Consider the following 114,788-nt stretch of genomic DNA (forward strand, 5'->3'; position numbering starts at 1 on the left):
CCCCCTCCTGCGTATACCATCCGCTTTCCGCCGGGAAAATATGTGTCTTACTGTGGGAATAATGTTCACCATCCGGCCCCCATATATGCGCAATATTTTCATACCGTTCAGCCCCAGTCTGCTCCAGATGAGAACCGGCGACAATAAACTGTCCTCTTTTTTTTGCTTCCTGTTGAAAAAAATTCTTATAGGCCTCCGTAAACTGATCAATTAAGATAAGGTGTGAAATTGGCCTTTCTTGCCAGTTTTTCAATAAGGTAAATAACTCAATGGTAAAGAGTTCCGGAAAGATAACCAAATCAACTTCCTTACTTTTATTAAGGAGCGCGCTTACCTTTGTTATAAAATCTTCAAAAGTGTTTATTTCAGTAACAATATACTGACAGGCTGAGAGCGTAAAATTGCGTGTCATCGAAACATCCCCGTCATGGAACCAGAATTCAAAGTAACGTATAGTCTATTGGGGATGTTGTGGAATAGGTATCATTACCTCATACCGTTTTTTTGTGAGACAACTCAACATTTGCAGAATAAAAGATAATGGGCATTGATTCTTTATTTAGTTAACGGGAATGTTATAAACACTGGCAGTGCGATAGATATTTCAAAAAAAATTTTGCTGCAACTGATAATGCTTATCACAATATTATTGTTATCACTTGAAAATAATCAGGCGAACTAAAGGAAAAAGCGTCCATCTAAAACAAACGCGTATTTTTGTCTACCGCTAGCATATAAAGTTACATTTTAATAGCCCAGTTAACATATTTCTTAGCGTCGTAGCAAAGCTGGCATGTCGGGCATTTACATTGCTATCCGATAAAACACCCTATGTGATTGCCAGTAGTCGCCTTACCGCCATTTCTTTCTCTATCTTCGCGCTGACTTCCTCCTCGCCTGTGCATCGTTAAAACGCGCCATCAACAAACTGACAATGGTGTGGTATTTATTGTTGAGCATTTTAGCAACCTGAGGATTACGCATCCTTCAGCCATGATCTGGACCACCAGCGTCCGTTGCCACCCGCGGTTATGAATCCAGTGAACGCGATGTCCACATTAAAGGGCCGGGAGTGCGGAGACCATCAATTACCGTATTAAAGAAGGGCAGTTAAAGGGAATGCACATTTTTCTTGCCGCAGATAAAGGGGCGTAAAGCGCGATAGCACCATGTGGGGCGATCGCCTCAATTACGGGGATGTGAAAATGAGTATCCGGTATAATCTTATGTTCCGATAAGAGGAAAAAGGCCACCCAAAGGTGGCCATGACCAATTGATAAACGTTCAGGAATGCCTGATGGCGCTTCGCTTATCAGGCCTGCAACCCTACAAATTTAGCGATGAGATGCCAGCGGCTGTTCCAGCGTATGCGGATTATGCTTCGCCGGATCTTTAATCAACACCCACAGGATGATAGCGCCGATAATATCGAAAAGACTTAACGCAATAAAGAATGGACCGTAACCGATAATGGCGACCAATGCCCCCATAAACAGGTTAAAACTTAACTGCCCCAGCCATGCCGCAGAACCAGCCAGACCCGCCACCGTCGCCACTTCATTTTTCTTGAACAGATCGGCGCTCATGGTGATAACAACAGTAGAAAGCGTCTGATGCGCAAAACCACCAATACTCATCAATGCAATGGCAACGTACGGGTTAGTCGTAATACTGACAAAACCGATCGAAATCATCAAAATAGCGCCGATAGTAAAGCTGCAGCGGCGTGCATTGATCGTGGTCATGTGCATCTTTTCCATGAAGAACTTCGCCAGGAAGCCACCTGCAACACAGCCAAAATCCGCCGCCAGGAACGGTAGCCAGGCAAACATCGCGATCTCTTTCAGCGGCAGATGCATAACGTTAATCAGATACAGCGGCATCCAGAAGCTCAGCGTTCCCCAGGCAGGGTCCGCCAGAAAACGGGTGATCGCCAGCGCCCAGAAATTACGCTTTTTAATAATCTCTTTAACGGCAGGCTTTTTGTTATCGTCCTGGAGATAACTTTCCTGGCCGTCTTCGATATAACGCAGCTCTTTGTGGGTGATCCACGGATGTTTATTTGGCGAGTTATAAATCAGGAACCAGGTAATAGCGAATAGCACGCCGATCCCACCGGTAATCACAAACGCCATTTCCGTACCGATGCCGCTATCGGCAAAAGTCAACATCGCCCAGACCACCAGCGGCGGCGCCAGCATCGCGCCAATTGAAGTACCGATATTAAACAGGCCTCCCGCAATACCGCGTTCTTTCGTCGGGAACCATTCGGCGCTGGCTTTAATCCCGGCCGGAATCGCCGACGCTTCGGTTAGCCCCATCAAACCACGCAGAAATGCCAGACTTATCCAACCGCCGGCCAACGCATGCGCCATGTTGATTAACGACCACAACAAGGCAAAGATAAAGAAGCCGATTTTCAGTCCGATGACATCCATTAAATAGCCGGTGATCGGCTGCGCAATGGTATAGCAAAGCTGGAAGGCGCTTACCACCCAGGAATATTGCTGCTCATCAAAATGGAGCTCTTTCATCATCGCAGGCGCCGCAACGCTAAGCGAGCTTCGGGACAGGTAGTTTACGATGGTCCCTACGCAGACCAGACCGATAATCCACCATCTTAATTTTGTCATCTTCATGATAAAGCCTCGTTAAAAAACATTATCTCCACGCTGTCTGACCTGTAGCGGGAAAGCTGAAATCACACAATTGGTTGACCAATCAATATTTCCTCATCCGGATCGGTCAAAATCTGGCGGTAACCTTCGCCCTTAATATTCCCGACATAAATAAATCAACTCATTTCCAGTTGAATGGTGAATGCTTTTCGCGCATCAAAAATTGACACAGATCAAACAAATAAAATTGGCAGACCATAATTAATAATATTTGTGATTTGGTTAGCCAATTTAAAGAACAAGGTTGACATGAGAAAAATTTTGGTTGAATTTAGGGGCCATAACTGGTTTTACAAAGCACATTTCGCTGTTGGCTAACGATGGGTCAACCACGAAGATGTCATCGCAAGAAGAGGAAACTGAACATGAAACAAACCTGGCGCTGGTACGGACCTAACGACCCGGTAACGCTGTCAGATGTACGCCAGGCTGGCGCGACCGGCGTGGTGACGGCGTTACACCATATCCCAAACGGAGAAATTTGGTCGATAGACGAGATCCAGAAACGTAAAGCTATTGTTGAAGAGGCGGGTCTGGAGTGGTCAGTAGTAGAGAGCGTACCTATCCACGAAGACATCAAAACCCACACCGGCCAGTACGATCTGTGGATCAAAAATTATCAGCAAACGCTGCGTAATCTGGCGCAATGCGGTATTTATACGGTCTGCTATAACTTTATGCCGGTGCTGGACTGGACACGTACCGATCTGGAATACGTGTTGCCGGATGGTTCAAAAGCGCTGCGTTTTGATCAGATTGAATTTGCCGCATTTGAATTGCATATCCTGAAACGTCCGGGAGCAGAAGCTGATTATACGCCAGAAGAGATCGCCCAGGCAGGTCAGCGTTTTGCCGCCATGAGTGAGGAAGACAAAGCACGTTTGACCCGCAACATTATTGCCGGTTTACCCGGTGCGGAAGAAGGTTATACGCTGGATCAGTTCCGTCAGCATTTGGCGACGTATAAAGATATCGATAAAGCAAAACTGCGTGAACATTTCGCCTATTTTCTGAAAGCCATTATTCCGGTTGCCGACGAAGTCGGTGTGCGTATGGCCGTTCACCCTGACGATCCGCCGCGCCCTATTCTCGGACTGCCGCGCATTGTTTCTACCATTGAAGATATGCAGTGGATGGTGGAAACCGTCAATAGCATGGCGAATGGTTTCACCATGTGTACGGGATCTTATGGCGTGCGCGCTGACAACGATTTAGTTGATATGATCAAACAATTTGGTCCGCGCATCTACTTTACGCATCTGCGCTCTACGCTGCGCGAAGAGAATCCGAAAACCTTCCATGAGGCCGCCCATTTACACGGCGATGTGGATATGTATGAAGTCGTTAAAGCGATTGTGGAAGAAGAGCACCGCCGTAAAGCCGAAGGTAGCGATGATCTGATCCCGATGCGCCCGGACCACGGTCATCAGATGCTGGACGATCTGAAGAAAAAAACGAACCCGGGTTATTCTGCCATTGGCCGTCTGAAAGGGCTTGCGGAAGTCCGCGGCGTCGAACTGGCTATCCAGCGCGCTTTCTTTAGCAAATAACCTTCTTTCGCATGGCGCGACGCGTCATGCGATTTCCCCTACTCAATGCAATAGCAACATGCCTCGCCCCGGAGATCGCGGGCGAAGACGTCGAATGACAGGAGTTTGCAATGGAACAGAATATCGCCACCGCCCAGGTTTCCGTCGCCCGCCCAAACTGGGATAAATCACGTCTGGTATCCCGTATTGTGCATCTGGGTTGCGGCGCGTTTCACCGCGCGCACCAGGCGCTTTTTACCCATCACTTACTGGAAAAAAGCGACAGCGACTGGGGCATTTGTGAAGTGAACCTGATGCCGGGTAACGATGCCCGGCTGATCGCGAACCTGAAAGCGCAAAATCTACTGTACACCGTTGCAGAACGCGGAGCAGAAAGCACTGAACTGAAAATTATCGGTTCAATGAAAGAAGCACTGCACCCTGAATTTGACGGTCATGCCGGGATTCTGGCGGCAATGGCACGCCCGGAAACCGCGATCGTCTCATTAACCGTGACCGAAAAAGGCTACTGCACCGATCCCGCCAGCGGTGAGCTTGATATCAATAATCCGCTGATCCAAAACGATCTTGCTCATCCGCAGCAACCTAAATCCGCCATCGGCTATATTGTCGAAGCGCTAAACTTACGCCGGGAGCAAGGTTTGAAAGCCTTTACCGTGCTGTCGTGCGATAACGTACGCGAAAACGGACACGTTGCGAAGGCTGCCGTCCTCGGTCTGGCGAAAGCTCGCGATACCGCCCTCGCCGCGTGGATTGCTGATAATGTGACCTTCCCCTGTACAATGGTTGACCGCATTGTTCCGGCAGCCACCGACGAGACACTACAGCTGGTTGCCGACCAGTTGGGCGTTTACGATCCCTGCGCTATCGCCTGTGAACCCTTCCGCCAGTGGGTTATCGAAGATAATTTTGTGAATGGTCGCCCGGACTGGGACGCCGTCGGCGCTCAGTTTGTGGCAGACGTAGTGCCGTTTGAGATGATGAAGCTACGTATGCTTAATGGCAGCCACTCATTCCTCGCCTATTTGGGTTATCTCGGCGGATATGACACCATCGCCGACACCATGACTAACCCGGATTACCGTCGCGCGGCGCTCGCGTTGATGCTTGATGAACAAGCGCCGACGCTGTCAATGCCGGAAGGCACCGATCTGGAAGGGTATGCGAATTTGTTGATTACGCGTTTCACTAACCCCTCGTTGAAACACCGCACCTGGCAGATCGCGATGGATGGCAGCCAGAAACTGCCGCAGCGTCTGCTGGATCCGGTACGCCTGCATTTGCAACAGGGCGATGACTATCGCCATCTGACGCTGGGCGTCGCCGGATGGATGCGCTACGTTGGCGGTATGGATGAGCAAGGCAAGGCCATTGATGTCGTCGATCCACTGCTCGCGCAGTATCAGGCGATTCATCAGCAATATCAGACGCCGGAAGAGCGCGTGCGTGGGTTATTCGCCATTGAGTCTATTTTTGGTAACGACCTGCCGAGGAACCGCGAATTTGTGCAAGCCGTTACCGATGCTTATCAACAGCTCTTGCAGAATGGCGCAAAAGCCACGGTAGCAGCGCTGGGCAAGTAAGGAGATTAATCATGGCTACGTTTATGACAGAAGATTTTCTGCTTAAAAATGACATTGCCCGCACGTTGTACCATAAGTACGCCGCGTCGATGCCGATTTATGACTTTCACTGCCATTTAAGCCCTCAGGAAATTGCCAATGATCGCCGTTTCGATAACCTCGGTCAGATCTGGCTGGAAGGCGACCACTATAAATGGCGGGCGCTGAGAAGCGCAGGCGTGGATGAGTCGCTGATCACCGGCAAAGAGACCAGTGATTATGAAAAGTATATGGCCTGGGCCAATACCGTACCAAAAACATTGGGTAATCCGCTGTATCACTGGACGCATCTTGAACTACGTCGTCCATTTGGCATTACGGGAACACTGTTCGGGCCGGATACCGCAGAAAGTATCTGGACGCACTGCAATGAGAAACTGGCGACGCCGGCGTTTTCCGCACGCGGTATTATGCAGCAGATGAATGTGCGGATGGTAGGGACAACCGACGACCCGATTGATTCGCTGACGTACCATCGCCAGATAACTGCCGATAACAGCTTTGATATTGAAGTCGCGCCAAGCTGGCGCCCCGATAAAGTCTTCAAAATTGAGCTGGACGGCTTTGTCGATTATCTGGGTAAACTGGAAGCGGCGGCGGATGTCAGCATCACTCGTTTCGATGATTTACGGCAGGCGCTCACTCGCCGTCTCGATCATTTCGCCGCCTGCGGTTGCCGCGCGTCCGATCATGGCATTGAAACGCTGCGATTTGCGCCGGTGCCCGACGACGCGCAGCTTGACGCCATTCTGGGTAAACGTCTGGCTGGCGAAACGCTGAGCGAACTTGAGATCGCCCAGTTCACCACGGCGGTACTGGTCTGGCTGGGCCGTCAGTATGCCGCACGCGGCTGGGTGATGCAGCTACATATTGGCGCGATCCGTAACAATAATACCCGTATGTTCCGCCTGCTGGGGCCGGATAGCGGTTTTGACTCTATTGGCGATAATAACATTAGCTGGGCGCTCTCCCGTTTGCTCGACAGTATGGATGTGACCAATGAACTGCCCAAGACTATCCTCTATTGCCTGAACCCACGTGATAACGAAGTTCTGGCAACCATGATCGGCAACTTCCAGGGAGCGGGCATTGCCGGAAAAGTGCAGTTTGGTTCCGGCTGGTGGTTTAACGATCAGAAAGACGGGATGCTGCGCCAGCTGGAACAGCTTTCGCAAATGGGGCTGTTAAGCCAGTTCGTTGGCATGTTGACCGACTCGCGCAGTTTCCTTTCTTATACGCGCCATGAATACTTCCGCCGTATTCTCTGCAACCTGTTGGGACAATGGGCGCAGGATGGAGAAATTCCTGATGACGAAGCGATGCTAAGCCGCATGGTTCAGGATATCTGTTTCAATAATGCCCAGCGTTATTTCACGATTAAATAATCGCGATTAACATGTGAGCATAAAAATATCGCCGCCGTGGATATCCAGCCCGGCGGCTTTTTTATATGACACCAGGCAATATATTTTAGTAATAACAGCCTAATGGACTAATTTATATCAAACTTCACGCCTAAACGGATTTGATAGTCGTTTTCGGTACTATTGCCTCTTTTATATTTATCCATATAGCCCAGCTCGGCAAAAGGATAAACACGCGGCGTCGCATGCCAGGTAAAAACAAAATTGTGCTGTAATGTATGGTTCTTCCCATTGGTATAAGTAAACTTATCCGAATGAACTTTACTGTAGTACGTTGGGTTATACTGGATCTGGAAATCTGGCGTAAAGGCTTTTGTTAAGTATAAATCCACACGATGTTCTGAAGAATCGTCATACGAGCCGTCCAGTGTAATATCATCATGATTCTGATGATTATATCGATAGCGTAATACTGCGTTCAGTGTGGGATCAAAATGGTAGCCAATCCCAATGTAGGGATCGATCCGCGATCCCGCCTGTTCCCAGTGGAATACCGTCCCCGGCTCGAGATAAAAATCGGACTGCCCGAGAGGTACAGGCTTGTTTACCTCAATTTCCTGATAGCTATTTTTCCATTGGTCAAAATGTTCCCCAAGATCGGCATCGGTTTCCACGCTCCAGTACATATTTTTCATCCAGCCATCCTGCAACACCACACCGGAAAACATCAGCCTCTCAAGAAACGAACGTTTCGCGGTACGGTATTGTGTACGTTCACTAAAGTAAATTTTTGAGAAAGGTTTCGTATTTACCACGTTAGCACATTGATAAATTGTCATATTGGTTGCAGGTTCTGTGGCGGTAGTTCTCGCCTGCGCTGACAGCCCAGGAATAAGAATAAAAGTACTGATTATCAGTAAATAATTTAATCTTCTGCTTTTCAATTTAATACTCCATTTAAAAATGCCATAGACAAAATAAGTAATATGATAAATTTGATACGTGTCGATCCCGGCAGCCAATATAGGCAGCCCCAAAATTATTACTATCAGACGTAGAATGAAATTATGATATATATACGAAATCATTTAAGTTGCATCGCAAAACGCTTTCGTGTTTTGAACAGCACTTGCGCTGGCCCTCTGTACGCGGCAAGAGAACGAGCCCTAGCGCGGACAGAAATACGTGACTGGAGTGAATAAACGCAGCCAGCAAAGATGCAACTTGAAGAACAAAGTGTATAAACCTATTTATTTACCAGAACGTATTCAAATAAAGCCCTCCCCCTCTGCGAGTGTTCTTTCGCGGACAAAGCATAAATACCGAACTTAGCCCCAGTCCATTTTCCTGCTGCGGCGGCAAAAGTGTCGTCGATACACCTCCATTCCTCTGTTACGGCACGCCAATAGAAGCGGCATATTCCATCCTCGTTGACGGTCGTTTTAAGTTCGGTTGGCGCATTGGACAATTTTTGAATAGTACGTGTCTGATACGCGACCACGTTATCATCGCTATTCCAGCCAAAAATTGTTTTCAGATAATGTTCATTCTTTTCACGAACGATATGTAATGCGAAAAATCGCTCACCATAAATAACAAACCCGGCCTCATCGCCATCATGGCCAAACTGCGTTTGTAGCTTCGTTTCAACGCTAAAATCTGGACCGGGAAATTTTTGCAGCAGTAGCTGCGGCGTATCATATAACGATTGTTTCCCACCGGGCGCGCATTGCAAGGTCAGACCTTGAGTTGTCGGCACCAACCACTCCTCTTGTGGATTAGCCAGCCATTGCCATTGCAATCCAGGCTTACCCTGCGGAAAACGGTCCGACATTTGCGGAACGCTGATCGCGACATCACTACGCCCCTGCATTTTAGGGTGGCGTAAAACAGGCTCGCCAATGCCGCTATCCGTTGCCTGGCCTAAACGGGGCCAACCATCGTCGCCCCATTGCATCGGCTGCAAATGCACGATACGGCCAAAAAGGCCTTTATCCTGAAAATGCATAAACCAGCATTCGCCAGCGGATGTTTCGACCCAACCGCCCTGATGCGGACCGTTGACCGGCGTATTCCCCTGATGTAAAACATTTTTTGCTATCCAGGGGCCGGTCATCGATTCGCTTCTGAGTACCGTTTGCCATCCTCGCTCAACGCCTCCGGCAGGCGCGAAAATATAATACAGTCCATGGCGTTTATAACATTTTGGCCCCTCAATGGTAGGGTGCGAGCAGGTCCCGTCAAAAATAATACGACCTTCATCAAGCAACTGTTTGCCATCAAACGACATCCGAAATAGTTGCAACTTATGTTTAATTTTCGAACGGCTATATGCAAAAGCATGAACCAACCACGCGCTGCCATCGTCATCCCAAAATGGACAGGGATCGATCCAGCCCTTTTGCGTGGTTAAACAATGCGGCGTCGACCACGTCTCATGCGGGTTTTTCGTTTTTGACATAAAGATGCCGTGGTCGGGCATACTGTAAAAAACCCAATAATAGCCATCATGATAGCGAATAGACGGTGCCCAGATCCCCTTCCCCGGTTGTACGGCATCAAAAAAAGGCGCGGGCAACCGCGGTACGACATGATTAATTAATTTCCAGTTCACCAAATCGACAGATTCCAGTACCGGAATACCAGGGATAGCGTTAAAACTGGATGCCACCATATAATACGTTCCGGCGACATGTACAATATCAGGGTCAGAGTAATCGGCGTAAATAACCGGATTACGGTAAGTGCCATCACCATTATCTGCCAACCAGACTGGATTTTCTGCATTCTTCATCATCAGGACACCACTTTTTCAGGTATAAAAGTAACGATTTCTTTTTCATCTTTAGCGACAGCGCCCTTGCGTTGCGCTAAATCTGCCTGAATTTTTGCCATAAATTTATCATCCAGTTTATAAAAGAGAGATAAAAGCCAGAGCACTAAATAAGAGGCAGAAGGCGCAAGCGTTAGCATTAAGATGATCCCGGTGGTCGCCAGTGGAGTTTGTACGGCAGAACCGGCTTGATAACCGAACCAACCCAGTGAGAAACCAACCAACGCTCCGGCAAATGCCATTCCCAATTTCAACATAAAAAGGTTTCCTGAAAACGAAAGCCCCGTAATACGGCGCCCCGTTTTCCATTCACCATAGTCTGCGGCATTGGCCATCATGTTCCATTTAAATGGCTGGTACATCTGGTGCAGGAAACCGATAATAAAATAAAGAGGAAATACCACGTCAAGCCAGGTTGGAGGAACAAAAAACATAATCACACCAACCAGAACCAGCAGTAGATTAATATTTTTAAATAAGGAAACGGCCCGGAAGCGCTTCGCAAAATATCCGGCGATCATTGCGCCGAGTATAGACCCGACAACGCTGGTCGTAATGAATGCGCTTTTCATTCCGGTACTGGCCGCGGTCGTTACTGTCGAGCCGGTCATCAAATACGTGGCGTAATACATCGTAGCCGCCCCCCGCAACACACCTGCCATGCTGGAGAAAAAGGTGATGATAGCCACAATGCGCCACTGATCGTTCGCCCACAGATTTTTCAGATCCGAAATTATGGACTCGTTAGATTCAGCTATTGGCGTAATGCGCTCTTTCGTATTAAAGAAACATAAAACCAGCATCACGACAGCAATAATGCCCATCACCCCCATCGTCATTTGATAGCCGAGTTGCTGATTATTTTTACCGAACCAATCAACTAAATATAGCGTCCCGACGGATACCGCCAGACCCGCTATGGAAGAGATGGAAAAACGCCATGATTGCGCAGAAAGCCGATCCTGTTCATTACCTGTAATGACACCGCCCAGAGCGCAATAGGGAATGTTGATTAAGGTGTACGTGAGCATCAGGCCGGTATACGTCAGGTAAGCGTAAATTAACTTCCCTGTATGCCCAAAATCCGGCGTGGTAAATGTCAGTACCGCCATTACCGCATATGGTATTGCGAACCATATCAACCAGGGTCTGAAATGACCCCAGCGGGTCTTTATGCGATCCGCTAAAATACCCGTCAACGGATCGCTTACCGCATCCAGTATACGGGTTAATAAAAACATCGTACCGACTGCCGCAGCAGAAAGGCCGTAAATATCGGTATAAAAATAAGTCAGAAACATAGTTACGGATGAATATACGATACCGCAGGCAGCATCTCCCATCCCAAACCCCAACTTCTCTACCGTTGAAAGCCTTGATGTGTCAGACATATTTCCCTCTGGTTAACATTCATTTTTGATTTTTTGTATGTTAAGTGATCAATCATATCATACCAATTACAAGATTTCGTTTTGACGTTATGTTTTTTGGCTAGTGCGACGTCAGTCACAAAGCGGTATATTTTGGAAATATTTCCTTTAAAAACAAAAAGAAAAAAGAAGTTCTGATTATTAACTACCTGATATGGTTAAAAGCGATGCACCGCCGCGACCAGACACAGACAAGAGACATAATGCATAACGATCCTGCCCCTATGGACGGTAAAAAGAAGGGTTCGTGGCTTAAGATGTTATACCAAATGACAGGATAACCCGGCCTGAAGGCCGGGTCTGGTGGAGGTACGCTTAATGCGTCGCAGGAGCGGTTTCTTTTAATAAATCGACGGCCAGCATTTCCAGTTGGTTAACCACCTCATTACTGGAACGTTCCATTCTGTCAAGTTCTTGCGCCATCGCATTCATATCACCTGCGGCAAAATGATTCAATGCAATATGGCCAGCGGTATGCACCTCTTTATGCGGCGCTTCCAGACTACGAAAACTGTAGTAATTGCTAAATTGCTGACCTTCAAAGCCGTAATACCATTTCCCCAGTCGACACTGATCGTGCATCGTTATTTTACTGTTGATGTCTTTATTTAAGAGTAATTTGTAGACTTCCATTTTCCAGATAACATGGTCAACTTTAACAATATTCAAAAACTGTACCGTAGAGATGTACTGCATGACTGATTTCATGCTCAGCGATTTGTCAATGACGATACCAATCGACTCTACAATTTGATTTATGTTAGTCGTAATATTATCAATAACCGGCTGCTGGTTATCCAGCACCTCACTCACTCTTGCCGTATTATCTTTGATTACAGACGTCAGCGTACTGACGCTTTTTGAACTGTGTTTAACATCCTCGGACAAGTTTTTTACTTCTTTCGAAATGACGCTAAAACCACGCCCTGCATCTCCTACACGCGCGGCCTCGATCGCGGAGTTAATCGCTATCAGGTTGGTCTGGTTAGCGATCTTCTGTATCTCTTTAATACACGCATTAATTTGCGTTAAAGAGGTATTTAAGTCGCCCATACGACAGCCAATATCCGATGAAGTCGTGCCAATTTCAGTGATGAATTCTACAAGCGATTTTAATGAACTTCTGGCTTTATCATTCTGTTCGTTAAGTTCATTAATGCGTTCTTTTTCAATGTTTAATTGCTCACAGGACTTGATGATGGCATTACGGATGATATCAATCGTTGAGATACCCATCAAAATTTTTTGACACAGTATCCGTTCATAAGGCTCAGGAGTATCTATCACCACGTCAGACGCATTAGCGCCAGATTCAGCTGGCGGCGGTATTTTTACAACATTATTATTCCAGTGACGCAAGCCTAATACTTTTTTAAACATATACCATTCTCCTTATTATATGTGGACATCCTGATCTATGCCTGGACAAAGTATTATTGCCCCATGCTAACATAATGAAAAATCGGATGTCATCTGCCATAATCATCCACTCAAGAGAATAAGACAAAACCTCCACAAAACCTAAACAATTACAGAGTCAACTATTCAATAACAGCATGACCAACAATAATGTACACGCCTGCACGTAACACCAAAATAGCATTAGCAGGACTAACATTACCGTCTGAATAATAATTAACTGCATTTACTTAAACTTATCTAACTATCTTCCCGGTAAGAGTATATATGGCGTAAACACAAAACTTCAGAATAAATAAATTACTTAACATAAACTTTCTATTTTACTCATAATATAATTTGGTTTAGGCAAAATATTATTTTTGCCCGTTCATCAGGAGAAATGACATGACGCAAACGTCAAGAAATGATAACCCTATCACCGATCGCCAAACGTACTGATTTAGAAGAACATAAGACAACGGCAACACCATCGCAGGTAGCTTCGCCACGGGTCCGAAAAAGTTAAGAATAATTTGTGATATTGTTTCTCAAATATTGCCAATTAAGGGCCTGCTGGCAACTAACTTTTTTAAGTACAACAGATCGGGATATCGGCATTTGTGCCAATATCCCGACGATCATGATCCCGCTACGCTTTGAGAACGATTAGCGGTTCAATATCACTTTCTTTTTTAATGACTAATGATTCATCACCGCGCAGGCAGGTCCCACCATAGTTACCGCCCACGGTAAAGGTACATACCTGAATATACTTCCCGGCGACCTTAGGCAGACACCATAACTGCTGATAGATATTTTTCTGCGTGGCGAATTTACCGCTGGTTTTGTCCAGTAGCTCTTCCTGATGACTCACTAAATCAATATTACTGCCGCATCGTCCGGCAATCGGTTTTACCGCATAGCCGGTCTGCACCAGCTCATCGTTGACGGTAAAATCCGTGTCAAGCAGATAACGATGATGCGGGAAGAGCGACCACAGGATCGGCAGTATCGCTTTGTTACCGGGGATCACCGTCCACAGCGGTTCAAACACCAATACTTCCGGACGCAGTAACACATCAATCAGCCGGACGGCGTGTTCCGGGTGTCCGGTACGAATAGGCACCGCAGCGTACTCCATCTCGCTGACTTCCCGAATCTGCTCTATCGCCGTTTCCCAGGCCCAGGTCTTCCAGACGCAATTGACCAGCCGTCCGTCACCATCGATGAGCTGACCAGCCTTATCCCAACGCAACTCATCCAGCCCGCGGAGGATTTTACTCTCGAAACCGGCCTGATGCAGCGCCTGCTGCATAAACTGCGCGTGATAATCCTCTTCGATATCGTCATCCTGCATGATATGGACGAAAGGGCGCGCCTTACTGTGTTTCCAGGCGCCCGCCAGCTCGTTAATTAACCCCTCGGCGGGGTTATGCCCTTTACCGGTATACCCCTGCCCGGCCCACTTTTCGAGAATTAATCCTGCTTCGGTATGACAGGATGCGGAATCGGCATTGTATTCATACACTTTCAGCCCACGCTCATCCATGCAGAAGTCCATACGCCCCGTGATCATATGGTGACGACGGCGCTGCCATGAGAGACGCAGGCGAGGCCAAAGGATTTTGGGGATATCAAATAGCGCCAACAAGTTATCGTCTTTTAAGACTTTGTCTGTGGCGTGCAGATACATCAAATGCAGCTCATTCGTCGCTTTGATAAGTTCTTGTTCGGCGCTCTCGGTGATGGTGAAATACTGGTACGGGTCCTGATTAATAACGTGCCCGTTCGCCTGTACATAGGCTTTTTGTAATGGATCGCGCTCATCCAGCCATTGACCGTCAAACTGACCTTTCTCTGGTAACCTTGCACCACGAATCGTCAGCGACTGATTAGCAATATCAGGTTGCGACAAACTGTATTGCGTGTCGTCAGTCTGGATCATCCAGCCTAAAATCGTCGTGTCGTCAAAGGTGTCACGCAGGGTGTAACAGCCGTTTTCTACCACCATTTCCAGTTCACGAGTCCACTGCTGCCCTGGCGGCAATGGCGTATGGATAACATTTTGCTCGGCGATACGAATTTTGTTATCCAGTAGTTGGGTAATAATCGCGACGTGCCCGGTATCCTTGAACTCGCCGCCTTTTTGCCAGATGAGCAGCGCCCCGGCCTCCGGCGCGCGAGGCGAACCATTCGGGAAGGCCTGTAAAGGCAGAATGTTGTCATTGACGACCTCACGCAGAAAACGCAGCGAGAAGATCTCCCAGGCCATGCCGACGTCGGTAAAAACCACGCCATAATTCAGAAAGAGGAAACGACGGGCAAACTCTACACATTGCCATTTATGCCCCATGTATTCATCGTCAATGTAGCTACGAAAAGCTGCATCATCGTCGTCGTCCCGCGGATCGAGGGAGCTATAATCTGAAGAGTAGATCGCTACGCCGCCGGGGGCGTAGCCTAATAATGTCCCGAAGGGGGCATCCTGACTGGTGGTTCCTTTGCTCATGCACCTTACCTCAAAACAATACCGCCTGAGCAGCCTGGCGTAATTTTCGCTCTGATTATCTGCTCTGTGACACTAACCGGACAGAGGGTGAGATAATCATACACCTCAATAAGGCGTGCTGACGCCCGAAGGTTAAAATTTCACTCGGCGGAATGCCCTGATCGGTTAAATGTCCGGTTTGCGAACTGCTACACTGCTTCAACACCACCACTCAGAAGGCAGGTCAACATGGCAGACAATACTTACCACCCCGCAAAAGTCTGGACGTGGGATAAGTCCGGCGGCGGCGCGTTCGCTAACATCAACCGCCCGTTTTCCGGCCCGACGCACGATAAAATGCTACCCGTCGGCAATCACCCGCTACAGCTCTATTCGCTGGGAACGCCAAACGGTCAGAAAGTGACCATTATGCTGGAGGAACTTCTGGCGCAGGGCGTCACCGGCGCCGAATATGATGCCTGGTTGATTCGCATCGGTGAGGGCGATCAGTTTTCCAGCGGCTTTGTTGAGGCCAATCCGAATTCAAAAATCCCGGCGCTGCGCGATCACTCACAAAATCCGCCGATTCGGGTTTTTGAATCAGGCGCGATTCTTGTCTATCTGGCGGAGAAATTTGGCTATTTCCTGCCGCAGGATATGGCTAAGCGTACTGAAACCCTTAACTGGCTGTTCTGGCTACAGGGCGCGGCGCCGTTCCTCGGCGGCGGTTTCGGTCACTTCTATCATTATGCCCCGGTGAAAATTGAGTACGCTATTAATCGCTTCACCATGGAAGCCAAGCGTCTGCTGGATGTTCTGGACAAGCAGTTAGCCCATAACCCATATGTCGCTGGGGAAGAGTACACCATTGCCGATATGGCTGTCTGGCCGTGGTTTGGCAACGTGGTGTTGGGGAATGTCTATGACGCAGCGGAATTCCTGGATGCCGGAAGTTATCAAAACGTGCAACGCTGGGCGAAACAAATCGCTGAGCGTCCAGCGGTAAAACGGGGGCGAATCGTCAACCGCACTAACGGGCCGCTGAACGAACAACTTCATGAGCGCCATAACGCCAGCGACTTCGAAAACAATACCGAAGATAAACGTCAACGTTAAACCATGATGCCGGATGAGGTATTCATGTCATCATCCGGCATGGTATTCCCTGATGACGCTTCGATGCGCTCACGTAACAGTCCCGCCGGGCCGAATTCACATACGGCATCCGCCTGAAACTCTGCCATTAGCCGTGGCCAGACGGCACGTAAACTTCCAGCAGCCAGGATTCGCATCATTGCATGCCCTGATAATGGGTACGGTAAAAACGCTGATACCAGTCGTTAGCGAATTTTTGCATGTCGATATCGCGGAATTTTTCCGGATAAAGTTTTTTCGCCATCCACAGTTCACCAATTCCTACCGCCTCCGGCATCGGGTATCCCCAGGCTTTGGCGTAATCCGGCATCAGGTAAACCCGATGATGCTTCACTGCGTCAATGACCTGCCACTAGGGACTTAGCAGGATCTCATTGGCGACCTTTGAATTGTTGTTTCCAGTTCGCCATAACCCCAACGATTTTGTCAGTGGCATTCATCTGTACAAGGAGATTGCGCGTTTGATGCTGGAGCACCACCACTCTGTCGACGGTATCCGGAACCGTGACCTGGCGGCCAATTTGATCGGTAAAAGTGCGCGCCGCCTGTGTTATTAACGGACAGCAAAAAAGCAACGCCAGCAGGGGGAGCTGGCGCAAGGACTTATGCATAGGTTTCGCCTCATAATCGATATGTAATAAATTACACAACGATTACAGTGCGACATAATAGCGGCGATGGCTGAATCAGGCGCTGGTGATGTCATACTCCATGCGACGTAGAGCATCCAGCGTGGCTTTCGCTTCATCTTCGTCAATGATGCTCATCGCAAAACCAACATGTACCAATACCCATTGCCCCACCAGCTCGGCGGGTTTACCTTCACAAATCAGAGCAATATTGACATCACGTTTGATGCCACACACTTCCACCTGCGCAAGCTGGTGAATATCATCTCCGACGGCCAGCACCTGACCGGGGACGCCAATACACATAATTAACCACCTGAAATAAAATGCGGGTTATTCGACCTCAATACTTTTTACTTTCAACGAATCGCCGGTATCCACCCGCAAACGATCGCCATGACAATGCGGGCACTGCGCGTCATGCCTGAGAATTTCCACTACCTGACTGCAATCCCAGCACCAGGCCTGAGCCGGCCTGTAGTCAATGTGCAGCTCGCACCCTTGCGCTAATGTCCCCTGGCAGGCGATGTCAAAGCTAAAACGAACCGCACGCTCTTCAACGCATGAAAGCGCGCCAATCTCCAGCCATACGCCGGTGACGCGCGCCACACCGTGCTGTTCTGCCTGCTGCTGGATAATTTCAACGGCGCTTTGGCAAAGAGACAGTTCATGCATTCTCACCGCTCCGACGGCCAAACAGCAACGCACGCCGGCTTGTCTGCGGCGCATCAGGATTACTTACCGGCAGGGATAACAGCATTCGCGCGCAGTCATCCGCCAGCCGAACGCCCTCTTCCGGCGACAGGCTACGGGAAAGCGGCGACATCAACGAGCAGGCAAGATATTGCGAAACGCCTTCCAGTTCGCCAACGGTAAAGGTCATTGTGCCGTAAGGCAGTTGCAGACCGAGTTTTTCACCGACGGTACGCCCGGGCCAGATCTGGTCCGGGCCAGGGAAGATTAACGCGCTTAGCATCCACGGCGTAATTACCGTGCCCGTCCATTGTCCTTCAAACAACGTAAAATCAGAGACATGCACTGGCATAGTCGGATGCAGAAACGAAAGATCGTGCATCGAACGATGGGCTATCTCTTCAAACGCCGCCTGAACCCGGGCGACGGGCGCCGTGTCGAATCCGGAAAACGTTTCAGACATGCGCCGTCTCCTTAGGAATCGCTTCCACGCCGGATTCACGCAACGCAGCAAGGACCTGCTCAAGCGCAGGTTCAATCATCGCTTCTATGGTTGGTGTCAGGCCGATGTGCGGCTCCAACGACTGTGGAATAACACCGACCAGGGTCAGTTTCTTCGGGAACTCGCCGGTAAAACGGAGGGCCGACAACACGTCGGCCAGCCCAAGCTGATGCGGGGAGATTTTGTTGGTAAACAGCGCCGGAACTTCATCGTCGCGCAGTACCATAATGGTTCCCGGCGCGTTCTTTTTCGACACGATAGCGTCAGCAATGATCAAATGATCCCGATTCGCCATATCGCCAAGAAGTTCCATCCCTGCCGTGCCGCCATCCAGAATCTCAACGAAATCCGGCAGGGTGTATCGCTGTTCTAACGCTTCAACAATACGCACCCCGATGGCTTCATCGGTCAGCAAAATATTGCCGACCCCTAAGACTAATATCCGCATTACAAAACCTTCACCGAGACGACTTCGTTTCCATCGGCGTCCACAACGTGTACCGCACACGCCATGCAAGGGTCGAAGGAGTGGATCGTACGTACCACTTCCAGCGGCTTCGCCGGATCGGCGATCGGCGTACCGACCAATGACTGTTCGTACGGCCCCACGTCATCGTTAAAGTTGCGCGGCCCCGAGTTCCAGGTCGAAGGCACCACTGCCTGGTAGTTACTGATAATGCCATCTTTGATCACCATCCAGTGAGATAGCATACCGCGCGGCGCCTCAAGGAAACCCACCCCCTTAAACTCGCCCGTTGCCGGAATATTCGGCTTCACAAACGTGGTGTAGTCGCCTTTGCCGATATTCACAATCAGCGCATTGTATTGATCCTGCAATACGTTTTGCAGTTCACAACAGTGAACGGTACGTCCAATAATACGGCCCAGTGTCGAATGAAGTTGTGCCATTTCCAGCGTTTTGCCGGTCAATTTCTGATAAAGCGCAATAATTTCATTCAGCTTGGTTTGCGTGGACTCACGACCAGCGGCCAGTTTACACAGCATGTTCGCCAGCGGACCCACTTCCACCGTTTTGCCGTAAAAAGTCGGGGATTTGACCCAGGAGTATTTACCGTCATCCGACCAACCATCGTAAGCCGGAATCGTGGTGCCTTCCCACGGCGCCTGCGGCGCTTCATCTTTATACCAGGCGTGTTTTGCGCTCTCCTGAATACCTTTAATCAGGAACTCATCGGAGTGAGAGGTGATCGGACGATAGGTCGACAGATCCGCGTTGGTGATATAGCCACCAGGGAACAGGAAACTGCCGTTTTTACCGTCGGTCGGGAATTCCGGCGCGCTCAGATAGTTCACCGCGCCTTTACCGCGCTCCAGCCACTCCGGATAATACGCCGCGATCACTGCGGTATCCACTTTATACACCTGCTCGACAAAATCGCTCAGCTTATCGATAAACGATTTGATGTACATCAGGCGTTCAAGGTTCAGCGTACCGATGCTGTCAAGATTGATCGGGTTCGCGACCCCGCCAACCGCCAGGTTCTGGATATGCGGCGATTTACCGCCCAACAATGCCACGACGCGGTTAGCATCACGCTGGCATTCCAGCGCCTGCAAATAGTGGGCGACCGCAATCAGATTGACCTCCGGCGGTAACTGCATTGCCGGGTGCCCCCAGTAACCATTGGCAAAAATACCCAACTGGCCGCTGGCGACAAGATCTTTGATCTTGTTCTGAACTTTGGTGAACTCTTGCGCGCTGTTCAGGTGCCAGTTCGACACGCCATCCAGCATCGCGGAGGCTTTTGCCGGATCGGCTTTCAACGCAGAGGTAATATCCACCCAGTCCAGCGCGGAAAGCTGATAGAAATGGACAATGTGGTCATGAGTGGTATGCGCCGCCAGAATAATGTTACGGATATACTGCGCGTTGACGGGAACATCGATATTTAGCGCACTTTCCGCCGCACGAACGGAAGAGATGGCGTGAGTCGTCGTACAAACGCCACAAATACGCTGCACAATCATCCACGCATCGCGCGGATCGCGGTTCTTTACGATCTCTTCCATACCGCGCCACATGGTGCCGGATGCCCATGCTTTGGATACGACGCCGTTCTCAATTTCGCAGTCAATGCGTAAATGTCCCTCAATACGGGTTACCGGATCAATAGTAATTCTCTGGCTCATGCTTTGCTCGCCTCATGACGATTATGATCGTTTTGTTTTAAAGGAGGAAGTATCGGCAGTAGACGAATGAGTACGATGTATGCACAAATCTCAATAGCCACAAAACCAATAGAAATCAACAATTCTTCCCAGGTCGGGAAGTAGTGGTAGCCACCACCAGGATTGAATGCCACCAGCGAATAAGACAGACGCCAGGTTGCGCAGCCCAGTAGCGCGCTTAATGCAGACAGATACAGCATCCGCGAATCATTACGCAGCGTCGTCACACGCAGCACAATCAGCGGGAAGAGCATCAGCACAACTTCAATCCAGAACATGACGGAGTACAGATCGCCGGCAAACGCGTAAGACAGTTTGTCGCGGTAGATAAGCTCGCCAAAGCGCAGGACAACAAAAATGGCCAGCAATACGCTAATGGTGTTCGTTAACTTCACGAACAGGCTTTTCTCATCCGGACCGTTACCCCGCAGGCCAGCCTGAACCAATGACCCTTCAAAAATAACGATCGAGAAGCCCATAATGAAGGCGGTGAGCACCGAGAACAGCGGCAGCATTTCATAGGCCTGCCAGAGCGGATGAACTTTATAGCCCGCAGAAATCATCAATGACCCCATTGAAGACTGGTGCATCGTCGGCAGCAGCGCGCCGATGGCGATAATAAAGAACATCACGTTGTTCAGACGCTTGAGGGAAACCTTCCAGCCCAGACGTTCCAGCACGGCAGGCGCAAATTCCAGCACCATAATACCGATATAGATAGTCATACAGACCGCCGTCTCAAACAGAACCGAGTTCACGTTGAAGTGACCCGGAATGTAGAAGTACGGCAGGTTCCAGTAACGGCCGACGTCAATGGTGATGGAAAGACCACCGAGTGAGTAACCGAACAGACTCGCCAGCAGCGCCGGGCGCACCAGTGGATGATACTGACCGCGGTTAAAGACATACACTGCCCATGCCAATGCCCAACCACCACAGGCAAAGCCGGTGCCGATAAGCAGGTCAAAGGCAATCCACACCCCCCACGGGAAACCACCGTTCAGGTCGGACACGGAGCCCAATCCGAAGACCAGACGTTTCACGATAAGAATCATACACAGGACGATTAACGGCCCGAAGATGATGACCGGTTTACTGATGATTTTGCCGCCCAGCGGTTTAGGATCATGACTCATGATCGTCTCCTCCATCGTGATGGTCGTTTTTAGTGTTACGACGAACCAACACGGTTAAGCCCGCCAGCGCAGCCAGGGGTAGTATCATGCCCTTGTACAGGGAGTGTTGAACATGTTCGGAACGCGCACCGGTTGACAGATCGTCCAGTTTCGGCAAATCCAAATCTTCGTAAGGCACACCTGTCAGTACCAGCACCTGGGTACCCCCGCCCTCTTTTTCACCATAAAGATGCGGATAGTACTTCGGCACCGTATGCAAATAGGTGTCATTGGTTTTCAGCGTCTGACGCGGATAGTGGTATTCGCTGCCAGGCTTCAGCGCAAGACGTTTTTTCGCCTCAGCCATCAGCTCTTCACGAGTACCAAAAATAACCGCTCCGGCAGGACAGACTTCCACACAGCCCGGCAACCCGCCTTTGTCCAGACGTTCAACACCCTTCTGGTTACACAGTTCACATTTGTGCAGTGCGCCAAACGGATTGTTGTAGTCGTACTTCGGTACGTTGTACGGACAGGCGACCATGCAGTAACGGCAACCGGTACACACGTCTTTGTCGTAATGAACAATGCCGGTTTTCGGGTCTTTCTTTAGCGCGGAGACCGGACAAACGGAGACACAGTTAGGATCGACGCAATGCATGCACTGCTTCTTGATGTATGCGTAGCCGTTCTCTTCCTGATCTTTGTTCACGCCCGTGCCGCTGTGCCATACCTGAATGATGTTATTGGTATACGGAGACAGCTTGTCGTTGTTTGACCAGGTCTGCTCCCCTTGCGGATTACGCGCCGGGAAGTTGATATCCTGACATTTTGTGACGCAGGCCTGGCAACCTACACACAGCGTGGAGTCATACAGCATCCCCAGCGCACCAGGAATCGGTGGACGGTTTTCTGCAGCCGCATGGCTGACGGACGGCGCAGCGCCCAACAGCAATGCTCCACCAGAGGCTGCTTTAATAAAGTCACGTCTGTTCACGGTTATTCTCCCCGTGAGTCAGCGTTATCTTTCTTTTGCTGACGCCCCAGTTCACGTACCGCCATCACGCTGACACCGGCAACCAGACCAACCACACCACCAAGCAGACCAATGGCCCCCGCAGAAACATGACCGCCTTCTTTCATATTGACGTCAGGCTTCTCGGAACGCGGAGTTTGGTTTTCGACATGCGCCAGTTGATGAATGCCTTTATGGAACCCGATGCCTTCTTCGTTACAGCCATAGCAAGGATGACCGATCGCCACAGGCCAGACACCACCGACGTCGCAGAATTGCAACGTAGAGCAATTGCCCCAGGTTTCCGGTCCTTTACAGCCAAGGTGATAGAGACACCAGCCCTGACGGTGGCCTTCGTCGCCAAACTCTTTGGCAAAACGGCCTGCGTCGAAGTGCGGACGACGTTCACAATGCTCATGGATTAGACGACCATAGGCAAATGTTGGACGATTTTTCGCATCCAGCTTCGGCGGCGTACCGTAAGTGATGATATGTGCCACGGTCGCCAGGAAGTTATGTGGGTTTGGCGGGCAGCCTGGAATATTGATAACCGTTTTGCCCGGCAGCACTTCCTGCAGACTTACAGCACCGGTTGGGTTGTCGCCAGCCGCGGCAACGCCGCCCCATGCAGAGCAGGAACCGATAGCGATAATCGCGGCGGCGCCGTCAGCAGCTTTGCGGATGTGATCCACGATCGGCTCGCCGGCAACCATACAATAAATACCGTTATCTTTTAATGGGATAGAACCATCCACCACCAGAACATATTGCCCTTTGTACTTCTCCAGAGCGTTATGTTTGTTTTCTTCGACCTGATGGCCAAAAGCAGCGGAAAGCACCTCATGGTATTCCAGAGAGATAGTCTCCAGAACGAGGTTTTCAACGGTGGGGTGTGTAGCACGAAGCAGTGATTCGGTACAACCGGTACATTCCTGCGCGCCAATCCAGATAACGGGAGGACGCTGTGGATTGGATACCGACTCTGCCATTTCTGCGGCGGCTTTGCTACTGAGCCCCATAGTAGCAGCCAGTGCTGCACAAAGCTTCATGAAATCACGGCGATTAATGCCGTGAGAAGTGATGAGAGTATTATCTCCAGTCATTTTATAGTTATTCCGTTACGAAGACCTGGCGTTTATTTTGCACTGTTCGCGAAAACGTTATTGCGATCGGTGCGCCATTTACCACACTTTTTTTATGGTTATGCACACCATGATACTTCGGCAAAACAGTAAAGCGAAGGGAAGAGGAGATAGTGTAATTAATTAAAGCAAGATAATACCCCTGTTGGATCAACCTTCGAGTCGATAACCAGCCATAAAAAAGCGAACCGCCATTCCGGAATGATTCTCTTTAAAGAAATCCATCACCATTTCTTTATCCAGACCATAGCGACGCGTAAGAATACCGGCCTCCCACGCACTAAGTTGACGGTCGCCAGTTCTTTCAAACATGCGGTGCGTAAAACCTAATACAAAGCCTCGTTTATAATCGGAACAGAAATTCACCACATTATGTGCGCTATAGGCGTATGGCGCGTTTAATCCGGCCATTAGCCCTTTCCCAAAATGATTATTCATCTGACCTCCTCAGTCGCTATATATAAAATTATATAGCGACTAATTAAACGAAGGCCAGCGCGTTACGCACTTTTTACATTACATCAGAAAGCCACCCAGTCGTCGTTAGCTTGTGTAGGCACTAACGCAGCGCGCTGAGCACCAGGCGCCGCTGTCGCTGTTGTACTCTGTTGCGGTTCATCAGCGGAAAGCCGGAACTGCTGCACGGAACGTTGCAACGCTTCCGTTTGTCGTTCCAGCGCCGCCGCCGCCGCGGAAACCTGCTCGACCAGCGCGGCGTTTTGTTGTGTAACGCTATCCATTTGCGTGATCGCCACGCCCACCTGTGAGATACCTTTACTCTGCTCTTCGGAGGCGGACGCTATCTGTTTCATTATCGTCGTCACTTCCGTGACACCACGCAGAATGGCGTCCATCGTCGCTCCGGTCTCTTTGACCAGCTGCGCGCCCTGCTCTACACGGCGTACCGATTCGCCAATTAACGCTTCAATTTCTTTTGCCGCGCCCGCGCTGCGGCTGGCCAGGTTACGTACCTCACCAGCGACGACCGCGAAGCCGCGTCCCTGTTCGCCTGCCCTGGCCGCCTCTACCGCCGCGTTCAGCGCCAGAATATTGGTCTGGAAAGCAATACTATTAATGACGTTAGTAATTTCAGCGATCTGCTGTGAGCTGGCGGATATCCCCTCCATTGTTTCAACAACGTCGGAAACCAGTTCACCACCTTTTCCTGCCGTTACCGAGGCGGCATCCGCAAGCTGACTGGCCTGGCGTGCGTGGTCGGCGTTCAGTTTCACCGTCGCGGTAAGCTGTTCCATGCTGGCGGCGGTCTCCTCCAGCGCGGCGGCCTGTTCTTCCGTTCGTGAAGAGAGATCGTTATTACCGGTAGAAATTTCCGTTGCGCCGCGCCAGATATTATCGCTTCCGGCGCGAATCGTACTTACCGCCTCCCGCAAACTGTCCTGCATTGCGCGCAGTAGCGGTACCAGCCGGCCTACGCAGTTACGCCCCAAAGCTTCAATCGGCTGGCTAAGATCGCCCTGCGCGATCTGGTGAAACTGTTGGCGGATCCGATCCAGCGGTCTCACCATCATTGCAACCAGATATCGGTCGGTGAAAATCAGGATAGCAATGCCCAGAATCACCGCCGTGATTAGCAGGACGCGGATGGTATAGGTTTTACCATCGACCATCACCCGGGTGTTATCCAGCATTCCGCCTGCTTCATGATTAAACCGTTCCGCGCTGGCGCCGAACGCGCGGCTGAGTGCGGGCGTGACTGTACTGGCATGTTCGCTCCAGGCAGTCAGCGATCCTTGCTGCGCCAGTTGCATTTGAGGCATAACGCCTTTATCCAGCAGCGCTTGCCAATTGGACAACACCGCCATGGAAATATCAGAATTCATCGGGCCTGGCGAAAGCGCTTTCATCTCCTCCAGCTTCTTACGCATATTCTCGAGTGACTGGCGGGCAGGTGTAAAATCGGGCGTACCACCGCTGATTTTGACATCCATTGCGCGGCTAAGGCGGGTGACAAAGCGGAAATATTGATCGTTACCCTGGCTTAGTACGGTCATTTGCCGCACAAGATGTCGGTCAATATCATTTCCTTCCGAGACTTCGGATAAAGCATGGACGCTATATAAACCAACTCCGGACCAGAGCAGGCAAAAAAGCCCCAGTATCGTCAGCATGACCATACGGATAGTAAAGTTTTGCAGCAAACGCATATGAATTTCCTTGCTGAATAGAAGAGATGAGTCATCAGACGATGACGTACTTTCGTTATCGGCAAGGCGCGGAGAATATATAATGCATTCTCTATTTTTTTACTAACCCCGCATTAGTATGTTCACGAATGTTATATATCTGTGAACGCTAATAAAAACATCCAGTATTATTACCCGACGAACAAATAGCGTATCAGGAATATTGCATAAGGCAGAAGGGGCAAATGTCAGCCATTAAACTCACAACGTTTGGCAGCCGGGCTCAGCACGTTTGCCCGACTGCGCCACAGTTAACGATGGCTCAATGGTTATGTCGCGTCAATCTGTCAAGATACCCCATCACGAACGCCGACAGTACAAAGGTCAGGTGGATAATGACGTACCACATCAATTTGTTATCCGGGACATTTTTCGCATCCATGAACACGCGTAACAGATGAATGGAAGAGATCGCCACTATCGAGGCCGCTACCTTATTTTTTAGCGATGTCGCATCCATTTTTCCCAGCCAGTTCAATTTTTCCTTACCCGCGGAAATATCTAACTGAGAGACAAAATTCTCATAGCCAGAAAACATGACCATCACCAGTAACCCACCGACCAGCGTCATATCGACCAACGACAGCAGCACAAGGATCAGATCGGCTTCCGCCATGGCAAAAACATTCGGCAAAACGTGTAAAATTTCCTGGAAAAACTTTAACGCCAAAGCGATCAGCGCTAAAGAGAGGCCAAAATACACCGGGGCAAGCAGCCAGCGAGAGGCATACATTACGTTTTCAAGAAAGCGTTCCATAGGGACCTGTCAGATAACTAAAACCAACAACAGTATATCCCAACCATGCAACATCAGATCAACATGTCATTTAAATCTCATCGGGTTTAACCAGGGGACGCTGGTATTCTGGCCACACCAACCCCACCAGCGCCGGGTAGGCTTCAAGACTAAACTCCCGGAAACACTGACGCAAATTAAGCACATCTAAGTCTGAATATGGCACTTTCTCACCGTTCAGACAACGCTTCTTAATATTGTCGTAATACTTATAGACCGCAGAGTTAAGATCGCTGCAACGCCGCTGAGCGTCAAATAATCCAGGCGTTTCGTTCAATTCCGTCATCGTCATTCGCTTTATCGTTGCATGAAGAAAATCGATATATTCATGGTTAACACGCCAGTACCATATCGGTGTTATTGAATTCATTAACACCGCAAAATGATCTTCCCCCTCTTCTCTGGTCATCGGCTCAGTTTGCTTTAAATTAACCATTTCTCTGGCTGGACGTTTTTTATTAACTTCCCACATCAAAAAGAGTACCGCACCGGTAAGCAATAGCAATGTAATAACAGAATAAAAAACACTGTTCATAGCAGGCTCCATTTTTTTTGATTTTAAAATTACACCATGATATTGTCAACGAAACCCACACTATCAAAAATAGTATGCCACTGATCGTAAAGGATATTTACCCATGCTTCCTGAGCATCTGGTTTCCTCTCATTTTCATCTGTCAACACCGTATCCTGAAGCCGAAGGAAATAGTGAAAATTTGACTCAGGGAAAGATAACTCTCAGCGATTACGAGCCAGATATTTTAATTAGCACTAACGCTGCCGGGCAACCCAGAAATGTGTTATTTGAAGAACGCGACCGCCACATTAAAGAACGCCTGTTTTGTGTGGCTAAAATTGAAACGTTTGCCCGTCTTATTAATGCGCTTCAGGCCGAAGGCGACATTGATGCCCAAATGCTAAGTAAAATAGTGGCAGAAAAGACCACGATGGTAAATGAAAAGGGTAATGCTATTTGGCTTAATTTAATTACGCGAGAGACTACTACCCCGTTATTTTATTCACTGGAAGATGCAGACGATGAAAGAGGTTGAAGATAATAACGTTTATTTGGCTTTAGATGACTATAAAAGCGATGAATTTATCTTAAAGGAAAATCTTGCGGCATTAATCGCCAGTAAAAATGCCACACTGGAAAAAGTAACACAAGAGGTTGTCTCCATACCGGCGGCGTTAGTTCGTCTGAAGTGGCAAAATCGACGAGAGATTTATACGTTACAGGTCAAAGAGGAAATTTATGGCGCAACCATCAATGCGATTATCGAACAACGGCCTGAGTTACGAGATAAAATAATGTCGCGTCTTGAAAGCGACTGGCAGCATCTGCTGGCGCGCGAGGCAGCAACCTTACGCCTGACCCGTAAGCTTTCCGATGGCGGCTACCAGACCCGCAATGTCGCCACCGTCGCACTGAAAGAAAAATGACCGATACGACCAGTTAACTCTGCTATTGGTATGGCTTAAACCTCAGGATCGTTCTGATTCTCCTTCTTACGGTAGTAAAAGCGTCTACGCTTATAGGGTGTTCAACCTGAAGGGAGAAGCTCAATGTCTCAACTACAAGACCCTACCACGCAGTATTACACCGGTGAGTATCCTAAGCAGAAACAGCCGGCGCCCGGCGTCCAGGCGAAAATGACGCCTGTGCCTGACTGTGGCGAAAAAAGTTATGTTGGAAGTGGTCGCCTTAAAGATCGTAAGGCGCTGGTGACAGGGGGCGACTCAGGTATTGGGCGCGCTGCCGCCATCGCTTACGCGCGTGAAGGCGCGGACGTCGCGATCAACTACCTGCCAGCGGAAGAAGAAGATGCACAGCAGGTTAAAGCGCTGATTGAGGCATGTGGCCGTAAAGCAATATTACTGCCAGGCGATCTCAGCGACGAGTCTTTCGCCCGCTCTCTGGTACACAAAGCACGTGAGGCGTTGGGTGGACTGGACATTCTGGCGTTGGTGGCCGGTAAACAAACGGCCATTCCGGAGATAAAAGATCTCACCAGCGAGCAGTTCCAGCAAACGTTCGCCGTGAACGTTTTTGCCCTGTTCTGGTTAACCCAGGAAGCGATTCCGTTGCTGCCGAAAGGCGCCAGCATTATCACGACCTCGTCTATCCAGGCATATCAGCCAAGCCCACATCTTCTGGACTATGCGGCAACCAAAGCGGCAATCCTCAATTACAGTCGTGGTCTGGCGAAACAGGTGGCGGAAAAAGGAATTCGCGTGAATATTGTCGCCCCTGGCCCTATCTGGACAGCGTTGCAAATTTCCGGCGGTCAGACCCAGGATAAAATTCCCCAGTTTGGTCAACAGACGCCAATGAAGCGGGCCGGCCAGCCGGCGGAGCTGGCACCAGTATATGTCTATCTGGCAAGTCAGGAATCAAGCTATGTTACTGCAGAAGTCCACGGCGTCTGCGGCGGAGAACACTTAGGCTAACGGATTCGGTAGTCTAAGATGGCGCAAACCCGATAACGAAGCGCCATCAGGCAAGAAAAAAGCCGGGTGGCGGCTATGCCTTACCCGGCTTATAACATCATCAGACCATCAGCCACAACCTCATTTCGCTTTCGCGGTCTCTTCACCGACCAGGCCAATTTTGAGATAGCCGGCCTGATGCAGCATATCCATGACTTTCATCAGGGTTGCATAATCTACCGTTTTATCCGCGCGGAAGAAAATCGTAGTATCTTTTTTTCCTTCCGTCAGCGCCGTTAGCTCGGCAATCATCGTGTCATCGGTTACCGGTTCGTTGCCAATAAACAGGGTGTTATCCGCCTTAACTGACAGATAAACCGGTTTTTCCGGACGCGGTTGCGGCGTACTGGTAGACGCGGGCAGATTCACCTTGACGTCCACCGTCGCCAACGGTGCGGCCACCATAAAGATGATCAGCAAAACCAACATGACATCGATAAACGGCGTCACGTTGATTTCATGCATTTCACCGTTGTCATCCAGATTCTCGTTAAGACGCATTGCCATGACGCATTACCCTACCCGTAATTTCTGCGCGGCGCGCACCGACTGCGCACTGGCGCTTGCATTCAGATCGAGATCACGGCTTTGCAGCAGCAATACCTGCGCCGCCACGTCGCCCAGCGTCGCTTTGTAGCTGCCGATCTGACGTGCGAAAATGTTGTAAATGACCACCGCCGGGATCGCAGCAACCAGGCCAATTGCCGTCGCCAGCAGCGCTTCCGCTATCCCCGGAGCGACTACCGCCAGGTTAGTGGTCTGCGTTTGCGCAATACCGATAAAGCTATTCATAATGCCCCATACAGTACCAAACAGGCCAACGAACGGGGAGATAGCGCCGATCGTCGCCAGATAACCGTTACCTCGTCCCATATATCGGCCAACCGCCGCAACACGACGTTCCAGCCGGAAGCCGGTGCGTTCTTTAATTCCTTCGTTGTCTTCGCAGCCCTGAGAGAGTTCCAGTTCATTCTGCGCTTCATTAATGAGCTGCGCGCTCAGGCTTTTAGCGCTGAAACCTGCCGCAATGTCGGAAGCCTGATCTAAGGAACGCGCGTCGGCCAATTGCTGTTGCTCACGCTTTAATCGACGCTTTTGGGAGAAGAACTCCACGCTTTTACTGAAGAAGATAGCCCAGGTGACGACCGACGCCAGAATCAGACCAATCATCACGCACTTCACGACAATGTCGGCGTGCTGATACATACCCCAGACGGAAAGATCCGTCTGCATCAAATTATTACCCACTCTGTATCTCCAGGACGCAAATCACAAAATCTGAACATAATAATATCAAAACAACGTCGAATTGATAGTCGTTCTCATTACTATTTACATACTGCCGCAACGTTGATGCTTTTTCTTTGCGTTTACGCATTAAAAAAGTTACCCGTTTTTATTTTGACAAAATTTTCGTCTCTATCACGCATCTCCAGGGTGCAGATTGGCATATTCATGTTAGTTTAGACATCCAGATGGATAAAATCAGGTAACTCAACATGACGGATAAACAGCTGGATACAAAACTGGTAAACGCAGGACGCAGCAAAAAATACACGCTTGGCTCAGTGAATAGTGTGATTCAGCGCGCTTCTTCGCTGGTATTTGACACCGTCGAAGCCAAAAAGCACGCCACCCGCAATCGCGCCAACGGCGAATTATTTTATGGACGCCGGGGAACGCTAACGCATTTTTCGCTCCAGGAAGCCATGTGCGAACTGGAAGGCGGCGCCGGATGCGCGCTTTTCCCCTGCGGTGCAGCGGCGGTTGCCAACACCATCCTGGCGTTTGTTGAGCAGGGCGACCATGTCCTGATGACTAACACGGCCTATGAACCCAGCCAGGATTTCTGTAGTAAAATTCTCGGCAAGCTTGGCGTCACCACCAGTTGGTTTGACCCACTCATCGGCGCCGATATCATTGATCATATTCAGCCGAACACGAAAGTCGTATTTCTGGAATCTCCCGGCTCTATTACCATGGAAGTACATGATATTCCGACCATTGTCAGTGCGGTCAGACACGTCGCGCCAGACGCCGTCATCATGATTGATAATACCTGGGCGGCCGGCGTTCTGTTTAACGCGCTGGAATTCGGTATTGATATCTCTATCCAGGCAGGTACGAAGTATCTGGTTGGCCATTCTGACGCTATGGTCGGTACCGCTGTTTCGAATGCGCGTTGCTGGGAACAACTGCGGGAAAACGCCTATCTGATGGGGCAAATGCTTGATGCCGACACGGCCTATATGACCAGTCGCGGTCTGCGCACGCTCGGCGTCCGGCTACGCCAGCACCATGAAAGCAGCCTGAAAATCGCCGCATGGCTGGCAGACCATCCGCAGGTGACGCGTGTGAATCATCCTGCGCTACCGGGCAGTAAAGGCCATGCGTACTGGAAACGGGACTTTACAGGCAGCAGCGGCCTGTTCTCTTTTGTGCTCAATAAAAAGCTGACCGACGCGGAATTATCGGCTTATCTGGATAACTTTTCGCTGTTCAGTATGGCCTATTCCTGGGGAGGCTACGAATCGCTGATCCTCGCCAGTCAACCGGAACAGATCGCCGCGATTCGCCCTGCAGGCGGCGTAGATTTTAGCGGTACGCTGATCCGGGTGCATATTGGTTTAGAGAATGTTGATGATTTAATGGCTGATTTAGCCGCCGGATTCGCCAGAATTGTGTAAAGTTACCACGGATGGACATATATGCAGACAATTTCCATGGAAAAGTCTGCGTTTGTTGCGTCCGGGATCAAGGCATCCCGGACGATTCAGGAGTACAATAGGCAGATAAAAGCGTAAATGCTGTTCCACAGGAAAGTTCATGGCTGTCATTCAAGATATTATCGCCGCGCTCTGGCAACATGATTTTGCCGCGCTGGCGAATCCACATGTTGTTAGCGTCGTTTACTTTGTTATGTTCGCCACGCTATTTTTAGAAAATGGCCTGCTACCGGCGTCCTTCTTACCCGGCGACAGCCTGCTACTGCTGGCGGGTGCGCTAATCGCTCAGGACGTGATGCATTTTTTGCCGACGATTGCCATTCTTACCGCCGCAGCAAGCCTTGGTTGTTGGCTAAGTTATATTCAGGGGCGCTGGCTCGGTAACACGCGTACAGTAAAAAGCTGGCTGGCGCAGCTTCCCGTTAAATATCATCAGCGCGCGACCTGCATGTTTGACCGTCACGGTTTATTGGCGCTGCTTGCCGGGCGCTTTCTGGCGTTTGTACGTACCCTACTGCCGACAATGGCGGGTATTTCTGGTCTTTCCAACCGTCGGTTTCAGTTTTTTAACTGGTTAAGCGGCCTGCTGTGGGTGACCGTCGTGACCAGCTTCGGCTACGCGCTTAGTATGATTCCATTTGTGAAGCGTCATGAAGATCAAGTGATGACCTTTTTGATGATCCTTCCCGTCGCGCTGCTGGTTGCCGGGCTATTAGGTACGCTGGTTGTCGTGATTAAAAAGAAATATTGCAACGCCTGATTTGCCGGTGACCGGCCTGAATGGTCCGGCGTTGCCTGTGTGCTTAGCTGAGTTGTACCAGACTGATGCCTCTAATTTCCTTGCATTGTCCGCATTCGGGCCGCATCTTCGCCCGGCGTAAGGCCAAAATAGCGTTTAAACTCCCGACTAAATTGCGATGCGCTCTCATAGCCAACCCGCATCGCTGCGGCGCTGGCTTTCATACCGTCATGAATCATCATCATCCGCGCCTTATGTAGTCGGTAGCTTTTTAAATACTGCAATGGCGAAGTGCTGGTAACCGCCTTAAAATTATGATGAAACGCCGATACGCTCATGTTTGCTTCCGCCGCCAGTTGCTCAACATTCAGGCTCTCGGTGTATTTCATTTCGATTTGTTTAAGTACGCGGCTAATCAGGCTAAAGTGCGTCTGGCGGCTAACCAGAGCAAGCAGCGCCCCGCCGCGTGGCCCCATCAGGACATGATAAAGAATTTCGCGAATAATTTGTTTTCCCAGAATTCGCGCATCCAGCGGACGTTCCATCACATCAAGCAATCTTTCCACCGCGCATAAAATCTCGTCCGACAGCGTGGCGGAGTTAATCCCGCTGGCGGCCACCGGACGCTGGAAACGCTCATCTTCGCCAATGTCCATAAGCAGCTCTTGCAATTGCAGCATATCAATATCAAGCCGAATCCCCGCCAGCGGCACCTCTGGCGTCGCGTAGGTTTCGCATTCAAAAGGGAGCGGTACGGTCAGTAAGAGATATTCGTTAGCATCGTAGCGAAACTCGCGTTCGTTGATATAGCCAATTTTATGCCCGGAAAAGAGAAATATGATGCCAGGCTGATACATGACCGGCGTACGCGGCCCCGGTTCAACACCATATAACAGACGAATACCCGACAGCCGCTCACTAATTTTTTTATCATTATTTTTCAAATAATTAATTTTATCCGCCAGCTGTAAGCAAATTGCTTCACGATTCATAACACGCCATCTTTTTATCAAATCTACTCCGCCGGATTGTGCGCATTTTTAGCAATTTTCTCCAGCATTCTGGAGAAATAGGCAAAACATTGGCAGAAATGAGCATTGAGAGGTCCTCCCCATAAGACCACAATGATGGCCATCAGGCAGACAACCGCCTGCCCTCTTTTTACCCACATAAGGGAATGAGCCATGAACAATTTTAAATTACATACCCCCACTCGCATCCTGTTTGGTAAAGGCGCTATCGTCGATCTCCGCGATCAGATCCCGCAGGACGCCCGCGTGCTGATTACCTATGGCGGCGGTAGCGTGAAAAAGACCGGCGTACTGGCGCAGGTACAGGAAGCGTTAAAGGGGCTGGACGTTCGCGAGTTTGGCGGTATTGAACCGAACCCGTCATACGAAACGCTGATGAAGGCCGTTCAACTTGTGCGCGACGAGAATATTACGTTCCTGCTGGCTGTGGGCGGCGGTTCTGTACTGGATGGCACCAAATTTATTGCCGCAGCGGCGCAGTATGCGGACGGCGTCGATCCATGGCACATTCTGGAAACTGGCGGTGCTGAGATTCGTGACGCAATCCCGATGGGGTCTGTGCTGACCCTACCGGCAACCGGCTCAGAATCGAACGCCGGCGCCGTCATTTCCCGTAAAACCACTGGCGACAAACAGGCCTTCCACTCCTCGTTCGTGCAACCGGTGTTTGCCGTACTGGACCCGGTCTACACTTATACATTACCGCCGCGCCAGGTTGCGAATGGCGTCGTGGATGCTTTCGTCCACACCGTTGAACAGTACGTTACTTATCCGGTTAACGGCAAAATTCAGGATCGTTTCGCCGAAGGCATCTTACTCACGCTCATCGAAGAAGGTCCAAAAGCGCTGCAAGAGCCTGAAAATTATGACGTCCGCGCTAACGTGATGTGGGCCGCTACCCAGGCGCTGAATGGCCTGATTGGTGCTGGCGTCCCGCAGGACTGGGCAACACATATGCTGGGTCATGAGCTTACAGCGATGCACGGTCTCGATCATGCCCAGACTCTGGCTATCATTCTACCTGCGCTGTGGAACGAAAAACGCGATGTTAAACGCACAAAACTCCTGCAATACGCGGAACGTGTATGGAATATCACTACCGGTTCCGACGACGAGCGCATTGATGCTGCTATTGCCGCCACCCGCCGTTTCTTTGAACAAATGGGCGTACCGACCCGTCTGTCCGATTACAGTCTGGATGGCAGTTCTATTCCAGCATTACTGGCCAAACTGGAGGCGCATGGTTGCACAAATTTAGGCGAAAATCAGGATATTACGCTGGAAGTCAGCCGTCGGATTTATGAAGCGGCACGCTAAGGTTTTTTCGCCTCTGGCTTTCGTTTTTGGCCATTTCGTCCAGACTTAAGTCACTTAGTCTCGCCGGGCAGGTTCCGGCGAGTCAATTAAAAGAGGAACACATCATGGCTAATCCAACCATTATCAGGCTACAGGATGGCAACGTAATGCCGCAACTTGGGCTGGGCGTCTGGAAAGCAAGCAATGAAGAGGTGATCACCGCGATTCATAAAGCGCTGGAGGTGGGTTATCGCTCGATTGATACCGCCACAGCGTATCAGAATGAAGAAGGCGTCGGCAAAGCGATAAAAGAAGCGAGCGTCGCGCGGGATGAGCTGTTTATCACCACCAAGTTGTGGAATGACGATCAGAAACGTCCCCGTGAAGCGTTGCAGGAAAGTCTGAGAAAACTCCAGCTTGATTATCTCGATCTCTATCTGATGCACTGGCCCGTTCCGGCTATCGACCACTATGTGGAAGCCTGGCAGGGTATGATCGATCTGCAAAAAGAGGGACTGGTAAAGAGTATAGGAGTCTGTAACTTTCAGATCCCTCACCTCCAGCGCCTGATTGATGAAACTGGCGTTACCCCGGTGATTAACCAGATAGAGTTACACCCTCTGATGCAGCAGCGACAGCTACATGCGTGGAATGCGACACATAAAATCCAGACCGAGTCCTGGAGTCCGCTGGCGCAGGGCGGCGAAGGCGTATTCGATCAGAAAGTGATTCGCGAGCTGGCGGATAAATATGGCAAAACGCCTGCCCAGATCGTGATTCGCTGGCATCTGGACTGCGGACTGGTCGTGATCCCAAAATCCGTTACTCCATCTCGTATTGCGGAAAACTTTGCTGTCTGGGATTTCCGTCTCGATAAAGATGAATTAAGCGAAATCGCAAAACTGGATCAAGGAAAACGTCTTGGCCCCGATCCGGATCAGTTCGGCGGCTAACTTATTATTTATTCCTCTTCAGGCCCGGCGATCCCGTCGGGCTTTTTTGCATTCAGACATATTAAGAAACAATTAACGCGCATTTATCAGTGTATTTTCCCCACACACAAGCGCAGCATTATTCTGATTTTGTGAATATTTATTCATATTAATTATGAATTTACTGGATATATATAAAATATTTATGGATGTGTGATTGTGGCGGAAAAAAAATCTCAGGGCGTCAAATGGCTCCCATTAATTGTTATTATACTGATCGCCGCCGGATTGTGGCAGCTTACGCCCCCTTCTGGCTTAAGCGCGCCGGCCTGGCATTCCGCAATTATTTTCGTGGCGACGATCGCCTCAATCGTGGCGAAAGTACTGCCCATTGGCGCGGTCGGTATTATCGGCATCACCGTCTTTGCGCTCGCCTATGCCGCCGGTGACAAAACGGCCAGTGGCGCGATTACCACAGCGTTGAGCGAGCTGAACAGTTCGCTGATCTGGCTTATCGTCGTCGCCTTTATGATTGCCCGCGGGTTTATCAAAACCGGGCTCGGACGACGCATCGCCCTACAAATGATTCGTCTGTTAGGTAAGCGCACCCTGGGTTTGGCCTACGGCCTGGCGTTTGCCGACCTGATTCTCTCCCCCGCGATGCCCAGCAACACCGCGCGCTGTGGCGGCGTGATATACCCCATTGCCGACTCGCTGGCGCGTAGCTTTAATTCGCATCCGGAAGATGAATCTCGCAGCAAGATCGGAACCTTTTTAATCACCTGTATTGGCAACGTGAATGACGTCACTGCCGCGCTGTTTATGACGGGTTATACGGGCAATCTGCTGGCGGTAAAACTGGCGGCGAACGCTGGCGTGACGCTGAACTGGGGAAGCTGGTTTATGGCGGCGCTTCTGCCTTGCCTGGTCTCTCTCCTTATCGTCCCACTGCTGGTCTACTGGTTGACGCGTCCGGAGATTAAACACACACCGGATGCGCCGGAGCTGGCGCGCAAAGAGCTGGCGCAAATGGGCAGTATGGCGCGCGGCGAATGGCTAATGCTCGCCACCGTCGGCGTTTTACTGGTACTGTGGATTTTTGGCGACACGCTCGGCGTGGATGCCACTACCGCCTCTTTCGTCGGACTCTCAATTTTATTGCTAAGCGGCGTGCTCACCTGGGAAGACGTGAAAAGTGAGAAAGGCGCCTGGGATACGTTAATTTGGTTCGCCGCTCTGCTAATGATGGCTAACCAGTTGAAAAAACTAGGTTTCACCAGCTGGTTTGGCAATCTGATTGGCGACAGCATCGGCAGTACAATGCACGGAACCAGTTGGATAATCATCCTGCTGCTGCTTAACGCCGCCTATTTTTATACCCACTACTTTTTCGCCAGCGGCAACGCGCAAATCGCCGCGCTGTATGCGGTATTCCTGGGCGTTGGTCTGCATCTGAATATCCCGCCAGCGCCGATGGCGCTCATGCTGGCGTTTACCAGTAGCCTGTACTGTTCTCTTACTCAGTATACGCACGCACGCGGCCCCATTCTGTTTGGCGCCGGCTACGTGCCGACGGGCGTCTGGTGGCGAACCGGTTTTATTATCAGCCTCTTTAACCAGGCGGTCTTTTTGACAGTCGGCCTCGCATGGTGGAAAGTGTTAGGGCTGTATTAAACGCAAAACGCATCGATAGCCTCTCGGTTAACGGAGAAATGGAATGACCTGCATTTTCTGTCAAATAGTTGAAAATAAAGCGCCTTGTCATAAAGTTTGGGAAGATGAGCATCACCTGGCTTTTTTATCCATTTTTCCGAATACCGATGGGTTTACCGTGGTGATCCCGAAAAAACATTACCCCAGCTACGCGTTCGATCTGCCACCGCAGGCGCTGGCGGATCTGATGCTGGCGACGCAAAAAGTGGCGAAGCTACTGGATAAGGCATTTGTGGACGTGGGCCGTACCGGGATGTTTTTTGAGGGATTTGGCGTCGATCATGTACACAGTAAGCTAAGTCCGATGCACGGCACAGCTAATCTGAGCGAATGGAAGCCTATCGAATCGCGACAGAATAAATTTTTCGAGCGCTACGAGGGATATCTCTCATCGCATGATCATGAACGGGCGGATGATGAAAAACTGGCCGCGCTGGCGGCCAGAATTCGACAAGTCCAGGTGTAATCGTTGCCGGATGGCGTTCGGCCTGGGTTGAACTGTAGACCTGATAAGCGCAGCGCCATCAGGCAAAATAATCGCCGGATGGCGGCTTCCCTATAGACAGTAGGCCCGGTAAACACCAGCGCCACCGGGCGATTTCCTTAACGATCGGTAACCTTACCGCGCTTCTTGTTGGCGGCAAGTCCCTGCCGCTGATGCGCCACCGGCGTATGTTTAGTCAACGCCGGGCGAGTATGGCGGTTCTGGCGGCGCGCTTCACGCATCTCTTCAAGGGTTGGCGCGGGCACCAGGCATTCACGGCGACCGCCGATCAGATGCTTTTTCCCCATCGCTTCCAGGGCCTGGCGAATGATTGGCCAGTTCGCCGGATCGTGATAGCGCAGCAGCGCCTTATGCAGACGGCGCTGTTTGTCACCCTTAGGCACCACAACCTCTTCACTCTTATAGCCAATCTTACCCAGCGGGTTTTTGCCGGTGTAATACATGGTGGTCGAGTTCGCCAGCGGCGACGGATAGAAGTTCTGCACCTGATCCAAACGGAAGCGGTGGCGTTTCAGCCACAGCGCCAGATTGACCATATCTTCATCCCGTGTTCCCGGATGGGCGGAGATGAAATACGGGATCAGATACTGCTCTTTCCCTGCCTGTTTAGAGTAAAGGTCAAATAGCTCCTTAAAACGATCATAGCTGCCCATACCCGGCTTCATCATTTTCGACAGCGGGCCTGTTTCGGTATGCTCCGGCGCAATCTTCAGATAGCCGCCCACATGATGGCTCGCCAGCTCTTTAATATAGCGAGGATCTTCCACGGCAATGTCATAGCGTACGCCGGAGGCAATTAAAATTTTCTTAATACCTTTCAGCTCGCGAGCGCGGCGATAGAGATTAATTGTCGGCGTATGGTCAGTATCCATATGCGGACAGATATCCGGATAGACGCATGACAGGCGACGGCAGGTCTGTTCTGCGCGCGGCGACTTACAGCGCAGCATGTACATGTTGGCCGTAGGTCCGCCCAGATCGGAGATCACGCCGGTAAACCCCGGCACCGTATCGCGGATAGCTTCGATCTCATTGATGATGGAGTCTTCCGAGCGGCTCTGAATGATGCGCCCTTCATGTTCAGTGATCGAGCAGAAAGAGCACCCGCCAAAACAGCCACGCATGATATTGATCGAAAAGCGGATCATCTCATAAGCCGGAATGCGGGCATTACCGTAAGCCGGGTGCGGTACACGCTTGTATGGCAGTGCAAACACGCTATCCATCTCTTCAGTGGACAGCGGGATCGCAGGCGGGTTAATCCAGACATAGCGGTCGCCATGTTTTTGCATCAGTGCCCGGGCGCAGCCGGGGTTAGTTTCGTGATGCAGAATACGCGAAGCGTGTGCGTACAGTACCTTATCGCCCTTCACTTTTTCAAAGGACGGCAACAGGATGTATGTTTTTTCCCACGGCTTCGGACGCGGCGGCTGCACGGTAATCGCCTTCGCCTCCTGCTTTTTCGGCGCGACCGGCTTATTATCCGCACACGGCAAGTCCTCACCATACGGATGTGGGATCGGATCAATTTTCCCCGGCGTGTCCAGGCGAGTGGAATCCACGCCGCTCCAGCCAGGCAAGGCTTCTTTGACCATAATCGCGGTATTACGCACATCGCGAATCTGATCGATGGTTTCGCCCATCGCCAGACGGTGCGCGACCTCCACCAGCGGACGTTCGCCGTTGCCGAACATCAACATGTCGGCTTTGGAGTCGACTAATACTGAGCGGCGTACGGTGTCAGACCAGTAATCGTAATGTGCGGTACGGCGCAGGCTGGCTTCGATCCCGCCGAGGATCACCGGCACATCTTTCCACGCCTCTTTACAGCGCTGGGTGTAAACCAGGGTAGCGCGATCCGGGCGCTTTCCCGCCACGTTATCCGGTGTATAGGCGTCATCATGGCGCAGACGGCGATCAGCGGTATAGCGGTTAATCATCGAATCCATGTTACCCGCGGTGACGCCGAAAAACAGATTCGGCTTACCCAGACGCATAAAGTCATCTTTGCTGTTCCAGTCCGGCTGGGCAATGATCCCTACACGGAAACCCTGTGCTTCCAGCATACGACCACAAATGGCCATGCCAAAGCTTGGATGATCGACATACGCGTCGCCCGTCACCAAAATAATGTCGCAGCTATCCCAGCCAAGTTGATCCATTTCATCACGTGACATCGGCAAAAACGGCGCGGGCCCAAAACAGGCGGCCCAGTACTGCGGCCAGGAGAAAAGGTCGCGATCCGGTTGGATCAGGGATATTGCGCTCATAATGCTTCCCAAAGTGGTAAAAAAATAATCAAAGGCCGGGGATTATAAGCCGGAACGAAGGATAAATCGAAAGGTATTCACCTCTCGCCCTGACGGGCGAGAAAAGGATTACGGCGCCGGGTTGACCAGCATCTGCCCAATCGATCCGCGATCGGCCATTTCCAGCGTCTGACTGTTGAAATAGAACGGGAAATGCGGCCAGGATGGCTGACCGTAGTAGACCAGCAATTCAACCTGGCCGTCCACCCAAACAGTATCTTTCCAGCCTCGATCTTCCGGAAACGGCATGGCGCCGTTAACGTTGCGAATCAGGAAAGAAACGCCTTCAATATGGAACGACTGCGGCATATCGGCGCGTACCGTCCAGCGCTCCCAGGTGCCTTGCTGGGCGGTAATGTCAATGCGGTTGACATCCCATAACTGACCGTTAATCCCCGGATCGTCGCCAAGACTGATGTCCCGGCTGCGGATCGGCGCACCGCTCATGATCTCCGTCGGCAGCAGGCGCATGGGTAGATTATCAGTCACCAACGGCAGCAATCCGGTTGGCCGCAGCGTTAGTACCAGGGTAGATACCAGAATACTGGAGGGTTCAAAGAAACCGCGAATCCGGTCGACAATGCTGGCCGCCTCCCCACAGGTGATGGACACTTCATCACCATTGGTCATATCGACCAGGATTTCACGTCGCTCACCGGGCGCCAGTGACAACTGTTTGACTGACACCGGCGCAGGTAAAAAGCCCTGATCGCCTGAAATAACGTGCAGCGCCCGGCCATCGCTCATTTGCAACTGATAGCGACGCGAGTTTGAAGCGTTCAACAACCGCAGCCGTACCCAGCCGCGGGAAACTTCTACATAAGGGCTTTGCGCGCCGTTTACCAGCAGCGTATCGCCAACAAAACCGCCGCTGCCCGGTTCGCTGTACTCTGGCGTACCGAAGTTATCCAGCCGCTTATCCTGAATAATGACGGGAAAGTCATCCACGCCATAGTGGTTGGGGATCGGCAGCGATTTGCTGACCTCATCCTCCACCAGCCACATTCCGGCCAGGCCGTTATAGACCTGCTGTGCGGTCCGGTTAGGTGTATTGGCATGATACCACAGTGTCGCGGCGCTCTGGCGAATCGGCAATACGGGCGCCCAGTCCGCGTTTGGCGACATCATACGTGCCGGGCCGCCCATCAGCGGCCCCGGCGCCAGCAAACCAGCAATGGTCATAGAGACATTTTCCGCCAGACGGTTGCTATAGATGAGTTTAACGTCATCGCCTTTCCAGACGCGGATAGTCGGCCCCAGATAACGACCGTTCACTCCCCAGACTGGCGCGCGCGTGCCTTGCGTGAAGGACCAGTGCGCTCGTTGTAGCGTCATAAATAGCGGCTGTCCGCGACGGGACTCCAGCAACGGCGGAACAGGCAACGGCTGTTGCTGACCGGCAGCATTCGCCCTGAGGGGAATCGTGCCTGCACACAGTGCGATTCCCGATGCCTGAAGAAACTGACGCCGACTGAATGACATATAAGCTCCATGTAAAACTGGCTAAAGAGTAGTGCCTGAAAAATGATGTCTACAATAACAGAGTGAGACCGCTTAAACCTTACCGGCCGCTTCACGTTCCGCAACCTCTTTATCAAGTTCAGCGATTTTTTGCTCCATTAACGCGCGGCAGTGGGCCGCCAGCTCGCGAACCTGATCTCTACCGTATTCGCTGACGTCGACCGGCGGCAGCATTTCCACAATCACCAGCCCGTTATTAAGGCGGTTCAGGTTGACTTTCCCGGAGGTGTTGGAGACGCAGATCGGAATGATAGGCACACCAGCGGCGATTGCTGCATGGAATGCGCCAGTTTTAAACGGCAGCAAACCGCGTCCCCGGCTCCGCGTACCTTCTGGAAACATCCAGATGGAAATACGGCGTTTTTTAAAATGGTTAACCACTGCCGCAATCGTGCTGTGGGCTTTGGCGCGGTTGTTGCGGTCAATCAGCAGGTTACCCGTTAGCCAATAGAGCTGGCCAAAAAAGGGGATCCACACCAGGCTTTTTTTCCCCACCGTGACGGTTGGCGGCTGAACAATGTTCGATGCCGTTACCATGTCATAGTTATTCTGATGGTTGGCAATATAGATAGCATTACCATAGCTTTCCGCATCTGCAGGCTTACGGCACTCCACTTTCAGGCCAAACAGCGGAGCCAGACGACCGAACATATGCCCAAACGTCGCCACATGTTTCGGGTTACGTGGACTGAAAAGGCAGTAAATAGACCCGAAAATACAGACCAGAATGGAATAAATAACGGTAATAATAAGACGAAAAATATATAGCATAACACCCTCTGAAGGCCTAAGAGCCCGGCATTCTACGTCACCTGACATTCAGGTTAGGATTTTAGTAAGTGTGGCTCTCTGGAAAACGTATTGTTAATCGCAATGCACGAATAAACAACGGTTTTACGGGAAATTTTAATGTTAATCCGATTTGAAACCGTAGGCCGGATAAGACGCGACTGCGTCACCATCCGGCAACGGAAGAGTGCCGGATGGCGACATAAATGCCTTATCCGGCCTACGGCCTACGGGTTACAACATCTTACTCTTCGCTGTCGCCGTGACGCGCGCGATGCGGCGAGTCAATCTCAATACGATCGATACGTTGCAGGCCGCGCATTAATGTGCCGCGGCGTCCGCGTTCGCCGACCACCTTCTGTAGCTCTTCAGGACGCAATTTGATTTTGCGCTTCCCGACGTGAATGGTCAGCGTACTTTGCGGCGGGAGTACGTACAGGTGCGCCAGTCCATCATCGCCTTTCGCCGCTTCCGCAGACGGAATATTAATAATCTTATTCCCTTTGCCCTTCGACAGTTGCGGCAGAGAGTCTACCGGGAACATCAACATACGCCCGGCCTGGGTAATCGCCAGTAGCATATCGCTTTCGTCTTCAATCACGACAGGTGGCATGACGTGAGCATTTTCCGGCAATGAAATCAGCGTTTTACCCGCGCGATTACGCGCGACCAGATCGTTAAATGTACACACGAAGCCGTAGCCCGCATCCGACGCCATCAGCAGTTTCTGGTCATCACCTTCCATCAACATATGCTCTACGGTCGCCCCCGGCGGCAGCGTCAGTTTGCCGGTCAGAGGTTCGCCCTGCCCGCGTGCCGACGGTAAAGTAATAGGATCAACCGCATAGCTGCGCCCGGTGGTATCAATAAACACCACCGGCTGATTACTCTTACCTTTCACCGCGGCTTTAAAGCTATCACCCGCTTTATAGTTCAGCCCCTGTGCATCGATGTCATGACCTTTGGCGCTACGCACCCAGCCCATCTGCGACAACACAATAGTTACCGGTTCTGACGGCAGCATATCGTGCTCGCTCATTGCTTTAGCTTCTTCGCGCTCGTGCAGCGGAGAACGGCGATCATCGCCGTAGGCATCGGCATCCGCCTGCAGCTCTTTTTTCAGCAAGGTATTCATTTTGCGTTCGGAAGCGAGAATGCCCTGCAATTGGTCACGCTCTTTTTCCAGCTCATCCTGCTCGCCGCGGATTTTCATCTCTTCCAGTTTGGCGAGATGGCGCAGTTTCAGTTCGAGGATCGCTTCCGCCTGCGTTTCAGTGATACCGAACCGCGACATTAGCGCGGGTTTCGGCTCGTCTTCAGTACGGATAATCTCAATCACTTCGTCGATATTAAGAAACGCCACCAGCAAACCTTCGAGGATGTGCAGGCGCTTAAGGACTTTTTCCAGACGATAGTTCAGACGACGACGCACCGTATCACGACGGAATATCAGCCATTCGGTAAGGATCTCCAGCAGGTTTTTTACCGCCGGACGCCCGTCAAGGCCAATCATGTTCAGGTTGATACGGTAGCTTTTTTCCAGATCGGTAGTGGCAAACAGATGGTTCATCACCTGTTCCATATCCACGCGGTTGGAGCGCGGCACAATCACCAAACGCGTCGGGTTTTCATGATCCGACTCATCGCGCAGATCGTCCACCATCGGCAGTTTTTTATTACGCATCTGCGCGGCGATTTGCTCCAGCACTTTCGCGCCAGACACCTGATGCGGCAGCGCGGTGATGACCACGGCGCCGTCTTCTTTAGTCCATACGGCGCGCATCCGCACAGAACCGCGCCCGTTTTCATAAATCTTACGAATTTCAGCACGAGAGGTGATGATTTCCGCTTCCGTCGGGTAATCCGGCCCCTGGACAATATCCAGTAACTGCTCCAGCGTCGTTTTCGGCTGTTCAATCAGCGTGATAGCAGCCTTCGCGACTTCGCGCAGGTTATGCGGAGGAATGTCCGTCGCCATCCCAACGGCGATACCAGTCGTGCCGTTAAGCAGAATATTCGGCAGACGCGCCGGTAACATTTTCGGCTCCTGCAGGGTGCCGTCGAAGTTAGGCACCCAGTCTGCCGTTCCCTGTCCGAGTTCGCCGAGCAGGACTTCCGCATATTTTGACAGACGGGACTCGGTGTAACGCATCGCGGCGAACGATTTCGGATCGTCAGGCGCTCCCCAGTTTCCCTGTCCATCTACCAGCGGATATCGGTAAGAAAACGGCTGCGCCATCAGCACCATCGCTTCATAGCAAGCGCTGTCGCCGTGAGGATGGTATTTACCCAACACGTCACCGACGGTACGGGCGGATTTTTTAAACTTAGCGCTGGCGTTAAGGCCCAGTTCCGACATCGCGTAGACGATGCGACGCTGAACGGGTTTCAGACCATCGCCAATAAACGGCAACGCCCTGTCCATGATGACGTACATGGAATAATTCAGATAGGCCGTTTCCGTGAATTCATGCAGCGCAAGGCGCTCTGCCATCTCGCTCATTGATTGTGATTCCTCAACTGTTAGCCCGAACAATACCCGGTATCTCTCAGGCAATATTGCCGCAGATACTACCCTATCTGGCGCGTTGAGTCACAAAGAAAAGGGCCGCGAACGCGGCCCTGATGGGGTTTATTTAGCGACTTTGGAGATCTGTTTCACGTCAATTTCAACGGAGTTCCAGTCTTTATCCACTTCGCCCTGAATTTCAACGGTATCCTGCGGGCCCACGGTCAGGCCGTTCCAGCGCTTGTGGTCGATATCCACATTGATCGTACCGGTAGCATCTTTAAACAGATACAGGTCATCGGAAATACGCTTGACGATATTCCCGCGCAGCGTTACCCACGCATCATCACGCAGAGATTTAGCGCTCTCTACTGTTGTACTGCTGCCGTTCGGACCGACAAATCCGCCGCCTTGCGTTTGCGTCGCCGACGGGCCGGAGAAACCACCCTGCTGAGCCGCCAGAACCGGAGTAGAACACAATGCCATGACGGCAACCATTGCAGCTAATTTTTTCATGATTACTTCTCCCTTTTATGTCGTTTCAGATCCATTTAATAAGGTAATCCTTAACAACTTCTTAAGGCAAAAAAAGATTCTTTTTTTCTGTACATCGCCTGTGGCGACAAGGTTAACTGATAGTAACGCGAGTTACCGCAGGGAAGAACAGATGCGAATTTTACTGGTAGAAGACGACACACTTATCGGCGATGGTATAAAAGCGGGTCTAAGTAAAATGGGATTCAGCGTCGACTGGTTTACTGAGGGTCGCCCGGGCAAGGAGGCGCTTTACAGCGCGCCTTATGATGCGGTTATTTTAGATTTGACCCTACCAGGCATGGACGGACGGGATATTTTGCGCGAATGGCGTGAAAAGGGAAAACAAGAACCAGTGCTGATCCTCACAGCGCGCGACGCGTTAGCAGAGCGCGTCGAGGGGCTGCGTCTGGGTGCCGATGACTATTTATGTAAACCTTTTGCGCTCATTGAGGTCGCCGCCCGTCTGGAGGCGCTGATACGCCGCGCCAGCGGCCAGGCGAGTAGCGAACTGCGGCACGGTCAGGTTACGCTTAATCCGGGCAATCTGATCGCAACACTTGCCGACGAACCTTTAACCCTGAAACCGAAAGAGTTCGCGTTGCTGGAATTGTTAATGCGTAACAAAGGTCGCGTGTTGCCGCGCAAGCTTATTGAAGAGAAACTGTATAACTGGGACGACGATGTCTCCAGTAATGCGGTGGAAGTCCATGTTCATCATTTACGCCGTAAGCTCGGCAGCGAATTTATTCGCACCGTACACGGTATTGGCTACACCCTGGGTGAGGCATGAAATTGACGCAACGTCTTAGTCTGCGCGTCAGGCTGACGCTTATTTTTCTCATTCTGGTCTCAATCACCTGGGCAATTTCCAGTTTTGTGGCCTGGAGAAAGACGACAGATAATGTCGACGAGTTGTTTGACACGCAATTGATGCTGTTCGCCAGGCGGCTCAGCACCCTTGATCTTAACGAGATCAACGCGCCGCATCGCATGGCGCATACGCCGAAAAAATTAAAACACGGGCATATTGATGACGATGCCCTGGCGTTCGCCATCTTTTCCACCGACGGCAAAATGTTGCTGCACGATGGCGATAACGGCGAGGATATTCCATATCACTATCGTCGGGAAGGTTTCGACAATGGTTATCTCAAGGATGATAACGACCTCTGGCGTTTTTTGTGGCTAAACTCGGCAGATGGTAAGTATCGTATCGTTGTCGGTCAGGAGTGGGATTACCGCGAAGATATGGCGCTGGCAATCGTCACAGCGCAATTAACGCCGTGGTTGGTTGCCCTTCCACTCATGCTATTGATTTTATTGTTGCTACTTCACCGTGAGCTCAGACCATTAAAAAAACTGGCGCAAGCACTACGTTTCCGCTCTCCGGAATCGGAAACGCCGCTCGACGCCAAAGGCGTACCGAGTGAGGTTCGTCCGCTGGTCGAAGCGCTTAATCAGCTTTTTAGCCGTATCCACTCCATGATGGTGCGCGAGCGACGATTTACCTCCGATGCCGCCCATGAATTACGTAGCCCGCTGGCTGCACTGAAAGTTCAAACTGAGGTAGCGCAACTCTCAGGCGACGATCCGTTGTCACGGGATAAAGCGCTGACCCAGCTCCACGCGGGGATCGATCGCGCCACACGGCTGGTCGATCAGCTCCTGACGTTATCGCGCCTCGACTCACTCGATAATTTACAGGATGTGGCGGAGATTTCGCTGGAAGAGTTGCTGCAGTCCGCCGTAATGGACATTTATCATCCGGCGCAGCAGGCAAATATCGACGTACGTTTACAGCTCAACGCCCACAACGTCATACGCACCGGCCAGCCGCTACTCTTGAGCCTGTTGGTGCGTAACCTGCTCGATAACGCGATTCGCTATAGTCCTCGGGGCAGCATTGTCGACGTCACCTTACATGCCCGCAGCTTTACCGTCAGAGATAACGGCCCCGGTGTGGCGCCAGAGATCCTGACGCATATCGGCGAACGCTTTTACCGTCCGCCGGGCCAAAGCGTGACCGGCAGCGGCCTGGGGCTATCGATAGTTCGCCGCATCGCTACGCTGCACAGCATGACGGTGTCGTTTGGCAACGCCGCGGAAGGTGGATTTGAGGCTGTAGTACGCTGGTAGCAGAGATTTTTGCCAAAAACGCAAAAGACTTTGCACATTTTGCTAATTTCACCGCACCGCCCGTCAGCGTAGAATCAGCAGCAAACGCATTCCTTAAGGACACAAAATGAGCAATATCCTGATTATCAACGGGGCGAAAAAATTCGCACACTCCAACGGTCAGTTGAATGATACCCTGACCGAAATCGCTGATGGATTTCTACGCGACCTCGGACATGACGTTAAGGTCGTCCGCGCCGACAGCGACTACGACATTAAAGAAGAGGTGCAGAAGTTTGTCTGGGCTGACGTGGTAATTTGGCAGATGCCGGGCTGGTGGATGGGCGCGCCGTGGACAGTGAAAAAGTATATGGATGACGTGTTCACAGAAGGCCACGGTACTCTGTACGCCAGCGATGGCCGTACCCGTTCCGACGCATCAAAAAAATACGGTTCCGGCGGTCTGGTGCAGGGTAAAAAATACATGCTTTCTCTGACATGGAACGCGCCAATGGACGCTTTTACCGATAAAGATCAGTTCTTCCATGGCGTCGGCGTTGACGGCGTATACCTGCCGTTTCACAAAGCAAACCAGTTCCTCGGTATGGAAGCGCTGCCCACCTTTATCGCCAATGACGTGATCAAAATGCCGGATGTTCCACGCTATACCGCAGAATATCGCAAGCATCTGACGGAAATTTTTGCTTAACTAAGACTCTGAAATTAGAAGGAGTTAATCATGCTTACTGTTATTGCTGAAATCCGTACCCGTCCGGGCCAACATCATCGTCAGGCCGTCCTGGATCAGTTTGCGAAAATCATTCCAACCGTCCTCAAAGAAGAGGGCTGCCACGGCTACGCGCCGATGGTGGATCATGCCGCCAGCGTCGGTTTTCAGACCGTAGCGCCTGACTCAATCGTGATGATTGAACAGTGGGAAAGTATTGCGCACCTTGAGGCGCATCTGCAAACCCCGCATATGCAGGCCTATAGCGAAGCGGTAAAAGACGATGTACTGGAAATGACTATCCGTATTCTGGAATCCGGCGTTTAAGTGATTCCCCTGGCGTAGCCCTGATGAGTTACGCCTGTGTCGTTATCAGGCTATGGCGTAATGCCGGATGCCGCCTCGCTCATCCGGCCTACGGTTTGCAGACCGGATAAAGCGTTCAATGGCCGCTACACGTCCAGATCCGCCAGATCGCCTTTTTCCTGTAACCAGTTACGGCGATCTTCGGAACGCTTCTTCGCCAGCAGCATATCCATTACCGCATTGGTGCGTTGGTCGTCTTCATCATCAATAATCAACTGCACCAGGCGTCGCGTGTTCGGATCGAGCGTGGTTTCGCGTAGCTGCATCGGGTTCATTTCGCCCAGCCCTTTAAAACGCTGTACGTTCGGCTTGCCCTTCTTACGCTTCAGTTGCTCCAGCACGCCCGCTTTTTCTTCTTCTGTCAGCGCGTAATACACCTCTTTGCCAAGGTCGATACGGTACAACGGCGGCAGCGCCACGTAAACATGGCCTTCTTTCACCAGCGCACGGAAGTGCTTCACAAATAGCGCACATAGCAGCGTGGCAATGTGCAAACCATCGGAGTCGGCATCCGCAAGGATACAGATCTTACCGTAACGCAGCTGACTTAGATCGTCGCTGTCCGGATCGATACCGATCGCCACCGAAATATCGTGCACTTCCTGCGAGGCCAACACTTCGTCCGAGGACACTTCCCAGGTATTGAGGATCTTACCTTTCAGCGGCATGATCGCCTGATATTCACGGTCACGCGCCTGTTTGGCGGAGCCGCCCGCCGAATCTCCTTCCACCAAAAACAGTTCAGTACGATTGAGATCCTGAGCGGTACAGTCCGCCAGTTTCCCCGGTAATGCCGGGCCGCTGGTCAGCTTTTTGCGCACCACTTTCTTCGCCGCGCGCAGACGGCGCTGGGCGCTGGCGATCGCCATCTCCGCCAGCATTTCTGCGGCCTGGACATTCTGGTTTAGCCACAGGCTGAAGGCATCTTTCACCACGCCGGAGACAAAGGCGGCACACTGGCGGGAAGAAAGACGCTCTTTGGTCTGCCCGGCAAATTGTGGGTCCTGCATCTTCACGGAAAGCACATAAGCACAGCGGTCCCAGATATCTTCCGCCGACAACTTAACGCCACGCGGCAGGATATTACGGTATTCGCAAAACTCACGCATGGCGTCAAGTAACCCCTGACGCAAGCCGTTAACGTGTGTACCTCCCTGCATGGTCGGGATCAGGTTGACGTAGCTTTCCGTTAACAGTTCGCCGCCTTCCGGCAGCCATAATAGCGCCCAGTCTACCGCTTCGGTTTCGCCGTTAAAATTACCGATAAACGGTTTTTCCGGTAGCGTCGGCAGGCCGTTTACCGCTTCGCCCAGATAATCGTTTAGCCCGTCCTGGTAACACCAACGCTGCTCGCTGTTGTTTACTTCATCTTTAAAGGTGATTTCTACGCTAGGGCACAGCACCGCTTTCGCCTTCAAAACATGGGTTAAGCGAGAGACGGAAAAACGTGGACTATCGAAGAAGCTTTCATCAGGCCAGAAGTGAACGCTGGTGCCGGTATTACGCTTACCGCAGCTACCAACTACCTGTAAATCCTGTACTTTCTCGCCATTTTCAAACGCGATGTTATAGACCTGACCATCACGACGTACGGTCACTTCCACGCGTTTAGACAAGGCGTTAACGACAGAGATCCCAACTCCGTGCAGGCCTCCGGAGAACTGATAGTTCTTATTGGAAAACTTACCGCCCGCATGCAGACGGCAGAGAATCAGCTCCACCGCCGGTACCCCTTCTTCAGGGTGAATATCAACCGGCATACCTCGCCCATCGTCAATGACTTCCAGTGACTGATCGGCATGCAGGATCACGTCCACGCGCTTAGCGTGGCCCGCCAGTGCTTCATCCACACTGTTATCAATGACCTCTTGCCCCAGATGATTAGGACGAGTCGTGTCGGTGTACATCCCCGGGCGGCGGCGTACTGGCTCAAGCCCGGTGAGTACCTCAATGGCATCAGCGTTATAAGTTTGCGTCATGGTTTAATTAGCAATTCGAAATGATTGTCAGAAACTGTGCAGTCCAAGAAAATCGACAATCTGGTTGAAATAATCTTCGAAGCCCGAGAATGCGTGATTCCCGCCCTCAATCACGGTCTGGCGGCAGGGGGCGTAATACGCCACCGCCTGGCGGTAATCCAACACTTCATCGCCCGTCTGTTGCAGCAGCCAGATCAAATCCGGCGCTTCCAGCGGGTCAATCTGCATGACTTTGAGATCGTAAATATGGCGTGACTCTAGCACATATTGCTGCCCGGTGTAGGGGTTCTCGTTCTGTCCGAGGTAGTCAGTCAGTAATTCAAAGGGCCGCACGGCGGGGTTCACTACCACGGCAGGCAACATAAAACATTGCGACAGCCAGGTGGCGTAATATCCCCCCAAAGACGATCCTACCAGTCCTAATGGCTCTCCGCCATGCTCAAGCACGATAGACTCCAGCAACTCCGCCGCATCGGCAGGGTATGGCGGCAACTGGGGCACGATCATCCCGACATGAGGATGACGCTCTGCCAGCCAGGTTTTCAACTGACATGCTTTTGCCGAGCGAGGGGAACTGTTGAACCCATGCAAGTAGAGAAGCGTAGACATCAGTAACCTTCCGAGGCGGTATCGGGCCGGAACCGCGTATCCTGCAGGCGATGCACTTCCGTCTCCAGGAGGCCGTTCGCATGGAGTTCCAGCGTACGCCAGCCCGGCGCGATAGTATCCAGCGTAAAGTTCGCGCAGTGGGGTTTGAACTGTACGCAGGTTGACGGTGATGCCAGCAGACGACGCCCGTTCCAGTCAAGATCCAATTCCTGGTGAATATGTCCGCATAACAGGTACTTCACGCGCGGGAAATTCGCCAGAACACTATCCAGTTCGGCGGCATTGCGCAAGCTATGCTGATCCAACCAACTGCATCCTGCCGGCAACGGATGATGGTGTAAGAGTAGCAATGTTTGTCTCTCTGGCGCATCGGTAAGCTTGCGTTCAAGCCATTCCAGTTGAAACTCGCTCAGTTCGCCATGCGGAACGCCAAACACCTGGCTATCCAGCAATAAAATCTGCCACTGTTCGCCGATTAACACGCGCTTGGCCGGGGAGATCCCCGCGTCTTGTAGCGCACTGTACATCGCGGGCTGAAAATCATGATTGCCCGGCAACCAAACGCAAGGCGCACGAAAACTTGCGATACCCTCAGCAAAATGCTGATAAGCCGCAGCGGATTGATCCTGCGCCAGATCGCCTGTCGCCACGATCAGATCATATTCATACTGTTGCGCCCGAATGGCGTCCAGCACGGCCTGGTAACTTTCCCAGGTATTAACACCTAACAGCGTTTCATGCTTTTCGGCAAACAGGTGAGTATCTGTAATTTGTAAAATCCTCACTCGGGCCTCACCAGCCAGAGGTAGGGTTAACAGGCTTTCCAAATGGTGTCCTTAGGTTTCACGACGCTAATAAACCGGAATCGCCATCGCTCCATGTGCTAAACAGAATCGTAGCCAGTCGGCCAGAAACTGATTAATTTGATGCTTTTCGTCGCGTTGATGCAACTTTTTATTTGGATAATCATACCGCGCTTTGAAGCGAAAGATCTGCTGGCTTGAACACACTTCAGCCACCATCGCATCATGGTAGAGGCGCACCGTCAGAGACGGCAGGCTCCAGTAGGTGATGGCTGGCGCCGTTTGCTCGATCGTTACAAGCGTAGTGTATCGGGTCGATTCCACAATCGTTAACCGATATTGTACGTTGCTCACCTGATAGCTCACCGTTTCACCGGGTGCGTCATTGCGCGGCAGCAGGCGGCGCAATTGCGAAAAGTTGGTTTCGCACAAACGCATCATTTCAGGGAAGTCAGGTGTATAACGCTTCATTTTTTCCACTCGTTTTTTAACTCTTGATGATGCAACTGAAGCCATTGCAAAGCGATGACCGCGGCTGCGTTGTCGATTTTCCCCTCTTCTACCCACTGGTATGCCTGCTCCCGGCTTACCACATGAACCCGAATATCTTCGTTTTCATCCGCCAGACCGTGAATACCCATCGCGGTCGTCGCGTCCACTTCCCCCACCAGAATAGATGAGCGCTCGCTGGTTCCTCCAGGGCTCGCCAGATAACTGATCACCGGCCTGGTGCGACCAACGGTCAGCCCCGCTTCTTCCATGGCCTCCCGTCGGACGACCTCTTCAATAGTTTCGCCTTCTTCAATCATCCCGGCGACCATTTCCAGCAGCCATGGCGTAACGCTTGTGTCATACGCCGCGATGCGAATCTGTTCAACCAGTACCACTTTGTCCCGCACAGGGTCAAAGGGTAGCAAGACGGCGGCGTGCCCGCGCTCAAAAATTTCTCGTGTCACCTCGCCACTCATTTCTCCGTTGAATAAACGATGGCGAAAGCGATACAAATCCAGTGAAAAAAAACCGCGATAGCGCGTTTCACGTGCAATAATTTCTACATCGTTCTTAGTAAAAGTGACCGGCAAGTTGTCTGATTTACGCATGGTGCTGTCCTGCTACCAATAATGGTTAAATGATGAATTTCAAGGGGAGTTGACTGCTGTTTTATCACCCTTGTGGTAAATTGGTGCCAATTAACGCCGTATGGCACGTAACGCCAACTTTTTGCAGTGGCGGATTCTGCTAGAATCAGCAATTATTTTTACAAATTGAACAGCGCTAAATACTGCTTCACAACAAGGAATGCAAATGAAGAAATTGCTCCCCATCCTTATCGGCCTGAGCCTGTCGGGGTTCAGCACATTAAGCCAGGCAGAGAACCTGATGCAAGTCTATCAGCAAGCACGCCTGAGCAACCCGGAATTGCGTAAATCCGCTGCCGATCGCGATGCTGCATTCGAAAAGATTAACGAAGCGCGTAGTCCTTTACTGCCGCAACTCGGTTTAGGTGCCGACTACACCTACAGCAACGGTTACCGTGATGCGAATGGCATCAACTCCAATGAAACCAGCGCTTCCCTGCAATTAACACAGACGCTGTTTGATATGTCGAAATGGCGCGCGTTAACCCTGCAAGAAAAAGCAGCGGGTATTCAGGACGTCACCTATCAGACCGATCAGCAGACACTGATCCTCAATACTGCCAATGCCTATTTTAAGGTATTGAACGCTATTGATGTGCTTTCCTATACCCAGGCGCAAAAAGAGGCTATCTACCGTCAGTTAGATCAAACAACGCAACGGTTTAACGTTGGTCTGGTCGCTATTACCGATGTGCAAAACGCCCGTGCGCAATACGACACTGTTCTGGCGAATGAAGTCACCGCCCGTAATAACCTGGATAACGCAGTAGAAGAGTTGCGCCAGGTGACCGGCAACTATTATCCGGAGCTGGCATCACTTAACGTCGAACATTTTAAGACTGATAAACCTAAAGCGGTTAACGCTCTGTTGAAAGAAGCAGAAAACCGCAACCTGTCGCTGTTGCAGGCACGCTTAAGCCAGGATCTGGCGCGTGAACAAATCCGCCAGGCGCAGGACGGCCATCTGCCGACGCTGAATTTAACGGCATCGACCGGTGTTTCTGATACCTCTTATAGCGGTTCTAACACACACGGTCCAGGCAGTCAGTACGACGATAGCAACATGGGGCAGAATAAAATCGGCCTGAACTTCTCCCTGCCGATTTACCAGGGCGGGATGGTTAACTCGCAGGTAAAACAGGCGCAGTATAACTTCGTTGGCGCGAGCGAACAGTTAGAAAGCGCGCATCGTAGCGTAGTGCAGACCGTACGTTCTTCCTTTAACAATATTAACGCCTCCATCAGCAGTATTAACGCGTACAAACAGGCAGTCGTTTCCGCGCAAAGTTCTTTGGATGCAATGGAAGCCGGTTACTCGGTCGGTACACGTACCATTGTTGACGTACTGGATGCCACCACCACTCTGTATGACGCCAAGCAGCAACTTGCCAACGCGCGTTATACTTATTTGATTAACCAGCTAAATATTAAATATGCTCTGGGTACGCTGAACGAACAGGATCTGCTCGCGCTTAATAGTACGTTAGGTAAACCGATCCCGACCTCGCCGGAAAGCGTTGCGCCGGAAACGCCGGAGCAGGACGCTGCTGCTGACGGCTATAGCGCCAATACCGCCGCACCGGCAGTACAGCCGACCGCAGCACGTACCACCAGCAGCAAGAGCGGTAATCCTTTCCACAACTGATCCTGCCTACCGCGCTTCGCTTATCCGGCCTGCATTCCCGTAGGCCGGATAAGGCGTGGCCGTTACCCTGCATTAAATCGTTGCCGAACGTAAGACAACGTAAAGATCCCACCATTGCGCCGCATTCTCTCCCCTTTTCGCTTCAATTTCGACCAGTCATCCACTATCCTGAGCATTATTTACTGTGTTTACCACTGGGTCCTGGAAGACAAATATGAAACGGACAAAATCCATCCACCACGCATCGTTTCGCAAAAGCTGGAGCGCACGGCATTTAACGCCCGTCGCGCTGGCGGTTACGGCTGTTTTTATGCTGGCCGGCTGTGAAAAGAGCGACGAAACCGTATCTCTGTATCAAAACGCTGACGACTGTTCTGCGGCGAATCCGGGCAAAAGCGCGGAATGTACGACCGCATACAACAATGCACTGAAAGAGGCCGAACGTACCGCGCCTAAGTATGCTACACGTGAAGATTGCGTCGCTGAATTTGGCGAAGGTCAATGTCAGCAAGCCCCCGCACAGGCGGGTATGGCGCCCGAAAATCAGGCTCAGGCCCAGCAATCCAGCGGTAGTTTCTGGATGCCGCTGATGGCAGGGTACATGATGGGGCGTCTGATGGGCGGCGGCGCAGGTTTTGCGCAACAGCCGCTATTTAGCTCAAAAAATCCGGCCAGCCCGGCATACGGCAAATACACTGATGCCAGTGGTAAAAACTACGGCGCAGCCACGCCGGGCCGTACGATGACCGTTCCGAAAACAGCCATGGCGCCGAAACCGGCTACCACAACGACGGTAACCCGAGGCGGCTTTGGCGAATCCGTCGCGAAACAAAGTACCATGCAGCGTAGCGCCACCGGCACCTCTTCGCGTTCTATGGGCGGCTAATCAACATGGAAAGAGTCAGTATTACCGAGCGCCCGGACTGGCGCGACAAAGCCACCGAATACGGGTTTAATTTTCACACTATGTACGGTGAACCGTACTGGTGTGAAGATGCTTATTACAAGCTAACGCTCGCCCAGGTGGAAACGCTGGAAGAGGTCACCGCCGAACTGCACCAGATGTGCCTCAAGGTGGTAGAAAAGGTTATCGCCAGCGATGAGCTGATGACTAAATTCCGCATCCCGAAACACACCTGGGGATTTGTTCGTCAGTCCTGGCATACGCAGCAACCGTCACTCTATTCCCGTCTCGATTTAGCATGGGACGGCATCGGCGAGCCTAAGCTCCTCGAAAACAATGCCGATACGCCCACCTCCCTGTATGAGGCGGCGTTTTTCCAGTGGATCTGGCTGGAAGATCAGCTCAATGCCGGCAACTTGCCGGAAAGCAGCGATCAGTTCAACAGTCTGCAGGAAAAGCTGATTGCGCGTTTTGCCCAGTTGCGTGAGCAGTACGGTTTTCAACTTCTGCATCTGACCTGCTGTCGTGATACGGTAGAAGATCGCGGTACCATCCAGTATTTGCAGGATTGCGCGGCGGAAGCGGAAATCGCCACCGAATTTCTCTATATCGAGGATATCGGGCTGGGTGAAAAAGGTCAGTTCACGGATTTGCAGGATCAGGTCATCGCGAATCTGTTCAAGCTCTACCCATGGGAGTTTATGCTGCGTGAGATGTTCTCAACCAAGCTGGAAGATGCCGGTGTTCGCTGGCTGGAACCGGCCTGGAAGAGCATTATCTCTAACAAGGCCCTGTTGCCGCTGTTGTGGGAAATGTTCCCGGACCATCCGAACCTGCTGCCAGCTTACTTTGCCGAAGACGACCATCCGCAAATGGATAAATATGTCGTGAAGCCGATCTTCTCACGCGAGGGAGCGAACGTATCGATTATTGAAAACGGTAAAACGATCGAATCCGTTGAAGGCCCGTATGGTGAAGAAGGCATGATCGTGCAACAGTTCTATCCACTGCCAAAATTTGGCGATAGCTATACGCTGATCGGCAGTTGGCTCATCAACGATCAACCGGCGGGGATCGGTATTCGTGAAGACAGAGCACTGATCACCCAGGATCTCTCCCGCTTCTATCCACATATTTTTGTCGAATAATTGAGTGGGCCGGGTGGTGGTTCTCCTTTACCCGGCCTACAGTACCCACTGTAGGCCCGATAAACGTAGCGCCATCGGCCATAAATCATCCCACCTGCACTGACAACATACTCAAACTTCCCATCTCAATCCCGTCGACCGGGATGGTGACCGGCTCTTTGCCGTCCCATGCACCTAACACATACAGCAGTGGCAAATAGTGTTCCGGTGTCGGGTTCGACAATGCTCCGCTTTCATGCTCAAGATAGTTCACCAGCGGATGCTGCTCCACCGCCCCCCGCCACGTCAGATTGGCTTTCACATAGTCATTAAATGACACCGCCCACGGATACGGCATATTGTCCCCCTGCCAGCGCACCGTACGCAGGTTATGTACCACGTTACCGCTGGCAACCAGCATAATGCCTTCATCGCGCAAGATCGCGAGCTTACGGCCCATCTCAAAATGCCATGCTGCAGGTTTGGTCCTGTCAACGCTAAGTTGTACCATCGGGATATCCGCATTCGGGTACATCTTAATCAAGACGCCCCAGGAACCGTGATCAAATCCCCACGCCTCTTTATCGAGCGCAACGGGAGCAGGAGCCAACAGTGCCACCAGACGCTGCGCCAGTTCTGGCGAACCGGGAGCCGGGTAATGCGTGTCGTATAAGGCCTGAGGGAAACCGCCAAAATCATGGATCGTTTTTGGCGTTTCCATTGCCGTTACGCCCGTACCATGGGTAAACCAGTGCGCAGAAACTACAACAATGGCTTTCGGACGTGGCAACGTCTCCCCCAGTCGCTGCCAGACGCGGGTATAGTCATTATCGTCCAGCACGTTCATCGGACTACCATGCCCTAAAAAGAGTGCTGGCATACGTGTTAAAGACATGATGTTATCCTTACAGGAAAGACATTTTGATAACATCACCATACGCTTTCTTCACAGAGGAAGAACTCAGATAACCATGATGAAGATCATCAGTTATTTTGAAGGTCAGGTCCGGACGGCAAATTGATAAGGAGTAATGGATGTCAGTACCACTTATTCTGACCTTACTGGCGGGCGCCGCCACATTTATTGGCGCGTTTCTTGGCGTTCTCGGCCAAAAACCGTCTAACCGTATGCTGGCTTTTTCGCTGGGCTTCGCGGCCGGGATTATGCTACTCATCTCACTGATGGAGATGCTGCCTGCCGCACTTGATACAGAGGGAATGTCACCCGTATTGGGCTACGGCATGTTTATTATCGGCCTGCTGGGCTACTTTGGGCTGGATCGCCTGCTTCCTCATGCCCACCCGCAGGATTTAGTGCAAAAAAGGCAACAGCCGATTCCCGGCTCAATAAAACGTACTGCGATTTTATTGACGCTCGGTATTAGCCTGCATAATTTTCCAGAAGGGATCGCCACCTTTGTCACCGCCAGCAGTAATCTTGAACTGGGCTTTGGAATCGCGCTGGCGGTAGCGCTACACAACATTCCTGAAGGTCTGGCGGTCGCCGGTCCGGTTTATGCCGCGACGGGCTCAAAACGTACCGCGATTTTTTGGGCCGGCATCTCCGGTATGGCGGAAATTCTGGGTGGCGTGCTGGCGTGGCTGATTCTGGGAAGTCTGGTATCGCCGATCGTCATGGCGGCCATCATGGCGGCGGTCGCCGGTATTATGGTGGCGCTCTCCGTCGATGAACTAATGCCACTGGCCAAAGAGATCGATCCTAACAATAACCCCAGCTATGGCGTGCTCTGCGGCATGTCCGTCATGGGACTGAGTCTCGTCATTTTGCAGACGATAGGTATCGGTTAAGGATACGTCGCGCCGGATGCGGCCCTTTTACCGGGCTGTTTCCGGCGGCCCGACAAGCATCATGCGCTATTTTTGCTCATTTATCGCGCTATCGCCTTCGTTCATCTGGCGGAAAAGTTTTCTTCGCGCTTCAAGTAATGCATCTCTGTCCTGCCGAAACGCTCTGCAATAACGCTTCATATGGCAAATATATCCTATTACCACAAGAACAATGAATATGATCCAATACCAGGCAATAAACATCCTTTTCACCCTTAAAATTTAACATTCCTAAACATTTAACGTTAAAATTTCACATACCCTTATTTTGACGTATTCATATACTGGCATATTTGCGGAACAAATAAATGATTTTGATCATATAAATCAGCTGTGAAGCCGAATAATGAAAAAAGTAATAAGCGGAAAACAATGTCGATAAGATCACACTTCGCGCTAATTTATATTGTTCTTAAAATAACCCCCTTCTACTATCGATGAAGATAAGTAATTAAAAATATTGATGACAAATATATTTTATAATAAACAATAGCATTATGTTTTATATTTAAAGGGTAATAACCCCCTCACTTATTATCCATAAAAATATCACAAGAAGACGTTTTGCATTTATAATTTTTATATAAGGAGATATATCCATGTTTCATCAATGCCGAAAAACATTACTTGCCGGCGCCGTCGCGCTGACATACGGACTTACTTCAGCCAGTATATTTGCTGCTGGTTTTCAACCTGCGCAACCCGCAGGGAAGTTAGGCGCCGTCATTGTTGACCCTTACGGAAATGCCCCCCTCACCGCCCTGGTCGAATTAGATAGCCATATGATTTCCGATGTCAAAGTTACCGTACATGGAAAAGGGGAAAAGGCGTTCCTGTTACTTATACCGTTGGGCAAGAATCGTTAAAAACTTATGATGGTATCCCAATTTTCGGTCTTTACCAGAAATTTGCTAACAATGTCACGGTAGAATATAAAGAAAATGGTAAAGCCATGAAGGATGACTATGTGGTACAAACATCTGCTATCGTCAACCATTATATGGATAACCGTTCTATTTCAGATCTCCAGCAAACGAAAGTTATTAAAGTCGCGCCGGGATTTGAAGACCGCCTTTATCTGGTAAATACCCACACTTTTACGCCACAGGGCGCTGAATTTCACTGGCACGGCGAAAAAGATAAAAATGCGGGTATTCTTGATGCTGGTCCGGCGGGCGGGGCCTTGCCTTTCGATATCGCCCCTTATACGTTTGTCGTCGACACACAGGGTGAATATCGCTGGTGGCTGGATCAGGACACCTTCTATGACGGTCACGATAGGGATATCAATAAACGCGGCTATCTGATGGGCATCCGGGAAACACCTCGCGGCACCTTTACCGCCGTTCAGGGGCAGCACTGGTACGAGTTTGACATGATGGTGCAAATCCTTGCCGACCATAAATTACCGCGCGGGTTTATGGACGCTTCTCATGAATCCATCGAAACGGTGAACGGCACCGTACTGTTGCGTGTCGGCAAACGTAATTACCGTAAAGAAGACGGTCTTCACGTCCATACCATACGTGATCAAATTATTGAGGTCGATAAGTCCGGCCGCGTGGTAGACGTTTGGGATTTAACTAAAATCCTTGACCCTATGCGTGATGCGCTGCTCGGCGCGCTGGATGCAGGTGCGGTATGTGTAAATGTCGATCTGGCCCATGCCGGACAGCAGGCGCAGCTTGAACCGGATACACCGTATGGCGATGCGCTTGGGGTCGGCCCAGGCCGTAACTGGGCCCACGTCAACTCTATCGCTTATGACGCAAAAGACGACACCATTATCCTCTCTTCCCGCCATCAGGGTATCGTAAAAATCGGTCGTGATAAGCAAGTAAAATGGATACTGGCGCCGTCTAAAGGCTGGAATAAACCACTGGCCAGCAAATTACTGAAACCAGTAGACGGGCAGGGTAAGCCGCTGACCTGTGACGAAAACGGCAAGTGTGAGAATACTGATTTCGATTTCACCTATACCCAACATACAGCATGGCTTTCCAGTAAAGGCACGTTAACCGTCTTTGATAACGGCGATGGTCGCAACCTGGAGCAACCAGCCCTGCCGACCATGAAATATTCCCGTTTTGTCGAATATAAGATCGATGAGAAGAAAGGTACCGTACAGCAAGTGTGGGAATACGGTAAAGAACGTGGATATGATTTCTATAGCCCCATCACCTCGGTCGTAGAATATCAAAAAGACCGCGACACCATGTTCGGCTTTGGTGGCTCCATTAATTTGTTCGACGTTGGCAAACCGACGGTCGGCAAACTTAATGAAATTGACTATAAGACAAAAGAAGTGAAGGTTGAAATTGATGTGCTGTCGGATAAACCCAACCAGACTCACTATCGTGCGTTACTGGTTCATCCACAACAAATGTTTAAATAAATCACGGGAAGGAATTAATATGTCATCTAAATGGATTACCGCTTTATTTAAAAGCATAATATTAACCGCAGCACTGGCGACTCCTTTTGCGGCATCGGCTTTTACCGAAGGTACAGATTATGTGGTACTGGAAAAACCCATTCCCAATGCCGATAAAACACTGATTAAAGTATTTAGCTACGCCTGCCCGTTCTGCTACAAATATGATAAGGCCGTAACAGGTCCGGTATCTGATAAAGTTGCCGATATCGTTACGTTCACCCCATTTCACCTGGAAACCAAAGGTGATTATGGCAAACAGGCCAGCGAAGTATTTGCGGTACTGATTGCTAAAGATAAAGCAGCGGGTATCTCGTTATTTGATGCTAAATCACAGTTCAAAAAAGCGAAATTCGCCTGGTACGCGGCTTACCATGATAAGAAAGAACGCTGGTCAGATGGAAAAGACCCGGCATCCTTTATTAAAACCGGCCTGGATGCCGCAGGCATGAGCCAGGCTGATTTTGAAGCGGCGCTGAAAGAGCCCGCCGTTCAGGAAACGCTGGAAAAATGGAAAGCGGCCTACGACGTTGCCAAAATTCAGGGTGTTCCGGCTTATGTCGTCAACGGCAAGTATCTTATCTATACCAAAAATATCAAATCCATCGATTCTATGGCTGAACTCGTTCGGGAACTGGCCACTAAAAAATAAGCAGGAAAACGATTATGGATTTTATTAAGGGACTATGGCGAGACCTACGCGCAAGCCCTGTGGATACGCTGGTGAAATGGCAGGAACAGCGTTTTCTGTGGCTATTCATGGCCGTCGCAATGGGCGGGTTAATTATCCTGGCGCACTCGTTCTTCCAAATCTACCTCTACATGGCGCCGTGCGAGCAGTGTGTTTACATTCGCTATGCGATGTTGGTAATGGTGTTTGGCGGGGTTATTGCGGCGATAAATCCCAAAAATATCGTGCTGAAGCTGATTGGCTGCATCGCGGCGTTTTATGGCAGCATTATGGGCATTATGTTTTCTATTAAACTTAATGGCATCCATTATGCGGTACATAACCCGGACCCCGATTCGCTTTTCGGCGTGCAAGGTTGTTCAACCGACCCAACGTTCCCTTTCAACTTACCATTGGCGGAATGGGCGCCGGAGTGGTTTAAACCTACCGGCGACTGCGGTTATGACGCGCCTGTCGTCCCTGATGGCGTGACACTTAGTAATATACAGCAGTGGTTTGTCGACCTCTACCAGCATTCCGAAGGCTGGTATCTGCTACCCCCCTGGCACTTTATGAACATGGCACAGGCATGTCTGTTGGCCTTTGGGGTGTGTCTGATTCTGCTGCTGATCATGAGCGGCGCCTGGGTGATAAAGCTCTCCAGAGGCAAAACCCGCGCATAATAACAAAAAAACCGAAGCGCTTTTAGCTTCGGTTTTTTCATCACAACGACAAATGTCAAAGCCCGATTAACTCACCTTACGTTCATGCGCCAGACGGTACGCCACCAGATCTTCGATCGTGACAACGGCCATATTATGCTGGCCTGCAAACGCAATGCACTCCGGCGCCCGCGCCATCGTCCCATCGTCATTGGTCAGTTCGCACAGCACGCCAGCAGGTTTAAAGCCGGCCAGAGTCATCAAATCAATGGTCGCTTCCGTGTGGCCACCGCGCGTCAACACGCCGCCTGCCTGCGCGCGCAGTGGGAAAACATGGCCCGGACGGTTAAGATCGGAAGGTTTTGCGCCATCGGCGATAGCGGCACGTACCGTTGTCACACGGTCAGCGGCGGATACACCTGTTGTGACGCCTTCTGCGGCTTCAATCGTAACGGTAAAACCGGTACCGTAAGCGCTGGTGTTGTTTTCCACCATCATCGGCAGATCAAGCTGTCTGCGTCGTTCTTCAGTCATGCACAAACAGACAATACCGCTACCATGACGAATAGTGAGCGCCATCTGTTCTACAGTCATCGTCTCTGCGGGGTAAATCATATCGCCTTCGTTTTCGCGATCTTCATCATCAAGCACCATCACACCGCGTCCTTCACGCAGCGCATCCAGTGCACGCTCAACACGTTCTAAAGGCGTACCAAAAGAGGAAAGTAGCGTCTGATTCATGGTAAAAAAACCTCACTAATATTATGGTTACCAGAATCAGGGCAGTCTTAGGAGTACCGACAGGCGGCAAAAAAATAACGTGAGCGGGTCCATGCCCGGCTGGATCGTTACCCTCTCCCATCCGGACTTTAACCGTCGGCCCCGGAATTACACCGGATCTGCTGACCTTTTCGCTATCGCAAAAAGCGCTCGCGGGCTTTCAGCTGGTCCTGCGATTTTTGTCTCGGTATACCGCAACAAAAAACCGTTAAACATCGCTGATTTACCGCCGGTGGGGAATTTCGCCCCGCCCTGAGAATAAGCGGGTTAACTATAACGCTATTGATTACCTTCATCAACGTCTTTACTCCGCATCACATCACACAATTCTGGTTTATGACACCCACATATCGCACTACAATAAGAGCTAACACTTACCAGTTCAGGGAAACCACAATGATTGACCCGAAAAAAATTGAGCAAATCGCACGCCAGGTTCATGAGTCAATGCCGAAAGGTATTCGCGAGTTCGGGGAAGATATCGAGAAGAAAATCCGTCAAACGCTGCAATCTCAGCTGACGCGTCTCGATCTGGTGAGCCGCGAAGAGTTTGATGTCCAGACTCAAGTTTTGCTGCGCACCCGGGAGAAACTGGCGTTGCTGGAACAACGTCTCAGCGAACTGGAAGCACGCGACAAGCCTGAGGAAGTAAAACCAGCGCCCGCCATTCCGCCAGTCGATCCGCAAGAGTAAAAACACGAACGGGCCTGACGGCCCGTTCATAAAATCTTCGTTATACCCTGTCGCCTGAAAACAGGTGAAGGGTTAATGTTCTACTTCTAACTTCCTCGCCTGAGTCGCCTGCTGACAGTAAAGCGCGTAACGCTTACAAAACCAGTCACGGTGCGCTTCGTCCATATTGCCGGTTACAGCCTGAATATCAACAGGACGCCCCTCTGCCTGCATTCTGGCAAAACTGCGCGCCAGGAAATCGAAATTATTTAATGAATAGACGTTATTGTTGTTCATCAGCATACCCTCCAGTGATTAAATTCTGTTAAGGCCATATGCTTTTTCTAATTTCAGTATTTCCCTATATGTACGGTGGGTTTATACATAACGTGCGAAAGTATAATGCCCGGGATCACAATTTCCTCCAATATGACCGCGTATAAAGTTATTGCAGCCTTAAGGGGCCTCACGTACTGGATGTTAAAGCAACAATGGTCGCACTGATCATACAGGCAACAGCAAAGAAAGAAGCCGCAGAGTTTATGGCGACCCGCACGCCATAACCGTGAAAGGCGCGTCGACACAGCATGTCCAACGCGCCTTCATCTTCAGCGCCCACGGCATCTGTCACACCTGATAGCGCTGCCTGTCACGTTTTACGTATCGCGCTCTGTCTGGAGCTTTTTAATGATATTCGTCGTGGAACAACCATCTTCAAAGTTCAGTACCATCACTTCGCCGCCGTTGGCCCAGACCTCTTCACTGCCCGCAATCTCTTCCGGCTTATAGTCACCCCCTTTTACCAGTAGATCCGGCAGAATACTGGCAATCAGTCGTTGCGGCGTATCTTCTTCAAAAGCGACAACCCAGTCGACCGACTCCAGCGCGCCCAGCACAATCATACGCTGTTCCAGCGGATTAACCGGACGGCTTTCACCTTTCAGACGCTTAGTCGAGGCATCACTATTGACCGCCACAATCAGACGATGGCCCAGCTTGCGCGCGTTCGCCAGATAAGAGACGTGGCCCGCGTGCAGAATATCGAAAACACCGTTGGTCATGACCACTTTCTCGCCACGTTTACGCGCGCTGGCGACGGCCTGTTTCAGCTCGTCTTCAGTCATGACGCCGAAGCCGGTATCCGCACGCCCACGTACCGCGTTTTCCAGCTCAATTGGGGAAACCGTCGAGGTCCCGAGTTTACCCACCACGACACCCGCAGCCGCATTGGCGAAATAACACGCCTCTTCCAGCGAATTACCCGCCGCTAACGTTGCCGCCAGCACGCCAATCACCGTATCGCCCGCACCAGTAACGTCATAAACTTCCTGCGCCTGCGTCGGCATATGGACCGCCGCTTTATTCGGTTGCAGTAGCGTCATCCCCTGCTCGGAACGCGTGACCAACAACGCGGAAAGGTCGAAATCGGCAATCAATTTCATGCCGCGGTCAACCAGTTCGTCTTCGCTTTTACATTTACCCGCGACAGCCTCAAATTCAGAAAGGTTCGGCGTGAGCAGCGTGGCGCCGCGATAACGCTCAAAATCCGTCCCCTTAGGATCGATGAGCACCGGCACGCCTGCCTGGCGCGCCAAAGCAATCATCGTCTGCACGCTGGTCAGCGCGCCTTTGGCATAATCGGACAAGACCAGCGCGCCGATCGATCCCAGCGCCTGGTTGATACGCTCATGCAACGGCTGCGGGTCCACCCCCTCAAAACCTTCTTCAAAATCAAGGCGAATAAGCTGCTGGTTACGGGACAGCACACGCAGCTTGGTAATCGTCGGGTGCGTCGGTACAGAAACGAAGTCACACTTTACGTTGACCTCCGCTAACGTTTTGCTCAGCGCACGCGCGGCGTCATCAATTCCCGTCAGGCCGACCAGACGGGCGTTCGCTCCCAGAGACGCAATGTTCATCGCCACGTTCGCCGCGCCGCCCGGACGTTCCTCAACGCTATTCACTTTAACAACGGGCACCGGCGCTTCCGGTGAAATACGGCAAGTAGGGCCATACCAGTAGCGATCCAGCATTACATCACCCACAACCATGACGCCCGCACGTTCAAACGCTGGCAGATTTACTTTCATTCCTGTCTCCTGAGAGATTCAAAATTTGCGCGCGATAATAGCATAATTCAAACGGCTGCCAGCCACTTCCGCCAGCTCGCCTGCACCAGCGCGCGCGCTTTACTAAAACACGTCTGCGCCACATGGCCGGGAAGCTCCTGCAATGCCAGGTGGTGTAATTCATCGCGCAGCGTGGTGTAGGCTACGGTCAGCGCCTGCGCCTCATGTTCATCCATAATGCCGTTTTGCGCCAGAAGCGCCAGAATGCGCACGTTATCAGACCAGCGCGTTAATTTAGGGTTTTCATGAGCGTAGCGCAGTACCAGATATTGCGCGATAAACTCAATATCCGTAATGCCGCCCTCATCGGCTTTGATATCAAAGCGATCGCGATGCTTATTGCCGAGATGCGCCCGCATTTTCTCGCGCATCTCACGCACTTCGGTTTGCAATGTCTTACCGTCACGCGCCGCCGTCAAGATAGTGTGGCGTACCGCATCAAACTGTGAGGTAAGCTGCGGGTCGCCGTAGACCACGCGAGCGCGAACCAGCGCCTGATGTTCCCACGTCCAGGCCTCATTCTGCTGATAATCGGCAAATGCCTCCATGGAGGTCACCAGCATTCCCGCCGCGCCGGAGGGACGCAGCCGCGCATCCACCTCATACAAAATGCCGGAAGAGGTACGCGTGCTGAACAGGTGCATAATGCGCTGCGCCAGCCGCAGATAAAACTGCCGCCCGTCGATTTCACGTTGGCCGTTAGTCATGACATCCATCGGGCAATCATGCAGGAAGATCAAGTCCAGATCGGAACCGTAGCCGAGCTCCCATCCGCCCAACTTGCCATAGCCGACAACCGCTAAGCCTCGTCCCGAACGTTCGTCCAGATGCGTTGGCTGACCATACCGCGCGACCATTTGTGTCCACGCTTGCTGCACGACAGCGTCAATCATCGCCTCCGCCAGCCAGGTGAGGTGATCGCTCACTTTCATTACCGGTAGCGTACCGGTAATATCCGCCGCCGCTATTCGCAAAAGCTGCGCCTGTTTAAACTGGCGCAATGCCTCCAGTTGCTGCTCTTCGTCCTCTTCCGGTACTCGCAGCAAATATTGCCGTAATTCGTCACGATAGGCGTCAGTGGCGGTTGGCTGATAAAGCGTGCCGGGGTCCAGCAGTTCATCAAGCAACAACGGATAACGCGCCAACTGGCTCGCAATCATTGGCGAGGCGGCACAAAGCGTAATCAGGTGTTTAAGCGCGCCGGGAAACTCGCTTAGCAGCTCCAGATACGTGGTACGCGTGGCAATCCCCGCCAGCAACGGCATAATACGCGATAACGTAACGGCGGCGTCTTCCCGGGAGCAGACGTCGGCGAGCAAATGCGGCATCAGTTGGTCCAGTACCAGCCGTCCACGCGGACCGATAGGGCGTTTATCCAGTTCCTTACGGAAGTCAGCGATCAAGGTCAAAACCTGTTGACGAGCGTCACGGGTCAAATGCGCCAGCACCGGCGTCGAGTCATCCTCCTGGAGCGCATCCTGCCATACTTCACGCCACGGTTCCGAAAGCGCTTCCTCCTGCGGAGTATCATTTTCATCATCGCCAATCAATTCGTTGAATACGCGACGTACGTTAGCCATATGTTCCGTCAACTTGTCAACAAGCTGCGGCCAGCTATCTGAATGCATTCCCCAGGCCAACCGCGCCCGATTCAGATCGTCGCCTGGCAGCGTTTGCGTCTGTTCGTCGTTGATGCTTTGCAGGAGGTTTTCCAGACGACGCAGAAACAGATAAGCCGAACGCAGTTGCGCCACATCGCGCTCAGGCAGCAGATGCAGCATGGCGATTGCTTTTAATGTTGGCAATAACGAACGCGACTGTAACGACGGCTCACGTCCGCCGCGAATCAACTGGAACACCTGAACGATAAACTCGATTTCACGAATACCGCCCGCGCCAAGTTTAATATTGTCTTTCAACCCCCGTCGACGCACTTCGCGGGCGATCATCCCTTTCATATTGCGCAGCGACTGGATGACGCTGAAATCAATATAGCGACGGAAGACGAAGGGTCGCAGCATAGCGCGCAATTCACGAGACCAGGCGTCGTCGTTGTCGCCCATGATCCGCGCTTTCACCATCGCATACCGTTCCCAGTCGCGCCCCTGTTCCTGATAGTAATCTTCCAGCGCAGCAAAACTCAGCACCAGCGGACCGCTGTCGCCAAACGGCCGCAGACGCATATCCACACGATAGACAAAGCCATCCATCGTGGGTTGATCCAGAACTTTGATCAGCCGCTGCCCCAGACGCGTAAAGAACTGGGCGTTGTCGAGCTCACGACGTCCCCCCTGGGTTGAACCATGTTCCGGCCAGGCGAATATCAAATCGATATCAGAAGAAAAATTCAGTTCACCGCCGCCCAGCTTGCCCATGCCTAAAATCAGCAGAGGTTGCGGAACGCCCTGCAGATTACAAGGCGTTCCCCACTCGCGGCAGCAGGCGGCATACAGCCAGTCGCGCGCGCCTATGATGAGCGTCTCCGCCAGATGGCTTAACTGCTGTAAAATATGCTCGTCCTCCACCAGCGACAACGCCTGCGCCCAGGCGATGCGTACCATGATGCGACGACGAAACAGCCTCAGTTCGCGCATCAGTGAGATTTCATCACAGACCTCTGCCAGAGTTTCCTGTAACCACGCAGCATAGTGTCGCCATTCATCGGCCTGTGGCGATGCAGATTCCAGCCCGGCAAGCCACTCAGGATGCGCGGCCACGCTATCCAGTACAAAATCGCTAAATGTAAGTACTGACTTCGCCTGTGCGCTAAGCGATGTCTCGGTAAACTGTGCCGGCAGGCGCTCAACCACGGTCTGCCAGTACTGCGGTAAAGGTGAAGAGAGCAACGTCATTCAGGGGATGTCCTTTAAATAATGCCGGATGGCGGCGTTGCGCCTTATCCGGCCTACAAGCCCGTATACCGCAAGCTTGATAAGCACAGCGCCATCAGGCCTTTTTACGACTCAGGTTATCGTTTTCCGCTATGCAACCAGAACGGTTGCTGATTAATAGCCTCATTGCGGAAATGCTCAATTTCAATGTGTTGCCCGGTAATAATGGCGTGACGCAGTCCTTGCCAGTTTCCCAGCCATGCCTGAGCGACCACAGCATCATAATATCCCGCCAACAGTAAAACGCTGTCGATATCGCGCGTCAAACGAGGCACCTGATCGCGATACCTGTCACCCAGCGGTTGTCCAAAAACACCTTTCAATTCAGCGGCATGGCGAGAAAGGTGGATATCAGCGAAACGCTTAAAAGAGTCGGCCATTTTGGTCTGCGCTTTCGCATCCAGAAAAGGCTGCCAGGCTTTTGTCACCAGCCATTCCGTCAACGCCAGTTTCGCCATCGCCGTTGGCGTACTGTAAACGGCAGTGACGGCAGATACCGCAGATGCCATCGTAGCTTCCGCCTGAGTGAGTAAATCACGTAAGTGAGTACTCGCTTTACGCGGCACAATACCGCCAAAGAGCATTAAGGTATGGCGTACCAGCCCCATAGCCTCCAACATGTGCTCTTTCGCCGATTCGTCGCCCCGTAGCCAGAGTTCTTCATGGTACTGCCACTGTGACAACGCCAGCTCCAGCGAGGCCTCCAGTCCTTGTTCCACATTGGCTTTCGCAGCAACCTGTAGTATTGCCGTTGGTTTATTCCCTCGCGGCGCATTGCCCTGCGCCAGATGATAGCCTCTCGCCGCCTTACTCAGGCTCCCCTGGCGTAAACCGGTTTGCGACACCAGTTGCTTCGCCAGCTTTAATACGGCGCGTGTATCGCCGCTAAGCAACTCAAGCTCCAGCTCACAAATCGGTTCGGCAAATTCGCCAGCGTTGACATCGCCCAGATCGAGCGCAATTTCAATCGTGCTGCCGTCAACATCAAGGCGCCATTTTTCACGGTAAAAGTCGGTGCTAAACAACGGGCGTACGCTGGAAGCCAGTCCGGCGGGCAATTCACCGCCAGGCCAGACGTCCTGCGGAAGCTGCGTCAGATCCAGAACGGGTTCGCTTAGCGTGACATTGTATTCCGGACGCTGATGCAACCCGCCCGTCACCCGTCCGGCTGTTTTCATGGTCATTTCATAGCGACCATTTTCCCCGCGAATACGCAGCCCCATCTCATGGCGGCGTAACCAGTTATCCGGCGTTTCGTAGTAGATATTCAGCAACTGGCTGGGCGCGTAATGCTCGCCGCCGAGTGTATGTAGATGACTACGCAGCGAATCTACGGCGTCGTGATTGACGATAAACTTTAATTCGATTTCCTGAGCCATGGCCTGTACTTATTGGTTATGTCACATATGGGAAGATTACTGGCGAACTTACCCGCATTATTTTTGTCAGTAGATAGTATTTTGCGCCAAATTGCCATGCAACGGTCAATTTGACGGGCGTAAAAATTTGACGCAGCGGCAAAGATGACACGGATGATTCCGATTGATGTCGACTGCTTTGCGTAGCGACACTGATGCCGTTACTATCGTTCCACTTTATCTGACAATAACGACAGCCTGATGCCAAAATTACGCCTGATTGGACTAACTTTACTTGCGCTTAGCGCCACCGCCGTCTCCCATGCTGAAGAGACGCGCTATGTTTCTGACGAACTAAATACCTGGGTCCGCAGCGGTCCGGGAGATAATTATCGCCTTGTGGGCACTGTCAACGCTGGCGAGGAGGTCACGCTCTTACAGAGTGATGCTAACTACGGTCAAATCAAAGACAGTTCCGGTCGTACGGCCTGGATACCGTTAAAAGAGCTGAATACCACGCCAAGTTTGCGTACCCGCGTGCCGGATCTGGAAAATCAGGTCAAAACGCTGACGGATAAACTCAACAATATTGATACCACGTGGAATCAGCGCACCGCCGACATGCAGCAGAAAGTGGCGCAAAGCGATAGCGTCATCAACGGACTGAAAGAAGAGAACCAGAAGCTGAAAAACGAGCTGATTGTGGCGCAGAAAAAAGTCAGCGCCGCGAATCTACAACTGGATGACAAACAGCGCACCATTATTATGCAGTGGTTTATGTATGGCGGCGGCGTGTTAGGCATTGGTTTACTGTTAGGACTGGTGTTGCCGCATATGATCCCAAGCCGTAAACGCAAAGACCGCTGGATGAACTAAATCGCCTTCTCCGCCGCACTGTCTTATCATTAGAGGATGATCGTTTTTAAAAGGAAAGTGGCGTGAAGATTTATCTGGTCGGTGGTGCGGTTCGGGATGCGTTGTTAGGGCTACCGGTTAAAGATAAAGATTGGGTCGTTGTCGGCGCCACGCCGCAGGAGATGCTCAACGCGGGCTACCAACAGGTAGGCCGTGATTTTCCTGTGTTTCTCCATCCGCAAACACACGAAGAATACGCTCTGGCGCGTACCGAGCGCAAATCAGGCGCCGGGTATACGGGTTTTACCTGCTATGCCGCGCCGGACGTCACGCTGGAAGCCGATCTCCAGCGCCGCGATCTCACTATTAATGCTCTGGCGCGCGACGATGACGGGCTGATTATCGACCCCTACCACGGACGCCGGGATCTGGAGGCGCGTCTGCTGCGCCATGTTTCTCCCGCGTTTAGCGAAGATCCGTTACGCGTGTTGCGCGTGGCGCGTTTTGCCGCTCGCTATGCCCACCTGAGTTTCCGGATCGCCGATGAAACGCTGACGCTGATGCGCGAGGTGACCAGGGCCGGTGAGCTGGAGCACCTGACGCCGGAGCGGGTATGGAAAGAGACGGAAAACGCGCTTACTACCCGCAATCCGCAGGTCTATTTTCAGGTATTGCGCGACTGCGGTGCCCTGCGTGTCTTGTTTCCGGAAATTGACGCCCTGTTTGGCGTACCCGCGCCAGCGAAGTGGCATCCGGAAATTGATACTGGCATCCATACGCTGATGACACTGTCGATGGCGGCAATGCTCAGTCCACAGGTGGATGTGCGTTTCGCCACACTTTGCCACGATCTCGGTAAAGGCCTGACGCCGAAAGCCCTCTGGCCACGTCATCACGGTCACGGTCCGGCTGGCGTGAAACTGGTAGAACAATTATGCCAGCGTTTGCGCGTCCCCAACGATTTGCGTGATTTAGCCAGACTGGTGGCCGAATTTCACGATCTTATTCATACCTTTCCCATTTTGCAGCCGAAGACGATTGTGAAGCTGTTCGACGCTATTGACGCATGGCGTAAGCCGCAGCGTGTTGAGCAGATTGCGCTGACCAGTGAAGCCGACGTTCGTGGACGCACAGGCTTTGAAGCGTCAGATTACCCGCAGGGGCGCTTACTGCGCGAAGCGTGGCTGGTGGCGCAAGCGGTACCTACGAAAGACGTTGTTGAGGCAGGATTCAAAGGCGCGGAGATCCGCGAAGAACTGACCCGACGCCGGATCGCGGCGGTAGCCCACTGGAAAGAGAAGCGCTGCCCGAAGCCTGTCAGCTCAACACCATCCGGTAGATAAACCGGAGGCAGGATGGCAGAACAACGCCATCCTGCACGGTTAGTTATCAGAAGAACACCACGTAAACGGCAGCCGCCACCACAAAACGGTAAATCGCAAACGGAATAAACGAGATACGCTTAATCAGTTGCAGGAAAGTTTTGATAGCAATCAGCGCCACCACAAACGCCGTCACAAAACCCACTGCGAACATCGGAATATCCGCTACGGTCAGGAATGACCAGCTTTTATAGAGGTCCAGAACCGTGGCGCCCATCATCATCGGCACCGCCAGCAGGAAGGAGAACTCGGAGGCAGCGTAACGACTGACGCCCATCAGCATCCCACCGGAGATCGTCGCCCCGGAACGTGAGAAGCCTGGCCACAGCGCCAGACACTGGAAGCAGCCAATTATAAACGCCTGACGATAGGTCATATCATCCAGCCCTGGCGCGCGCGGCTCTTTCGGCTTCAGGCATTCCGCAGCAATCAGCAGTACCCCCCCCACCACCAGTGCGTACATCACATTAATCGGGTTGAATAACGACTTAATTGTGTCATGAAAGATCAGTCCCAGCACCACCGCCGGAATCATACCCAGCAGAATATGGATCAGCGTTAAACGACCTTTACTTTCACCTTCGCGTTGCAGCGGGCGGCCAAAGTGAATACCGATCAGACCAAACAACCGCCGCCAGAACATCACCACGACCGCCAGGATAGACCCCAGTTGAATCACCACTTCGAACGTCTTAGCCGTCTCGCCCTCAAACCCCAGCAGATGCCCCACAATAATCATATGGCCCGTGCTGGATACCGGCAAAAACTCCGTCAATCCTTCGACCACACCCAAAATTGCCGCTATCAGCAGCGAGTGCATATCGTTCATCAATAAACCCCTAAAATGAAAAACACAGCAAAAATGGATCTCGCGTTAAGACCCATATATACCCGTTTGGTTTAAAAAATATAAAATTATTTATTTTTATTTCAGATTATTGCCACGCTCAATAATTACCCCTACGTTCGCCGCGCGCGCGACGGCGCCAGGCTTGCTCAGTTTGATGCGAACCCACGGAGAATTGAATCGGCTAAGTAGCAGATCCGCCACCTCTTCCGCCACCCTTTCCACCAGCGCGAAACGCGCGCCTTCGACATGATTTATCACCGTGTCGGCGATATCCGCATAGCTTAAGCAATCGGCGACATCATCACTTTTCGCTGACTTACGGTTGTCCCACGCCATTTCGATATCAAACACCAGTTTTTGCTCGATAGTCTGTTCCCAGTCGTAAACACCGATAGTGGTGATTACCGAAAGTTGCTCTATAAATACAATATCCATCACGACCTGCCTGCTTTTTGGCTAACCCGGATACCACTTCCGGTGAAATGTGCGTATTATCCACAGAAGTAGCGAATAAAACGACATTTTCAAAACGGAACAGCTTATGAGTGCAATCGCGCCTGGAATGATCCTCTTCGCGTACCTCTGCGGCTCAATTTCCAGTGCCATTCTGGTTTGCCGCATCGCTGGCCTGCCCGATCCGCGTGAGAGCGGCTCCGGCAACCCGGGCGCGACAAATGTATTACGAATCGGTGGCAAGGGAGCAGCTGTCGCGGTACTCATTTTCGACATCCTGAAAGGTATGCTGCCTGTCTGGGGCGCGTATGCGTTAGGCGTTACCCCTTTCTGGCTGGGACTTATCGCCATTGCCGCTTGTCTGGGACATATCTGGCCAGTGTTCTTCGGATTCAAAGGCGGCAAAGGTGTTGCCACCGCTTTTGGCGCGATTGCGCCAATTGGCTGGGATTTAACCGGTGTGATGGCGGGTACCTGGCTGCTAACGGTGCTGTTAAGCGGTTATTCATCATTAGGCGCCATTGTCAGCGCGTTAATTGCGCCGTTTTACGTCTGGTGGTTCAAACCGCAGTTCACCTTTCCGGTGTCCATGCTGTCATGCCTGATTTTGCTGCGCCATCATGACAATATCCAGCGACTGTGGCGCCGCCAGGAGACGAAAATCTGGGCGAAGCTGAAAAAAAAGCGCGAGAAAGATCCAGAGTAATTTGTTGCCATACCGTGGCCGGATAAGGCGAAGTCGCCATCTGGCCATTTACATCGCCGGATGGCGCCACAAAGCATCTTATCCGGCTACAACACCTGATAACCTTCATCGGGCTTGCCCAGCCGTTGCTGACACCAGGCGGCTAAAAACTCCACGCAAACCCGAAGCTTCACGCTGCGGTAAAGCGGCTCCCGATATACCGCCCAGATATTGGCGCTTTGCGCGTAGTCCGGTAACACGCGCACCAGTTCTCCGCTCTGTAAAAAGGGCTGCACATCCCACTCAGAACGCAACATGATGCCTTTGCCTTCCAGCGCCCACTGCAACACAATTTCCCCGCTGTTGGAAGAAAGATGTCCGCTCACCTTCACCGATTTTTTTTGCTGACCGTTGCCGAGTTCCCAAATACCCTGTGTCATATCGCGCTCTTTTGTCACCAGACAATCGTGCCGGATTAATTCCTGCAATGTTTCCGGCGCGGTATATTTTTGTAAATAAGTGGGTGAAGCACATAATATTCTTTTATTCTTCGTTAACAGATGTGCAATATAATAATCAGGAATATCGTCATTAATACGTATATCTAAATCGATGTTATCCTGTACTAAATCGATTTGTCGATCGAACAGTTCAAAATGCACCTGTAATTCAGGATAGTTACGCATTAATTCAGTAATTGCGGGAGCAATATAACTGCGACCAAAACCAAAACTACAGCCAATACGGATCATCCCCACCGGACGCGATTTAAGCTGCGTCACCTCATCCACCAACCGCTGATATTGCGTGAGAATATGCATCGCTTGTTCATAACAGCGTTGTCCACTTTCTGTTAACGCCACCCCTCTGGCTGAGCGATTCAGCAAGGTTGTCGCCAGCGTCGCCTCCAGAATTTGTACACGCTTGGTCACAAACGCTGGCGTCTGGCCCAGCGCTGCTGCCGCCGCGCTGAAGCTACCGCTATGAACGATTTCTACCAGCACCTGCAAATCTTTGGCTAAAGGATAGCTATGCAACATGTTCAGGTTATCCCGCATTTTGATAGCCGCAGTGTAAATCCTACCGTGTATTTAATCTCTGCTTTAGCGCAATTTTCGTCGCCTTTTCCTGCTTGATTCACGATCTGTTAATTACATATACACACTGACAAAAATATAAAACCTTATTTTTAGTGATAGTTTATACGCAGAATTTATTTCCAGCTAAATAAAACTCCTGGAGTTGACATAATGAGCAATGAAAATAAACAGAAGGCGATAAGTACGCTGACAGAAATTGTCGCTCAGTTTACTGCAATGATATCCACCCGGATGCCTGACGACGTCGTTGATAAATTAAAACAGCTGCGGGATACCGAAACATCAAAGATGGGACAAATTATCTACCACACGATGTTCGACAATATGCAAAAGGCTATCAATCTGAACCGTCCGGCCTGCCAGGACACTGGTGAGATCATGTTTTTTGTTAAAGTCGGTTCCCGCTTCCCGCTGCTGGGCGAGCTGCAAAGCATTCTAAAACAAGCGGTGGAAGACGCAACGGTAAAAGCGCCGCTGCGCCACAACGCGGTAGAAATTTTTGACGAAGTGAATACCGGTAAAAATACCGGCAGTGGCGTACCGTGGGTCACCTGGGACATCATCCCGGACGGCGACGACGCGGAAATCGAAGTCTACATGGCAGGCGGCGGCTGTACCTTACCGGGGCGCTCCAAAGTGCTGATGCCGTCTGAAGGCTATGAAGGCGTAGTGAAATTCGTCTTCGAAAATATTTCCACGCTGGCGGTCAACGCCTGCCCGCCGGTACTGGTTGGGGTGGGGATCGCCACCTCCGTTGAAACCGCCGCCGTGCTGTCGCGTAAGGCGATTCTGCGTCCAATCGGCACCCGCCATCCAAACCCGAAAGCCGCTGAACTGGAGCTGCGCCTGGAAGAAGGGCTTAACCGTCTGGGCATTGGCCCACAGGGTCTCACCGGCAATAGTTCGGTGATGGGCGTGCATATCGAATCCGCCGCACGTCACCCGTCCACCATTGGCGTCGCCGTTTCTACCGGCTGCTGGGCGCACCGTCGCGGTACGCTGCTGGTCCATTCTGACCTCTCCTTCGAAAACCTGTCTCACACCCGGAGCGCGTTATGAAAAAAATCCTGACAACCCCGATCAAAGCCGAAGATCTGGAAGACATTCGCGTTGGCGATGTGATTTATCTGACCGGTACGCTGGTGACCTGTCGCGACGTCTGCCACCGTCGTTTGATCGAGCTTAAGCGCCCAATTCCTTACGATCTGAACGGTAAAGCGATTTTCCACGCCGGGCCGATCGTGCGTAAGAACGGTGAAAAATGGGAAATGGTTTCCGTCGGCCCAACCACCAGTATGCGTATGGAAGCCTTTGAGAAAGAGTTTATCGAGCAGACCGGCGTCAAACTGGTGGTCGGTAAAGGCGGCATGGGGCCGCTCACCGAAGAAGGCTGTCAGAAATTTAAAGCGCTACACGTAATTTTCCCGGCAGGCTGCGCGGTGCTGGCGGCAACGCAGGTTGAAGAAATTGAAGAGGTGCACTGGACCGAACTAGGGATGCCGGAATCGCTGTGGGTTTGCCGGGTGAAAGAGTTTGGCCCGCTGATCGTTTCGATCGATACCCATGGTAATAACCTGATCGCCGAAAACAAAAAACAGTTCGCAGAACGTCGCGGCCCTATCGTGGACGAGATTTGCGAACACGTTCACTACATCAAATAACCTTCCCGGAGAGGCGCTTCGCCTCTCCCCTTTCGCAGGTATACAACAATGGTACCTTTAGCTGCCTGGTGGCGATATCTGGCGCCTCTGCTGGTCATCGCTATTATTGCTGTTCTGCCCGTTCCCGTTGGCCTTGAGAGCCATACCTGGCTCTACTTTGCCGTCTTTACCGGCGTAATTGTGGGATTGATTCTGGAGCCTGTACCCGGCGCGGTCGTGGCGATGATTGGCATTTCCATCATCGCCATTCTGTCGCCCTGGCTGCTGTTCAGCCCGACCCAACTCTCTCAGAACGGGTTTAAATTTACTGCCAAAGCGCTGTCATGGGCGGTGTCAGGATTCTCAAACTCGGTGATCTGGCTGATTTTCGCCGCCTTTATGTTCGGTACGGGCTATGAAAAAACCGGACTGGGCCGACGGATAGCGCTAATCCTGGTGAAAAAGATGGGCCACCGCACTCTGTTTCTCGGCTACGCGGTCATGCTATCGGAACTGATTCTTGCCCCGGTTACACCATCCAACTCAGCGCGCGGAGCCGGGATCATCTACCCCATCATCCGTAACCTGCCGCCGCTCTACAATTCCCAGCCTAACGATACCAGTGCCCGCTCAATAGGCTCTTACATTCTGTGGATGGGGATTGTCGCCAACTGCGTGACCAGCGCGATTTTCCTGACGGCGATGGCACCGAACCTGTTACTGATTGGCCTGATGAAAGGCGCATCGCATATGTCGCTAAGCTGGGGCGACTGGTTCCTGGGCATGCTGCCGCTGAGTATCCTGCTGGTGCTCATCGTGCCGTGGCTGGCCTACGTGCTGTACCCGCCAATGCTGAAATCAGGCAACCAGGTGCCCGAATGGGCCAGTGCGGAATTAAAAACAATGGGCCCGCTCTGCTCACGCGAAAAGAGAATGCTGGTGCTGATGGTTGGCGCGCTGGTGCTGTGGATTTTTGGCGGTGACTATATTGATGCAGCGATGGTCGGCTACAGCGTCGTCGCGCTGATGCTGGTATTACGCATTATCTCCTGGGATGACATCATCAGTAATAAAGCGGCGTGGAACGTCTTCTTCTGGCTGGCCTCGCTGATTACCCTGGCCACCGGACTCAACAATACCGGCTTTATTGGCTGGTTCGGCAAGCTGTTGGCGGACGGTTTAAGCGGCTATTCCCCAACCATGGTAATGGTCGCGCTGATCATGGTGTTTTATGCCTTACGCTACTTCTTTGCCAGCGCCACCGCCTACACCTCCGCGCTGGCACCGATGATGATTGCCGCCGCATTAGCGATACCGTCCATCCCGCTACCGGTATTTTGCCTGATGGTGGGGGCCGCCATTGGTCTGGGCAGCATTCTGACGCCTTACGCGACAGGGCCCAGCCCGATTTATTATGGCAGCGGCTATTTACCTACAGCCGACTACTGGCGGCTGGGGGCAATTTTCGGTCTGATCTTCCTGGTATTGCTACTGATAACCGGGCTGGTGTGGATGCCGCTGGTGTTATTGTAACCCTATTGGGGCGGCATGACGTCGCCCCTTTGTTCGACTTTACGCCGCAGGCAGCTCAGCCAGCGGCCAACGCGGACGGACAGTTACGCCGAGATCTGCCGTGACGCCGGCTTTAAAGCGCACCATTCCGGCGTAGGCAATCATCGCGCCGTTATCGGTACAGAATTCAGGACGGGCGTAAAAAACCTCACCACGACGCTTTTGCATCATCTGTGCAAGCGCAGCGCGCAGCGTACGGTTAGCGCTCACGCCTCCCGCCATCACCAGGCGTTTAAAGCCGGTTTGGTCCAGCGCACGTTTGCACTTGATCATCAGCGTATCAACAACCGCATCTTCAAACGCGCGGGCGATATCCGCCCGTGTCTGGTCATCATCACCATTGCTGCGAATAGTATTGGCAGCGAAGGTTTTCAGGCCAGAGAAACTGAAATCCAGCCCCGGGCGATCGGTCATCGGACGCGGGAAGACAAAACGCCCCTCTGTGCCCTGTGACGCCATTTTCGACAGCATCGGGCCACCGGGATAATCCAGCCCCAATAGTTTGGCGGTCTTATCAAACGCTTCACCAGCAGCGTCATCAATCGACTCTCCCAGCAGCTCATACTGCCCGATTCCGGTCACGCTAATGAGCTGCGTATGTCCACCGGATACCAGCAGCGCCACAAACGGGAATGCAGGGGGATTATCTTCCAGCATCGGGGCCAGCAGATGCCCTTCCATATGGTGTACCGGAATCGCCGGCACGTCCCAGGCAAAGGCCAGTGAACGTCCCACCGTCGCGCCGACCAGTAGCGCGCCAACCAGCCCCGGCCCCGCCGTATAAGCCACTGCATTAATATCGGCCGCCGCCAGATCAGCTTCTTTTAATGCCGCCTGAATCAGCGGCACGGTTTTACGTACATGGTCGCGGGAAGCCAGTTCAGGCACCACGCCGCCGTAGTCAGCATGTAATTTCACCTGACTATACAATTGGTTGGCTAGCAGACCTTTTTCGTCGTCGTAAATGGCGATGCCGGTTTCATCGCAGGATGTCTCAATACCCAGTACACGCATGACTTGTTTTACCTCACTCTGATACCGCGCAGTGTAGGACCAATGCGGGTTGATGTAAAACTTTGTTCGCCCCTCGAGTTCGGCTCGTGTATACTCCTCACCCTTATAAAAGTCCCTTTCAAAAAAGGCCGCGGTGCTTTACAAAGCAGCAGCAATTGCAGTAAAATTCCGCACCATTTTGAAATAAGCTGGCGTTGATGCCAGCGGAAAACCGAATTAATCAAAGGTGAGAGGCACATGCCGGTAATTAAAGTACGTGAAAACGAGCCGTTCGACGTAGCTCTGCGTCGCTTCAAGCGTTCCTGCGAAAAAGCGGGTGTTCTGGCGGAAGTTCGTCGTCGTGAGTTCTATGAAAAACCGACGACCGAACGTAAGCGCGCTAAAGCTTCTGCAGTGAAACGTCACGCAAAGAAACTGGCTCGCGAAAACGCACGCCGTACTCGTCTGTACTAATCTTTTGAGAGCGGACGGCTCTCAATTCAGACCGAGTTGTAGTTGTAAGGCCGTGCTTCCGAAAGGAATGCGCGGCTTGTTTTCGTTTATGCATTAGCATATACACAAAATCATTCATGCAGCATCCAGGCGGCAAAAGAGTGACAACTTCGTCAGGAACGAATTTGTACAGTTGAAGGTTGTCTCTGGTAAGGAACAAGAATGTTCCTCATATCCCCGGCGCTTACACAAACCAGTGGCAGGGGTGAACGAGCGCAGCCAATACGGAGGCAGCCTGGAGGATGACGTGTATAAAAGGGGCATATGGCTGGACGAATTCCACGCGTATTTATCAATGACCTGCTGGCGAGAACCGATATCGTCGATTTGATCGACGTGCGCGTAAAACTCAAGAAACAGGGCAAGAACTATCACGCGTGTTGTCCATTCCATAATGAGAAAACCCCTTCTTTCACCGTAAACGGTGAAAAACAGTTTTACCACTGCTTTGGGTGCGGTGCGCATGGCAATGCTATCGACTTTTTGATGAATTACGACAAGCTCGAATTTGTCGAAACTGTTGAAGAGTTAGCGGCTATGCATAACCTGGAGATTCCCTATGAAGCAGGCACCGGGCTTAGCCAGATAGAGCGCCATCAGCGGCAAAATCTCTATCAGTTGATGAATGGGTTAAATGACTTTTATCAGCAGTCGCTTGCTCATCCTGCAGCAAAACCGGCGCGCGACTATCTGCAAAAGCGTGGCCTGAGCGCTGAAATTATCCAGCGTTTCGCCATTGGCTTCGCGCCGCCAGGCTGGGATAACGCGTTAAAGCGTTTCGGTAATAATAGCGATAACAAGGCATTATTGCTGGATGCCGGGATGCTGGTCAATAACGAGCAGGGTAGCACTTACGATCGTTTCCGTAATCGGGTGATGTTCCCTATCCGGGATAAACGCGGCAGGGTGATTGGTTTTGGCGGGCGGGTACTGGGTAACGACACGCCGAAATACCTTAACTCTCCGGAAACCGACATTTTTCATAAAGGCCGCCAGTTATATGGCCTTTATGAGGCTCAGCAATATCATGCTGAACCGCAACGTTTACTCGTTGTCGAAGGTTATATGGATGTCGTGGCGCTGGCGCAATACGACATTAACTATGCGGTCGCCTCGCTGGGCACCTCAACCACGGCAGACCATATGCATATGTTATTCCGGGCGACAAACAATGTGATTTGCTGTTACGACGGCGACCGGGCAGGCCGCGATGCGGCCTGGAGAGCTCTGGAAACAGCAATGCCGTATATGACCGACGGCAGGCAGGTACGCTTTATGTTTTTACCTGACGGCGAAGACCCGGATACGCTGGTGCGTAAAGAAGGCAAGGCCGCTTTCGAAGCGCGGATGGAGCAGGCGCAGCCTCTCTCTACGTTTTTATTTAATAGCCTCCTGCCGCAGGTAGATTTAAGCTCGCCGGATGGCAGCACGCAGTTAGCCGCGCTGGCGCTGCCGCTCATTAATCAGGTGCCCGGCGACGCGCACCGTATTCAGCTACGCCAGACGCTGGGACTGAAGTTAGGCATTTTCGATGATAGCCAGCTTGATCGATTAGTGCCAAAACAGGCGGAAAGCAGCGTTTCCCGCCCGGCTCCGCAGCTAAAACGCACGACCATGCGTATACTAATAGGGTTACTGGTGCAAAATCCGGATCTCGCGCCGCTGGTACCGCCCTTAGACGCGCTGGATCAAAATAAGCTGCCCGGACTTGGCTTATTTAAAGAATTGGTCAAAACTTGTTTGGCTCAGCCAGGCCTTACCACCGGGCAACTTCTGGAACTCTACCGTGGCACAAATGATGCTGCGACCCTTGAAAAACTATCGATGTGGGACGATATAGCAGATAAGGCGATTGCCGAAAAAACCTTTACCGACTCACTCAACCATATGTTTGATTCGCTGCTGCAACTGCGACAAGAAGAGCTGATCGCTCGCGATCGCACTCACGGTTTAAGCAGCGAAGAACGCCGGGAGCTCTGGACGTTAAACCAGGAACTGGCCAAAAAATGAATTTAACGGCTTAAGTGCCGCATATCGATCGGGAAGCCCCCGACAGCCGCAGTGAGAGGCAGCGGCCAAAATATAAGTATGCCCTCGCTTTAAATGTCGGCAGTTATACCGTCGACACCAATCAAACGAATAAGTGTGGATACCGTCTTATGGAGCAAAACCCGCAGTCACAGCTGAAACTTCTTGTCACCCGTGGTAAGGAGCAAGGCTATCTGACCTATGCCGAGGTCAATGACCATCTGCCGGAAGATATCGTCGATTCCGATCAAATTGAAGATATCATCCAAATGATCAACGACATGGGTATTCAGGTGATGGAAGAAGCGCCTGATGCCGATGATCTGCTGCTGGCTGAAAATACCACCAGCACCGATGAAGATGCGGAAGAAGCTGCTGCACAAGTTCTGTCCAGTGTTGAATCTGAAATCGGTCGTACGACTGACCCGGTACGCATGTACATGCGTGAAATGGGCACTGTTGAACTGTTGACCCGGGAAGGCGAAATCGACATCGCTAAACGCATCGAAGACGGGATCAACCAGGTTCAGTGTTCTGTTGCCGAATACCCGGAAGCGATTACCTACCTGCTGGAACAGTACGATCGCGTTGAGGCTGAAGAGGCTCGCCTGTCTGATCTTATCACCGGCTTTGTTGATCCGAACGCGGAAGAAGAGATGGCGCCGACCGCCACTCACGTCGGTTCGGAGCTCTCCCAGGAAGACCTGGACGATGACGAAGACGAAGATGAAGAAGACGGCGATGATGACGCGGCCGATGATGACAACAGCATCGACCCTGAGCTGGCACGCGAAAAATTCGCTGAACTGCGTGCGCAATACGTCGTCACGCGCGACACCATTAAAGCGAAAGGCCGCAGCCATGCCGCCGCCCAGGAAGAGATTCTGAAGCTGTCGGAAGTGTTCAAACAGTTCCGCCTGGTACCGAAGCAATTCGATTACCTGGTGAACAGTATGCGGGTCATGATGGACCGTGTACGCACTCAGGAACGTCTGATCATGAAGCTCTGCGTCGAGCAGTGCAAAATGCCGAAGAAAAACTTTATCACGCTGTTCACAGGCAACGAAACCAGCGAAACCTGGTTCAACGCCGCCATCGCAATGAACAAACCGTGGTCGGAAAAGTTGCACGACGTAGCGGAAGAAGTACAACGCTGCCTGCAAAAACTGCGTCAGATTGAAGAAGAAACCGGCCTGACCATCGAACAGGTGAAGGACATCAACCGTCGCATGTCCATCGGGGAAGCGAAAGCCCGCCGTGCGAAGAAAGAGATGGTTGAAGCGAACTTGCGTCTGGTTATTTCTATCGCCAAGAAATACACCAACCGTGGTCTGCAGTTCCTTGATCTGATTCAGGAAGGCAACATTGGTCTGATGAAAGCGGTCGATAAGTTTGAATACCGCCGTGGTTACAAGTTCTCCACCTACGCCACCTGGTGGATTCGTCAGGCGATCACCCGCTCTATCGCGGATCAGGCGCGCACCATCCGTATTCCGGTGCATATGATTGAGACCATTAACAAGCTCAACCGTATTTCCCGCCAGATGCTGCAAGAGATGGGCCGTGAACCGACGCCGGAAGAACTGGCCGAGCGTATGTTGATGCCGGAAGATAAAATTCGTAAAGTGCTGAAAATCGCTAAAGAGCCGATTTCCATGGAAACGCCGATCGGCGATGATGAAGATTCGCATCTGGGTGATTTCATCGAGGATACCACCCTCGAGTTACCGCTGGACTCCGCTACCACGGAAAGCCTGCGCGCCGCCACACACGATGTTCTGGCCGGCTTGACCGCCCGTGAAGCGAAAGTGCTACGTATGCGTTTCGGTATCGATATGAACACTGACCATACGCTGGAAGAAGTGGGTAAACAGTTCGACGTAACCCGCGAACGTATCCGTCAGATCGAAGCGAAAGCGCTACGTAAGCTGCGCCATCCGAGCCGGTCTGAGGTGTTGCGCAGCTTCCTGGACGATTAATTCGCTGTACATGCCTAAACGCCACTGCAAAGTGGCGTTTTTTTATCTGTCCTGTGATAGCATTTTTACGGATGCAGCGCGAGCGCCTTATCTGGCTTGCAGAATTTCTATACCGTATGAGAAATCGCTTCCTCATCAACATTGCTATAGCCCACGCATAATTAGCGCCTGGTCCAGCTCTCGATAAGCCTCAACCAATTTTTCCGTTTTAATACGGTTTAAACCGCTGGGATTTGGCAATACCCAAACCGTCGTCGCGCCAATGGTGATCTTCTGTTTCCCCCAGGCGATACCGCGCTGGCTGAATCCCTGCTCAAAAGCCTGCTTCCCAAGAACTGCCAGCGCTGCGGGCTGATAATCTTCAATTTTTTCAATCAAGCTTCGTCCACCGCTACGTAGCTCATGCAACTTTACCTCATTCGCTTGTACGGTTGGCCGGTCAACTAATTTCGTTACGCCGCAACGAAAATCCAGTAATTTTTCAGCTTCCTCCGGTTTCAGCTGTCGATCGGTGAAACCGGCCAAATGGATAACTTTCCAGAAACGATTCGCAGGGTGAGCGAACGGAAAGCCGGTATTCGCCGAGGAGAGCCCCGGATTAATGCCACAAAAAACCACCCGTAGCCCTGGTGCCAGTATGTCCTTAACCATCATTACTCCTGAGCAATACAACGTTATTTAAGTATAACGGGTTGAAAACACATTGTTTATAAAAACAGCACCCGCACGGTTAAGTCTGGATTGCATCGTAAAGTTACATTATAATCCATCGCCACGGCCCCTTAGCTCAGTGGTTAGAGCAGGCGACTCATAATCGCTTGGTCGCTGGTTCAAGTCCAGCAGGGGCCACCAAATTTTAGCTTTAAAATCATACAATTAAGCCACTCTAAAGAGTGGCTTTTTTGTTACCTCATTTTCGAGTGGCGATAAAATGGCGGTGGATTTTTTACCGCCACTTTACTGAGGGCATAAAAAAACCCGCACGCGGCGGGCATTTAGCGAAAATTTATCAGAGCCACAATGGTCGCTGACCACCAACAGTCGGGTGCGGCGGTGCCGGGTCGATGGATCCCGGAGTAACAATAAAGCGTTCTATCGTTTCCATTGTCATAAACGTACAACTGCAGTTGATATTCTGGCACTGGTGGTAGCGCTCTTTCGTATTTTCGGTTAGATAGCGGCTTGTTCGCGCATGTGCGGCATGATGGCACTTCGGACAATGAAACATAACCCACCTCTTATTCTCAATTCGTGAACCAATAATAATCACTAATTCACTTTTTGTGAATACATTTTATTCATCATCCGATTCTGCACTGTACTCCACATCAGAGAGTTTAACCTCAAGCTCTAAGCCCGTCGTGAAGCCACTATTATTCATATTGTGAGTCACCTTACTGATTAACCACGATTGCTCGTCTATGACGCGCTTAAAGCCTGACACGCGCACCGGTGTCTCAGGGAATAAATCAGCCCTACCAAGCGCCAGCGTAATTGAAAACTCCGCAACGCCTCGCTGCAGCTTATCCCACTTAGCCTGAGCGGCGCGCATCGCCTGCGCCTTAGAAGCGTAGACCGTCGTCAGCGCCAGTACGTTATCGGCCTCACCGGCCATATACTCACCCTCGCGAGCCTCCGGCTCTTTTCTGGACTTCGTCTTTTTGCTGACCGGCTTTGCTTTCGGGTGTTCCAGTGCGCGAAGGTGCTTCTCTTTTGGCTGGCGTTTCAGCGTCACTTTCTGTTTTTGCGGCTTCGGGTCTTTGGTGTGCAACCATTTAGCTGTTACACCGGTATAAGCTCCGCGGTCGGCAATGGCAAACTGATGACGGTCGCCGTCACTGCGGGTCAGCGTCATTTGTGGAATGGGCTTACCGCTGGCCGTCAGCGCACTACCGGCTTTCAGAAACAGTAGTTTTCCCGCTTTAACCGATACAGTCGCTCCGTTTCGGTCAGCCAGCCGGGTAAGAAATACCGCGTCGGATTCCTGCGACTGGTCGATATGTGGTACCGGTATTTGTTTCAGCGAATCCGCGACGCTGGCCGTCAGTTTGTTACGCTTTGCGATGGTGCTAACCAGTTCGCCGAGGGTGGTGTCGTGCCATGATTCCTCGCGCCGTGAATTGAGCGTGCCGCGAAAGTCTGCACTACGCGCCCGGATGGTCAGGGTATCAGGCGCACCCCGGTGCTCAATCTCATCGACCGTAAAATCGCCTTTATTCAGAAGCGCCGAACCTTGCCAGCCAAGCCACAGCGTCAGCACCGCCCCGCGCATGGGTAATTCGACTTTTCCGTCGGTATCGTCGAGCTCAATGTCGAGCTGGTCAGCCTCAAAACCCCGGTTGTCGGTCATGGTGAGAGAAATCAGCCGGTTACTAAAATTGCTGGTAATGTCCTGGCTGTTCAGCGTTAGCATAAATGCCGGTGCAAGACTGGCACCGGCGTCAATGGTCATGCCCGTAATCATATGGTCAGCCCTCCGAGCGCACCCTGCAGCTTATCGGTCAGATTACCGGCAGAGCCGAGAAGCTCGCTCGCCTGTTTATTCAGGTCGCCAAACATTGCCGTCAGTGATTCATCGACCCGTTTTAGCGAAAGCGTGAAATCAATCTTTCTTGCCGCGCCATCGCTGAAAAACTCGGCGTGCGTGGTCGACACCTTATCGATGATATACATCCCGAGGATTTTGCCGGTCCCCTCAATCAGCGGCCACGCCCTGCCCTCATCGGCCATCAGTTCCACAGCCAGCAGGGATATATGACCGCCGGTAATGGCAGGGTAAAGCGTACCGGCAAGCTGTATTGAGGTTTCCCCCTCGCCGAGAAACTGATATGCAGGCGGTTTACCGACCCGGTCATTAGACGCCCAGCGGTAATCTTTCGAATGCTGCATTGACTGATAAGGCAGAGTACGGAGTTCAAATACAAACATGCCGAGAGCAAGCATCATCGTTTAATTCTCCCTTAGTCGTGGCTCATGCTGGCGCGCTGACGCGCACGCTTTTCGCGCTCAATTTGTTCGAGTGTGTCGCGTAGCTGGCGGTCGAGTTGATGCCCCGGAGCAACACCGCCCGGTAGCGAAATGTTGTATTCGCTTTTGCTCTGGTCGATGTAAGAGCGTCCCGCCGGTGCGGTAACGGGCTGATAAGCCTGATACCCGCCATAGGTGCTGGTCGCCGGAATGTAGGAATTCCCCTGCGTGGCGGCGTTGGTTTTGGCGGCGGTCTGGTCGAGGCTGTCCGATTCTTTGTTGATGATGCCGAGCTTTTCGAGAAGCCAGTCGACACCACTGCGTAGCTTGTTGAAAACGTTCAGCGGTGCCATCAGCGCTGAGGCCAACGCCTGACCGAAAATAACGCCAGCATTTTTACAGCTATCGAGCGTCTCCTGCGTAGCTTTGACCGGTGCAATCAGGTCTTTAAACCATTGCCAGACTCCGCGCAGCTTCTCACCGAGTCCGTCAAAAATGGGTGCCAGTGGTGCAAACATTTCCCCGACCGGAGCAAAAGCACTCATGATGCCCTCAATCACCCCCGAGAAAAATGCGCTGATGGGCTCCCAATATTTACGGATAAGTAGCGCCCCGGCCACAATCGCCGTCCCGACGGCCACAATCGGCCAGGTGATTGCACCGAGAGCTGTCACAATGGCACTACCGGCAACAGTCAAGGCGGTACCCATCACGCCAGCGGCGGCAATGATGGCGTTAATCCCCATGACAACCGGCCACGCAACGAGACCAATGCCACCGATGATACCAATCAGAGCAAGTGCGCCCCCGGCAATAATGCCGATAGTTGTCGCCAGACCTTTGTTTTTCTTGATCCAGTCGTCGAGCTTTAACACGTATTGTGTGGCGGTTTTGGTGAGTTTACGCAGCGAGTCCTCTTGCTGGTCAAAAAGGTCGGTACCGACGGCCTCATAAGCCGACTGGAACTCTTTAAAGTCGCCGCCGAGGTTATCCTGCATAACCTTAACCAGTTCCTCGGTTTTACCGTCCGAGGCTTTAAACGCGGCAGTGAGCCGGTCAAGTTTTCCGCTTGAGGCTGCTTCCATCAGTACCGCCGCCGCCGAGCTGGCCTCCTCGCCGAAAATGGTTTTCATGTACTCGCCGCGCTGGCTTGTCCCGAGGTTGTTTTTCTCAAAGCTGCGCTGCATTTCTTTCAGGATGGAGAATATCGGGCGCGTGTTCCCCTTGCTGTCTGACGTTTTGACGCCGAGTTCCTTAATGGCCTCAAACGCTTTTCCGGTGGGAGCCTGCAGGCGGCTGAGAATGGCGCGGCTACCCGTACCCGCCATTGACCCGGTGATTTTGGCGTCGTGCAGTGCACCGACCATTGCGGCGGTTTGCTCGATGCTTACCCCAGCATTTTTCGCCACTGGCGCGGCATAGGTCAGCGCGTCGCTCAGTCCGTCAAAATCGGCGGCGGTTTTGTTCATCGTCATCGAGAGAACGTCGCCAATGTGAGCAATCTTGTCGTTTGAAAGTTGAAACGCTGATTTCATCCCGGTCAGCAGCGCAGCGTTTTCCTCCATTGAGCGCCGGTTTGACAGCGCCATATTCAGCGTGACTGGCGTCGCCGCCTGAATGGCAGCAGCGTCACCGCCGCTTTTCGCAATGATGATTTGCGCGCTCGCTGCGTCATCTGCAGAGGCTGCAGTATTGTCGCCGAGCTGGCGAGCCTGTTTGCGTAGCGCCTGCATTTCTGGCGACTGTTTATCAACCCCGAGCACAGCTTGCAGCTCGGAATTTTTCTGTGCAAAGTCATAACCGGGCATTAGTAATTTAACCCCGGCCATCGTTCCCGCCGTCGCAATACCGACCCCGGCAGCGCCTGCTGCGGCCATGTTACCGGCAAGCTCTTTACCTGATTTATATCGTTCTTTCACCCGGCTTAATTTCGCCTGCTGCGCACTGACGCGCGCCAGTGCATTACGCTGTCGGTTAAGCTGCGCCGTCGTTTCGCTGATGGAGGTTTTGAGTCGACGTTCATCGGCAGACAGGGTGCGGGTATTGATACCGGCCTGCATCAGCTCGGAACGCTGGCGCTGTACCGATGTTCTCAGGCTGTTATATTTCATCTGCAGCTCAGAGGCGGCACGTTTTGCCGCTTCGAGCGCCTGCGCCTGCGCGCGGGTCGGACTGGTGGTGTTTTTAAACTGCACAGCCAGCTCACCGGCTTCGCGCTTTGCCTTGTCAAGCGCCTGACCAGTCACGGCCAGTTGCGCGCTTGCCTTACGAAAGCCGTCGATTTTCGACGCCTGACCGTTCAGGTCGCGCAGACCCTTTTGTGTGTTGCGAATATCACCCGACAGGGTTTTACTCGCGGTCTGGATGGATTTAAGCGGTCGGGTCGCCTGGTCGACCGCTTTCAGCAATACCTCAAGCCTCAGGTTATTACTCATTGTGGTTTCCGCTACGCTGCAGCGCCTTTTCGCGCCATGTGATGAGCTCGGTCAGGCTCAGGGAACAGAGTTCTGATGGCGGCCAGTGGAATATCACTGCGATATCCGCCATCAGGTCATCAGTCGACAGGTCTGGCGGGAAGTCTATTCCGCCGAAGCTGGTGACAAAAAACCAATCACCTTAGCGGCCAGCGACAACATATCGGGCAGGTTCATCGCGGTAAGCTCCTGCGCGGTGAGCGCGGGGTAGGTCATGCGGGGCAGCACCTTAATCAGGGCGTCGACTTCGGACTGCGCCACCGCTGCCAGACTGACGCCGCGCAGGGTACCGGCGTTCGGCTCAATCAGGGTGACTTTATCAATCGTCTGACCGGCGCGCTTAATCGGTTTGTCCAGGGTCACGACGTTCGGGTTTACGGTGTCAGTTTCATTTCCAGCCGTATCAATAAATTCAGCGGTTTTACGTGGTGCTTTTGCCATGATGTTTTTCTCTGTTCTGAATGGGGTTAATAACCGGCCAGCAGTGCTGACCGGTCAGGGAATTACAGCCCGATTGCGCGGCGGTGCTGCTCCAGACGGTCGACGCCGTTCACCTTCTCGACCATGTTGACGGTGTCGATTTCGATGACGTCGCTGCCATCAATCGTGAGGCGGTAGTAGGTGCAGACAGTCGACAGTTTGGTCGAGGTGTTTTCACCCTGCTTATTCTCACCGCCGTCGATTTCTTTATGACGGCCACGCATGACCACCTCGACCGCCACGATTTCGCCGGTGTCGTCGCGCTGGTAAGAACCAGCAAAACGCAGCGGCACAGCATCAGCGCCCGGGGCGGCGTACTGCGCCCACAGAGCCACATCAGGCAGGCCGCCGACAGACCATTCGACGGTTAATGCATCGTCGTCGAGGCCGAGATCAATCGCTGCCGCGCCATTCATACCGCCGCCGCGATAGTTTTCGAGCTTGCGGGTCAGCTTCGGCAGCGTCACGGATTCAACAACGCCCATGTAGCTGAGGCCATCGTTGAACATATTCAGGTATTTGAGTTTACGGGGTAGTGCCATGTTGTTTCAGGCTCCTTAGCTGTTGACCGATTCGGCCAGATTCACCAGATATTTATCGGTGATACGCTGGCGCAGGGTCAGGCTTTCCAGTGGCGGAACTGGTGTATAGTCGTAGTCGATATACAGTTTCCCGGCCTTGAGGGTTTCCTTGTCGTTCGATTCCTCATCGAACCAGCATTTACCCTCCACGATGTAGCCGTTTGATTTCAGCTCGCGGAATTTGGCGTTAATGCCGTCAACAATGTCACGAATGAGCGTGGCGGTAATGGGCTTGTCGACCGCCCACATGTGCGCCTCCGCCATCGTGTCGGCCAGTACCTGCGCGGTGCGGGTGTAGTTCTCAAACAGAAAAAGCGGGTCATCCGAGCAGGTGCGGTTACCCCAGAAGCGGAAACCGTCCTTGCGTACCAGCGTTGTAACCCCGGCCTCGTTGAGCAGGTCAGCATCGGTGCCGGATGCCTGCAAATCCCAGAACACTGAGGCGCTGATGCCGGTAACGCCCTGTACACCAACGTTAGACAGGGTTTTGTGCCAGCCGACAGTCTGGTCGATGTAAGCACGCAGGCCGAGTGCACGCGCAGTGGCGTAAGCCGTTGCGGTGGTATTTTTGACGGTGTCCCATGCGAGGAAATCAGGCCAGATAACCATCAGCTCGCGCTGGCTGAAATTTTTACGATATTCCATCGCTTCGGAAATAGTCTTACATCCCCACGCGCTGAGGTAAGCAAATGCACGTAACTTAATGGCAGCCGACGCAAGCGCAACCGCGACCTCTTTAGTATCCAGCCCCGGCACCCCAAGAATACGTGGCTTGACGCCGGTGACGGCCTGAGCGGTCAGGAGAGCCTTGATACCGGTGTATTTACCGTTCTCATCCGTACCTCCGATAATGTTGGAAACAGTCTGTGCGAGCGCAGCTTCCTCGTCATCGCCGGTTCCATCCTCAACACGCACAACAACAGTGACGGGTTTTGACTGGTCTGCGATGGCCTGCAGTGATGCAGCCAGCGTGCCTTTTTTACCGGCTTTCGCAATGGCACTTTGCACATTGGTAATCAGTACCGGTTCATTGAGGGGAAATAGCGTGGCATCTGCATCGCTGGCTGTACAAACCATGCCGACGACCGCAGTCGCTACTGTGGAAATAACACGCGTACCGTCATTAACTTCGATGACCTGCGTGCCGTGGTGAAAATCACTCATCCGGTTAACTCCGTGGTTAAGGGGTGAGTATATTTTCAGGTCAGTACACAAGAGGGGGCTATTTGTACCGGCTGTCAGGTTGATGGCACAACGACAGGAAAAAGAAAAGGCGGGTAATAAACCCACCTGAATATTTAGCGTGGTATATCCGGCCAGTCAGGCGCAGATGTATCCACCCTGTTTACCATTACGCTGTAGAGCTCCCATGCTTCCAGCCGTTTAAACTCTTCATCTGTGGCAATTTTTAGTTTTACTGCCCGCGCCAGCGGTGCAATGGCTGATTCAGCCTCAGCAAGGCGGCGAACTTTTTCAGCCTCCGCCTTTTTACGCAGCTCTTCCGGCGAATAAACCCGTTGAACGACTTTACCGTCTTTAAACTGCCAGCCGCCTGAAATATCAGCGCGACGGTTTTCATCCGTATCAGGTAGCTCCGCCACGCTCTGGCCTGCAGGCCATAAACCGGAAATATCGCGCGTGATACACGTAATAACATCGTTATCGTCGTAGGTAATTTTCAGTGTGTCTTCTGAAAATAATTGCTGGCATGCATACCAGTCCTGACCATCCTCTGATTGTAGATGCGCCGCACCGGCGAATAATGTGTCGTCTGGTTCCGGTGTATACGGAATGAAATTTTTAATATTTAAAAACTGCTTGTTCTTTTTATTTTTTGCCGCTGTCATAATTATTCCTTCTTATACACTTGGGGCTGTCACCCACGTATCACCAACCAGATACTGAATTGGACGGTAATAAACCTTGTCATCACCACCTTCCATTTCCCAGCTACCGTCAGTATGGAACCCCGTCACCACCTGTCCGCCGCCAAGCTGAAAATCACGCCACAGACCGCCAGAAAGCGCCACGGGGCCAAGTCTGACCGCTTTTACTACATTGTTGTGAATCCATGTACTTAACCAGCCATTTCCCCATAACGAACCAAAGATATCACCGTTATTCTGATAAATAGCGCCACCTATATTTAACGCGTTACAGTAGACGATACCGTTAACAGTAAATGAAATACTTCCGTCCGTATTTCGTTGACTGTATAAATGCCATCCCTGTTCATCGCTCAGCTCAATGACTGTTGGACGTTCTCCACCTCCCCACAGACTTAAACCAGCATTCAGTGCAGAATTGTTACCACTCGATAACGTCAGTGTTTTTCCGTTGCCGGTGCGCACGACACCAGTAGCGCGAATATCTGCCAGCATGTGCAGCCCGGAATTGTCGATATAACCGACCTGGGCACTATTGGCATAAATACCCAGAACGCCGTCACTGTGCCACTTAAACCCTGTATCGTTATCGCCGAATACAATCGAATTACCGCCCAGTGCATTGTCAGTACCAATACCCAGTGGGCCGTTAAGCCGCCCCCCGGTAATCGGCAATGCACCCACATCACTGGCTGAAGGTTTATTTACGGTGTTGTAGTCAATAACCCACTGGCGGCTGGTATTCGGTTCCGTTCCCCAGTCCTGGCGCTTTGCGTTCGCGCCCATATGCGCGTAATAGTGCTGAAACCAGACTTCACCGATTTTCTCAACAAACAGATATCCATAGCTGTACAGCTTGCTGCCATCCGGATAGGTCGGAAAATCAGCGACCGTATCAGAATTCGACACCGCCACCCGCCACCATCCTGGAGTATTAGCTGATGCCATCGTGCCGTTATCGGTAATCTGTCCAATGGCATCGGCGGAAATAGCCTTCACATCTGACGCCCACAGGGTGATATCCCCGGATAATGGATGCCCATTGACCTTACGGTCTGACGGGACGCGTCCGTTCGCATTATCCATAGCCGCTTTAACCGCTTTCGGCGTTGCGGCCAGCGTCTCAGACGTGCTGTCAGTGGCATTGCTGAGCTGGATAATCCCTTTACGTGCTGTAGTGGCGTCCTGAGCTGTATATTTCGCGTTAGCAAGGTCATATGCCACCTTGACCGCTTTCGGTGTCGCGGCAAGCGTCTCAGACACACTGTTAGTGGCATTGCTGAGTTGCACAATGCCTTTACGCGTTGTGGTGGCGTCCTGAGCTGTATATTTCGCATTAGCAAGGTCATACGCTGTCTTGACAGCTTTCGGCGTCGCTGCGAGCGTTTCAGACTCGCTGTCTGTCGCGTTACTGAGCTGAGTAAACCCTTTTTCTTTAAGAGTGGCATCAGGATGACGACGGGATTTTTCATGTTCGGCGAGCCTGTCGTCGACATAATCCTGCGTCGCCATCACCATCGTTGAGTCAATGGAAAGCTCCACAGACTCGACACTGCTGACAATGATGACCATGCGGCATGTCTGCGCACGCCCTGAGCCCTCGGCCAGTTCTGGCTTGTAGCTTTCGGCCATATTGGCGACAGCAATCAGCGTCCCTTCATCGTCATAAAGGCCAAGCTCACGCATCCAGAAGCCGCCCACCTCCGGCGGAATAACCAGCTCGGCCACAATGTAATTACTGTACCGGTTGTCCTGGCTGATTTTATTCAGAGTGTGACGCCAGACCTCATTAACAAGCTGCGTCTGACCGGCATCAGGCACCGGCAGTTTTCCACCGCCGTCACCAACAGCCATAACGTTAAGATTTATTTTCTTACCGCCCGGCATGGTGGCCGCAGCAAGCTTAGCGGCTCCGGCAGTGGTGATAACGGTTTTAAATTTCGTGCTCATTATTCCTCACTTATCCCGGGTAAACCGTAATAATATCGCCATCGCAGGACACGCCGCCGGTATACAAATAACCGGGAATGTCCCGGACAATATTCAGGCCAGTCAGATGACGACTGGCTGGTTTTGCATCCGCAATCAGTCGTTCCATTTCGAAATACATTTCCTCGGTAATGCCACTTTCAAGCACCCCGATATCAAGCCGGAATGTGCCGGGCGGGTCGCTGCTTTCCCACCATTCCGTTACATTGATGACATAGCCGAGAGGCTCCACTACCCGACGGATTGCGCCGATAGTCCCCTTGTGGCAGTGAATGAAATATGCATCATGGATAACGGCACGTTTTGTTCCCTCCGGCCAGTTCTCATCCCACCGGTCGACAGAAAATGCCCACGCCAGCCACGGCAGCAAATTTTCCGGACAGGTGTCAGGGTTCCACAACGAGCGGATGTTGACCGGCGTTCTTTCAATCTCAGCACATGCCCTTGCGGCGGCAACCTCCAGTGGCGATGAGCCTACCGGCAGCAATCGTGAGTCATTCATCAGAGCCCCCGATTACAAGGCTGTAGTCAGTGCAAAAGGACGCCTGTGTGTTATCGAGAACAATATCCGCGACCGGTGCCGCCAGCTCCACCCGCTGAACACCCTCAACATGCAGGGCGGCATAAATCGCTGATTTACGGATATCGCGCCCGAGGCGGTGCTGCGCGCTGATATAGGCTTTCAGCTTTGCCTCAGCCGCCGCCCTGATGGGTTCACTTTCCGGGCCGGGATAAAGATAAAGCGTGGCGTTAATCTGGTAGTTAACAATTTCGGCTGACTGTACCGTCACCCGGTCAGCGACCGGCCTGACATCTTCTGCGTTCAGGGCATTGCGCACAATTGCAAGCAGTTCCTCAGATGCGACGCCGTTGTTTTCACGAGACAGCACGGAAATCGTCACACAGGCTGGCGACGGGCTGATAACTGAAATATCGCCGACGCGCCCGTCAGCACTACGGCCGTGATACTGGTACGATCCGACAGACCCCGCCACGCTCAGTCCCTCAAAAGCCTGCTGTATACGCAGACGATAATCGGCGTCGAGTTCCATTTCTGCCGGAGTGGGTGGAATGGTGGTGTCATCAGCAGGCGTGACGACAAGGCGCTCAACACTGAAATTCGCCCCGATATTATCGAGGTCACTTTCTATGGCATAAGCCAGCATCACTGCGCGTGCAGCTTCATTGACACGCTGACGCCAGATAACCTCGCGGTAGGCGTTTTCCTGCAGCAATTTAACAATTGGCTCAGACTCAAGTGCGAGCGTCCGGGCGACGGCTTCCTGCTGGTTTTCCGGATAGAGCGAAATCAGCGTTGCAATGCGCTCCGCAAGGATAGTTTCATAGTCCAGTTCCTCGACCACATCAGGAACAGGTAGCAGACTCAGGTCAACAGTTGCCATAGTGGTTTAACTCAGTGAAACAGTGGTTGAAACTGACGCACCGGTATCGGTACGCATCCCGGTAATATCGACATACATTTCGCCAGTGTCGCCACGCTCAAAGCTGATTGAGGTAAGCCTGATGCGTGGTTCCCATTTCTGGATCGCGGAATAGCACGCCACCATGATTTGCAGCCTGAGCGCCGGGTTTTGCGGCATATCAATCAGCGCAGACAGGAGCGAGCCATATTCACGACGCATTACCCGCGAGCCGACCGGCGTCAGCAGAATGTCGCGCATGCTCTGGCTGATATGCTCACTGTCACTGATAGCGAGGCCGGTATTGCGGTTCATCCCCAGATAACGCGCCGTCATCTGGTGCCCTCCGTCCAGCTCCCGCCCCGTTGCACGCCGCCGTGACCGTGGTCATCGACCTGTACGCCGTTTGATTTCAACGTGCCACCGGTATGTTCGATGTTTCCCCGCATGGTGCCGCCTTTCTGCACCTCAAGCGTCGCCGTCGTCAGTTTGTTGGTGCATACCACCTCCGGGGTGTCGAGGGTGATACGTTCTGCCGCTTTTACCAGTACCACCGGCACGGTGGCGGTAATGGACTCCGATGCCGTCACATCGGCAGTCTTGATGCCGCTGACCGTCAGTGCACCGGTTTCCGGCTCATACTCCATAACAGCGCCGTCGGGGAACACCACATGCCACGCATCCGCCGAGGCTGACGGGGCAGGGTTATCGTCGGAGAAAATCCCCGGCAGCACGAAAGCAGTATCAAGCTCGCCACCAATTGCCAGCAGCAGCACCTGCTCACCGACCGAGGGAGCCCACCATGTCCGCGAACGACCGGCGCGGGTGGTCAGCCAGTTCAGCCATGCAGTCTGGATCCCGCCGCTTTGTACGCGGCACAGCCCCTGCGCGGTATCGACCTCAGTCACCACACCTGAGCGGATGAGGTTGCGAATCGCGCGCGTGAGCTCCTGTATTGTGGATAACGTATTCATAGTGCAAGGATGCCTCTGGTCTGGAGTCGCGCCAATTCGCGCGGCTCCGGTGGTGGTTCACACAATATTTATTTACCGAGATGCCTGATAATGATGTCTTCAATCATCTGCTCATCGTCGCGGGTGAAACCGAGCAACGGGCGCGCCGCGTACTGCACATCCCGGCTGTGACGATTTGGCCGGTCTTTTAGACCATACTGATGCACCCGCGCCATGCGCTGTACCCTGCCGGTAAATTCCACCACCGCCGCACTGTCGCTGCCTTTGGCTTTCATAAAGCGGTTAGTGCGCAGTCTGGCGAACATTTCGCGCCTGATACGGCCTTTCTTACTTCGTACCGGCTGGCGCTTTCGGGCGGCATACGGGGTGCCGTCGGGTGCCTGCTGTCGCCTGATGCGCTGCTGCTGACTGGCGCGCAGTTTTTTTGCAATGTCAGCCGCCATTTGCCGACGCGCCGCCGGTGACAGGCTGGCAATCAGACCGGTAAGGCGCTCCTGCAGCGCGGTTAACTCACTCATCCCACTTACTCACCAGCTCGCCGTTAACGTACAGCTCGACCGGGCGCGTCACTGGCTCAGGCAGCGGTGGCTCAGGGGCATAGCTGACATGCAGTGCGCCGTCGACCTCTTTGACGAGCGTGCGCTCGGTGAGTCTCAGGCTGATACTGATATCGAGCGAGTCGTCGTTATTGATATCAATCACCCATGTGAATCCTTTCTCCCGCCCGTCGTCGGTGGTCATAATGTCCGGCTGATGCTCACGCAGCCATGCCTGTACCGGCACAAATATCAAATCGAGGTCGCCGGTAAAGTCAGTCACCACCACGTTAAGCACGTACACCTTTTCAAACGACAGCGAGCTCTCCAGTCGGGAATCCGTATGCCCGTTATCAGCGAACAGGCGCAGCATATCGGGGTTGTTTCGGAGCTGCGGCACGGCGTTAATCAGCGCCTTGCGCAGGCTTTTGTGCTTCTGCATCGAGTTCATCCTGACAGTGTTTGACGGTTTTGACCTGTAGCGCGCAGGCGGTCAGCGCGCCCTCAAGGCGGCGGATATCAGCGCTCAGGTCACCATTAGTTTTCGGATCACTTCCCGGCATCGGGCAAAGGCTCACCCTCGGGCATCCGCTGACCACAATCACCGGCGCTGGCGCAGGCGGCGCGGGTGTGCAGCCTGCGCACAGCATCAGGCAGAGGAGCGTTATACCAGCGGCGAAAGGCTTCATTTTCATCAAGTAACCTCGTTATCGTCTGCTCGCGGCGGTTTGCTTCTGCGCCTGCCTTTGCGAGCTGTTCGCGCAGTGCCACCTGCGCGGATTCATTACGTCGGGCGAGCTGGCCGGCGACACTGAGCTGATTTTTCAGCATGCCAATCGTCGCCTTTTGCTCGCTCGCAACGCGGTTTGCCGTCTCAAAGGAACGGGATAAATTGCCATTCTCATGGCGCAACCACATCAGACCGAGCACGGCCAGCACAAACAGCGTTATCAGGACTTTCATGCCACCACCCCGCCAGCCGTGCGCCAGACGGTAACCAGCTTTTCGAGACTGTGCTCGCGCTGGCCGTAACCGGCACCCGGCAATGACGCCCAGATATTCCGGCAACGGGAAACAGCACGCTCAATACGCCCCGCCCGGATATCGTCAATAGCACCGCGCTCCCGGATTAACTGGATCGCGAGCTTGTCCTGCGACAGTGGGCTGAAATCAGGCAATGCGAGCTGTTTTTTATAGTGCGGCCAGAACATATAAAGCTGCTGGTAACGCCCCGATGCCGTGGATTTCTCGCCACGGCGATTAAACACTTTCGCGGGTCGGCCATGTGCGAAAGGGTGGTCGCTGTAATCGGTGAAAATCTCTGGCCTGCCATCAAGGCCGGTAACAATGACGTCGTAGCCACGGTTTTTCGTCAGCGGATGGTTCGCCGTTCCTTCGGAATACGCCAGCATGTCCAGAAAGGCGGCGATATTCTGGTGAGTATTAATGACCGGCATCGCCTTCCCCCTTCTGTGACTTAAAGCGGCGCTGAATGGCGATTTCCACCACCTGATAACCGGCAATACCGAGCATGGATCCAATACCGCACACAGCGGGCAGTGACATATCAGGAAACTGCACCAGAACAACACCGGCGACCATTGAGACAAAACCGCCGAGCAACATGCGCCCGATAAACAAACGCGGGGTGATGGGTTCACCGCCTGCCAGCACTTTTCCGACCACAATCAGTGCCCCAATCACAAACAGTGACAGGACGCCTTTTTCCCCTTCTGTCATGGTTTACTCCCAAAGATTGATAGTTTCAGTTACGGGTGAAGACGGCACATCGGGCAGGTCAATTGCCGTGCCATTCGGCAGAATGACGCCCAGCTCAGACAGGCCTGGATTAGCCTGCAGCACCGTTTCAACCACGCCCTCAGTGCGCCCGTAATACCTGGCGCAAATCACGTCGAGGGTGTCGCCCTGCATCGACCTGACCTTCATCAGAGTTGGCCCACGATGCAGCGCGGTTTGTCCTGCAGACGCGCGACCGACCAGCGCATATCCCGCCACAGGTCATCAATGGTGGTTTCGACGCTGTCGGCTTTTTTGTCACCCTTGCCGGTGGCTTCAACACCGCGATAGCGCTCATACAGGGTGGCGGTTGCCATCGCCGTTACGGCGCTCAGATAGTGGAAAATACGCACATTCTCGCCATCGATTTCCTCAGCAGGCACGTCGGCCAGATGCTTAAACCCGGCGGCAGTCTGGCGCAGCCGGTAGTCGTAAAGCTCCGCATTGGTTTCCGCCATGCCAGTTCTGATGGCATGGCGCAGGCGCGCATCGGAAACCGTCTGCTCAAGCCGCATCAGCTCGCGCACACGCTTCGGATCCACATCAGGGAAAAAGAACGTGTTTTTAATTACTGCATCGCCCGTCTCCGGTACGGGAATCACCACGCCCGGTACGTCCTGTGGTTCGTCGGGCTGGTTCAGAATCACTGTCGTCATGACAACCTCATCAGGTTGGGCGGTGGACGCCGGTCGCTGTCAGGGTCAAAACCCGCTTTGACCGGCGTGCCGCCCGGCTCGGGGAGCGTTCAGTTAACCGGCGGTTTTTACCGCCTTTGGTGGACGCCCGCGCTTTGCTGCCGGTTTGGCGACAGGTTTGCGCGTGCGCGGTTTAGTCGTTTTACGGGGTGGTGCCTCCGCTTTTGGCTTCAGTGCGCGTTCCAGCCGCTCAATCTCTTTGCGCACACCGGCATTGCGGTCGAGCTGCATCGCACGTTGAAACTGAGCCAGTGCCTCAGCATTCTGACCGATATCGCGCAGGGTCAGGCCGGTCACCTTATGCAGACGGGCGCGCACCATATCGGGAACGTCAGCGCCGTCGGTCAGGCTGAGGGTGGTCAGCAGTAATGCGAGGTCGACAGGCTCACCGGCATCGCGCAGGCGCAGTGCGGCAAGCGCCACCTCCTCAACCAGCATGTAAGGCGTCGTGCGGCGATGGTCAGTGGTGAGGCCGTATTTCAGCGCATAGGGCGCAATTTCCAGCGCGCCAGCGATATCACCGGCATCAAGACGCCACAGCATGACGGTCATGACAATGTCATCCTGCGCACCGCGACCATCAGCCAGCACACCGGCGACCCACGGCGCATAGAACGGCAGCAGCTCGCGCTTTTTCTCGGCTTTACGTTCGTTTGAACGGATATTTTTTAACGTGCGGCGGTCATCGGCCAGCTTAACCAGCATCTGCTCATAGGCGGTTGCATGGCGCAGTGGGGCTTGCTCCCGCTGCGCGGCTTGAGAGGCCGAGACCCGCATCATGTGACGCTGTGCGGGGCTCGTCATGGTTTAGACTCCGCTTTCCGGTGCTGCAGGTGCGGTGAAATCGCCCAGGGTGATGTTTTCCAGCAGGCACCCGGCGGCATACGCCTCGACCACATAGTCGATATTCATCGACTCGTAGTTTTCCACGCGGTCACGCTTGGGGTTTTCGATGACTGAACGCCGATGACCATCATCCATGAAGTAGATTGAGAGATTTTCCATCGTGGTCACCAGTACAGCATTCGCAGGGAAGTACGGCACGCGCACGGCAGGCAGGTTGCCGATGCGTTTCTGGCTGATGATGGTATCCGCAGCGAGCGACTCGCTGTTTTCCTGCTGCTTGTTAACCAGCGGGAAATATTTATCGGCCAGCAGCTTACGGCCAACGATGGCAACCAGTTTGGTTGAGTCCTGATAAACCTCATCAATCAGGGTACCTGTCGCATCCATTACCAACGCGTCAAGATTCTCATAGTCGCCGTTTTTACCGACACGAATCACATCGGAAACGACTTGACCCTCATCGTCGGTGATTTTACTCATCACGCGCGCCGGTGCTTCGTTACGGTACTTCTGCAGCCAGCCGACCGCTACATCCTGCAACATTGGATTAGTTTTGCGATTCGAGGTCGGCGCACGATGAGTACCGTTAAATCCGGCCATGATGAAATCCAGTGCCTGACGCTGGATAATCGCGTCACGGATGCGGCGCTGGAAGTCCTGAAAACGCGCCCACAGGTCGAGCGTCTTGTAGCGCAGGTGGAAGTCAAAGTTGACCTGGTTGCACTCGTACAAATTGGACTCAAGCGCGACAAAGTCAGCAGTTTCACGCTCATCGTCACCTGAGGTGTCGGTCGTGCTGGCAATAGTGCCATCCACACCCACACCGATTTTTTCACCTTTCAGCTCATCAACCGGAAAAATGTTAATCATCTGCAGAAATGCGGATGACGCCTGCACGGTGTTCATCAGCGTTTGCGTGACGGACGGCTCGACGGTGAATTTTTTGCTAACGTCATCAACGCTGATGCCGTTCAGTTTGGCGAGCTGGGTCAGATAGGCATTGAACTTAAAACGGGTTTCCTGACGCATAGTATTTCCTGTTTGAATTAATCGGTTAGTCACAGCATCGGGCGGAATTGCCGCCCGGTTCCAATCTGCGGTTTATCAGCAGTCGGTCAGCAGCTCGTCGCCACCGCCGCCGCTGGCTTTCGTGCGTCGCGGCTGGCTGAAACTTTCGGTTTTGTCGAGGGTGGTTTTCAGGGCGGAAAATGCCTGGCTGGTTTCTTCAACCTTGCCGGTCAGTTCCTGTTTAAAGGTGGCTAGCGCGGTTTCCATATCGGAAAGACGCTTATCCTGCGCAGTGAGACTGGTCTGCACATGTTCGCTGACGGCGGTCACCGCCTCATGCACATCACTCATGCGCGCATCGTCGCTGACCTGCTTACGGCTGAAAATGGCTTTCACCTTGTCGGCCAGGCTGTTAAGCACTGTGTCGGGAACATCTTCAAATTCCAGTTCGGCCAGCGTGGCGACTGAAAAGACATTTTCAGGACTGGCCTTAAAGCGCTGCAGCGGGTTGTGCTTCGCCTTACGGCAGAATTCGAGGTATTCAGTGCCGAGGCTCGCAGGGTCATCAGTGACCGCAAGGCCGACAAGATAGCATTTGCCGGTGTTACCAAAATTCGGCTGAATTTCCATAGAGGTATAGACCTTCTGCGCGGCTTTATTCATCGCGATAAGGTCATCGGTTGGGGTGATTCTGGCGAACAACGCCCATTTGCCATTCAGCGCAGAATCGTCGTCAATCTTTTCGGCTTTCAGCTCAACCACATCGCCATAACGTTTAAACATGCCGTCGGGCAAAAGGCCGCGAATGTGTTCAAGGTTAATACGGCAACCGTAGACGCGCGGGTCATAGGTTTCGGCCATTTCCTGAATATCGCTGGCGCTGATAATGCGCCCGTCGCAGGTATCACCCTCGACGCCGATGCGAAAGAATTTTGAGACTTTTTTTGCCATTGTCAGGAGTCCTGAGGTTGGGGTTACGGGTCAACGCCAGTTTCCAGTCTCAGGACTCGCCAGACCACCAATGACGACTGGATAACCTCCCACACAACAGCACCTTAGCGAATCACTGGCGGCCATTAAGTAGCCTTGCCCTGAATCCACTACGGCGAGGCATCAATGACCATTTCCACCGATACAACCTTATTGCATGACCCGCGACGACAGGCATCGCTGCTTTACTGGCAGGGCTTTTCCGTGCCACAGATTGCCGAAATGCTGCAGGTCAAGCGCCCGACCGTGCAGAGTTGGAAACAGCGCGACGGCTGGGACGGCATCGCACCGATTTCCCGTGTCGAAAGCAGCCTTGAGGCGCGCCTGATTCAGCTCATCGCCAAGCCGCAAAAGTCAGGCGGCGACTTCAAAGAGATTGACCTGCTCGGGCGGCAGATTGAGCGACTGGCGCGCGTCAACCGCTACAACCAGACCGGCAACGAGGCCGACCTTAACCCCAACGTTGCCAACCGTAACAAGGGGGAGCGTAAGAGGCCGAAAAAGAACTTTTTCAGCGATGAGGCTGTCGCAAAGCTGGAAGAAATTTTCTTCGACCAGTCTTTCGAATACCAGTTGCAGTGGTACCGGGCAGGACTGGCGCACCGTATTCGCGATATTCTCAAATCCCGCCAGATTGGCGCGACGTTCTACTTTTCCCGCGAGGCACTGCTGCGCGCGCTCAAGACCGGCCATAACCAGATTTTTCTGTCGGCCAGTAAAACGCAGGCTTACGTGTTCCGGGAATACATCATCCAGTTTGCGCGACTGGTTGACGTCGACCTGACCGGCGACCCGATTGTCATCGGCAACAACGGCGCAAAGCTGATTTTTCTCGGCACCAATTCCAACACCGCACAGAGCCATAACGGCGACCTGTATGTCGATGAAATATTCTGGATCCCGAATTTTCAGAAGCTGCGCAAAGTCGCATCGGGCATGGCCTCGCAAAAGCATCTGCGCTCAACTTACTTTTCGACACCTTCCACGCTGGCGCACGGCGCTTACCCCTTCTGGTCTGGCGAGCTGTTCAACAAGGGGCGCGCCAGTGCCGCTGACCGCATCGAAATCGACATCAGTCACAGCGCGCTCGCCGGTGGGCTTCTTTGCGCTGACGGACAGTGGCGGCAGATTGTCACTATTGAGGACGCCCTTGCCGGTGGCTGCACCCTGTTCGACCTCGACCAGCTCAGACGCGAAAACAGTGATGAGGACTTTAAAAACCTGTTTATGTGCGAGTTTGTCGACGATAAGGCATCGGTATTCCCGTTCGAGGAACTGCAGCGCTGCATGGTCGACGTGATGGAAACATGGGAGGACTTCGCCCCGTTCGCCGACCATCCATTCGGCTCGCGACCGGTCTGGATTGGCTACGACCCGTCCCACACCGGCGACAGTGCCGGATGTGTCGTACTCGCGCCGCCGGTGGTTTCGGGTGGCAAGTTTCGCATGCTGGAGCGTCACCAGTGGAAAGGCATGGACTTTGCCGCGCAGGCAGAAGGCATCCGCAGGCTCACTGAGAAATACAACGTCGAATACATCGGCATTGACGCAACAGGCCTCGGTCTCGGCGTATTCCAGTTGGTGCGCTCATTCTACCCGGCGGCACGCGGTATCCGTTACACGCCAGAAATGAAAACCGCAATGGTGCTCAAGGCGAAAGACACGATTCGCCGTGGCTGTCTGGAGTACGACGCCGGAGCAACTGATGTCACACAGTCGTTTATGTCCATCCGCAAAACCATGACCAGCAGCGGGCGCAGCGCCACCTATGAGGCCAGCCGCACCGAGGAAGCCAGTCACGCTGATATCGCATGGGCCACCATGCATGCCCTGTTAAACGAACCGCTTTCTGCCGGTAGCGGCATGCAGCCTAAATCTATTCTGGAGTTCAACTAATGGGTAAGCAAAAATCCCGTAAAGCCGCCGCGCAGAAAGCCCGCGCACCACAGCAACTGAAAGCCAGCGCACCGCAAAAAATGGAGGCATTCACCTTCGGTGAGCCGGTGCCGGTGCTCGATAAGCGCGATATTCTGGATTACGTCGAGTGCATCAGTAACGGCAAATGGTACGAGCCGCCGGTCAGCTTCTCCGGGCTGGCAAAAAGCCTGCGCTCTGCAGTGCATCACAGCTCGCCGATTTACGTTAAACGCAATGTGCTCGCAAGTACCTACATTCCGCATCCACTGCTGTCCCGTCAGGATTTCAGCCGCTTTGCGCTCGACTATCTGGTATTCGGTAACGCCTTTCTTGAGCAGCGCCACAGCGTCACCGGCCAGTTAATCAAACTGCTGACTTCACCGGCAAAATATACCCGGCGCGGGGTCGATGACTCGGTTTTCTGGTTTGTGGAAAACTTCACTCAACCGCATGAGTTCGCACCCGATACCGTGTTCCACCTGCTGGAGCCTGATATTAATCAGGAGATTTACGGCCTGCCTGAATATCTCAGCGCGCTTAATTCCGCCTGGCTGAATGAATCCGCGACGCTGTTCCGCCGCAAGTATTACCAGAACGGCGCGCACGCAGGTTACATCATGTATGTGACTGACCCGGCGCAAAGCGCGACTGACGTCGAATCGCTGCGCGATGCAATGCGTAACTCTAAAGGGCTCGGCAACTTTAAAAACCTGTTTTTCTACTCACCGAACGGGAAACCGGACGGCATAAAAATCGTGCCATTGAGCGAAGTCGCCACAAAGGATGACTTTTTCAACATCAAGAAAGCCAGCGCCGCTGACCTGATGGATGCGCACCGCGTACCTTTCCAGCTCATGGGCGGCAAGCCTGAGAATATCGGCTCAATGGGTGATGTTGAGAAGGTGGCAAAGGTCTTTGTGCGTAACGAGTTATCACCCTTACAGGACAGATTCAGGGAGGTAAACGACTGGCTCGGCATGGAGGTCATCAGGTTCAAAGAGTACACCCTCGACAACCCGGAATAACTTAGGTCAGCTTAATCTCTGCGCTCATCATTGAAGATACAATCTGCGAAAGCTATAGTGCATCAGATATCAAAATAATGGATGCGGAGATTAATATTTTGGAAACTAATTTTGAAATAACCCTGGAAGGTTTCGCTACTGAAGAAGAAGCAAATAATATCGGTAGGTTCACGCTAGAAGCCATCCGGGCTTTAAATAACAATCTCAACCTTGAAATCTCAAAATTAAAATGCATTGTTATTTCCTATAACTTTAGCGAAGCCCTTCAAAAGATAACATCCACTTACCAACACAAATCTCCTAGTTCATACACCAATAGCAAACAGGGTGCAGCCGTCGGACAATTAGTATCAAAAATTGGCAATGATGGGCTATGTGAAGAATATACCCTTGTACTATCTATTGAATTTTTTGCTGAGCTTTTCAATGATGGAAGCTTCTTAAAATTGAACGAAGAAGGATACCGCGCAGTCATCCATCGTATTCACCATGAATTAGTGCACGTACATGAAAAAAACTTACTAACATGCTTAGCCCAAAACTTTACGGTCAACGAGTATGGCAGCGCGCTTCTTATCTCAGCCACGCGTGCATGGTCTGAATATCTCGCTAATTACATGTCTTCAGGGTCAGCCCCTCAAGAGACTATCGATTTATTTCTAGAGAATCTTGATACCGTTGTAAATGAAGTATCTGACGAGATTGGAAAACTCATCTGGGACTATAAACGCTATAATACGCCTCTGAGTGAAATGTATCTCGAAGTAAAAAAACGCATCAGGCTTATCATCAACTCTTATGCTTATGCGATGGGTTATGTCCACTCTCTAAATATCAATATTAAAGAATACGATCCAAAGCTATCCCTTACACTATCCAACTCAAAGATAAGATATCAATTATCAGAATTAGGCATTGCTTTTCAGAATCTTTATGGCAAGTTTAATGACCAGCACATTACAGGTTTTGATGATTATCGGGAAATAACAATAGTCATTAGTGAAATATTCAAGCAGTTTGGGCTTGTTTTAGAGTGTCCCGATTGGTCTAGTGACTGTGAACTCTACATACATGTAAATTAGTTTAATCATTGTAAAAACATTAGCAGTTTGAATCTCGCCATTCCTGTTAAGCCGCTGTCTCTAGGCGGCTTTTCCATGCACACCACCGTCACGCCTCAGACGCGCCACACGCGCACAACCACCCCCGACCACCAACGAACCGACAGCGACCACGAAAGCGCCATCACGACGCGCTCAGACGATAATTTTTAATATTACGCACCACCGCTGGCGCGCAATGCTTTCCCCGCCACGCCTGCCCGCTTTATGGGTCGGTTTTAATGCAGGTGCATGACCACTCTGGAACCGCGCCAGCTCTGACAGAATACGCTCAGAACTGGCACGACTGGGGCATGCAAAAAAATGCACCTAAGGCATGCATCATTTACTTGCGTACTCTTTACTCATTTTTTTCGCTGTTAATTTTCGCAAAAATACCTTCTTGAATGAATCCAATAGATGACATCTTGTCATGCTTACCAACAAGAAAGTCTTCAAATTCCTGAAAGTGCCCTAGAATACACTCTTGAATTTTGTCAAATACAGGTGTGAATTCATTTGAGTTGATGAGAGAGGTGATTTTTGTTGCGAAACCTATGCTATCAACACCAAATGTATATGAGTCATCATCATTTTTTCTGAATTTGAAATCTATTTGGAAAGGCGACTGTGGGTAAGTATTAGAGTCTTTATAGACGGTCAATATAAATCCTAAATGCCAGAACCCATCATCCCCCAAATGAGTAGCTCCAGTGGGAGTATATTTCGTATTTGGTTTTTCATCTTTATCTAACGGGATTATTTTATATGCTTTTTCATTATCAATCCCAAGATAATCTAAATAATTTTTAATCACGTGACCAGAAAAGTTATACGCATCAAATCGAGTATCAGAAAGTTTGTTCCGAAACTCGGTATATGCACTGCACAGCTCTGTAAACTTTGACATAATCTATCCTCTTTCGATTGTAAGTATCTAACGCCTCGCAGGGCTCGTTGTTCAACCCTGCCAGTACTGAAAGCGAGTTTCAGCACCGGCAGCGTTCGTCACTATATTGTTTAATTGTCGAGTATCGAATCGACCTCACCCGTTCGCACGTTGACGCGTGCCGCTACGGTTTGTTTGACCACACCACCATAAGCATTAGTACCGCGAAACGTTGTTTTTACAACGGCATGCGGGTCTTTATTCAAAATCAGATGGTAGACCGTTGAAACATGTTTATAAGAAGAATCATCATTCATGCTGGCTTTTATCAGCTTCTCTAACGGGCGATAAGAGCCATCCCAACCGCTAAAATTACCCTGAAATGCGTCAAGATTGATTTTATTATTCAGGGATTGTGGATCCTTCTCGAAGTCGTTGAAACACCACCCCAACACATCACCGAGCTTTAACGCATCATCTTTCGTAAAAGTGTACTCACTCATACAGGCATAAAAAGCATCAGCAGAGCTTACCGGTACACCTTTGAAGCCAACATAGCCTTTAACGATATCGTGCCGGGTTTCTTTTGGCTCATTGCGATATTCTTTGAGAGTCTTATCTGCGTACTCAAACGTTGGCGTAGTCGGTTCCACTTTAACCTCCGGCACGTCAGTTTTTGCCACAGGCTGACTTTTTTCAGTCGGCCATAAGATTGAGCCAATAACACCCAGCGCCAGACAGCCACCGAGATAAACCGCACTGGAGCGCTTACGGTTCGGCATTCGAACCATCGACGGCTTGATTAACCCCACGATAAAAGCAATAAAGAGAGCCAGAGATAAAAATGCTATTACGGTATCCATGATTTTCCTTAGTGTGTAATCCCCATACAAAACAACCCCATGCTATCAAACATGGGGTCGAGGGTTGCACATTTTTCAGGGATTAACGCCAGCTCTCATCTTCCCACACTTCCTGAAGGATGCTATCCAGCGCTTCGCGGTCTGAATCTTTATCGAATCCCATCAGCTCGACACCGGTCATGGCTCCCTTTTTAACAGTAACGCGCGTTGAGGGGAAAACAGACTGTATTCGCCTGGTCAATTCGCATTGAAAAGCATCAATTACCGGCTGGCCGATTTTTTGGTCTTTATCCAACGTGATATTTACTTTCACCTTGCCCTCCTTTGCAAAGGTTGCATCAACAGGTGGCGCGGAAAAAACAACAGAAAAATTATTATTTTTCATTAGGTTGCCTCTTGCTATCTCCGCGATTAGATTCAATGCAATTTCACGATCTCTTTCCTTACAAGTACCTTCAGCAGTCAGACGCGCAATCATTTCGACCCGCTCAATCATAACGTGCTCGTTTAGCTCTCTATCCACACAACCTCCATTACGAGATACTGTATATACATACAGTAACACGTAATAACAAAAGGTGTGAAGAAAAAATCACAGTTAAACACACTGTATGTACATGATATGGATGAATATTAACGGTTATATTTTCGTTGCGAGTTCAGCTAAAGCCGCAACACGATTGAGGATTATCCTAGCCTTAGCCTGATACGATGGTGCTGAGGTAAATATTTCTCCCTTGGCCGTTCCTCTCAACCATTTACCGTTAAAGCAACTTTTACCACCGGCCATCAGGTGCAGGGCTTCGCCCCGGCTGATTGTGATGCCGGTAGTCAGATGTATCTCGTCGATAGTTTTCGCTATAGCTGCGTTTTGCTCATCCGTTCCGTGGATAAATTTTCGCCGTATTGCTGGCTTTTGCTTCCTGAGTCGGTTTGTCAGCTCTCGTTTTTCACGTCGACTTAGGGGTTTAGATAAATCGAGTTCCGGTGGATCGCTTTCGCTTCCCGTACAGTTATTGACAGAACTCCGAGAGGGCGCAGGAGCGCCCTTAACGTCAACGGCCAAATCAACGGCACGCTTCGGCACAATTTTCCACTGCGTTAGCCGGGTTAAAATCGGAGTGCCAGCACCAATAGCGGAATCGTATACGCCACGAATGCAGACGGTTTCCTCACCATACTGATTAAACTCGGTGCGCGGTTCATACAGTGTGCGCACCTGCAAATCATCGCGACGGACAAACGGCCCACCCTGCGCATTAACGTAACCAGCCCAGTCACCGGCGTCAGCGGCATCATGGACGGCGGCAAACTCAACGCTCAGACCGTGCGCGACCTCGGTATCAGCGAGACGACGCAATTCACGGTAGACCGTCACCGGCGCACCGCCGATAAACTGAAACTGACGGATGTGCCAGCGCGCCGCCCATGCTGAAACGGCGGGCGCCGTCTCTTTTAGCAGCTCACCGCTTTCGTCATCGGTCTCGTCATCGAGAGCATAACCGTCGATGTTTTTAGAAATGTATTTCGCGACATAACCGGTAGCACTGCCTTTCTCCGGGTCGATAGCCTCAGCATGAAAGCGGGCTTTTTTAGCCTTATCACTTTTAAGTTCGTGGCGGTCTTCCTCCCATGCATAATCGCGGATGATGAGGCGCACGCGCTCGACGTCTTCTGGCAACATGAACATAAGCATGTGCCAATGCGGCGTTCCGTCGTGATGAGGCTCGGCAACACGTATGCCGAAAATGCGAATTTCTTTCCGATGTAGCTTGGCACGAATGCGCGCCCAAAGGCCGGTTAGGTAGCTCTGCGTGTCCGACGGGCTGGCGCCGTTCCATTTGCTGTTACGGTATCCCCCTTTAGTCGTGGCATGATATTTAGACGGTGCGGTCAGAGTGTAAAACTCCCCGACGTATCCGAGTTCATTGCAGATATTTTCAAACCCACGGATGCGGGTCATCAGCTCGCAGCGGCGTATCGCAGGGTTAGCGACCGAGCCGTCAAATTTTTCAATCAGGCTGATACGGTTGCCGTCTTCGTCTTCGAGATCCAGACCTTTGAGAAATTCACGAGTGCGGCGCTTTTGTTCACGCCAGTCAGTCACGCAGTTTTTACTCGCATAGGCATGCTTTTTCTTACTGACGTTACCGACAGTAATTTGCAGATGTTCGCGCCATGCAGCCGCAATGCGACGAAGACGACCACGCCACCACACATCGTTAAACATGCGAGCGATGGCCGGGGCGATTTCATCTTCTCCGACATATTTCTTTGTCACTCGCTCCCAATGCGGAGGGGTAACATTGAATTGCAGAGAAATAAAACCGGCGCGCATGTACCAGGTGTACAGCGTTTTAAGCTCGCTAAATCCGGTGTCATCAATGTCAGCCAGTTCAGCGCGAATGAAATTCGCGATATCAGCGGCCAAAAGGTCGATATCGGCGCGTGACATGTCCGGGAGTCGGTTATATCTGGCAACCATATTGACCATGCGTGACGCCAGATATTGCATAAGTTCAGTATCAAAATGACTGCCAAAAACAGCGGCTGATACATTGCTGTTGATACCCGCGCACTCGTATTTTTTTGCGACCAGTTCAAGACGTGGCAATACCCTTTTGCAGAAACTTATTAAAAAGGCATTGGCTCGTTGACTGCCCTGATTTTTCTCCAGCACAGCAGCGGTGCGATAAACATCAAAACGCACGCATTCAGGCTGGAGAGAAAGCACCTTTCTCGCATGCAGCAAAGCCGCGAGCATACGGTCGCGGCGATATTGTTGGTCATAGGTAAGATATGGGCTGGCTATTGCCTGTTTTGGAAAATTCCATACAAAGGCATAATCAATCTCACCCATAGCCTTTGCTGAGACAGGTGTGTCTATGACTTTATTCACTGAAGAAGATCCCACCCAACGCCGCTATGTTGATTCGATTACAGAGGTGACAGCTTTCGAAGCTACGAAAGAACCAATGAAGATCATTTCCGCATCCGACATGCTGGGCATTTGCGATGCTTTTCTTTCTGAGACTCAATGCCACATAGCAGACCGGCTACCTCTTTCAATAGCTGGTCGGCATGAGCTAGGTCGGAAAATTGAGTGGAATTGTCCACATAGCTGGAAACCACGCGAAGAATGGTCAACACATGTTCGGCACGCCTTACAAATTTTAAATCGACGTTATTTGGATACCCCAGTATCTCAACTGGATGACTGGCAGACCTGGGAAGAACTATCGACAGATATTCATGTGTCGGCTCGCTGTACTCGGCGGACTGTTGAGTTTTATCGCTCTGGAAATCCCCAGCATTTACCGATGTCGACTGAGCTTTTTGCTGTTCCCGAAGTTTTTTCAAAATTTGTAGCTTCGATTCTTTCGGGTGATATTCACCCTGTTTGGATGTGGCATGCTGACGCAGCCAAAACGCCGCGATGCCTCGATGGGCTTTATCCCAAATACGCGCCGCTTTCTTGAGCTGGCTTAGTGGTCTGGTAGTCATATCGCACCCCGATAGTGTTTTAATTTAAGTTCGGCGATTTGCTGGCAGGTCACGCAAAAAGCCACGCCCGGAATCGCAGCGCGGCGAGCTTCCGGGATTGGTGCGTCACATTCTTCGCAAAGAAAACGGGAAGGCGCAGCGATACGGCTGCGCGCGTTGCTGATGTGGCGCTCGCGGTCTTCCTGCTCGCGCTGTTGTGCTAAATCCATTGCGTCGGCCATTAGTGCAGCTCCTGTGATTCATTCTCAAAGCGGGTTGCTTCACGACGCAGCAGTTCGGCAGCTTCGGTGCCGCTCATACCCTCTTTGGTGATATGGATAGCCAGCGCCTCAAGGCGGATGGAAACAGCGAGCGCGCGGTCTTTACGCTCTTCTTTTTTTGCATCGATCAGCAATACGGCCAGCGCATCACTATCAGTGTTAAAACTACGGATTTCGGTATTACGCATAATTGATTCTCCTGATTTCGGGCAATAAGAAGCCCGGCGGGTTTACGCCAGATAATTTCTTTTTTTTAATTAGCTATAACCAAATACGACGGCTGGTTTACTTTTCAATTGGCTGATAATTTCAGCTTTCAGGCTATCTTTAAACTGCTTGCAGCACTCCCATTCCGGGTCAACTCGTAAAATTATCCCATCGCGGGTTTTAATTTCAAAACCGTCTTCCATGTTCGGAATCATGGCACCTAAAACAATCCTTAATTCATCGCGTGACATGTTTAACCCCTTTAATAATAAAGTGGACAATACGAATAATTAAAAAACCTGACGATTTCGGCGGCTTTGTTTTCAGCCCTTTTAATAATTCGGACTGTGAGTGGCTCGGGTGCCAGCGCTTGCCGTCCTTACCTGCGATCCAGCCGTGGCCGTAGTGCATGCCGGGGCTTTGTTTAACGAGCAGAGACGCGAATGACGGTTCACTTTTCAGCATACGCACCTCAAATCAGCCCGAAGGATGCGCCAATACCGCTCATGGTATCGACCACGCTCGACATAGCGGGATTAGTCTGCAGACGCGCATGCAACGCCAGCGCCGACAACGACAACATGCGAATGCCAGCATTAACGCTTTCAATCATGTTGTGCTTACGGGCAGAGGTCAGGCGCTCGTCAGAGGCTGCACCGCTCGCCAGCTCGCCGAGTTCACTCATTGCACGCATGACATAAGACTGCAATTTGTCTTTAGCCAGCTCATTAACCGGCACGCATGGCAGGCAATGAATCTGCGCCAGAAAACCATCAACGAGGGTTGAATCTTCGGTCAGGTCAGTCAGCAGCCACAATTCAGGCGGCGTGAACTGGTGAGGCTGTTCCGGGTTGAGCTTGTTACGTAACGTCTGAACATTCATACCCGCACGCTCGGCAAGCTTCGCCATGTTGTGACGCTGCGCAAAAGCCCTGCACGCTTCGTCATAGTGGGGATGTTTGGAAATCTGAAAATCAAACATGTTGAGCCCTCAAAATTCACATAAAGTGAATTACGCACCAATAACGAGTTGAAAACGGGAATGGCCCAATGCCTTACGCATCTGTTCCTCTTTCCAGCGGGCATAGTAGATACGAACTTGACCGCCAGCACGTTTACAGCCCTTACGGATAACGCGAGGTTCGATAGGTAAACGCGGGTTATCTCCGGTTGTCCAGCGGCGCGCGGTGCGGTATGACACCCCCTCAAGTTCTGCAAACTGTTGCAGGGTGACGATGGGGGCAGGCACTTTGATGATTGCGATTTCAGAAGCCATGTTGCATGATTCCCTATTTGCCAAAGATTGCAATTAAAGGGCCACCGTTTGCCAACATAGGGCCATCAATTGCGTAGGTTTAGCCAAAATATACTTCCCAATTGAGAAGTAGTAAATAGGTTTTATCGATATGAGAATAGATTCTTTAGGATGGAGCAACGTTGATGTACTGGATCGCATCTGCGAGGCTTACGGGTTTTCACAGAAAATTCAGCTAGCTAACCATTTCGATATTGCATCGAGCTCCCTCTCTAACAGATATACCCGAGGCGCTATTTCGTATGACTTTGC

Annotated in this window: 115 protein-coding genes, 1 tRNA gene, 5 pseudogenes and 1 riboswitch (2 of these 122 cut by a window edge); of the genes and pseudogenes, 41 read left to right on the forward strand and 80 right to left on the reverse strand. The window is 51.9% G+C overall.

Translation table 11 applies throughout. The annotated features are described in order from the left end of the window. Positions 1 to 412 carry the beginning of a carbon-nitrogen hydrolase family protein gene (locus tag SBG_RS14105; protein WP_000197725.1) on the reverse strand. 467 nt of this gene lie to the left of the window's left edge, so only the first 412 of its 879 coding nucleotides appear in the window; it begins with the start codon at positions 410 to 412; the stop codon falls past the left edge of the window. A 597-nt stretch (positions 413 to 1,009) separates the two neighbouring features. Between SBG_RS14105 and SBG_RS23205 the strand changes: the two are divergent. Next, positions 1,010 to 1,238, forward strand: a pseudogene (locus SBG_RS23205) (glucuronide uptake porin UidC); the annotation flags it as partial. A gap of 96 nt (positions 1,239 to 1,334) precedes the next feature. Here SBG_RS23205 and SBG_RS14110 read toward each other — a convergent pair. Beyond that, positions 1,335 to 2,639: an MFS transporter gene (locus tag SBG_RS14110; RefSeq protein ID WP_000784366.1), complete on the reverse strand. Its 1,305-nt coding sequence runs from the start codon at positions 2,637 to 2,639 to the stop codon at positions 1,335 to 1,337. Between the two features lie 404 nt (positions 2,640 to 3,043). Here SBG_RS14110 and uxuA point away from each other — a divergent pair, with 404 nt between their 5' ends. The 3 genes from uxuA (at position 3,044) to uxaC (ending at position 7,235) form a co-directional block, all read left to right on the forward strand. Continuing rightward, positions 3,044 to 4,228 carry a mannonate dehydratase gene (uxuA, locus tag SBG_RS14115; protein ID WP_000815480.1) on the forward strand — a complete coding sequence of 395 codons (1,185 nt, stop codon included), beginning with the start codon at positions 3,044 to 3,046 and terminating at the stop codon, positions 4,226 to 4,228. 110 nt (positions 4,229 to 4,338) lie between these two features. Beyond that, a complete protein-coding gene (locus SBG_RS14120) occupies positions 4,339 to 5,811 on the forward strand; it encodes a fructuronate reductase (RefSeq protein ID WP_000437121.1) in 1,473 nt (490 codons plus the stop codon). 11 nt (positions 5,812 to 5,822) lie between these two features. Then, positions 5,823 to 7,235: a glucuronate isomerase gene (gene uxaC / locus SBG_RS14125; RefSeq protein WP_000190187.1), complete on the forward strand. Its 1,413-nt coding sequence runs from the start codon at positions 5,823 to 5,825 to the stop codon at positions 7,233 to 7,235. A gap of 107 nt (positions 7,236 to 7,342) precedes the next feature. Here uxaC and SBG_RS14130 read toward each other — a convergent pair whose 3' ends face one another. The 5 genes from SBG_RS14130 to gss form a co-directional block, all read right to left on the reverse strand. Then, complete coding sequence (locus SBG_RS14130) at positions 7,343 to 8,236, reverse strand: oligogalacturonate-specific porin KdgM family protein (RefSeq protein ID WP_020845239.1); 894 nt, start codon at positions 8,234 to 8,236, stop codon at positions 7,343 to 7,345. A 224-nt stretch (positions 8,237 to 8,460) separates the two neighbouring features. Beyond that, positions 8,461 to 10,011, reverse strand: a complete 1,551-nt coding sequence (locus SBG_RS14135) for a glycoside hydrolase family 43 protein (protein WP_000977175.1) — start codon at positions 10,009 to 10,011, stop codon at positions 8,461 to 8,463. Further along, positions 10,011 to 11,438 (reverse strand): glycoside-pentoside-hexuronide (GPH):cation symporter, encoded by a 1,428-nt coding sequence (locus tag SBG_RS14140; protein ID WP_015703013.1) that lies wholly within the window; start codon positions 11,436 to 11,438, stop codon positions 10,011 to 10,013. The genes SBG_RS14135 and SBG_RS14140 overlap by 1 nt, the downstream gene beginning before the upstream one ends. Positions 11,439 to 11,792: 354 nt before the next feature. Next, positions 11,793 to 12,857 (reverse strand): methyl-accepting chemotaxis protein, encoded by a 1,065-nt coding sequence (locus SBG_RS14145; protein ID WP_000475249.1) that lies wholly within the window; start codon positions 12,855 to 12,857, stop codon positions 11,793 to 11,795. Positions 12,858 to 13,527: 670 nt separating this feature from the next. Next, on the reverse strand, positions 13,528 to 15,387 hold the full coding sequence (gss, locus tag SBG_RS14150) for a bifunctional glutathionylspermidine amidase/synthase (protein ID WP_000033697.1): 1,860 nt from the start codon (positions 15,385 to 15,387) through the stop codon (positions 13,528 to 13,530). Positions 15,388 to 15,615: 228 nt separating this feature from the next. Between gss and yghU the strand changes: the two genes are divergently transcribed. Further along, positions 15,616 to 16,482 (forward strand): glutathione-dependent disulfide-bond oxidoreductase, encoded by an 867-nt coding sequence (yghU, locus tag SBG_RS14155; RefSeq protein ID WP_000774845.1) that lies wholly within the window; start codon positions 15,616 to 15,618, stop codon positions 16,480 to 16,482. 56 nt (positions 16,483 to 16,538) lie between these two features. Here the strand turns inward: yghU and SBG_RS14160 are convergent. From SBG_RS14160 to SBG_RS14225, 14 genes and pseudogenes are all read right to left on the reverse strand, one after another. After that, a pseudogene (locus SBG_RS14160) lies at positions 16,539 to 16,658 on the reverse strand (molybdenum ABC transporter substrate-binding protein); the annotation flags it as partial. Further along, a pseudogene (locus tag SBG_RS22040) lies at positions 16,658 to 17,132 on the reverse strand (hypothetical protein). The pseudogenes SBG_RS14160 and SBG_RS22040, both read right to left, overlap by 1 nt. 75 nt (positions 17,133 to 17,207) lie before the next feature. Next, positions 17,208 to 17,456, reverse strand: a complete 249-nt coding sequence (hybG, locus tag SBG_RS14170; protein WP_000334891.1) for a hydrogenase maturation factor HybG — start codon at positions 17,454 to 17,456, stop codon at positions 17,208 to 17,210. Between the two features lie 27 nt (positions 17,457 to 17,483). Beyond that, positions 17,484 to 17,825, reverse strand: a complete 342-nt coding sequence (gene hypA, locus SBG_RS14175) for a hydrogenase maturation nickel metallochaperone HypA (RefSeq protein ID WP_000544945.1) — start codon at positions 17,823 to 17,825, stop codon at positions 17,484 to 17,486. Then, positions 17,818 to 18,306: a hydrogenase-2 assembly chaperone gene (hybE, locus tag SBG_RS14180; protein WP_000004952.1), complete on the reverse strand. Its 489-nt coding sequence runs from the start codon at positions 18,304 to 18,306 to the stop codon at positions 17,818 to 17,820. The genes hypA and hybE overlap by 8 nt, the downstream gene beginning before the upstream one ends. After that, entirely contained in the window at positions 18,299 to 18,793 is a 495-nt protein-coding gene (locus SBG_RS14185; protein WP_001221959.1) for a HyaD/HybD family hydrogenase maturation endopeptidase, read from the reverse strand. The genes hybE and SBG_RS14185 overlap by 8 nt, the downstream gene beginning before the upstream one ends. Next, on the reverse strand, positions 18,793 to 20,496 hold the full coding sequence (hybC, locus tag SBG_RS14190) for a hydrogenase 2 large subunit (RefSeq protein ID WP_000083035.1): 1,704 nt from the start codon (positions 20,494 to 20,496) through the stop codon (positions 18,793 to 18,795). Before hybC ends, SBG_RS14185 begins: the two co-directional genes overlap by 1 nt. Then, on the reverse strand, positions 20,493 to 21,671 hold the full coding sequence (gene hybB, locus SBG_RS14195; RefSeq protein ID WP_000017675.1) for a Ni/Fe-hydrogenase cytochrome b subunit: 1,179 nt from the start codon (positions 21,669 to 21,671) through the stop codon (positions 20,493 to 20,495). The genes hybC and hybB overlap by 4 nt, the downstream gene beginning before the upstream one ends. Then, positions 21,661 to 22,647: a hydrogenase 2 operon protein HybA gene (hybA, locus tag SBG_RS14200; protein ID WP_001081713.1), complete on the reverse strand. Its 987-nt coding sequence runs from the start codon at positions 22,645 to 22,647 to the stop codon at positions 21,661 to 21,663. Before hybA ends, hybB begins: the two co-directional genes overlap by 11 nt. A gap of 2 nt (positions 22,648 to 22,649) precedes the next feature. Beyond that, positions 22,650 to 23,768: a hydrogenase 2 small subunit gene (gene hybO, locus SBG_RS14205; protein ID WP_000145426.1), complete on the reverse strand. Its 1,119-nt coding sequence runs from the start codon at positions 23,766 to 23,768 to the stop codon at positions 22,650 to 22,652. Positions 23,769 to 23,957: 189 nt separating this feature from the next. Then, entirely contained in the window at positions 23,958 to 24,245 is a 288-nt protein-coding gene (locus tag SBG_RS14210; protein ID WP_001059143.1) for a DUF2623 family protein, read from the reverse strand. Between the two features lie 83 nt (positions 24,246 to 24,328). After that, complete coding sequence (locus SBG_RS14215; RefSeq protein WP_001238441.1) at positions 24,329 to 25,972, reverse strand: methyl-accepting chemotaxis protein; 1,644 nt, start codon at positions 25,970 to 25,972, stop codon at positions 24,329 to 24,331. Positions 25,973 to 26,273: 301 nt separating this feature from the next. Continuing rightward, positions 26,274 to 26,768: a TIGR00645 family protein gene (locus SBG_RS14220; protein WP_000439339.1), complete on the reverse strand. Its 495-nt coding sequence runs from the start codon at positions 26,766 to 26,768 to the stop codon at positions 26,274 to 26,276. Positions 26,769 to 26,838: 70 nt separating this feature from the next. After that, positions 26,839 to 27,342 carry an ESA_00282 family adhesion-associated protein gene (locus tag SBG_RS14225; protein WP_024135114.1) on the reverse strand — a complete coding sequence of 168 codons (504 nt, stop codon included), beginning with the start codon at positions 27,340 to 27,342 and terminating at the stop codon, positions 26,839 to 26,841. 103 nt (positions 27,343 to 27,445) lie between these two features. Here SBG_RS14225 and SBG_RS14230 point away from each other — a divergent pair, with 103 nt between their 5' ends. The 3 genes from SBG_RS14230 to SBG_RS14240 all read left to right on the forward strand — a co-directional run bounded on the left by SBG_RS14230 (position 27,446) and on the right by SBG_RS14240 (position 29,258). After that, complete coding sequence (locus SBG_RS14230) at positions 27,446 to 27,859, forward strand: hypothetical protein (protein ID WP_000936439.1); 414 nt, start codon at positions 27,446 to 27,448, stop codon at positions 27,857 to 27,859. Then, positions 27,846 to 28,250 (forward strand): hypothetical protein, encoded by a 405-nt coding sequence (locus tag SBG_RS14235; protein WP_000665648.1) that lies wholly within the window; start codon positions 27,846 to 27,848, stop codon positions 28,248 to 28,250. Before SBG_RS14230 ends, SBG_RS14235 begins: the two co-directional genes overlap by 14 nt. A gap of 123 nt (positions 28,251 to 28,373) precedes the next feature. Then, positions 28,374 to 29,258: an SDR family oxidoreductase gene (locus SBG_RS14240; protein ID WP_000080831.1), complete on the forward strand. Its 885-nt coding sequence runs from the start codon at positions 28,374 to 28,376 to the stop codon at positions 29,256 to 29,258. Positions 29,259 to 29,378: 120 nt separating this feature from the next. Here SBG_RS14240 and exbD read toward each other — a convergent pair whose 3' ends face one another. Both exbD and exbB read right to left on the reverse strand, forming a co-directional pair. Continuing rightward, entirely contained in the window at positions 29,379 to 29,804 is a 426-nt protein-coding gene (gene exbD, locus SBG_RS14245; protein ID WP_001251473.1) for a TonB system transport protein ExbD, read from the reverse strand. A gap of 6 nt (positions 29,805 to 29,810) precedes the next feature. Further along, a complete protein-coding gene (exbB, locus tag SBG_RS14250) occupies positions 29,811 to 30,545 on the reverse strand; it encodes a tol-pal system-associated acyl-CoA thioesterase (protein ID WP_000527855.1) in 735 nt (244 codons plus the stop codon). Between the two features lie 251 nt (positions 30,546 to 30,796). Here exbB and metC point away from each other — a divergent pair, with 251 nt between their 5' ends. Continuing rightward, positions 30,797 to 31,984, forward strand: coding sequence for a cystathionine beta-lyase (gene metC / locus SBG_RS14260; RefSeq protein ID WP_000130272.1), 1,188 nt, complete (start codon positions 30,797 to 30,799; stop codon positions 31,982 to 31,984). 139 nt (positions 31,985 to 32,123) lie between these two features. Beyond that, positions 32,124 to 32,783, forward strand: a complete 660-nt coding sequence (gene yghB / locus SBG_RS14265) for a DedA family general envelope maintenance protein YghB (protein ID WP_000268438.1) — start codon at positions 32,124 to 32,126, stop codon at positions 32,781 to 32,783. Positions 32,784 to 32,854: 71 nt separating this feature from the next. Here yghB and SBG_RS14270 read toward each other — a convergent pair whose 3' ends face one another. Continuing rightward, positions 32,855 to 33,754 carry an AraC family transcriptional regulator gene (locus SBG_RS14270; RefSeq protein WP_020845255.1) on the reverse strand — a complete coding sequence of 300 codons (900 nt, stop codon included), beginning with the start codon at positions 33,752 to 33,754 and terminating at the stop codon, positions 32,855 to 32,857. A 192-nt stretch (positions 33,755 to 33,946) separates the two neighbouring features. Here SBG_RS14270 and yqhD point away from each other — a divergent pair, with 192 nt between their 5' ends. The 4 genes and pseudogenes from yqhD (at position 33,947) to SBG_RS14290 (ending at position 38,200) form a co-directional block, all read left to right on the forward strand. After that, entirely contained in the window at positions 33,947 to 35,110 is a 1,164-nt protein-coding gene (gene yqhD / locus SBG_RS14275; protein ID WP_001058712.1) for an alcohol dehydrogenase, read from the forward strand. Positions 35,111 to 35,214: 104 nt separating this feature from the next. Continuing rightward, a complete protein-coding gene (gene dkgA, locus SBG_RS14280) occupies positions 35,215 to 36,042 on the forward strand; it encodes a 2,5-didehydrogluconate reductase DkgA (protein ID WP_000013105.1) in 828 nt (275 codons plus the stop codon). A 167-nt stretch (positions 36,043 to 36,209) separates the two neighbouring features. Beyond that, positions 36,210 to 37,695: pseudogene (locus SBG_RS14285) on the forward strand (DASS family sodium-coupled anion symporter). A 43-nt stretch (positions 37,696 to 37,738) separates the two neighbouring features. Beyond that, entirely contained in the window at positions 37,739 to 38,200 is a 462-nt protein-coding gene (locus tag SBG_RS14290) for an HIT family protein (RefSeq protein WP_000128248.1), read from the forward strand. A 137-nt stretch (positions 38,201 to 38,337) separates the two neighbouring features. On the opposite strand, the gene SBG_RS14295 is transcribed toward SBG_RS14290, so the two are convergent. The 5 genes from SBG_RS14295 to SBG_RS14315 form a co-directional block, all read right to left on the reverse strand. Continuing rightward, a complete protein-coding gene (locus SBG_RS14295; RefSeq protein WP_001274463.1) occupies positions 38,338 to 40,509 on the reverse strand; it encodes a YgiQ family radical SAM protein in 2,172 nt (723 codons plus the stop codon). Positions 40,510 to 40,617: 108 nt separating this feature from the next. Beyond that, the gene (gene ftsP, locus SBG_RS14300; RefSeq protein ID WP_000010664.1) at positions 40,618 to 42,030 is read right to left on the reverse strand and encodes a cell division protein FtsP; all 1,413 of its coding nucleotides are present in this window, start codon (positions 42,028 to 42,030) and stop codon (positions 40,618 to 40,620) included. A 72-nt stretch (positions 42,031 to 42,102) separates the two neighbouring features. Next, a complete protein-coding gene (gene plsC, locus SBG_RS14305) occupies positions 42,103 to 42,840 on the reverse strand; it encodes a 1-acylglycerol-3-phosphate O-acyltransferase (RefSeq protein ID WP_000965704.1) in 738 nt (245 codons plus the stop codon). A gap of 262 nt (positions 42,841 to 43,102) precedes the next feature. Continuing rightward, entirely contained in the window at positions 43,103 to 45,361 is a 2,259-nt protein-coding gene (gene parC / locus SBG_RS14310) for a DNA topoisomerase IV subunit A (protein WP_001293236.1), read from the reverse strand. A 129-nt stretch (positions 45,362 to 45,490) separates the two neighbouring features. Next, a complete protein-coding gene (locus SBG_RS14315; RefSeq protein ID WP_000731636.1) occupies positions 45,491 to 45,883 on the reverse strand; it encodes a YgiW/YdeI family stress tolerance OB fold protein in 393 nt (130 codons plus the stop codon). Positions 45,884 to 46,034: 151 nt separating this feature from the next. On the opposite strand from SBG_RS14315, the gene qseB reads away from it, so the two are divergent. From qseB to SBG_RS14335, 4 genes are all read left to right on the forward strand, one after another. Continuing rightward, the gene (gene qseB, locus SBG_RS14320) at positions 46,035 to 46,694 is read left to right on the forward strand and encodes a quorum sensing response regulator transcription factor QseB (RefSeq protein ID WP_001221570.1); all 660 of its coding nucleotides are present in this window, start codon (positions 46,035 to 46,037) and stop codon (positions 46,692 to 46,694) included. Next, a complete protein-coding gene (gene qseC / locus SBG_RS14325) occupies positions 46,691 to 48,040 on the forward strand; it encodes a quorum sensing histidine kinase QseC (RefSeq protein WP_000779322.1) in 1,350 nt (449 codons plus the stop codon). Before qseB ends, qseC begins: the two co-directional genes overlap by 4 nt. A 106-nt stretch (positions 48,041 to 48,146) precedes the next feature. After that, complete coding sequence (locus tag SBG_RS14330) at positions 48,147 to 48,728, forward strand: NAD(P)H-dependent oxidoreductase (protein ID WP_000065409.1); 582 nt, start codon at positions 48,147 to 48,149, stop codon at positions 48,726 to 48,728. Positions 48,729 to 48,758: 30 nt separating this feature from the next. Then, on the forward strand, positions 48,759 to 49,073 hold the full coding sequence (locus tag SBG_RS14335; RefSeq protein ID WP_000958591.1) for a putative quinol monooxygenase: 315 nt from the start codon (positions 48,759 to 48,761) through the stop codon (positions 49,071 to 49,073). A gap of 125 nt (positions 49,074 to 49,198) precedes the next feature. On the opposite strand, the gene parE is transcribed toward SBG_RS14335, so the two are convergent. Genes parE through nudF form a run of 5 tightly spaced genes read right to left on the reverse strand, consistent with a single transcriptional unit; the run spans position 49,199 to position 53,603 of the window. After that, entirely contained in the window at positions 49,199 to 51,091 is a 1,893-nt protein-coding gene (parE, locus tag SBG_RS14340) for a DNA topoisomerase IV subunit B (RefSeq protein WP_000195314.1), read from the reverse strand. Positions 51,092 to 51,118: 27 nt separating this feature from the next. Beyond that, the gene (yqiA, locus tag SBG_RS14345; protein ID WP_000105730.1) at positions 51,119 to 51,700 is read right to left on the reverse strand and encodes an esterase YqiA; all 582 of its coding nucleotides are present in this window, start codon (positions 51,698 to 51,700) and stop codon (positions 51,119 to 51,121) included. Next, positions 51,700 to 52,527, reverse strand: coding sequence for a 3',5'-cyclic-AMP phosphodiesterase (cpdA, locus tag SBG_RS14350; RefSeq protein WP_000444729.1), 828 nt, complete (start codon positions 52,525 to 52,527; stop codon positions 51,700 to 51,702). Before cpdA ends, yqiA begins: the two co-directional genes overlap by 1 nt. Positions 52,528 to 52,551: 24 nt before the next feature. Continuing rightward, positions 52,552 to 52,974, reverse strand: a complete 423-nt coding sequence (locus tag SBG_RS14355) for a DUF1249 family protein (protein WP_000833407.1) — start codon at positions 52,972 to 52,974, stop codon at positions 52,552 to 52,554. Further along, positions 52,971 to 53,603, reverse strand: a complete 633-nt coding sequence (nudF, locus tag SBG_RS14360; protein ID WP_001231945.1) for an ADP-ribose diphosphatase — start codon at positions 53,601 to 53,603, stop codon at positions 52,971 to 52,973. Before nudF ends, SBG_RS14355 begins: the two co-directional genes overlap by 4 nt. A gap of 199 nt (positions 53,604 to 53,802) precedes the next feature. On the opposite strand from nudF, the gene tolC reads away from it, so the two are divergent. The 3 genes from tolC to SBG_RS14375 all read left to right on the forward strand — a co-directional run bounded on the left by tolC (position 53,803) and on the right by SBG_RS14375 (position 57,339). Further along, positions 53,803 to 55,287 (forward strand): outer membrane channel protein TolC, encoded by a 1,485-nt coding sequence (tolC, locus tag SBG_RS14365; protein WP_015703015.1) that lies wholly within the window; start codon positions 53,803 to 53,805, stop codon positions 55,285 to 55,287. Positions 55,288 to 55,501: 214 nt separating this feature from the next. Further along, the gene (locus tag SBG_RS14370) at positions 55,502 to 56,173 is read left to right on the forward strand and encodes a DUF1190 family protein (RefSeq protein WP_000831530.1); all 672 of its coding nucleotides are present in this window, start codon (positions 55,502 to 55,504) and stop codon (positions 56,171 to 56,173) included. Positions 56,174 to 56,178: 5 nt separating this feature from the next. After that, positions 56,179 to 57,339: a glutathionylspermidine synthase family protein gene (locus tag SBG_RS14375; protein ID WP_000442839.1), complete on the forward strand. Its 1,161-nt coding sequence runs from the start codon at positions 56,179 to 56,181 to the stop codon at positions 57,337 to 57,339. An 85-nt stretch (positions 57,340 to 57,424) separates the two neighbouring features. Here the strand turns inward: SBG_RS14375 and ygiD are convergent, their stop codons facing one another. Continuing rightward, positions 57,425 to 58,213: a 4,5-DOPA-extradiol-dioxygenase gene (ygiD, locus tag SBG_RS14380; protein WP_024135115.1), complete on the reverse strand. Its 789-nt coding sequence runs from the start codon at positions 58,211 to 58,213 to the stop codon at positions 57,425 to 57,427. A gap of 140 nt (positions 58,214 to 58,353) precedes the next feature. Between ygiD and zupT the strand changes: the two genes are divergently transcribed. From zupT to dsbI, 4 genes and pseudogenes are all read left to right on the forward strand, one after another. Next, positions 58,354 to 59,127 (forward strand): zinc transporter ZupT, encoded by a 774-nt coding sequence (gene zupT / locus SBG_RS14385; protein ID WP_000115868.1) that lies wholly within the window; start codon positions 58,354 to 58,356, stop codon positions 59,125 to 59,127. Positions 59,128 to 59,765: 638 nt separating this feature from the next. Then, positions 59,766 to 61,561 (forward strand): annotated as a pseudogene (locus SBG_RS14400) (aryl-sulfate sulfotransferase). Between the two features lie 19 nt (positions 61,562 to 61,580). Then, positions 61,581 to 62,252 (forward strand): thiol:disulfide interchange protein DsbA/DsbL, encoded by a 672-nt coding sequence (locus SBG_RS14405; protein ID WP_000096227.1) that lies wholly within the window; start codon positions 61,581 to 61,583, stop codon positions 62,250 to 62,252. A 14-nt stretch (positions 62,253 to 62,266) separates the two neighbouring features. Continuing rightward, positions 62,267 to 62,953: a protein-disulfide oxidoreductase DsbI gene (gene dsbI, locus SBG_RS14410; protein WP_000345580.1), complete on the forward strand. Its 687-nt coding sequence runs from the start codon at positions 62,267 to 62,269 to the stop codon at positions 62,951 to 62,953. 66 nt (positions 62,954 to 63,019) lie between these two features. On the opposite strand, the gene ribB is transcribed toward dsbI, so the two are convergent. Continuing rightward, positions 63,020 to 63,673, reverse strand: a complete 654-nt coding sequence (ribB, locus tag SBG_RS14415; RefSeq protein ID WP_001077008.1) for a 3,4-dihydroxy-2-butanone-4-phosphate synthase — start codon at positions 63,671 to 63,673, stop codon at positions 63,020 to 63,022. A 105-nt stretch (positions 63,674 to 63,778) separates the two neighbouring features. Further along, positions 63,779 to 63,976, reverse strand: a riboswitch (FMN riboswitch). Positions 63,977 to 64,108: 132 nt separating this feature from the next. Between ribB and ubiK the strand changes: the two genes are divergently transcribed. Then, positions 64,109 to 64,405, forward strand: a complete 297-nt coding sequence (ubiK, locus tag SBG_RS14425; protein WP_000566824.1) for a ubiquinone biosynthesis accessory factor UbiK — start codon at positions 64,109 to 64,111, stop codon at positions 64,403 to 64,405. 72 nt (positions 64,406 to 64,477) lie between these two features. On the opposite strand, the gene glgS is transcribed toward ubiK, so the two are convergent. From glgS to SBG_RS14445, 4 genes are all read right to left on the reverse strand, one after another. Beyond that, complete coding sequence (gene glgS, locus SBG_RS14430; protein ID WP_000928924.1) at positions 64,478 to 64,687, reverse strand: cell surface composition regulator GlgS; 210 nt, start codon at positions 64,685 to 64,687, stop codon at positions 64,478 to 64,480. Positions 64,688 to 65,040: 353 nt separating this feature from the next. Continuing rightward, on the reverse strand, positions 65,041 to 66,474 hold the full coding sequence (hldE, locus tag SBG_RS14435; RefSeq protein WP_000867676.1) for a bifunctional D-glycero-beta-D-manno-heptose-7-phosphate kinase/D-glycero-beta-D-manno-heptose 1-phosphate adenylyltransferase HldE: 1,434 nt from the start codon (positions 66,472 to 66,474) through the stop codon (positions 65,041 to 65,043). 47 nt (positions 66,475 to 66,521) lie between these two features. Further along, positions 66,522 to 69,365 (reverse strand): bifunctional [glutamate--ammonia ligase]-adenylyl-L-tyrosine phosphorylase/[glutamate--ammonia-ligase] adenylyltransferase, encoded by a 2,844-nt coding sequence (gene glnE / locus SBG_RS14440; protein WP_000173804.1) that lies wholly within the window; start codon positions 69,363 to 69,365, stop codon positions 66,522 to 66,524. A 116-nt stretch (positions 69,366 to 69,481) separates the two neighbouring features. Next, positions 69,482 to 70,783, reverse strand: coding sequence for a CYTH domain-containing protein (locus tag SBG_RS14445; RefSeq protein WP_000046235.1), 1,302 nt, complete (start codon positions 70,781 to 70,783; stop codon positions 69,482 to 69,484). Positions 70,784 to 71,023: 240 nt separating this feature from the next. On the opposite strand from SBG_RS14445, the gene SBG_RS14450 reads away from it, so the two are divergent. Together SBG_RS14450 and SBG_RS14455 are read left to right on the forward strand one after the other, a co-directional pair. Beyond that, on the forward strand, positions 71,024 to 71,638 hold the full coding sequence (locus SBG_RS14450) for a TIGR04211 family SH3 domain-containing protein (protein WP_001125344.1): 615 nt from the start codon (positions 71,024 to 71,026) through the stop codon (positions 71,636 to 71,638). Positions 71,639 to 71,700: 62 nt separating this feature from the next. Next, positions 71,701 to 72,960, forward strand: coding sequence for a multifunctional CCA addition/repair protein (locus tag SBG_RS14455; RefSeq protein ID WP_000708462.1), 1,260 nt, complete (start codon positions 71,701 to 71,703; stop codon positions 72,958 to 72,960). A 46-nt stretch (positions 72,961 to 73,006) separates the two neighbouring features. On the opposite strand, the gene bacA is transcribed toward SBG_RS14455, so the two are convergent. Beyond that, the gene (gene bacA, locus SBG_RS14460; protein WP_000999219.1) at positions 73,007 to 73,828 is read right to left on the reverse strand and encodes an undecaprenyl-diphosphate phosphatase; all 822 of its coding nucleotides are present in this window, start codon (positions 73,826 to 73,828) and stop codon (positions 73,007 to 73,009) included. A gap of 96 nt (positions 73,829 to 73,924) precedes the next feature. Beyond that, positions 73,925 to 74,284: a bifunctional dihydroneopterin aldolase/7,8-dihydroneopterin epimerase gene (folB, locus tag SBG_RS14465; protein ID WP_000355774.1), complete on the reverse strand. Its 360-nt coding sequence runs from the start codon at positions 74,282 to 74,284 to the stop codon at positions 73,925 to 73,927. A gap of 106 nt (positions 74,285 to 74,390) precedes the next feature. On the opposite strand from folB, the gene plsY reads away from it, so the two are divergent. Then, complete coding sequence (gene plsY / locus SBG_RS14470; RefSeq protein WP_001272783.1) at positions 74,391 to 75,008, forward strand: glycerol-3-phosphate 1-O-acyltransferase PlsY; 618 nt, start codon at positions 74,391 to 74,393, stop codon at positions 75,006 to 75,008. Between the two features lie 86 nt (positions 75,009 to 75,094). Here the strand turns inward: plsY and ttdR are convergent, their stop codons facing one another. After that, positions 75,095 to 76,027, reverse strand: a complete 933-nt coding sequence (gene ttdR, locus SBG_RS14475) for an L-tartrate utilization transcriptional activator TtdR (RefSeq protein ID WP_015703018.1) — start codon at positions 76,025 to 76,027, stop codon at positions 75,095 to 75,097. Between the two features lie 207 nt (positions 76,028 to 76,234). On the opposite strand from ttdR, the gene ttdA reads away from it, so the two are divergent. The 3 genes from ttdA to SBG_RS14490 are packed head-to-tail and all read left to right on the forward strand — an operon-like array spanning position 76,235 to position 79,260. Then, positions 76,235 to 77,146, forward strand: a complete 912-nt coding sequence (ttdA, locus tag SBG_RS14480; RefSeq protein WP_024135119.1) for a L(+)-tartrate dehydratase subunit alpha — start codon at positions 76,235 to 76,237, stop codon at positions 77,144 to 77,146. Next, on the forward strand, positions 77,143 to 77,748 hold the full coding sequence (gene ttdB, locus SBG_RS14485) for a L(+)-tartrate dehydratase subunit beta (protein WP_000722944.1): 606 nt from the start codon (positions 77,143 to 77,145) through the stop codon (positions 77,746 to 77,748). The genes ttdA and ttdB overlap by 4 nt, the downstream gene beginning before the upstream one ends. 48 nt (positions 77,749 to 77,796) lie before the next feature. Continuing rightward, the gene (locus SBG_RS14490) at positions 77,797 to 79,260 is read left to right on the forward strand and encodes an anion permease (RefSeq protein WP_000249001.1); all 1,464 of its coding nucleotides are present in this window, start codon (positions 77,797 to 77,799) and stop codon (positions 79,258 to 79,260) included. A 39-nt stretch (positions 79,261 to 79,299) separates the two neighbouring features. Here the strand turns inward: SBG_RS14490 and tsaD are convergent, their stop codons facing one another. Next, on the reverse strand, positions 79,300 to 80,313 hold the full coding sequence (gene tsaD, locus SBG_RS14495; RefSeq protein ID WP_001264346.1) for a tRNA (adenosine(37)-N6)-threonylcarbamoyltransferase complex transferase subunit TsaD: 1,014 nt from the start codon (positions 80,311 to 80,313) through the stop codon (positions 79,300 to 79,302). A 237-nt stretch (positions 80,314 to 80,550) separates the two neighbouring features. Here tsaD and rpsU point away from each other — a divergent pair, with 237 nt between their 5' ends. The 3 genes from rpsU to rpoD all read left to right on the forward strand — a co-directional run bounded on the left by rpsU (position 80,551) and on the right by rpoD (position 84,812). After that, positions 80,551 to 80,766 carry a 30S ribosomal protein S21 gene (rpsU, locus tag SBG_RS14500; RefSeq protein ID WP_001144069.1) on the forward strand — a complete coding sequence of 72 codons (216 nt, stop codon included), beginning with the start codon at positions 80,551 to 80,553 and terminating at the stop codon, positions 80,764 to 80,766. Positions 80,767 to 81,069: 303 nt separating this feature from the next. After that, positions 81,070 to 82,815 (forward strand): DNA primase, encoded by a 1,746-nt coding sequence (gene dnaG / locus SBG_RS14505; RefSeq protein WP_000918858.1) that lies wholly within the window; start codon positions 81,070 to 81,072, stop codon positions 82,813 to 82,815. 14 nt (positions 82,816 to 82,829) lie between these two features. Next, entirely contained in the window at positions 82,830 to 84,812 is a 1,983-nt protein-coding gene (gene rpoD, locus SBG_RS14510; RefSeq protein WP_001120167.1) for an RNA polymerase sigma factor RpoD, read from the forward strand. Between the two features lie 144 nt (positions 84,813 to 84,956). Here rpoD and mug read toward each other — a convergent pair whose 3' ends face one another. Then, a complete protein-coding gene (gene mug, locus SBG_RS14515) occupies positions 84,957 to 85,463 on the reverse strand; it encodes a G/U mismatch-specific DNA glycosylase (RefSeq protein ID WP_000237774.1) in 507 nt (168 codons plus the stop codon). Positions 85,464 to 85,588: 125 nt separating this feature from the next. On the opposite strand from mug, the gene SBG_RS14520 reads away from it, so the two are divergent. Further along, a tRNA-Ile gene (locus SBG_RS14520) sits at positions 85,589 to 85,664 on the forward strand. A 157-nt stretch (positions 85,665 to 85,821) separates the two neighbouring features. Here the strand turns inward: SBG_RS14520 and SBG_RS14525 are convergent. The 25 genes from SBG_RS14525 to SBG_RS14640 form a co-directional block, all read right to left on the reverse strand. After that, the gene (locus tag SBG_RS14525; RefSeq protein ID WP_000468307.1) at positions 85,822 to 86,040 is read right to left on the reverse strand and encodes a DNA-binding transcriptional regulator; all 219 of its coding nucleotides are present in this window, start codon (positions 86,038 to 86,040) and stop codon (positions 85,822 to 85,824) included. Between the two features lie 66 nt (positions 86,041 to 86,106). After that, complete coding sequence (locus SBG_RS14530; protein ID WP_000627825.1) at positions 86,107 to 87,276, reverse strand: phage late control D family protein; 1,170 nt, start codon at positions 87,274 to 87,276, stop codon at positions 86,107 to 86,109. Continuing rightward, positions 87,273 to 87,758, reverse strand: coding sequence for a phage tail protein (locus SBG_RS14535; protein WP_000978861.1), 486 nt, complete (start codon positions 87,756 to 87,758; stop codon positions 87,273 to 87,275). Before SBG_RS14535 ends, SBG_RS14530 begins: the two co-directional genes overlap by 4 nt. A 14-nt stretch (positions 87,759 to 87,772) precedes the next feature. Then, positions 87,773 to 90,214, reverse strand: a complete 2,442-nt coding sequence (locus SBG_RS14540; RefSeq protein ID WP_000069527.1) for a phage tail tape measure protein — start codon at positions 90,212 to 90,214, stop codon at positions 87,773 to 87,775. Next, positions 90,207 to 90,344: a GpE family phage tail protein gene (locus SBG_RS21125; RefSeq protein WP_010835837.1), complete on the reverse strand. Its 138-nt coding sequence runs from the start codon at positions 90,342 to 90,344 to the stop codon at positions 90,207 to 90,209. Before SBG_RS21125 ends, SBG_RS14540 begins: the two co-directional genes overlap by 8 nt. A 14-nt stretch (positions 90,345 to 90,358) precedes the next feature. Continuing rightward, positions 90,359 to 90,694 carry a phage tail assembly protein gene (locus SBG_RS14545; RefSeq protein WP_001029727.1) on the reverse strand — a complete coding sequence of 112 codons (336 nt, stop codon included), beginning with the start codon at positions 90,692 to 90,694 and terminating at the stop codon, positions 90,359 to 90,361. A gap of 62 nt (positions 90,695 to 90,756) precedes the next feature. Continuing rightward, positions 90,757 to 91,275 carry a phage major tail tube protein gene (locus tag SBG_RS14550; RefSeq protein WP_001207675.1) on the reverse strand — a complete coding sequence of 173 codons (519 nt, stop codon included), beginning with the start codon at positions 91,273 to 91,275 and terminating at the stop codon, positions 90,757 to 90,759. Between the two features lie 15 nt (positions 91,276 to 91,290). Then, on the reverse strand, positions 91,291 to 92,478 hold the full coding sequence (locus SBG_RS14555; RefSeq protein ID WP_001279032.1) for a phage tail sheath protein: 1,188 nt from the start codon (positions 92,476 to 92,478) through the stop codon (positions 91,291 to 91,293). A 134-nt stretch (positions 92,479 to 92,612) separates the two neighbouring features. Next, positions 92,613 to 93,161 carry a tail fiber assembly protein gene (locus SBG_RS14560; protein WP_000122994.1) on the reverse strand — a complete coding sequence of 183 codons (549 nt, stop codon included), beginning with the start codon at positions 93,159 to 93,161 and terminating at the stop codon, positions 92,613 to 92,615. A 12-nt stretch (positions 93,162 to 93,173) separates the two neighbouring features. Further along, entirely contained in the window at positions 93,174 to 95,150 is a 1,977-nt protein-coding gene (locus tag SBG_RS14565; RefSeq protein WP_000104701.1) for a tail fiber protein, read from the reverse strand. 10 nt (positions 95,151 to 95,160) lie between these two features. Further along, positions 95,161 to 95,691 (reverse strand): phage tail protein I, encoded by a 531-nt coding sequence (locus SBG_RS14570; RefSeq protein WP_001000071.1) that lies wholly within the window; start codon positions 95,689 to 95,691, stop codon positions 95,161 to 95,163. Continuing rightward, positions 95,684 to 96,592: a baseplate assembly protein gene (locus SBG_RS14575; RefSeq protein ID WP_000246675.1), complete on the reverse strand. Its 909-nt coding sequence runs from the start codon at positions 96,590 to 96,592 to the stop codon at positions 95,684 to 95,686. Before SBG_RS14575 ends, SBG_RS14570 begins: the two co-directional genes overlap by 8 nt. A gap of 6 nt (positions 96,593 to 96,598) precedes the next feature. Then, positions 96,599 to 96,946 carry a GPW/gp25 family protein gene (locus SBG_RS14580; protein ID WP_000127150.1) on the reverse strand — a complete coding sequence of 116 codons (348 nt, stop codon included), beginning with the start codon at positions 96,944 to 96,946 and terminating at the stop codon, positions 96,599 to 96,601. Then, positions 96,943 to 97,584 carry a phage baseplate assembly protein V gene (locus SBG_RS14585; protein ID WP_001094753.1) on the reverse strand — a complete coding sequence of 214 codons (642 nt, stop codon included), beginning with the start codon at positions 97,582 to 97,584 and terminating at the stop codon, positions 96,943 to 96,945. Before SBG_RS14585 ends, SBG_RS14580 begins: the two co-directional genes overlap by 4 nt. Positions 97,585 to 97,652: 68 nt before the next feature. Continuing rightward, positions 97,653 to 98,102 carry a phage virion morphogenesis protein gene (locus SBG_RS14590; RefSeq protein WP_001293103.1) on the reverse strand — a complete coding sequence of 150 codons (450 nt, stop codon included), beginning with the start codon at positions 98,100 to 98,102 and terminating at the stop codon, positions 97,653 to 97,655. Further along, a complete protein-coding gene (locus SBG_RS14595) occupies positions 98,095 to 98,562 on the reverse strand; it encodes a phage tail protein (RefSeq protein WP_001169076.1) in 468 nt (155 codons plus the stop codon). The genes SBG_RS14590 and SBG_RS14595 overlap by 8 nt, the downstream gene beginning before the upstream one ends. Next, the gene (lysC, locus tag SBG_RS14600; protein ID WP_229025472.1) at positions 98,525 to 98,770 is read right to left on the reverse strand and encodes an Rz1-like lysis system protein LysC; all 246 of its coding nucleotides are present in this window, start codon (positions 98,768 to 98,770) and stop codon (positions 98,525 to 98,527) included. Before lysC ends, SBG_RS14595 begins: the two co-directional genes overlap by 38 nt. After that, a complete protein-coding gene (gene lysB / locus SBG_RS14605; protein WP_000866102.1) occupies positions 98,670 to 99,083 on the reverse strand; it encodes an Rz-like lysis system protein LysB in 414 nt (137 codons plus the stop codon). The genes lysC and lysB overlap by 101 nt, the downstream gene beginning before the upstream one ends. After that, a complete protein-coding gene (locus SBG_RS14610; RefSeq protein ID WP_001144116.1) occupies positions 99,080 to 99,577 on the reverse strand; it encodes a glycoside hydrolase family 24 protein in 498 nt (165 codons plus the stop codon). Before SBG_RS14610 ends, lysB begins: the two co-directional genes overlap by 4 nt. Continuing rightward, positions 99,564 to 99,860 carry a phage holin family protein gene (locus tag SBG_RS14615; RefSeq protein ID WP_000134659.1) on the reverse strand — a complete coding sequence of 99 codons (297 nt, stop codon included), beginning with the start codon at positions 99,858 to 99,860 and terminating at the stop codon, positions 99,564 to 99,566. The genes SBG_RS14610 and SBG_RS14615 overlap by 14 nt, the downstream gene beginning before the upstream one ends. A 3-nt stretch (positions 99,861 to 99,863) precedes the next feature. Next, a complete protein-coding gene (locus SBG_RS14620; protein ID WP_015703020.1) occupies positions 99,864 to 100,067 on the reverse strand; it encodes a tail protein X in 204 nt (67 codons plus the stop codon). Next, a complete protein-coding gene (locus SBG_RS14625; RefSeq protein ID WP_000214255.1) occupies positions 100,067 to 100,573 on the reverse strand; it encodes a head completion/stabilization protein in 507 nt (168 codons plus the stop codon). The genes SBG_RS14620 and SBG_RS14625 overlap by 1 nt, the downstream gene beginning before the upstream one ends. Positions 100,574 to 100,666: 93 nt before the next feature. Beyond that, positions 100,667 to 101,416, reverse strand: coding sequence for a phage terminase small subunit (locus tag SBG_RS14630; protein WP_000203474.1), 750 nt, complete (start codon positions 101,414 to 101,416; stop codon positions 100,667 to 100,669). A gap of 3 nt (positions 101,417 to 101,419) precedes the next feature. Then, a complete protein-coding gene (locus tag SBG_RS14635) occupies positions 101,420 to 102,487 on the reverse strand; it encodes a phage major capsid protein, P2 family (RefSeq protein ID WP_001248604.1) in 1,068 nt (355 codons plus the stop codon). Positions 102,488 to 102,562: 75 nt separating this feature from the next. After that, a complete protein-coding gene (locus tag SBG_RS14640) occupies positions 102,563 to 103,417 on the reverse strand; it encodes a GPO family capsid scaffolding protein (RefSeq protein WP_001085936.1) in 855 nt (284 codons plus the stop codon). A gap of 165 nt (positions 103,418 to 103,582) precedes the next feature. Here SBG_RS14640 and SBG_RS14645 point away from each other — a divergent pair, with 165 nt between their 5' ends. The 3 genes from SBG_RS14645 (at position 103,583) to SBG_RS14655 (ending at position 107,480) form a co-directional block, all read left to right on the forward strand. After that, entirely contained in the window at positions 103,583 to 105,352 is a 1,770-nt protein-coding gene (locus SBG_RS14645; RefSeq protein WP_000156054.1) for a terminase ATPase subunit family protein, read from the forward strand. Continuing rightward, positions 105,352 to 106,398, forward strand: a complete 1,047-nt coding sequence (locus SBG_RS14650; RefSeq protein ID WP_000517958.1) for a phage portal protein — start codon at positions 105,352 to 105,354, stop codon at positions 106,396 to 106,398. Before SBG_RS14645 ends, SBG_RS14650 begins: the two co-directional genes overlap by 1 nt. A gap of 77 nt (positions 106,399 to 106,475) precedes the next feature. After that, a complete protein-coding gene (locus tag SBG_RS14655; RefSeq protein ID WP_000338485.1) occupies positions 106,476 to 107,480 on the forward strand; it encodes a hypothetical protein in 1,005 nt (334 codons plus the stop codon). A 379-nt stretch (positions 107,481 to 107,859) separates the two neighbouring features. Here SBG_RS14655 and SBG_RS14660 read toward each other — a convergent pair whose 3' ends face one another. From SBG_RS14660 to SBG_RS14675, 4 genes are all read right to left on the reverse strand, one after another. Next, positions 107,860 to 108,408 (reverse strand): hypothetical protein, encoded by a 549-nt coding sequence (locus tag SBG_RS14660; RefSeq protein WP_000033213.1) that lies wholly within the window; start codon positions 108,406 to 108,408, stop codon positions 107,860 to 107,862. Positions 108,409 to 108,518: 110 nt separating this feature from the next. Further along, positions 108,519 to 109,250, reverse strand: a complete 732-nt coding sequence (locus tag SBG_RS14665; RefSeq protein ID WP_000381894.1) for a hypothetical protein — start codon at positions 109,248 to 109,250, stop codon at positions 108,519 to 108,521. Positions 109,251 to 109,332: 82 nt separating this feature from the next. Further along, the gene (locus SBG_RS14670) at positions 109,333 to 109,773 is read right to left on the reverse strand and encodes a DinI family protein (protein WP_000373435.1); all 441 of its coding nucleotides are present in this window, start codon (positions 109,771 to 109,773) and stop codon (positions 109,333 to 109,335) included. Between the two features lie 117 nt (positions 109,774 to 109,890). Beyond that, positions 109,891 to 112,110: a replication endonuclease gene (locus SBG_RS14675; protein ID WP_000503833.1), complete on the reverse strand. Its 2,220-nt coding sequence runs from the start codon at positions 112,108 to 112,110 to the stop codon at positions 109,891 to 109,893. A gap of 25 nt (positions 112,111 to 112,135) precedes the next feature. Between SBG_RS14675 and SBG_RS22835 the strand changes: the two genes are divergently transcribed. Next, complete coding sequence (locus tag SBG_RS22835) at positions 112,136 to 112,729, forward strand: hypothetical protein (protein ID WP_153655389.1); 594 nt, start codon at positions 112,136 to 112,138, stop codon at positions 112,727 to 112,729. A 21-nt stretch (positions 112,730 to 112,750) separates the two neighbouring features. On the opposite strand, the gene SBG_RS14685 is transcribed toward SBG_RS22835, so the two are convergent. The 6 genes from SBG_RS14685 to SBG_RS14710 form a co-directional block, all read right to left on the reverse strand. Next, complete coding sequence (locus tag SBG_RS14685; RefSeq protein WP_000752604.1) at positions 112,751 to 112,975, reverse strand: TraR/DksA family transcriptional regulator; 225 nt, start codon at positions 112,973 to 112,975, stop codon at positions 112,751 to 112,753. Next, a complete protein-coding gene (locus SBG_RS14690) occupies positions 112,975 to 113,202 on the reverse strand; it encodes a DUF2732 domain-containing protein (protein WP_001246236.1) in 228 nt (75 codons plus the stop codon). Before SBG_RS14690 ends, SBG_RS14685 begins: the two co-directional genes overlap by 1 nt. 69 nt (positions 113,203 to 113,271) lie before the next feature. After that, on the reverse strand, positions 113,272 to 113,472 hold the full coding sequence (locus tag SBG_RS14695) for a hypothetical protein (RefSeq protein ID WP_000085639.1): 201 nt from the start codon (positions 113,470 to 113,472) through the stop codon (positions 113,272 to 113,274). Then, a complete protein-coding gene (locus SBG_RS14700; protein WP_000920168.1) occupies positions 113,459 to 113,686 on the reverse strand; it encodes a phage filamentation protein Fil family protein in 228 nt (75 codons plus the stop codon). The genes SBG_RS14695 and SBG_RS14700 overlap by 14 nt, the downstream gene beginning before the upstream one ends. A gap of 7 nt (positions 113,687 to 113,693) precedes the next feature. Next, entirely contained in the window at positions 113,694 to 114,203 is a 510-nt protein-coding gene (locus tag SBG_RS14705) for a phage regulatory CII family protein (RefSeq protein ID WP_000459332.1), read from the reverse strand. A 30-nt stretch (positions 114,204 to 114,233) separates the two neighbouring features. Beyond that, the gene (locus SBG_RS14710) at positions 114,234 to 114,497 is read right to left on the reverse strand and encodes a hypothetical protein (protein ID WP_000135597.1); all 264 of its coding nucleotides are present in this window, start codon (positions 114,495 to 114,497) and stop codon (positions 114,234 to 114,236) included. Positions 114,498 to 114,627: 130 nt separating this feature from the next. Between SBG_RS14710 and SBG_RS14715 the strand changes: the two genes are divergently transcribed. Then, on the forward strand, positions 114,628 to 114,788 hold the 5' end (the start) of the coding sequence (locus SBG_RS14715) for a phage repressor protein CI (protein ID WP_001217271.1). Its footprint extends 418 nt past the window's final position; the window shows 161 of its 579 coding nt (coding positions 1–161); it begins with the start codon at positions 114,628 to 114,630; the stop codon falls past the right edge of the window.

It is taken from the genome of Salmonella bongori NCTC 12419 (assembly GCF_000252995.1).
In the GTDB taxonomy this organism is placed as follows: Bacteria; Pseudomonadota; Gammaproteobacteria; order Enterobacterales; family Enterobacteriaceae; genus Salmonella; species Salmonella bongori.

Coding starts and splice junctions, on each gene's coding strand:
- yqiA (WP_000105730.1), bottom strand. CDS start 51,700: ATGTCTACGCTTCTCTACTTGCATGGGTTCAACAGTTCCCCTCGCTCG.
- glgS (WP_000928924.1), bottom strand. CDS start 64,687: ATGCTGATGAACAACAATAACGTCTATTCATTAAATAATTTCGATTTC.
- SBG_RS14525 (WP_000468307.1), bottom strand. CDS start 86,040: ATGTTTCATTGTCCGAAGTGCCATCATGCCGCACATGCGCGAACAAGC.
- hldE (WP_000867676.1), bottom strand. CDS start 66,474: ATGAAAGTAAATCTGCCAGCGTTTGAACGTGCGGGCGTCATGGTTGTG.
- SBG_RS14375 (WP_000442839.1), top strand. CDS start 56,179: ATGGAAAGAGTCAGTATTACCGAGCGCCCGGACTGGCGCGACAAAGCC.
- SBG_RS14635 (WP_001248604.1), bottom strand. CDS start 102,487: ATGCGTCAGGAAACCCGTTTTAAGTTCAATGCCTATCTGACCCAGCTC.
- tsaD (WP_001264346.1), bottom strand. CDS start 80,313: ATGCGTGTACTGGGTATTGAGACATCCTGCGATGAAACCGGCATCGCC.
- SBG_RS14530 (WP_000627825.1), bottom strand. CDS start 87,276: ATGATTACGGGCATGACCATTGACGCCGGTGCCAGTCTTGCACCGGCA.
- SBG_RS14570 (WP_001000071.1), bottom strand. CDS start 95,691: ATGAATGACTCACGATTGCTGCCGGTAGGCTCATCGCCACTGGAGGTT.
- SBG_RS14110 (WP_000784366.1), bottom strand. CDS start 2,639: ATGAAGATGACAAAATTAAGATGGTGGATTATCGGTCTGGTCTGCGTA.
- metC (WP_000130272.1), top strand. CDS start 30,797: ATGACGGATAAACAGCTGGATACAAAACTGGTAAACGCAGGACGCAGC.
- yghB (WP_000268438.1), top strand. CDS start 32,124: ATGGCTGTCATTCAAGATATTATCGCCGCGCTCTGGCAACATGATTTT.
- yghU (WP_000774845.1), top strand. CDS start 15,616: ATGGCAGACAATACTTACCACCCCGCAAAAGTCTGGACGTGGGATAAG.
- ttdR (WP_015703018.1), bottom strand. CDS start 76,027: ATGTTGCATAGCTATCCTTTAGCCAAAGATTTGCAGGTGCTGGTAGAA.
- hybC (WP_000083035.1), bottom strand. CDS start 20,496: ATGAGCCAGAGAATTACTATTGATCCGGTAACCCGTATTGAGGGACAT.
- SBG_RS14145 (WP_000475249.1), bottom strand. CDS start 12,857: ATGTTTAAAAAAGTATTAGGCTTGCGTCACTGGAATAATAATGTTGTA.
- qseB (WP_001221570.1), top strand. CDS start 46,035: ATGCGAATTTTACTGGTAGAAGACGACACACTTATCGGCGATGGTATA.
- ribB (WP_001077008.1), bottom strand. CDS start 63,673: ATGAATCAGACGCTACTTTCCTCTTTTGGTACGCCTTTAGAACGTGTT.
- hypA (WP_000544945.1), bottom strand. CDS start 17,825: ATGCATGAACTGTCTCTTTGCCAAAGCGCCGTTGAAATTATCCAGCAG.
- tolC (WP_015703015.1), top strand. CDS start 53,803: ATGCAAATGAAGAAATTGCTCCCCATCCTTATCGGCCTGAGCCTGTCG.
- uxaC (WP_000190187.1), top strand. CDS start 5,823: ATGGCTACGTTTATGACAGAAGATTTTCTGCTTAAAAATGACATTGCC.
- rpsU (WP_001144069.1), top strand. CDS start 80,551: ATGCCGGTAATTAAAGTACGTGAAAACGAGCCGTTCGACGTAGCTCTG.
- SBG_RS14445 (WP_000046235.1), bottom strand. CDS start 70,783: ATGGCTCAGGAAATCGAATTAAAGTTTATCGTCAATCACGACGCCGTA.
- SBG_RS14650 (WP_000517958.1), top strand. CDS start 105,352: ATGGGTAAGCAAAAATCCCGTAAAGCCGCCGCGCAGAAAGCCCGCGCA.
- lysC (WP_229025472.1), bottom strand. CDS start 98,770: ATGCTGTGCGCAGGCTGCACACCCGCGCCGCCTGCGCCAGCGCCGGTG.
- SBG_RS14560 (WP_000122994.1), bottom strand. CDS start 93,161: ATGACAGCGGCAAAAAATAAAAAGAACAAGCAGTTTTTAAATATTAAA.
- SBG_RS14575 (WP_000246675.1), bottom strand. CDS start 96,592: ATGGCAACTGTTGACCTGAGTCTGCTACCTGTTCCTGATGTGGTCGAG.
- exbD (WP_001251473.1), bottom strand. CDS start 29,804: ATGGCAATGCGTCTTAACGAGAATCTGGATGACAACGGTGAAATGCAT.
- gss (WP_000033697.1), bottom strand. CDS start 15,387: ATGAGCAAAGGAACCACCAGTCAGGATGCCCCCTTCGGGACATTATTA.
- glnE (WP_000173804.1), bottom strand. CDS start 69,365: ATGACGTTGCTCTCTTCACCTTTACCGCAGTACTGGCAGACCGTGGTT.
- SBG_RS14695 (WP_000085639.1), bottom strand. CDS start 113,472: ATGTCACGCGATGAATTAAGGATTGTTTTAGGTGCCATGATTCCGAAC.
- SBG_RS14630 (WP_000203474.1), bottom strand. CDS start 101,416: ATGACGAGCCCCGCACAGCGTCACATGATGCGGGTCTCGGCCTCTCAA.
- uxuA (WP_000815480.1), top strand. CDS start 3,044: ATGAAACAAACCTGGCGCTGGTACGGACCTAACGACCCGGTAACGCTG.
- dnaG (WP_000918858.1), top strand. CDS start 81,070: ATGGCTGGACGAATTCCACGCGTATTTATCAATGACCTGCTGGCGAGA.
- SBG_RS14660 (WP_000033213.1), bottom strand. CDS start 108,408: ATGTCAAAGTTTACAGAGCTGTGCAGTGCATATACCGAGTTTCGGAAC.
- SBG_RS14685 (WP_000752604.1), bottom strand. CDS start 112,975: ATGGCCGACGCAATGGATTTAGCACAACAGCGCGAGCAGGAAGACCGC.
- SBG_RS14675 (WP_000503833.1), bottom strand. CDS start 112,110: ATGGGTGAGATTGATTATGCCTTTGTATGGAATTTTCCAAAACAGGCA.
- SBG_RS14665 (WP_000381894.1), bottom strand. CDS start 109,250: ATGGATACCGTAATAGCATTTTTATCTCTGGCTCTCTTTATTGCTTTT.
- SBG_RS14490 (WP_000249001.1), top strand. CDS start 77,797: ATGGTACCTTTAGCTGCCTGGTGGCGATATCTGGCGCCTCTGCTGGTC.
- folB (WP_000355774.1), bottom strand. CDS start 74,284: ATGGATATTGTATTTATAGAGCAACTTTCGGTAATCACCACTATCGGT.
- SBG_RS14585 (WP_001094753.1), bottom strand. CDS start 97,584: ATGAATACGTTATCCACAATACAGGAGCTCACGCGCGCGATTCGCAAC.
- hybE (WP_000004952.1), bottom strand. CDS start 18,306: ATGTCTGAAACGTTTTCCGGATTCGACACGGCGCCCGTCGCCCGGGTT.
- zupT (WP_000115868.1), top strand. CDS start 58,354: ATGTCAGTACCACTTATTCTGACCTTACTGGCGGGCGCCGCCACATTT.
- SBG_RS14700 (WP_000920168.1), bottom strand. CDS start 113,686: ATGCTGAAAAGTGAACCGTCATTCGCGTCTCTGCTCGTTAAACAAAGC.
- SBG_RS14580 (WP_000127150.1), bottom strand. CDS start 96,946: ATGACGGCGCGTTATCTGGGGATGAACCGCAATACCGGCCTCGCTATC.
- SBG_RS14610 (WP_001144116.1), bottom strand. CDS start 99,577: ATGCCGGTCATTAATACTCACCAGAATATCGCCGCCTTTCTGGACATG.
- SBG_RS14370 (WP_000831530.1), top strand. CDS start 55,502: ATGAAACGGACAAAATCCATCCACCACGCATCGTTTCGCAAAAGCTGG.
- SBG_RS14230 (WP_000936439.1), top strand. CDS start 27,446: ATGCTTCCTGAGCATCTGGTTTCCTCTCATTTTCATCTGTCAACACCG.
- SBG_RS14210 (WP_001059143.1), bottom strand. CDS start 24,245: ATGAATAATCATTTTGGGAAAGGGCTAATGGCCGGATTAAACGCGCCA.
- SBG_RS14595 (WP_001169076.1), bottom strand. CDS start 98,562: ATGCAGAAGCACAAAAGCCTGCGCAAGGCGCTGATTAACGCCGTGCCG.
- SBG_RS14615 (WP_000134659.1), bottom strand. CDS start 99,860: ATGACAGAAGGGGAAAAAGGCGTCCTGTCACTGTTTGTGATTGGGGCA.
- parE (WP_000195314.1), bottom strand. CDS start 51,091: ATGACGCAAACTTATAACGCTGATGCCATTGAGGTACTCACCGGGCTT.
- bacA (WP_000999219.1), bottom strand. CDS start 73,828: ATGAACGATATGCACTCGCTGCTGATAGCGGCAATTTTGGGTGTGGTC.
- SBG_RS14295 (WP_001274463.1), bottom strand. CDS start 40,509: ATGAGCGCAATATCCCTGATCCAACCGGATCGCGACCTTTTCTCCTGG.
- SBG_RS14215 (WP_001238441.1), bottom strand. CDS start 25,972: ATGCGTTTGCTGCAAAACTTTACTATCCGTATGGTCATGCTGACGATA.
- SBG_RS14535 (WP_000978861.1), bottom strand. CDS start 87,758: ATGATGCTTGCTCTCGGCATGTTTGTATTTGAACTCCGTACTCTGCCT.
- SBG_RS14710 (WP_000135597.1), bottom strand. CDS start 114,497: ATGGCTTCTGAAATCGCAATCATCAAAGTGCCTGCCCCCATCGTCACC.
- SBG_RS14330 (WP_000065409.1), top strand. CDS start 48,147: ATGAGCAATATCCTGATTATCAACGGGGCGAAAAAATTCGCACACTCC.
- ubiK (WP_000566824.1), top strand. CDS start 64,109: ATGATTGACCCGAAAAAAATTGAGCAAATCGCACGCCAGGTTCATGAG.
- SBG_RS14555 (WP_001279032.1), bottom strand. CDS start 92,478: ATGAGTGATTTTCACCACGGCACGCAGGTCATCGAAGTTAATGACGGT.
- SBG_RS14290 (WP_000128248.1), top strand. CDS start 37,739: ATGACCTGCATTTTCTGTCAAATAGTTGAAAATAAAGCGCCTTGTCAT.
- SBG_RS14565 (WP_000104701.1), bottom strand. CDS start 95,150: ATGAGCACGAAATTTAAAACCGTTATCACCACTGCCGGAGCCGCTAAG.
- SBG_RS14540 (WP_000069527.1), bottom strand. CDS start 90,214: ATGAGTAATAACCTGAGGCTTGAGGTATTGCTGAAAGCGGTCGACCAG.
- SBG_RS22835 (WP_153655389.1), top strand. CDS start 112,136: ATGACTTTATTCACTGAAGAAGATCCCACCCAACGCCGCTATGTTGAT.
- SBG_RS14120 (WP_000437121.1), top strand. CDS start 4,339: ATGGAACAGAATATCGCCACCGCCCAGGTTTCCGTCGCCCGCCCAAAC.
- SBG_RS14355 (WP_000833407.1), bottom strand. CDS start 52,974: ATGAAGCGTTATACACCTGACTTCCCTGAAATGATGCGTTTGTGCGAA.
- SBG_RS14270 (WP_020845255.1), bottom strand. CDS start 33,754: ATGAATCGTGAAGCAATTTGCTTACAGCTGGCGGATAAAATTAATTAT.
- mug (WP_000237774.1), bottom strand. CDS start 85,463: ATGGTTAAGGACATACTGGCACCAGGGCTACGGGTGGTTTTTTGTGGC.
- ttdB (WP_000722944.1), top strand. CDS start 77,143: ATGAAAAAAATCCTGACAACCCCGATCAAAGCCGAAGATCTGGAAGAC.
- plsY (WP_001272783.1), top strand. CDS start 74,391: ATGAGTGCAATCGCGCCTGGAATGATCCTCTTCGCGTACCTCTGCGGC.
- SBG_RS14235 (WP_000665648.1), top strand. CDS start 27,846: ATGAAAGAGGTTGAAGATAATAACGTTTATTTGGCTTTAGATGACTAT.
- SBG_RS14545 (WP_001029727.1), bottom strand. CDS start 90,694: ATGGCAAAAGCACCACGTAAAACCGCTGAATTTATTGATACGGCTGGA.
- SBG_RS14625 (WP_000214255.1), bottom strand. CDS start 100,573: ATGACGACAGTGATTCTGAACCAGCCCGACGAACCACAGGACGTACCG.
- SBG_RS14225 (WP_024135114.1), bottom strand. CDS start 27,342: ATGAACAGTGTTTTTTATTCTGTTATTACATTGCTATTGCTTACCGGT.
- yqhD (WP_001058712.1), top strand. CDS start 33,947: ATGAACAATTTTAAATTACATACCCCCACTCGCATCCTGTTTGGTAAA.
- dsbI (WP_000345580.1), top strand. CDS start 62,267: ATGGATTTTATTAAGGGACTATGGCGAGACCTACGCGCAAGCCCTGTG.
- SBG_RS14645 (WP_000156054.1), top strand. CDS start 103,583: ATGACCATTTCCACCGATACAACCTTATTGCATGACCCGCGACGACAG.
- lysB (WP_000866102.1), bottom strand. CDS start 99,083: ATGAAAGTCCTGATAACGCTGTTTGTGCTGGCCGTGCTCGGTCTGATG.
- ygiD (WP_024135115.1), bottom strand. CDS start 58,213: ATGTCTTTAACACGTATGCCAGCACTCTTTTTAGGGCATGGTAGTCCG.
- SBG_RS14135 (WP_000977175.1), bottom strand. CDS start 10,011: ATGATGAAGAATGCAGAAAATCCAGTCTGGTTGGCAGATAATGGTGAT.
- SBG_RS14315 (WP_000731636.1), bottom strand. CDS start 45,883: ATGAAAAAATTAGCTGCAATGGTTGCCGTCATGGCATTGTGTTCTACT.
- qseC (WP_000779322.1), top strand. CDS start 46,691: ATGAAATTGACGCAACGTCTTAGTCTGCGCGTCAGGCTGACGCTTATT.
- SBG_RS14550 (WP_001207675.1), bottom strand. CDS start 91,275: ATGGCACTACCCCGTAAACTCAAATACCTGAATATGTTCAACGATGGC.
- SBG_RS14640 (WP_001085936.1), bottom strand. CDS start 103,417: ATGGCAAAAAAAGTCTCAAAATTCTTTCGCATCGGCGTCGAGGGTGAT.
- SBG_RS14450 (WP_001125344.1), top strand. CDS start 71,024: ATGCCAAAATTACGCCTGATTGGACTAACTTTACTTGCGCTTAGCGCC.
- SBG_RS14705 (WP_000459332.1), bottom strand. CDS start 114,203: ATGTTTGATTTTCAGATTTCCAAACATCCCCACTATGACGAAGCGTGC.
- SBG_RS14655 (WP_000338485.1), top strand. CDS start 106,476: ATGGATGCGGAGATTAATATTTTGGAAACTAATTTTGAAATAACCCTG.
- plsC (WP_000965704.1), bottom strand. CDS start 42,840: ATGCTATATATTTTTCGTCTTATTATTACCGTTATTTATTCCATTCTG.
- SBG_RS14690 (WP_001246236.1), bottom strand. CDS start 113,202: ATGCGTAATACCGAAATCCGTAGTTTTAACACTGATAGTGATGCGCTG.
- nudF (WP_001231945.1), bottom strand. CDS start 53,603: ATGCGTAAATCAGACAACTTGCCGGTCACTTTTACTAAGAACGATGTA.
- SBG_RS14590 (WP_001293103.1), bottom strand. CDS start 98,102: ATGAGTGAGTTAACCGCGCTGCAGGAGCGCCTTACCGGTCTGATTGCC.
- SBG_RS14335 (WP_000958591.1), top strand. CDS start 48,759: ATGCTTACTGTTATTGCTGAAATCCGTACCCGTCCGGGCCAACATCAT.
- SBG_RS14185 (WP_001221959.1), bottom strand. CDS start 18,793: ATGCGGATATTAGTCTTAGGGGTCGGCAATATTTTGCTGACCGATGAA.
- SBG_RS14140 (WP_015703013.1), bottom strand. CDS start 11,438: ATGTCTGACACATCAAGGCTTTCAACGGTAGAGAAGTTGGGGTTTGGG.
- parC (WP_001293236.1), bottom strand. CDS start 45,361: ATGAGCGAGATGGCAGAGCGCCTTGCGCTGCATGAATTCACGGAAACG.
- hybB (WP_000017675.1), bottom strand. CDS start 21,671: ATGAGTCATGATCCTAAACCGCTGGGCGGCAAAATCATCAGTAAACCG.
- hybG (WP_000334891.1), bottom strand. CDS start 17,456: ATGTGTATTGGCGTCCCCGGTCAGGTGCTGGCCGTCGGAGATGATATT.
- ftsP (WP_000010664.1), bottom strand. CDS start 42,030: ATGTCATTCAGTCGGCGTCAGTTTCTTCAGGCATCGGGAATCGCACTG.
- hybO (WP_000145426.1), bottom strand. CDS start 23,768: ATGACTGGAGATAATACTCTCATCACTTCTCACGGCATTAATCGCCGT.
- SBG_RS14405 (WP_000096227.1), top strand. CDS start 61,581: ATGTCATCTAAATGGATTACCGCTTTATTTAAAAGCATAATATTAACC.
- SBG_RS14620 (WP_015703020.1), bottom strand. CDS start 100,067: ATGAAGGTCAGGTCGATGCAGGGCGACACCCTCGACGTGATTTGCGCC.
- SBG_RS14220 (WP_000439339.1), bottom strand. CDS start 26,768: ATGGAACGCTTTCTTGAAAACGTAATGTATGCCTCTCGCTGGCTGCTT.
- SBG_RS14240 (WP_000080831.1), top strand. CDS start 28,374: ATGTCTCAACTACAAGACCCTACCACGCAGTATTACACCGGTGAGTAT.
- dkgA (WP_000013105.1), top strand. CDS start 35,215: ATGGCTAATCCAACCATTATCAGGCTACAGGATGGCAACGTAATGCCG.